This window comes from Actinoplanes sp. NPDC026623 (genome assembly GCF_040638275.1).
Taxonomy (GTDB): domain Bacteria; phylum Actinomycetota; class Actinomycetes; order Mycobacteriales; family Micromonosporaceae; genus Actinoplanes.
Window position 1 is genome coordinate 1 of sequence record NZ_JBEZXZ010000005.1, and the last position, 106,081, is coordinate 106,081.

The window sequence follows — 106,081 nt, forward strand, 5'->3', positions numbered from 1 at the left end:
CCGCGTGCCCGGCGCGACCCTGACCGGCCTGCCCGACTCCTCGCCCGCCGACGGCTCCGGCCTCCCGGCCCGCGGCTCCGACGCGGGCGGTCTCCCGCCCCGCGACGGCCTGGGCCGCTCCCGTGGCGGCTCCGAGAGCGGCGGCTTCCCGCTGCGCGGCGGCGGCAACGCCAGCTTCCCGATCCGCGGCGGCCCGGACAGCGGCGCCGCCGGCTTCGCCTCCCGCAGCGGCCAGGTGAGCGGCAGCGGGGCCGTCCCACCCCGCGCCCCGTTCGGTGAGCCCGACGGCGGCACCTTCGCCGCGGGCGGCGACCCGCTCGGCGCGCGCCTCGGCTCCGACAGCGGCGGCTACACCACGCCGAGCCCGTCAAACAGCGGCGGCTTCCCGGTGCGCGGCGGCACGGACGGCTTCACGCCGGGCTCGCCGGACAACGGCGGCTTCCCCACGCGCGGCGGCACAGACGGCTTCACCACGCCAGGCTCACCGGACAACGGCGGCTTCCCCACGCGCGGCGGCACAGACGGCTTCACCACGCCGGGCTCGCCGGACAGCGGCGGCTTCCCCGCGCGCGGCGGCACGGACGGCTTCACGCCAGGCTCACCGGACAACGGCGGCTTCCCCGTGCGCGGCGCCTTCGACGGCCCGGGAGACGACGGCCAGTCGGCGCGGTCCCCGCACCCCTACGGCGACCGCCCGAGCGAGCCCGACCAGTTCGACGCCGGCAGCACCTCCTACCCGCAGCGGATCCCCGGCACCTCGTTCGCGGTCGCCGGCTCGCCGGACCTCAACCGGCCCGACGGCGGCAGCGGCGGCTACGCCCAGCGCGTGCCCGGCGCCTCGTTCGCCAGCGGCGGCGCGCCCGTCGTCGAGTCGCGCAGCGCCGCGTCCGTGCCGCAGCCGCGGGAGAAGCCCGAACGCCTCGAGCCGGCCGATCCCGCCGCCGAGCCGCCCGGCCCCGCCATGGGCACGGCCCGCCCGGTGACCGCCAGCGCCTCCGTGCCGGTGGCCAGCCGGGTCGCCCCGCCGGCCGAGGCCGACGAGCTGCCGCCGCCGCAGGCCAACCCGCAGTCGCGGGTCTACGGCCGCCCGGCACCCGCTGAGGAACCGTCGGCACACCCATATCAGGCCGAGGACCATTCGGCAGGCGCCACGTACGGCTCGACACCGACCCCCGGTGCCCGCCGTGCCGCGCCTACTTCCGGCGCCATCGGCGCGGCACCCACATCCCCAGGCGCCTACAGCAGCCAGACCCCCGAAAACCTGCAGGCGGAAACCCCCTCCGCCGCGCCGGCGGACGGCACCTACGGCAGGCCGGCCGAGGCCCCCTTCGGCACCGGGTTGTTCGACGGCCAGTCCGACGATCGGCCCCCGCTCGGCGGCCCTTCGCAGAACGACCCGTTCGCCCGGCCGTCCCAGGAGGGCTTCGGCAGCGCGCCCGTCAGCCCCTTCGGCGGCCGCCCCGCCCCCTTCGACGGTGGCGCACCCGAGGCCGGCCCGGCCTACGGCGCGACGCCCTCAGCGGGCAGCGATCACCCGCCCGAACGCGCCTCGGGCCGGGCCACGGCCAGCGCAAGGGTGAGCCCGCCCGGGCAGCCCTTCACCCCGCCCACCCCGGACGAGCAGCCGGAGGACCGCGGCCCCCAGGCGTTCAACGAGTTCACCTCCGACATCGCCGGCCGCGGCCAGCCGGTGCCGGGCAACCCCCCGGGCCGCACCACACCCCCGGACCAGTACGGCGAGCACACCACCGACATGGCGGGCCGCAACCAGCCCTCGGACCGGCCGTACGTGCCCGCGCCGGCGCTGCCGTCGATGCACTCCGCACCCCCGCTGGAGAACGGCTTCCCGCCCCCGACGGCGCCGGATGCCACCCAGCCGTTCGGCGAGCGTCCGCGGATGGGCGGGCTCTTCCCGGGCCCCGCCAGCCGCGCGACGGTCACGCCGCCCGGGCCGGAGCAGACCGCGAGCTGGCCGAGCCGCCAGGAGCCGGCCGAGCCGGCGCAGGCCCGGTTCGATTCGTTCAAACCGGACTCGTCCGAGCCCGTCTCCACAGTGGCGGCCAAGCCGGAGACCCCGCACGTGCGGATGATCCCGGTGATCCTGGGCGTCATCCTCGGCGCGGGCCTGCTCGTCGGCCTCACCCTCGGCGTCACCTGGCTGATCGCCCGGGGCTCGCACGACAGCGGCACCAGCGGCACCACCTTCACGGTCAAGGCGGGCGACTGCGTCAAGCGCGACGGCACGGCCGCGGTCACCGCGAGCTGCGGCGACGCGGGCTCCTTCGAGGTGACGACGATCGTCGCCGCCAAGGAGCAGTGCCCGGACCCGAACCTGCCCTACGTGGTCAACCCGACCAGCGACGGCGGAAGCCAGGTGCTCTGCCTCAAGCCTCGCGGCTGACCCGAGTGACGTGCGCGAAGCGCGGGCACCCCGGCCGGTCCGGGACCCGCGCGTCGGGCACGATGGCTTCATGATCACGCGTGTACGTGCCCCGGAGCTTCGGGGCCGAGGCTGGCTGAACACCGGCGGCCGTTCCCTCAACCTTGCCGACCTGCGCGGCAAGATCGTACTGCTGGACTTCTGGACCTTCTGCTGCGTCAACTGCCTGCACGTGCTGGACGAGCTGCGCCCGCTCGAAGAGAAGTACGGCGACGCACTCGTCGTCATCGGCGTGCACTCGCCCAAGTTCGAGCACGAGCGCGACCCCGAAGCCCTGGCCGCCGCCGTGGAGCGGTATGGCGTGCATCACCCGGTCCTGGACGACGCCGACCTGGCGATGTGGCAGCAGTACGCCGCGAAGGCCTGGCCCACCCTCTCCGTGATCGACCCGGAGGGCTACGTCGTCGCCTCGATGGCCGGCGAGGGCCACGCCGAGGGCCTGACCCGCCTGCTGGACGAGCTGATCGCCACCCACGAGGCGAAGGGCACGCTGCACCGCGGGGACGGCCCCTACGTGCCGCCCCCCGCGCCGGACACCCTGCTCCGCTTCCCCGGCAAGGCGATCGAGCTGCCGAACGGCAATCTGCTGGTCTCCGACTCGGCCCGCCACTCGCTCGTCGAGCTGGCCCCGGACGGCGAGACCCCGATCCGCCGAATCGGTACGGGTGACCGCGGCCACACGGACGGCCCGCCCACCGCGGCGAGCTTCTCCGAGCCGCAGGGCCTCTGCCTGCTACCCGCCGACACCGCCGGCTACGACGTGGTCGTTGCGGACACGGTCAACCACCTGCTGCGCGGCCTGCACCTGGACACCGGCGAGGTGACCACGATCGCGGGCACCGGCCGCCCCTGGCGCACCGCGGAGGACGACGGTGTCTCCTTCTCCTCGCCGTGGGACGTCGCCTGGTTCGAGGGCCGGGTGATCGTCGCAATGGCCGGCATCCACCAGCTCTGGTGGTTCGACCCGGCCACCGGAGCCTCAGGCGTCTACGCGGGTACGACCGTCGAGGCCCTGCGCGACGGCCCGCTGCCGGACGTGTGGATGGCGCAGCCGTCCGGGCTGTCGGCGGACGGCGACCGCCTGTGGATCGCGGACGCGGAGTCCTCGGCCGTGCGCTGGATCGAGGCGGGCGTGCTGCACACCGCCGTCGGCCAGGGCCTGTTCGACTTCGGCCACGTGGACGGCCCGGCGCGGGACGCCCTGCTGCAGCATCCGCTGGGGGTCGGCGCGCTGCCGGACGGGTCGGTGCTGATCGCGGACACCTACAACGGCGCGGTTCGCCGCTTCGACCCCGCGACCGGCGTGGTGTCGACGTTGGACTCGGAGCTGTCGGAGCCGAGCGACATCCTGGTGACGCGCGGCGGAGCGGTGGTCGTGGTCGAGTCCGGCGCGCACCGCCTGGTCCGGCTGGCGCCCGGCGTTGTGAAGACGGTCACCGGCGAGCGGCGGCGCACCGAGCGTCCGGCGTCCCCGCTGGCGCCGGGCGAGGTGACCCTTGAGGTGGTCTTCACCCCGGCGCCGGGTCAGAAGCTCGATGCGACGTACGGCCCGTCGACCCGCCTGGTGGTCTCCGCGTCCCCGCCGGAGCTGCTGATCGAGGGCGAGGGCACCACCACCGAGCTGTCCCGGCGGCTGGTGCTCAACCCGGCCGTACCCGAAGGGATTCTGCAGGTGGTGGCGCAGGCCGCGACCTGCGACGCGGACGTCGAGCACGCCGCCTGCCACCTGACCCGCCAGGACTGGGGTGTGCCGGTGGTGATCGAGGCGGGCGCTCCTCGTCGCCTGCCGCTGATCCTGCGCGGCCTGGACGCCGGCGAGCGGTGAGATGGTTCACTACCCGCGAGTAACCTACGGTGCCGTAACCTAGATGTCGTGACGACCTCAGCTCCGTTCAGAATGAAGCGTGCTGATCTCGGCAAACCACGCTTGCGCGGCCGCTTGCACCAGTACGCGTTCTTCGTCGCGCTGGCCTGCGGCGTTGTCCTCTGCTCGATCGCCACGACCCGCCCGGGCATCGGGCCGTTCCTGAGCACCCTCGTCTACAGCATCACGGTGTGCGGTTTGTTCGGCATCAGCGCGCTGTACCACCGGCGGACCTGGAGCGAGCGCGGCTACCAGATCATGCGGCGCATGGACCACTCGATGATCTTCATCTTCATCGCGGGCACCTACACGCCGTTCTGCGTGCTGCTGCTGGATCGCGACAAGGCCATCCTGATGCTGAGCCTGATCTGGGCCGGCGCGCTCGGCGGGGTGGCGCTGAAGCTGATCTGGCCGCACCTGCCCCGCTGGGTGGGTGCGCCGCTCTACCTCGCGCTGGGCTGGGCCGCGGTGGCGATCCTGCCGGACATCCTGCACAACGGCGGGGTGACCTGTCTGGTGCTGCTCGCCGCCGGCGGCCTGATCTACAGCATCGGCGCGGTCTTCTACGCGCTGCGCCGGCCCAACCCCTGGCCGACCGTCTTCGGCCACCACGAGTTCTTCCACGCCTGCACGCTGATCGCGGCGCTCTGCCACCACATCGCGATCTACTTCGCCCTGTACGCATAGGGCGAGAATTCAAACGGACAGCGGCTCCCGGGCGCTGGACCGGCTGGTTCAGACCCGTGAGTCGTAGGCCTCGCGGGCCTCGATCACGTCCGAGATGTGCGCCTCGGCCCACTCCTGCAGCGCGCCGACCAGGCCCAGCAGGCTGCGCCCCAGCACGGTCAGCGCGTAGTCGACCCGCGGCGGAACGACCGCGTAGACCGTCCGGGTAACCAGGCCGTCCCGCTCGAGCGCGCGTAGCGTCTGAGTGAGCATCTTCGGGCTCACCCCGGGGATGCGCTGCGCCAATTCGGTGTATCGCAGCGCCCCGCCGGCCAGCGACCCGACAATCAGCACGCTCCAGGCATCCCCGATGCGGTCCAGCACCTGCCGGCTGGGGCAGTTCTTCGCGTAAACGCTCGTCTCCACCTCGACACTATCCACCAGGTGCGTACTGCACTTCAAGGTGCCCACTCTCCAACGGGAAGTGATCCCCAACCTGCCCCGTTGTGCGTCATGGCGGCCGACAGACCGCCGACGCCACGTTGAGGAGTTCCGCAAATGACCATCGTCGTCACCGGTGCCACCGGGCACCTGGGCCGTCTCGCCGTCGAGTCCCTGCTCGCCCGCGGCATTCCCGCCGAGCAGATCGTGGCGGCCGGCCGCAGCGTCGAGAAGATCCAGGACCTGGCCCGCCGCGGCGTACGCGTAGCGACGGCGTCATACGACGACCCGGAGTCGCTGCGCAAGGCCTTCGCGGGCGCCGACCGGCTGCTCTTCATCTCCGGCAGCGAGGTGGGCAAGCGGATCCAGCAGCACGCCAACGTCATCGCGGCGGCCGCGGACGCCGGCATCGGCCGGATCTTCTACACCAGCGCTCCGCACGCCGACACGTCCGACATGATCCTTGCGGGCGAGCACCTGGCCACCGAGCGGGCGCTGGCGGCCTCCGGCATCCCGTCGGTCTTCCTGCGCAACGGCTGGTACCTGGAGAACTACGACCTGCGGGGCGCGCTCGAGCACGGCCTGTTCGGCGCCGCGGGCGACGGAAGGATCAGCATCGCCACCCGCGCCGACCTGGCCGAGGCCGCCGCTGCGGCCGTCGTCGCCGACGTGCACGACAAGCAGGCGTACGAGCTGGGCGGCGAGGCCGTGACCCTGGCCGAGCTGGCCGCCGAGGTCTCCCGGCAGTCCGGCCGGCAGGTCACCTACACCAACCTGACCCAGCAGGCGTACGCCGAGTTCCTGGTCGGTGTCGGGCTGCCCGAGCAGTTCGCCGCCGTCCTGGCCGACTCGGACCGCGGCGCGTCCGCGGGCCTGCTCGACACCGGCACCGAGGACCTGGCGGCGCTGCTGGGCCGCCCGGCCACCCCGCTGGCGCAGGCCGTCCGCGCGGCCCTGGCCTGAGCCCGGGCGACGGGTGTCACCACTCGTCGTGGTGACGCCCGGTCAGCTCGCGTACGGCGGGGGCGGCGGCTGACGACGCGTGGTCTCGCGGTACTCCTCGACGACCTCGCCGTCGCGGTACACGGCGTCCTCGCGCACGGCCGGCCGCACGACGGTGGCCGGACGGCGCCGGGAGTTCCAGAACCAGATGGTGACGATGAGGCCGACCAGGCCGGCCAGCATCAGCACATAGCCGACGACGTTGATGTCCAGCCCGCTGATGTCCGCGTCGACGGCGAACGCGAGGATCGCGCCGAGCGCGAGTAGGAAGATGCTTCCGCCGATTCCCATAACCTGGTCTCCCTGACTCGTGGCAATACGTCGATGGGTGTGTGTCTACCCACCCGGCGGATCGCTCAATCAGGCAAGCTGAGTTCATGACCGTTCGGACCCTCGTTCTGCTTCGCCATGCCAAGGCCGAAACGCCCGGTGAGCTGCCCGACTTCGAGCGCAGCCTCGCCGAGGTGGGAATCGCGAACGCGGACGCGGCCGGGGCCTGGCTGGCCGACGAACGACTGCGTCCCGGGCTGGTGATCTGCTCGACGGCGACCCGGACGCGGCAGACCTGGCACGGCGTCGCGGTGGCGCTGGCACAGGCCGATCCCGACGCCCAGTCGCCGGAGGTGCACTACGAGCGGGATCTCTACTACGGCGGGCGTACCGAGGTCATCGACCTGCTCCGGGCCGTGCCGGACGAGGTGCACACCGTGCTGGTCATCGGGCACAACCCGACCATGTCCGATGTGTCCATCCTGCTGCGACCGTACGACGGCAGCGCCGTACTCGAGGGCCTGAAGACCTCCGGGATCGCCGTGCACCGCACGGAGGCCTCGTGGTCGCAGACCGAGCCGGGCTCGATGCCCCTGGTGCTCACGCACACCGCGCGGGGATGAGACAAAGACGAAGCCGGCGGACAACGTTGTCCGCCGGCTTGGTCTCTTCAGGAGAGTGCGAAGATCAGAACGCCTCTTCGGGCAGGTCCATCAGGTCGAGCGTGGTGTTCTCGATGATCCGGCGGTCCGAGCCGATCCGGGGCAGGATCTCGCGGGCGAAGAACCGCGCCGCGGCGATCTTGCCCTCGTAGAAGGCCTTGTCGGCCGTGCTGAGCTCGGTGCCCAGCGCCCGCAGGGACACCTCGGCGCCGCGCAGCAGCAGCCAGGAGACCACCACGTCGCCGAGCGCGAGCAGCACCCGCCGGGAGGTGAGGCCGACCTTGTACAGCTCGCGGGCGTCGCCGCCCTGCGCGGCCTGCAGCCAGTTCATCTGGATGCCCAGGATCGTCTGCAGCTCACCGAGCGCCTTGCCGAGCGAGGCGCGCTCGACCTTGAGCTGGCCGTTGCCGGCCTCGGTCTCGATGAACTCCTGCATCTCGGTGGCGATGACGGCGAGCGAGCGACCCTGGTCCTTCACGATCTTGCGGAAGATCAGGTCCAGGCTCTGGATCGCGGTCGTGCCCTCGTACAGGGTGTCGATCTTGGCGTCGCGGACGTACTGCTCGAGCGGGTAGTCCTGCAGGAAGCCGGAGCCGCCGAAGGTCTGCAGGGACTCGTGGCCGAGCAACTCGTAGGCGCGCTCCGAGCCGACGCCCTTGACCAGCGGCAGCAGCAGGTCGTTGACCCCGCCCGCGATCTTGGCACCCTTGGCGTCGCCGGCGGCCTCCGCGATGGCGACCTTGTCCTGCCAGGTCGCCGTGTAGATGACCAGCGAACGCAGGCCCTCCGCGTACGCCTTCTGCAGCATCAGCGAGCGGCGGACGTCCGGGTGGTGGGTGATCGTGACGCGCGGCGCCGCCTTGTCGGTGTTCTCCACCAGGTCGGCACCCTGTACGCGGTTCTTCGCGTACTCGAGCGCGTTCAGGTAGCCCGTCGAGAGGGTGGCGATCGCCTTCGTGCCGACCATCATCCGGGCGTACTCGATGATCATGAACATCTGCCGGATGCCCTGATGCACGTCGCCGAGCAGCCAGCCCTTGGCGGGCGTGCCGTTCTCGCCGAAGGTCATCTCGCAGGTGTTGGAGACCTTGAGGCCCATCTTGTGCTCGACGTTCGTGGCGTAGACGCCGTTGCGCTCGCCAAGCTCGCCGGTCTCGGCGTCGAAGTGGAACTTCGGCACGATGAACAGCGACAGGCCCTTGGTGCCCGGGCCGCCGACACCCTCTACGCCGACCGGACGGGCCAGCACGTAGTGGATGATGTTGTCCGTGAGATCGTGCTCACCCGAGGTGATGAAGCGCTTGACGCCCTCGATGTGCCAGGAGCCGTCCGCCTGCTGAATCGCCTTGGTGCGGCCGGCACCGACGTCGGAACCGGCGTCGGGCTCGGTGAGCACCATCGTCGAGCCCCACTGCTTGTCGATGAAGAGCTTGGCCCACTGCTTCTGCTCTTCGGTGCCCTCGACGTGCACGACGTGCGCGAAGGACGGACCGGACGAATACATCCAGACCGGGGCATTGGCGCCGAGGATCTGCTCCGCGAGCGCCCACCACAGCGACCGGGGCGCGAACGTGCCGCCCAGGCTCTCCGGCAGGTCGAGGCGCCAGAACTCGGACGCCATGAAGGCCGCGTACGACTTCTTGAACGACTCGGGCAGGTCAGCCGTGTTGGTCGCCGGGTCGAACCGCGGCGGGTTCCGGTCGGCGTCGGTGTAGCTCGCCGCGAGGTCCTCGCGGGCGAGGCGGTTTACCTCGGCGAGTACGTCGCGCGCGGTGTCCGCGTCGATGCCGTCGAACGGCGCCTGACCGAACGCACGATCAGCCCCGAAGACCTCGAAGAGGTTGAACTCGAGGTCGCGCAGGTTGCTCTTGTAGTGGCTCATGTCGTTGTGGCCCCGCCCTCCGGACGCGAGTTACCCGTCAGTAACTAACACTGTATTACCCATGGGTAGGGATCGACAAGTCGGCGTCGATCATTTGACTGTCCGTCGTCTTGGGGGTTAAACGTCTCCGATCGGGTGGGAAACGGGACAACCGTTCGGCCATTTGCAAGTCGCCGCGCCGCGCACACGTATCGACGGGCTCAGCGGGTCGTTGCTCCGGATGTACAGGAGGACGCGTACGCCAGACCCGGGGAGGTCACGATGTTCGCCACGATCAAGAGCCTGATTCCAGAGCCTCGCCAGGCGGACCAGCCGCGCCACTACGTGGGAAGGCACCGGCAGCCGGAGCCGGTTTCCGCTCGCGCGGCGGTCACTGTCATCCCGGTACCCGTTTCCGTCGCCGACGACGAACCGACCGTCGCGGTCGAGTCCGACGACAGCCTGAACTAGCTGCCGGCCGCGCCGACTTCCCAGCTCGGCATCCCCACGGCAGCGTCGCCGTCGGGACCGCCGTACTCGAGCAGCACCAGGGCGATGTCGTCCTCGAGCTGCCCGTGCACCCAGTCGACCAGCGCGGTCTCGAGCGACGCCAGGCCGTCGCCGACCGTGCCATGGCCCAGCAGCCGCCAGGCCCGGTCGGCTGTGGGAAAGAACTCACCCTCGCGACGCGCCTCGCCCAGGCCGTCCGTGAACAGCAGCAGCCGGTCTCCCGGCTCGAGGCGCTCCACCCGGGGCCGGGCCACCGGCATGAATCCGAGCGGGGGCGCTGGGGCGGGCGGATCCAGCGCGATGACCTGACCACGCCGCAGCAGCAGCGGGGCCGGATGTCCACAGTTGACAATGGTCAGCGTGCCGCCCCGCTCCTCGACCAGGGCGGCGGTCACGAAGTCCTCGTCGCCGACGCTGCGGGCCACGGCCCGGTCCAGGTCGGTGACGATCGCCCGCAGGTCCGCCCGTTCGAACGCGACATGCCGGTACGACCCCAGCACGATGCTCGCCAGCCGTACCGCGTCGAGGCCCTTCCCGCGCACGTCACCGATGATGATGCGCACCCCGTACGGGGTGTCGAGGGCCTCGTAGAGGTCTCCGCCGATGTCCGCCGCGGCCGACGCCGAGATGTAGCGGCCCGCCACCGCGAGGTTGCCGACCTGCGGGCCGAGCGGACGCAGCACCGCCTGCTGCGCGACCGCGGCCAGGCGGACCAGCTCGGCGATCCGGTTGGCCTGGCGCTGCCGGACGGTGGCGACCGCGGCCGCGATGCCGGTGGCCAGCATGATGCCGACGACGTTGACCATGCCGACCGTGTCGAACCGGGCGTCGGCCCCGGCGAAGACCATGCCGACGACCGTCGCGAGGGCCCCGACCGCGAGCACGGTCTGCCAGTACGCGAACACGGCGGCCATGAACGGCACGGCCGCGAACAGGCCGACGAAGTTCGCCTGAGGACCGTCCGCAACCTCCACCGCCGACACGACGACGAGCAGCGCGAGGGCCGCGCCGAGGCCGGCGCGGGATCCTGTGCTGAGCGGGCGGCGGCCCGCCGGGATAATAGGCATGGGTACGCCGAACAGCATGCCTGATCGGCATGGGCGCCTGCATCAACTTGACCCCTAGTCTGAGCGGGTTCTGCCCACTCGTCGGCTCGGGCCCCCACCCGCGATGACACGATGAAGGTGTGGCTTCCGACCTGCGCGACCGGCTTCGCGCCGGATTCCGTTGGACCGACCCCGGTCCGCATACCGATCTGCTTGTCAGCGACCGTTCCGGCTGGTGGCGCGACCCGCTCGTGCTCGACGGAATAGGTCCGCGACTCGGGGCACTTTTCGCGGATGCCGCACCGACCGTGGTGGTCTCGCCGGAGGTGACCGGGTTCCTCATCGGCCCGTTGGTGGCGCGCGCGCTCGGGGTCGGATTCGTGGAGGCGTACCGGGCGGGGGCGCGACGGCCGATCGCCGAACCGATGACCTGGGCGGTCGTGCCGGCCGATCATCGCGGCGATCAGCAGCACCTCGGGCTGCGCAGCCGGCTGATCGGCCCGGACGACCGGGTGCTGATCGTGGACGACTGGGCCGCCACCGGCGCACAGGCCCGTGCGCTCTGCACTCTTGTCGAATCGCTGGGCGCGACGGCCATCGGCACCGCGGTCATCGTCGACGAGTGCGACCCGGCGGTCTCGGCCGAGCTGCGCATCCGGGGAATACTCACCGGCGCCGATCTGAGCTGACCACCCGTACGGACTGAGTAGCGCTACTCAGGAGCGACCCGCCCGCCGTCACCACGATGGACCGCATGACGCAGTTCTTCTTCGGCAACTGGACGACCCGCATCTATCTGTTCGCCGTCGCGCTGGCCGCCGTCATCCTGATCGGCGGGCAGCTCGCCGCCGGCGACCACGAGCCGTCCACCGCCGCGATCTACCTCATCGGCCTCACCGCGCCGGTCTCGGTGATCTTCGCGCCGTTCTTCCTGCTCGGCGACGGCTGGCAGGCGGTCGCGATGCTCTGGCTGAGCGCGACCGCCGGCACCCTGCTCAACACCGTGCTGATCAATACGATCGTCGGCCAGGCCGGCGGGCTGCGCTCCCACCGTGCCTGATCGGCCGACCATCGGTGGCGGCGGCCCCATCTGTGCGATGGTGGGTTTCTGACCGCGGCGGTGCCGCGCGCCCCTTCGACGCGGGCGACACGGCCCTAGCGAGTTCGGGCGCCCGAGGCGATGCTGGGCTTGGGCGCGACCGCGACCCATCGGGCCCTCGGGCCCCGACCCAGACGGGAGGAACGATGATCGCGCACACCGGAGACCGGCTCGTCCTGAAGGGCATCCACGTCGGCGACCCACAGCGGGTCGGCGACATCGTCGAGGTTCCACACCCCGACGGCACCCCTCCGTACCGGGTCCGCTGGCTGGACACCGAACACGAGGCGCTCGTGTTCCCCGGCCCGGAGGCCCACGTGGAGCAGGCTCGCTGATCCGGGCGGGTGACCGGCCGCCGCACACCCGGTGGCCGGTGCCCGGCTAGCGCTTCCAGTCCGCGAGGGCGCCTCGGGTCGGCTTCCAGTTCGTCGCCGCGTACTCGGCCAGGCCCTGCAGCAGGTACGGGTCGGGCGCCATCAGCTCGCGCGCCTCGGCCTCGGTTTCGGCGTCGAGGATGATGACGCCGCCGACCGGCGGATCCTGCCGGCCGGCGGAGACGAGCACACCGGCCCGCTCGAGGTCGTCGACGAAGGCCAGGTGCCCTTCCCGGGCCTTGTCGACCTGGTCGAGGGGCGCGAGATAGGTCGAGATCATCAGGTACACGATGGTGTTCCTCTCAGCCGCGGAAAGCTCACCGCGATCCTACGATCGCGGCGCCGCCCGCCGGCACCTCAGCGGCTGCCGCCCCGGAAGATCCGCAGGAAGAACAGGAACACGTTGAGGATGTCGAGGAAGATCGACGCCGCCATCAGCGGCGCGGACGAGACGTCGGTGGAGCGCCGCAGCCGCTGGAAGTCGAACATGATGAAGCCCGCGAAGATCACCAGGCCGATCACGGAGTAGATCAGGGCGCCGTTCGGGATGTTCACGAAGATCATCACGATGCCGAAGAGGATCAGGGCCAGCAGCGCCCAGAAGCAGATCCGGGCCAGCCAGGTCAGGTCGCGGCGGGTGGCGTATCCGGCCGCACCGAACCCGGCGACGAACAGCGCCGTGGCCGCGCCGGCTTGCCAGAGGGCCTGCGGGTCGGTGCTGGCGTAGTAGACAAGCGTCGGCGCGAGCGCCACCCCCATCAGCAGGCCGAACGCCGAGAGCAGCAGCACCGTCGTCTGCCGCGACTTGCGGACGGCGAACTGCATGGCGATCAGGGCGGCGAACGCCGCGAGGTACGCGATGAACGCGATGCCGCTGGAGAGGTTACGACCGAGGTACGCGCCGAGGGCGAACAACCCGGTGGTCGCCGCGACGTAGCCCATCGTCTGCGCGAACAGCGTGTGGCTGCGGTCGCGGGCGGTGACCCCGGCCGGCTGGTACGGGTACGTGCTGTCCATCGGAAATCCCCCTGTGGTCGAGGTGGGTCTGGCTACCACTCTGAACCTGCGCGATCACTCAGACACCGTTCGCCAGGGGTGATAGCTGCTCCGCGTACGGGTCGAATCGCACCTATCGCCCCGATACGCCGGCCGGCCGCTGGAACAGCGCACCGGTTTCTCGATGCTCCAGCTCGACCACGCGTACCGCGCTGAAGCCCTGCCGGGCGTAGTAGGCGTGCAGCGCGGTGTTGGTGCGCCAGGCGTCGAGTCGCAGCCACTGCTTGTCGCTCGAATCGGCGAGTTGCTGCGCCCAGTCGAGAAGGCGCCCGCCGACGTTCTGGCCGGACGCGGAGCGTTCCACCACCATGCGATGGACGTACAGCGCGCTGGCCGGGCAATCCCGCGCCGTCCAGAATTCCGGGTCGGCGTTCTCGTCGACGGTGACGGTTCCGATGACCTGATCGCCGCGCTGCGCGACGTAGCATTCCCCTCGTTCAATGGATTCGATCAACGGGTCACGCGTGTTTTCGTCGGTGATGACGGCCCACTGGTCCGTTCCCCGGCTCGCGAGCCAGCGCTGCGCCGCCCGGTACATCTCCATCAGGACGTCTACGTCACCCCGCGCGGCCCGGCGGATCACCACGTCGCTCACCGGCCACCGCCGTCTCGTGTGCGGAACTCGGCCGGCACGGCCGGCTCACCCTCGGCCAGCCTATGACGTCCCCCTGCCCGCGCCGGCGGTTCCGCGACAGGTACCCCGATGGCCTGACATGACCGCCGGTCTTCCGGCAAGTGCTCCGCAATGAGCGGAAAAACCTGCTAGCCAGCCCGACCGCCACCCCAATCGCTTGCCCGGCCCTCGGCTCAGCCATTTACTCACTTCAATGCAATAGGCCACCTTCTTTAGCTCCGCAGAGGGCCCCGCCGCTTGTCGCACGAGGTCTACCGCCCGGCGCAGGACGGCAGGTAAGCGCTTGCCCGGCGATTTGCCGGAGCGTCACGCTGGCACCACCCATCGCATAGGAGGAACCATGCGAAAGGTTCGCCTACTGATCGTCTCCGCCCTCGTGATACCGCTGTCGCTGGTGGCCCCGGCCTCCGCCGCGGTAGCGGCAGCACCCGGCTGCAGCGTCCCGGTCGACACGACGGCCGCCGCGGCCGCGGCGACGAACACCGTCTGGATGGCCGGCGACTCGACCATGGCCAACCCCGGCGCCAGCTGCCCCGTGGGCTGGGGCACCGAGTTCGACTCGCTCTTCCACAGCAACATCGTGGTGAACAACCTGGCCGTCTCCGGCCGCAGCATCCAGACGTGGCTCTACGAGGGCAACGTGACCTCCACCAAGAACTCGGCCGGCGAGTGCACTCTCAGCTCGACGACCTACTCGACGCGGTGGCAGCAGATGCTGACCGGCATGAAGGCCGGCGACTACCTCTTCATCCAGTTCGGCATCAACGACGGCGACAGCGCCTGCCCCCGGCACGTCGGCTCCGCTCGCTACCGGCAGCTGATGACGATGATGGCGCAGGCGGCGCAGGCCCGGGGCGCGTTCCCGATCCTGGTCACCCCGGTCGCGGCCATCACCTGCTCCGGCAGCACGGCGACCCTGAACCGCGGCTTCTACCCGGAGACCTTCGCGGCCGGCACCGACACCGGCGCACCCGTCATCGACCTGCGGACCCTCAGCGTCGCCTACTACAACTCCCTGAGGCTCTGCCCCAACAACGGTGACTACACCGCCGGCGCCGTCGGTCAGTTCTTCTGCAACGACCACACGCATTTCGAGGCGTACGGTGCGCGCCGGATCATGCGGCTGGTGACCGGCGCGCTGAGGACTCAGAACATCGCCCTGGCCGGATCCCTGCTGTAGCAACGGGTAGTCGACATCGTCAACCCGGGCATGCTCTGGCCGAAGCGGAACCGACGGGACGTCGAAACGGTGACGTTCCATCTATGATCCGCGCATCGCGTCGATGACATTTGTGCACGGGGGAGGTTTCATCGTGTCGCGTTCCCAATGGCTTTCCCGGGTCGGCCTGGCCCTGCTCACCACGGTCTCGGCCGGCGCGCTCACCGCGCCGGCCGAGGCCGCCACCACCGGAGTCGCCTCGGTCGTCGAGACCGTCAAGGTCCAATACCAGGCTGCGAGCGGCAAGCAGAACAAGGTCGTCGCGACCCGCTCCGGCAACACGATCACGATCGACGACGTGGTCGCGATCAAGGCCGGCAAGGGATGCAAGGCGGTCAAGGGTGACAAGACCAGCATCTACCAACCCAACGCCGTGTCGGAAGGGGCCGTCGACCTCCGGCAGGATCTGCTCGACGCCGGCTCGAACGGCACCACCGGGGACACCTGCTATCCCAGCCCGACCGACATAGTCAGCGCCTGCGAGACGGTCATCACCAGGTAGGCGCGCGGCCCACTGGACACCGAACTATTCCCAGACCTGGGCATGTGCTTACGGCGGCGATCCAAGGATGGGTCACGCTTCCACCCAGGGTCCGTTGGGCGGCGGATTCTGTCGGCTATTTGCTTGCCATGCCCCGAATTGGTGTGTAGTTCGGTCGACGCGGAGCGCACTCGGCATTGTTCAACCACTTTGGACAGAACCTGAATTGTCCCGGTGACCAACATCTCTCCGAAGTTGACATCGACTGAGCCTGATGTGATGATCTTGACTGACTCATCCACGGGGTGCATTTCGAAAATGAGGACATCAATGCAACGAAAGTCAGTACTGTCTACGGTGGCTCTGGTCGGCGCGGCCCTTTTCATGGGAACCGCCCCCGCACAGGCGGCTGAGCATGAGGTGCAGCTCAACGACACCGGCACCGGCGGCTGCATCTCCGGAATCACCCAGTACGGCGCCTACCCGCAGCTGAAGATCTATGACGACGTTATTTGGAAGAACGCCACGTCGCTGCACATTGACGTCAGCAACGCCACCGCAAAGGTCTACGACTGCGGACCGGCCGGACATCAGGTGTCCGGCGGCAACTTCAAGCTGACCAACAACTGGACCGCCAGCGGAGTCAAGCTGTCTTCCTGCTCGATCAGCGTCACGGACGCCGGATGCGGTGTCAGTGGCGGAAAGATCGCGAAGGTGAACTACTCAAAGAGCGGAAGAAACACTGGCTCCGCCGAATACAAGGGCGGCGGCTGGAATGTCTACGCGTCCACGAGTGGATCCGTGGAGCAGTTCGTTCACAGCGCCAGCTACCGCCTGACCTACGGCGACAATGCCTCAGAGGCGGGTACCTCGAACATTACCCGACGCTGATCGGTCCGCCCGGGTCGCAACTGATTGTGGCCCGGGCGGATTCCACCTCAGTCGGTTCCCATTTCTCCGCGCCATTTGGTCCGTCTCGGACGTGCCCGTGCGGCTCGTGATGTACAGGTGAACATGAACGAGACAGACAAGTGACGACAATCGCACGGAGCCTTCTCTGCGCCGCATTGGCAGGGCTCGCCGGCCTGACGATCGCCGGATGCGACGGGCACCAGCCGCAGGCTCAGCCACCTCCACTGACATCGATTCGTCCCGGAACCGGGCCGATCGAGCAATGGCGATACGCGGCGGCGCAGACGACCGCCACGCTCCTCGCCCCGCAGTCCTCAGGTGCCACCGTCCTCGATCCGACGTCCAGTCCCTCTGTTGTCACGGAGTTGTCGGCCGCCCTTGCTCTCGGGCCCAGGGCTGACACGGCGGCGATCACCCAGGACGTCCTCGCCGCGTATGACCACAAGGCCGGCCTGTTCACGGAGGATGGCGCCGAGTCTCTACAGGTGACCTGGCTCGCGACCCGCTGGCTCACGAGCCGGGGGACCACGATGGCGATCCCTGCCGGTATCGATCTGAAACGGATTGCCGGAGCGCTTCAGACCAAGGTTGCGGAACTCAGCCGGCACCTGCTCGCACCGGAGCAGGACACCGCCAGCAATTATCTACTCGCCCTCCGTGCCCTCGAGGCACTGGACGTGCACCCGGCGGGATTCACCCGGCCGAACGACGTATGCGCCGGTTTTGCAGATATGTACGCGAGCAAGGACCTACTAGGTGTCGCAACATGGGTCGAGTTGGCGCACCGGCTGAACGCCTCTTGTGACGGGGTGGTCAACAGAGCGGACCTGTCCGGATTTCTGGCGCAGGCGTTGACCGACAACAAGGGCGCCGGCGGCGCCTTCATGCGGGCCGTGCGGGAAAACGCAGTCATCACGTCGCAGCGTTACCTGGGCCTGCCCACGGCCGGCACATCGGTATGCCGATCCGTCCTGCAAGCCCGGAGTGACCCGTTCCTCCCCGACATCAACGCGGCGACTTACCGGGTCTGTGTCGATGAATTCGTCACGCAGAAGATTCCCGTCGACCTATCCCGGGAATCGGCCTCGAGGCTGACCAGAGACATCACCTGGCGCGGGCGCTTGCCCGCAACCTTGAACTCTAATTCCTTCGGCGTCATGACGACGCTCTACCTTCTGCGGAGCCTGCAATTTTCGGACGACGCCGTCGGCGCCGTGGCTCAACAGAAGCTCCTGCGTGATGGCTCCAGCACACCAACTCTCGACGCCGGCCTGGTCATGATCGCGCGAGGCAAGGGCTTCACCGGATTGACAGACGCGGACCAGAATGACATCGCCGGAGCCTCGGTCAGCGACCAGTTGTGGCACGACGCGATGCTAGGGATCGTCGCCACCCAGTCCGTCCGCTGCACCGAGCGCACCATCGAGCGCCTGCTCGCGTCCACACGCTCCACCATGAGCGAGAAGAATCCGCGGGACCTGCTGTACCGGGCCATTATCGTGCGGGCCCTGAGCAAATGCGGGCATGCCGGCGAAACGCGCGAAGCCAGCGAAGACATCCTCACCGCGACGGCCCGGGCAGCCAAACCTGCCGATGCCATCCAAGCCTGGCGGATGCAGGACACAAGATGTCTGCTCGCTGAGGCTCCTGATCTGAATGAAGCTGCGGTCGTGGCCCTCTTGCCAATACCGGAAACCGATTCCTGGTCGAGCTATTCCGCCTTCGCCGGCGTCCGGCTTACCGACATCCTCGCCCGCGGCTGCAACTCCGGCTGGTGGGATGGACTGCCCTAGGACCGTACGGTGAGCGCCGTCGGGGATTCCGTTTGTCGCCGGGCTGCGGTCAGGCAGCGGTACCCGGCGCGGGCCGTGCTCGTCGCCGAGTTGCCCGCCTTGCCGTAGGCGTGCAACGCGACCTTGAACTCCTGCCGCACGCGCCGGGTGCGATGAGAATCGTCCGCACTCTCGTGCACCTCCGCACCAGCCTCAGCGACCGCACCCATCCGCAACGTGGGGTCATACGAGGAGCCCCTGGCCCGCGCAATTGGGAACAGGGGGACCCCAACTGAGCGGGTGAAGGGAATCGAACCCGCACCGTCAGCCTGGGAACCGGAAGATGAACCCGGCAGCGAGTCGCAGGCAAGTCGATTGCCAAGACAAACAGATGCCATGGCCATCACCGTTTCCGGCTCACGGTAAGCAACCATCACACCGTGGGGGTCCGGGGGTCCGCCCCCCGACTGGCATGCGAAGAGGCCCCGGTCCGCGCTATCCGCGGACACAGGCCCCCTGCCTCTGAGCAGGTGACGCGAAACGAACCCACACCATCAGCTTGGGAACCGGAACCGCACAAGGGACCCTAGTACGCACCCTGTCGGTCGGCTCAGCGAGTAATCGAGTGGCCTGGAGTGACCCCGCGTGGCCTGCCGTAATGGCCCGCTAATGGCCCGGATCTCTGGAGGCAGACCCTTCAGTCGTCAGCGCCGCCCTAATGGCTGAACGGTGCTGCACGCGGCACGGCTACCGTGGTGGGCCGACGTCGCGGATGCTCGCGCAAGTACAGGACAGGGACGAGATCAATGAGTGACCAGCCAGGTGCGCAGCAGCCGTGGGGTCCGCCGCAGGGCCAGCCAGGTGCGCAGCAGCCGTGGGGTCCGCCGCAGGGTGCACAGCAAGGGCCTTACCCCGGCCAGCCGCAGCAAGCACCATATGGCGGCCAGCCTCCGGTACTCAACGGTGGAAGCGGCGGTGGCAAGGGGACGATCCGTGCTTTGCTCGCGGTCGTGGCGCTGCTGCTGCTGATCGTGGTGGCGGGCGGTGCGTACCTGCTGGGCACGCGCAGCGGCGACGACCCGGCCATCACGGCGAAGGACGCGACGCCCGCTGCCACCAGCGCCCTTGCGGCACCCTCGGAGCCGGCTGCGCCGATCGACGCCCCCACTGAGAAGCAACCCGCGACCCCTGAGCAGCCGGCCGTGCCCGCTGGCGGCGTGCATCGGGCGCTCAGTGACCCGTGCGCCCCCCTCGTCGCCGCCGCGACGGCGCTGGGCGGAACCGTCTCGGAGACCCGCCCGGACTCCTCCTCGCAGGGCGGTGACGTCGCGAAGCGCTGCCGCTACACCTTCACGGCGAAGGGCGGCGCGACGCTTTCGGGCTCCGTTACCGGCACCACGTACGCGCCGGCCAGCGGCGCCGACGAGGGCTACGCGTTTCTCAAGCGCTCCGATCTAAACGAGGAGGGCATCGTCGTCGAAGCGGCGACCGGGCTGGCGCAGCCCGCTCATCTAAGGCGCGACTCCAAGCCCAACGGCGGTGGCGGCTACAACGTGGCTGTGGGCGCCGAAGACGGCAACCTGGTCGTCGCGAGCAAGGGCAGCTTCGGCGGGGGCCTGCCGCTCGACACCGGCAAGCAGATCGTCCTCGCCATGGCGAAGGCTTACGCCGCTGCCGGCTGACCAGGCCCTGCCGGACTCCCTGGCTATCACCCTGGCTTGCAGTCATGGGGCGATCGAGTGGCCCGGATTGACCTCAACGGCCCGCCGCAATGGCACGCTAATGGCACCGATCTTGAGCAAGCAAGACTGAGATTCAGCCGGGAGGCCGACCACGGCATCGCCGACGCCATGGACAGAGCGGTCAAGGCGGTCGGCGAGCAAGCTCAAGGCGAAGCGGGTTGCCGAGGGCGACGGACCGGCCGCCGAGGCGAGCTAATGGCACGTTAATGGCACGCCAGCCTGTTTCAGCAGCCTAAAGACGGAAGCCCTGGCAGGACCATCGGTCTTGATCAGGGCTTCCATGTGGAGCGGGTGACGGGAATCGAACCCGCACTGTCAGCTTGGGAATTGGAAGACGAAACTGGCAGACGAGTCGATTGCCGAGCAAAGTGGATGACCCACCACCGCTCCCGGCTCACGTTGAGCGACCATCGCACCGTGGGGGTCTGGGGGGTCGCCCCCCAGGCTGGCATGCGAAGAGGCCCCGGTCCGCGCTTTCCGCGGACACAGGGCCCCTGCCTCTGAGCGGGTGACGGGAATCGAACCCGCACTGTCAGCTTGGGAAGCTGATGTTCTGCCATTGAACTACACCCGCGAGCGGCACCACTGTACCCGATGAGGGGGTCCCATGGCGTAAGCCGCCCCGCAGTAGGCACCGGCCGGACCCGGCGCGGCCCAGCTCCCTCCAGGCCTGGCAGCGCCCCGCGGACGCAGTCGCGGTGTCCGGCCGGTGCCTACGATCTGGCGGCTGCGGCCAGCGGGCGGGCTAAGCTCGCCGCCGGCTCGTGCCACGTTTGGGTGATTGGTGGGTGGCGCTGGGTCATTGCCAGCGGGAGTGCGCCGCCCGGTCCGTGGCGGCGGACCATCGCCGTGTCGATGTCGAGCTCGAAGAGTCGCCAGTCGACCAGGAGCGAGGCACGCAGGGCGTCGGCCAGGCGGGCGATCACCGCAGGGTCCGTCACCGGGTGGGCGTGACCGGCCACATAGGCCTCGTCGTCGCTCTCCTCGGGCGGGTAGGAATGCAGGGCGTAGCGCCCGTCGCGCTCCAGGTCGCGGCGTTTGGCCGAGTCGACCACGAAGCAGTAGAGCCCGTCCTCGGTGACGACCGGGGAGACCGGGTGCACGCGCGGGCCACCGTCGGCGCGGACCGTTGCCAGATAGCCCATGCCGGGGCCGTACTGCTGGAGCAGCGCGCGGACGGCGGAGGCGAGCTCCGGTTCGGCTGCGGCGAATTCGGACCAGGAAGCCATGCGAACATCATATAGAACATATGTACGAGACGACCACCGAACACGCACTTTAGGGCCGCTCGGTATGGTGTTGCGATGCTGCTCTCCGACCGTGACCTGGTCTCCGAGATCAAGTCGGAAAACCTCGCTCTCGAGCCGTTCGAGCCGGAGCTGATGCAGCCGTCCAGCATCGACGTCCGGCTGGACCGCTTCTTCCGCGTGTTCAACAACCATCTCTACACGCACATCGACCCGGCCGAGCAGCAGGACGACCTGACCGCCGCGGTGGAGGTCTCGGACGGTCAGCCGTTCGTGTTGCACCCGGGCGAGTTCGTGCTGGCCTCGACCCTCGAGGTGATCACGCTCGGCGACCAGCTCGCCGGCCGTCTCGAGGGCAAGAGCAGCCTGGGCCGCCTCGGCCTGCTGACGCACTCGACCGCGGGCTTCATCGACCCGGGCTTCTCCGGCCACGTCACGCTGGAGCTCTCCAACGTGGCCAATCTGCCGATCAAGCTGTGGCCGGGCATGAAGATCGGCCAGCTCTGCATTTTCCGCCTGTCGTCCCCGGCGGAACACCCCTACGGCTCCTCCGTCTACGGCTCCCGCTACCAGGGCCAGCGCGGCCCGACGCCGAGCCGCAGCCACCACAACTTCCGCACCTGGGCGACCAGCTAGGACCCGAAGACCAGGGTCAACGGCCACGATGTCGTGCCTGGTTGCATGGTGCTGACCGTCGCCGAGACCGGGCGGGGGCGGCCAATCGCCTGGCGGCTCATGAACGGCCACCCCCACCCTGCCAGGTCCGTGCTTTTCTCAACCCCGGCCCGGCGCGGTCAGAAGATGGTCAGGTAGACGTCGTCGACCCGGCCGGCGAACTGGTCGTTGCCCATGTTCGCGCCTTTGCCGCCGACCCGTAGCGGCTCGGCGTTCGCGATGGACAGGGTCGGCGGGACCGGCACCCAGGCCCGCTCGATGCCGTCCACGACGATCGTCAGGCGGGTTCGGGAGCGGGCGCACATCAGGTTGTGCCACATGCCGTCCGCCACGTCCATGAACGGCTCCGCGCGGTAGATCCGGGTCCGGCCCGCGATCACGCAGCTCGGGTGGCCCAGCCGGTGGTCGACCTGGAGCTTGAACTGGCTCGCCCCGCCCACCGAGTAACCCTTCTGGAGGACGTTCGCGCCGTCCGAGAGGTCCTCGTGGGTCATCAGGATCGAGGCGCCGTACTGCATCGAGCGGATTCCCGGGTTGAGCCGGTCGTCGCGGGTTCCCTCCAGGATCGCCCGCGGGCACTGGCGTTCGCGGAGCAGGGTGCAGCGGTGTGGGTACTGGACCGCGAGGCCGTTGCCCTGCGGGACCAGGCTCAGCGTTCCGCCGTTCTGTGCGAGCGGGCGCAGCGTGAACGCGCCGCCCAGGTCCGTGATCGGTTGCTGGACTCCGCCGTCGAAGGTGTAGCGGACCGCGACCGGCGCCGCCGCGACGCCGACCTGGCCGCCGCGCTGCGGCGATGCCCCGAAGCCGACGTTGATGGCGCTGAGCACCCCGGCGGACGGGCGCGGCTGGAGGGTCAGGTACTGGGGGCTGATTCGGGGCGCGGCGTCGCTCGGTGGGGAGAACCGGGCGACTATGAGCAGACCGGCGCCGAGTGCTGTGGTCGCTACCAGCGCGGCCAGGGGACTGACGCGCCGGCGTGCGCCTCGCGGTGACCGTCGGTTGTCGAACATGCCACTATTGTCCGGAACACCCGATTAATGCATAGGTGCACCCCCCGCTTCAGGGGAAATGTGGCGGAAAGCACCCTACGCGGTGGCTCGGCGGGTAGATTCGCCGATCACCGCGTGCAGGACGTCGTCGAGCGCGATCACGCCGAGCGGATGGCGGCCGTCGCTGACGAGCACGATGTGCCGGCGATCGCGCCGCATGGTCAGCAGCAGGTCCGCCAGCGTCCGCTCCGGCGGCACCACCGCGAGCGGGCGGATGATCTCGGCGGGCACGGGCAGGCCGCGCTGCGCCCCGGCGTACCCGAGGACGTCCTTGATGTGCACGAACCCCAGCACCCGCCGGGTCTCGCGCTGCACGACGGGGAAGCGTGACCGGCCGCTGCGGGTCGCCAATGCCTCGATGGTCGCCGGCGACGCGTCGTCGGCGACCGTCGTCACGCCCGACCAGGGCTGCAGGGTGTCCGCGGCGGTCCGGAAGTTGAGGCCGAGCGCGGCGTGGATCCGGGTGAACTGCTCGGTGCCGAGCAGGCCCTCGGCCTGGGCCTGGGTGACCATGCCGGCGAGCTCCTCAGCGGTGAAGACCGTCTTGACCGCCTCGGTCGCCTCGATCTTCCACAGCGAGAGGACGATCCGCGCGGCCCAGCGCATCGCGGTGAGCACCGGCTTGGTGGCCGTGCAGAACGCCAGCATGAAGGGGCCGAGCACCAGGGCCGAGCGTTCCGGCCCGGCCAGGGTGATGTTCTTCGGCACCATCTCGCCCACCACCGTGTGCAGGAAGACGACCACGCCGAGGGCGAGCACCAGCGCGATCGCGTGGATCGCGCCCTCCGGCAGGCCCACCGCGGTCAGCGGCGCCTCCAGCAGGTGCGCGAGCGCCGGCTCGGCGATCGCGCCCAGGCCGAGCGAGCAGATGGTGATGCCCAGCTGGGCGCCCGCGATCATCAGCGGGATCTGGTTCATCGCCGAGAGCGCCCAGCGGGCGGACCGGGACGTCGCGGCGAGCGGCTCCAGCGCCGTACGCCGTGACGCGATCAGCGCGAACTCGCCGCCGACGAAGAGGGCGTTGCCGAGCAGGAGCACGACGGTGATCAGCAGCTCAGTCATCGGCCGGCTCCGGCGGGGCCACGACCCGGACCTGCTCGATGCGGTGCCGGTCGACCTGAACGATGGTGAAGTCCCAGCCGGTGTCCTCGAGCGACTCGCCGGCGACCGGGATGTGCCCGAGCCGGGAGAGCAGGAAGCCCGCCAGCGTCTCGTACGGGCCCTCGGGCAGGCGGAAGCCGGTCTGCTCGATCATCTCGTCCTCGCGGAGCAGGCCGTCCACCAGGTACGTCTTCTCGCCGCCGGGCACGGTCAGCTCCTCGCTGCCCGCCTCGGCGAAGTCGACGTCGTACTCGTCCGCGATCTCGCCGACCAGCTCCTCGATCAGGTCCTCGACCGTGACCACGCCGTCGGTGCCGCCGTACTCGTCGACGACGATCGCCAGGTCCGCGTCGGCCGCCCGCAGCGCGGCGAGCACCTTGTCCAGGGCGAGGCTCTCCGGGACGTAGACGGGCTCGCGGGCGACCGCCGACACCGGCGTCGCGGCCCGCCGTTCGGGCGGTACGCCGAGGGCGTCCGAGATGCCGACCACGCCCACCACGAGGTCGAGCGTCGACTCGTACACGGGGAAGCGGGTGTGTCCGGTCTGCCGCGAGACCGCGATGAGGTCGGCGACGCTCGCGGTGGTCTTCAGCCCGACCACGTCGACGCGCGGCGTCATCGCCTTGGCCGCGCGCTTCTCTCCGAATCGGATGGTGCGCCGCAGCAGGGTCGCGGTCTCGGCCGGCAGCGCGCCGGCCCGGGCGCTGATCGCGGCGAGCAGGCCCAGTTCCTCGGGGGAGCGGGCGCTGGCCAGCTCCTCCTGCGGCTCGATGCCGAGGCGCCGGACCAGCCAGTTCGCCGAGCCGTTGAGCGCGCCGATCAGCCACTTGAAGAGCTTGGAGAAGGTGCGCAGCGGTGCCGCGGTCGCCAGGGCCACCCGCATCGGGCGGGCCAGCGCCGCGTTCTTGGGCACGAGCTCGCCGAAGAGCATCGACACCAGCGTCGCCAGCACCAGCGCCAGCACGCGCGTCACGGTCTCGGTGGCGCCGCCGGCGATCGGCTCGATCACCGGGCGGAAGAGCCGCGACAGCGCCGGCTCGGCGAGGTAGCCGGTCAGCAGCGCCGAGAGCGTGATGCCGAGCTGGGTGCCCGACAGCTGGAACGAGAGCTCGTGCAGGGCGTGCCGGACCGTACGGGCGCGCCGGTCACCCGCGTCGGCCCGCTTCCCGATCTCCACCCGGTCGACGGTGACCAGCCCGAACTCGGCGGCCACGAAGAAGGCGTTACCCAGGGTGAGCAGCGCGAAAGCGACCAGCGGGAGCACCGCGGTGACGAACAGGCCGTCCATGATCGGTTCACCTCGGCACTCATTGTGCCGGAACCCCGCATGCCCTGCGCCGGTGGACCGGGCCCGCTCGGCCGGTGGCCCGATGACCTGCGGGTTACCGTCGTGGAATGAATCTTGTCGAGGAGTTGGCGTTGCTCGCCTACGGCGACGACGGCGCCCCGGACACCGACGGCGTGCATCTCGACAACGGCCTGGCCGGCGCGCTGCTGCTGGAGCTCGCCCTGGCCGGCCGGGTGGACGTCGAGGACAGGAAGGTGGTCGTCCGGGACCGGACCCCGACCGGCGACCCGCTGGTTGACCGGGCCCTCGACCGGATCGTGTCCGCCGCACGGCCGCGCCGGCCCAGCCAGTGGGTGGCGAAGTTCGCCAAGGACATCCGCAGGCCGGCCCTCGACGGGCTCGTCGCCGACGGCGTGCTGACCCGGGAACAGGACCGGGTGCTGCTCGTCTTTCCGCGTACGCGATATCCGGCCTCGGGTGGCGTCGAGCCCACGCCCGAGACCGACGCCCGGCAGCGGCTGGCCGCCGCCGTGTCGGGGACCGGGGCGGTCGAGCCGCGCACGGCCGCGCTCTGTGCCCTGCTCGCCGCCACCGACCTGGACCGCAAGATCTTCCGCGACCTGGACCGCGGCCGGGTCAAGGCCCGGCTGCGGGAGATCTCGCGGGGCGCCTGGGGCGCCGCGGCGGTCGGCAGGACCGTCGAGGAGATCCAGGGCGCCGTCGTCGTCGCGGTGGCGGCGGCCGCCATCGCGACCGCCACGACGTCCTAGGCGGGAGCCTTGTCGCCCTTGATCGAGCGGAGCAGGACGCTCGCCACGTCGACGACCTCGACGTTCTCCTGCTCGCCCTTGCCGGTCACGCCGTCGCCGATCATCGTGTAGCAGAACGGGCAGCCAACGGCGATCGTCTTCGCGCCGGTGGCGAGGGCCTCCTCGGTGCGCTCCACGTTGATCCGCTTGCCGATCCTCTCCTCCATCCACATGCGGGCGCCGCCGGCGCCGCAGCAGAAGGACCGCTCGGAGTTGCGCGGCATCTCGGTGAGGCCGCCCTCGATCGCGCGGCCCAGGACCTCGCGGGGTGCCTCGAAGACGCGGTTGTGCCGGCCCAGGTAGCAGGGGTCGTGGTAGGTCACGCCGCCGTCGACCGGCTGGACCGGGGTCAGCTTGCCCTCGGCGACCAGGTGGGCCAGCAGCTGGGTGTGGTGCACGACCTCGACCTTGAGGCCGAGCTGCTCGTACTCGTTGCCGAGGGTGTTGAAGCAGTGCGGGCAGGTCGCCACGATCCGCTTGACGTTCGCTTCCTGCAGGGTCTCCACGTTCTGCTGGGCCAGCATCTGGAAGACGAACTCGTTGCCGATCCGGCGGGCCGGGTCGCCCGTGCAGGTCTCGCCCTCGCCCAGGATGGCGAAGTCGACGCCGGCCTCGTGCAGCAGCGTCGCGACCGCCCGGGTGGTCTTCTTGGCCCGGTCCTCGAACGCGCCCGCGCAGCCGACCCAGAAGAGGTAGTCGAAGTCGGCCTCGCCGACCCGCTTGATCTCGAAGTCGAGGCCCTTGGTCCAGTCCTCGCGGGTGTTCTGCGGCGCGCCCCAGGGGTTGCCCTTGTTCTCCAGGTTGCGCAGCATGACGCCGGCCTCGGCCGGGAAGCTCGACTCGATCAGCACCTGGTATCGGCGCATGTCGACGATGTGGTCGATGTGCTCGATGTCCACCGGGCACTGCTCGACGCAGGCGCCGCAGGTGGTGCAGGACCAGAGCACGTCCGGGTCGATGACGCCCTGCTCGTCCTCGGTGCCGATGAGCGGGCGGTTCCCCTCGGCCAGCGAGAGGACGTCCAGGTGCGCGAGCTGAGCCTGGGTGGCCTTCTCCTCGCCGGTCAGGTCCTTGCCGCCGCCGGCCAGCAGGTACGGCGCCTTCGCGTACGCGTGATCGCGCAGCGACAGGATCATCAGCTTGGGCGAGAGCGGCTTGGCGGTGTTCCACGCCGGGCACTGCGACTGGCAGCGGCCGCACTCGGTGCAGGTCGAGAAGTCGAGCAGGCCCTTCCAGGTGAACTGCTCGACCTGGGCGACGCCGAACTGGTCCTTCTCGGGGTCGGCCTCCTCGAAGTCCAGCGGCTTGCCCTGGCTCATCATCGGCCGCAGCGCGCCCAGGCCCGAGCCCGCGGGCTTCTCCGGGCTGCGCTTGAAGTAGATGTTGAAGAACGCGAGGAAGCGGTGCCAGGCGACGCCCATCGTCACGTTCAGCGAGATGGTGATCAGCCAGCTCATCGAGATCAGGATCTTGACGAGGGCGGTCCAGGTGGCGCCGTTCTCCCAGGCCGGGAGCAGCGCGCCGATGCCGTGGCTGACCGGGGTCGCCCAGAGCGGGTACTCGAAGTGGTCGGTGGCGACCTTGAAGCCGCGGATCAGGAAGCCGCAGATCAGGACGGCGATGATGATCGCCTCGACGAAGTACGCCTGCCACATCGTCGACCCGGTGAAGCGCGACAGGCCCTTGCCCCGGCCGGGCTTGTTCAGCTGGCGGATCGTGATCAGGACCAGGATGCCGGCCGTGCCGAACACGCCGATCCACTCGGTCGCGAACCCGAAGATCGTCCAGGGGCCGATGATCGGCAGGCCGAGCTTCGGGCTGACCACCTCGAAGTAGGCCTCGAGCACCAGCAGCGACAGCACCAGGAACGCGATCATCACGAACCAGTGCGCGGCGCCGACGACGCCCCACTTGAGCATGCGGGTGTGCCCGGCCGTCTCGACCAGCATGGTCTTGGTCCGGGTGCCCTTGCCGGCGAAGCGCTCGGGGTCGGCCTGGCCGCGCCGGATCACGGCGGTCATCGACATGACCGCGCGCACGGCGAGAGCGACGGCGACGAGGGTGACGACGCCCGCCAGGACGGTGGCGACGATCTGCGCAGTGCCCATGTGCGTGGTGCCTCCTCGGTCGGCTGACTCGCCGGCCATGTTACCCACGAGTAATCAGATTGCGCGCGGGTATCCCGGTCGTCTTTTTCGCTGCCCAGCCAACAGCGCACCCCGCGCTGCTCTGGCGGCAGGGTGCGCTGTCGGACAAATCAGACGAAGGCCACGTTACCGCTTGGTGGCACCCCTAGGACACGCTCGCGACTAGCGCCAGCGGGACAGGATGCCCAGCGAGGCGACCATGCAGCCGAAGCCGACGAGAAGGTTCCAGTACTTCCAGGCCTCGACCGGGTACTGCTGCTCCGAGAGGTAGTAGATCACCAGCCAGGCGATGCCGAAGATGATCAGGGCGACCGCCGTGATCGGCAGCCAGACCGGACTCGGCTTCTTCGACGCCGCCGCCGCGGCCGGACGAATGTCCGTCGGCGGGGTGTAGACCTTCTTCTTGCGAACCTGTGACTTCGGCACGGCGCTCTCCTGAGGGCAACAAGTGGTGAACAACCCACCCCTGAGCGGCTCCGGGGGACCCCGAAAGCTGCCCGTGGCGAATACTGTTCGATAGCTAGCGTAGTCAAGGCGGCGCGCATACAGGCACCCGCCGGTGGGTTTTTCGGCCGAGCCGAGGGAGGACAACCGACGTGGAGTACACCACGGGGGCGCCCTCGTGGCGACTTGTCCTGCGACGCGCCCTTGGCGGGCTGCGCCCGAGGAGGCCGAGTCAGCGCCAGCGTGGCTGGTCAATCGCGGTGCCCTTGATCGGGCTCGCGGCCGGCCTGCTCTTCACGACCTCGGCGACGACGGCCGACGGCACGGCACTGCGCGACGATCGACGGCCCCAGTTGGCTCAGCTTATCGCCGATAAGCGGGCCCGGCTCGAGGACCGCGAGGAACGCGCCGCCAACCTGCGCGCCGCGGTCGACCAGGATGCCGCGAGACTCGCAGACGTCTCGGAGCCGGTCAAAATCGCCCGCGCACGCGCCGACGCCCTGCGCGCCGGCGCCGGTTTCACCACGCTGCGCGGCCCCGGACTCACCGTCCGTCTGAACGACTCGCCGCAGCGCACCACCGGCGGTGGCACGGACGCCCCGGAGAACGATGACCTGGTCGTTCACCAGGGCGACGTGCAGGCCGTGGTGAACGCGTTGTGGGCCGGCGGCGCCGAAGCAATGTCGATCATGGATATCCGCGTGATCTCCACGAGCGCGGTACGCTGTGTCGGCAACACGCTGCTGCTACACGGCCAGGTCTTCTCGCCACCTTTTAAGATCACGGCAATCGGCGAACCCACAGCGATGCACCAGGCGTTGGAGTCCGCAGAGGGAGTCCAGCAATTCCGTGCCGCTGTCGCCGACTTCGGCCTTGGCTACCAGGAAACCGTCGAGAGGAACGTGACTGTGCGGGCGTACGACGGGTCGAGTGACCTCCGATCCGCCGAGGTCCCCGAGTGATGGAAACGTCGGACGCCCAGGAGGGCGCGGCGAACTCCGGACGGCATCGCGCACCCGACGGTGACGCCCAGACGGCTTTCATCCCCCGGATCACCGACGCGTCGTCGGACGGCGTGCCCGGCGGGCCGCTCGAGCTGCCGATCGGGCTCGACCCGGGCCCGGCCTGGCCGTCGTCGCCCGCCCCCGGCCCGGCCGTTCCTGGCGGCAGTCCGCCGCCGGCCCGCCCGGTCGAAACGGTCTCACCCGACGACACCGCCATCATCCGGACCGACGCCCCCGTCGGATCGGTCCCGGACCCGGTCGTCGCCCGCGCCGCCGCCGCGGCCCGCGCCGCCGCGAAGGTCGACCCCGCCACCGCCATGGCGAGCGGTGCGCCTCGACCCGCCGCCGCACCGGGGCCCGCGGCCTCCGGCCCGGTGACCGCCCCCGCCGGCAATGCGTTCGACTACTTCACCGCCGCCGCCGGAGGCGCCGCGGCGGCCGCTGCCGCTCCTCGGCAGTCCCGGAGCGTGCCGGCAGATCCAGCGCCGCTGGGCTACGCCCGGTCCGCCGGCGAGCCGCCCGCCGCGAACGGCTTCGACCGCTCTCCGAACGGCGTGCCCCGTCCGGCCGAGCCCGTGCTCGCTCCCGGCCACAACGACGTCCACCCCGCCCCCGCCGACGGCTACCGCCGGCCGCCCGCCGAGCCGGTGCAGAACGGTGCGTACGGGCGTGACAGCGATCCCCGGCCCATCTCTCCCGGCGTCTCGCGACCGATCGCGGACGCGTTCGCGCATCGCGGCGGCGGGCCGATCGCCGCCGATCCCGTCGCGCCGGGCGCCGAGCCACGAGGCTTCGGCCGGCGCGCCCAGGTCGCGGGCAACGGCGACCTGGCGGCGGGTGCGGCCTCCGGGCGACTGAACGACGCCGTCGACCGCCGGGCGGCCGGCCGCGACGATCTCCGGGAGCCGCTGCCGTCGCCCGCCGCCCGTCGTGGCGGCACCACGCACCCCGCGCCGGAACAGGACCCGTCGGCCACCGCGATCATCCGCACCGCCGACGCGCCCACCGGCCTGCTCCCCTCGATCCGTCCCAAGGCCGGCAACCGGGCGGCACCGGAAGCCGGCGGTCCCGTGCGCACCCCCTTGCCACCCGGGCCCGGCGACAAGGGCGCCGCCTCGGTCGCCGAAGCCGTGGCCGCCGCGGCCGCGGAGCCGGACACCCCCGCGAGCGAGGACAACGCCGAGAAACCTCGGCGCGGGGAAAAAGTGGTAAAGCTGCGACCGGAACAGACGGACGAGGGTTACAAGAGCGTGTACTCCGAGTTGACCCGCCCCACGCTGGGCTCACGCATCCGGGCCGGCGTGCGGGTGTCCGGCGAGCTGATGATCACCTTCGGGCTGATCGTGCTGCTCTTCGCCGGCTACGAGGTGTTCGGCAACTCGGCCAAGGTCGAGAACGAGCAGGACACCCTCGCCAACCAACTCGACCAGGAGTGGAACGATCCGACGGTCGCGCCCTCCGAGCCGGCCAAGGCCGCGCCGGCCGCGCCCGGCAAGAACCTGGTCGGACGGCTCTACATCCCCAAGCTCGGCATGAAGTGGGTCGTCGTCAACGGCGTGCGACCGCAGGACATCCGGTACGCGCCCGGGCACTACCCGGACACCGCCGCCCCCGGGGAGGTCGGCAACTTCTCGGTGGCCGGCCACCGGATCCGCAAGATCTTCTGGCGGCTGGACGAGCTCAAGCCCGGTGACGTGGTCGGGGTCGAGACCCGGTCCAACTGGTACATCTACAAGGTCATCGGCCACGAGGTCGTGAAGCCCTCCGCGGTGGAGGTGGTGGCGCCGGTGCCGGACAAGCCGAACGCCAAGCCGACCAAGGCGCTGCTCACGCTCACCACCTGCAACCCGAAGTTCAACAACTATCAACGACTCATCGTGCACGCCGAGCTCGTCGACACGGTCAAGCGTGATGCCACGCTGCCCGCGGCCGGCAAGCCGGCCGAGCTGCAGAAGTCGAAGGCGTAGGGAGGGCCGCTATGTATTCCTGGATCTGGCGCAAGCTGCCCTTCGGCCTGTGGGGCCGGCTGACCAGCTCGTTCGTGCTGGTCACCATCGTCGGCGCCCTTCTCTGGTATGTCGTCTTCCCGTGGGCGACGCCGCTGCTGCCGTTCGACGACGTGCAGGTGGGCACGGGCACCGAACAGGGCGGACCGGCCGGCCGGGATCCGAACACGGTGCGCGGCAACGACGCGGAGCTGGGCCCGGACGAGATCCCCTACAACGAGCACACGAACGAACCCGAACCGACTGCCAGCTAACTAGGTGACGCCGTGCGCATCCTCGTGATCGACAACTACGACTCGTTCGTCTTCAACCTCGTGCAGTACCTGGGCCAGCTCGGCGCCGAGTGCGAGGTGCGGCGCAACGACGAGATCACGGTGGCCGACGTCGGCGACTTCGGCGCCGCCGGGCTCCTGCTCTCCCCGGGACCGGGTGCACCGGACCGGGCCGGCATCATGCTGGATGTCATCACCGAATATTCGGGAAAGCTGCCGATCTTCGGCGTCTGCCTGGGTCATCAGGCGATCGGCGCGGCGTTCGGCGCCACCGTGACGCGGGCACCGGAGTTGCTGCATGGCAAGACGTCGGAGGTGCGGCACAAGGGCACCGGCGTGCTGACGGGGCTGCCGGACCCGTTCACGGCGACCCGCTACCACTCCCTGGCCGTGCTGCCCGAGACGCTTCCGAGCGAGATCGAGGTCACCGGCTGGACCGAGTCCGGCGTGGTCATGGCGATGCGCCACCGGACGCTGCCGATCGAGGGCGTGCAGTTCCACCCGGAGTCGGTCCTGACCGAGGGCGGTCACACCATGCTGGCAAACTGGCTGGCCTCCTGCGGCCTGCCGGAGGCGCTCGAGCGGGCTCCGCAGCTCGCCGCCGAGGTGGAGTCCCGCCGCCGCTCGGCGTTCGCGACCGCCTGACCTCGAAAGCCCTCGACGAAAACGAAGGCCCGGACGCCGACCGGCGTCCGGGCCTCGTGCTGTTCGACTCCTAAGTCAGCGACCGAGCAGGTTGCCGACCGTGCCGCCCTCACCGGTGCCGCCGCCGTCACCGGCCGGCGGGGTCGTCTCGCCCGGGTCCGGCGAGCCGGAGGCATCCGGGTCCGGCTCCGCGATGACCGTCAGGGTGATCTCGGTGTCCTTGGTCCGCTTCTGCCCAGCGTCCGGGGTCTGCCCGACCACCTTGCCCGGCGGGCCTTCCTGATCCGACGGCTGGATCTTGATGTTCTCGAAGCCCCGGCTCTGCAGCAGCTCCCTGGCGACGTCCTCGGACTTGCCCACCACCGACGGCACCTCGATCAGGTTGCCCCGCGAGATCTCCACCGTGATCCTGGTGCCGGGCTCGACCTGCTGGCCGGCCTTCTCGACCTTGACCACGTGGCCTTCCTCGACGGTGCTGTTGACCTGCTTGAACTCCGGCTCGAGCCGGGCGCCCTCCAGCGCGGACCGCGCGGCGTCCTCGGTGCTGCCGATGAGATTGCTCGGCACCCGGGTCACCGCGGGGCTGGTGCACATGTTGATGGTCACGGTCTTGTCGATCTGCAGCGGCGAGTTCTCGGACGGGGTCTGTTCCGCGACCACGTCCTTGCAGTTCTTGGTCTCCTTGGGCTCGCCGACGGCCACGTTCGTGAAGCCCGCGTCGGCCAGCTTCTTACGGGCGTTGCCCTCCGACAACCCGATCACGCTGGGCACGTTCCGGGTCGCGATCTCGGTCGGTTCCTGGTTGTTGTTCGCCATGTACAGGCCGATGCCCAGCGCCACGACGGCGAGCACGCCGAGTGCGGCGAGCACCGCCATCACCCAGGAGGACGTCCGGCGCTCCGGCTGCCGCGGGTCGCGCGGGCCCCCGGCCGGGATCGCCCGGGTCATCGCCGTCTGCTGGCGCATCGGCGGGCCGGACATCGCCATCGTCTCGGCCTCGGACATCACCGGGGTGGCCAGCACCGGGCGGCCCGACACCGCGCGCAGCGCGTCGGCACGCATCTCCTGCGCGCTCTGGTAGCGGTTCAGCGGGTTCTTCGCCAGGGCCTTCAGCACGATGGCGTCGACGTCCGGCGGAACCTCGCGGTTGATGTCGCTCGGCGCCTTCGGGTCCTCACGGACGTGCTGGTAGGCGACGCTGACCGGGCTGTCCCCGACGAACGGCGGGTGCCCGACCATGAGCTCGAAGAGCACGCAGCCGGCGGCGTACACGTCGGAGCGGGCGTCCACGGACTCACCGCGGGCCTGCTCCGGGGACAGGTACTGGGCCGTGCCGATGACGGCACTGGTCTGCGTCATCGTGGTGGCACCGCTGGCCAGGGCCCGCGCGATGCCGAAGTCCATCACCTTGACCTGGCCGTTCTGCGTGATCATCACGTTGCCGGGCTTGATGTCGCGGTGGATGATGCCGTGCCGGTGGCTGAACTCCAGGGCGGCACAGATGTCCGCGGTCGTCTCCAGCGCACGGCGCGGCTGAAGGCGCTGCTCGGCGGCGAGGACCTCCTTGAGGGTCCGGCCGTTGACGAACTCCATCACGATGAACGGCAGCTTCTCGCCGGTCGACGAGATCTCCTCGCCGGTGTCGTAGACGGCGACGATCGCCGGGTGGTTCAGCGCCGCGGAGTTCTGCGCCTCGCGGCGGAACCGCTCTTGGAAGGTGGGATCCCGGGCGAGATCGGTACGCAGCATCTTGATCGCCACGTCGCGGCCAAGACGCAGGTCACGGCCCTTGTGCACCTCTGCCATACCGCCATAGCCGAGCAGCTCGCCGACCTGGTACCTGCCACCGAGCAGGCGGGCCTGCGCCGTCATAGCGTCTGTCGTCCTTCGGTCGCGTGGTTCAGGCTGTGCGGAGCGGCAGCCTGCTTCAGAAGACGGTACGACGCCACCGGCGTCCGTTGCCCGGCGAAGCCCGCGTGGGCGATCGTAGACGGCGCGCCGAGCGCGCCGGTGCGGCCCTGGTTGAGCAGGAACGAGATGACCCCGGCGCAGAGCAGCACCAGCAGGGCGAGGACCACAGCCAGCACGATCAGCACCTGCCGGCCGCCGGACCCCTCGGGCTTGCCACCCTGCATCGGATGGTGCTGCATCGGCGGTGCCGACGGATGCCGGTACGGCTGCTGGGCCGGCGGCACCGAGGCCGCTCCGCGCGCCTGACCGCCCGAGACCGGGCGGGGGACGGGCGGATACGGCGGCCGGGCCTGTCCCGAGACCGGATGCCCGGGCGGGCCCGAGGCCGGCGCGCCCGAATGCGGCCGGTTCGCCACCGCGGGTCCGCCGGATTGCGGCCTGTTCATCACCGGGCCGGAGCCGTTGACGGCCGGCTGATGCACCTGGGTCGTGAGGGAGGAGGCGGCCTGGCGGGCCACTGCGGCCATCGCCGACGCGGTGGGCCAGCGCGCCCCGGGATCCTTGGCCAGCGCCCGGTCGACGATCGCCCGGACCGCCGGCGGGATGTCGGCGGGCAGCGGCCGCGGCGTGTCCCGCACGTGCTTCATGGCGATCTCGATCGGCGTCGAGCCGTCGAAGGGCCGGTGACCCGAGAGGCACTGGTACGCGACCACGCCGAGAGCGTAGACATCGGAGGCCGCGGTGGCGACCGCTCCCGAGGCCTGCTCCGGCGAGATGTAGGAGGCCGTACCCAGCACCGAGCCCGCCACGGTCAACTGCCCGACGAGGGCGGACCGGGCGATGCCGAAGTCGGTGAGCACCAGCGTGCCGTTCGGGCGCACCAGCAGGTTGCCCGGCTTGACGTCGCGGTGCACGATGCCGTTCGCGTGCGCGGCCTGCAGGGCGTCCGCGGCCTGCGCGACCAGCGCCATGGTGCGGGCCGGGGTGAGCCGGCCGACCCGGCTCAGGGTGCGCGAGAGCGCGTCGCCCTCGACGTACTCCATGACCAGGAACGCGAGTTGCTGGTCGCTGCCGTAGTCGTAGACATCGACCACGCCGGGGTGGTTGATGGTGGCCATGGTCCGGGCCTCGCCGCGGAAGCGCTCGGCGAAGCCGGGCTCGTCCAGCAGGGCCGGAAGCAGAATCTTGACGGCGACCGTCCGGCCCAGCACCTCGTCGGTGCCGCGCCACACGTCGCCCATGCCGCCTCCGGCGATCCGCTCATCCAAGCGGTACCGGCCGCCGAGGGTAACCCCAGGGCTGATCACGTCAGTCCCCTCCCCGGCCCGCCGCGGCCTTCATGATGAGCCCGGCGATCCGGGCCGCCTCGGCGCTCGCATGACCGCCGGGCACGTTCTCCAGCATGACGCAGACCGCCGAGACGGCCTCGCCCTTGTCGTTGAAGGCGAATCCGATGAACCATCCATGGTCGTCGGCACCGGGCGCGTTCTGAGCCGTGCCGGTCTTGCCGCCGACCTGGAAACCGTCGATCTTCGCCCGCTGGCCGGTGCCGTTCTCGACGACGCTGACCATCATGTCCTTGAGGTCGCTCGCGACACCGCCGTCGACTGGGCTGCGCAGCGTCTTCGGGCTGGCGGTGTAGATCGGCCGGCGATCGGGGCTGAGCAGCTGCTGCACAAGGTAGGGCCGCATCTGCCGGCCGCCGTTGGCCACCGTGGCCGCCATCAGCGCGCCCTGCATCGTCGTCATCCGGACGTCCTTCTGCCCGATGGACGACTGGGCGAGCGCGGCCTGGTCGGTGCTGCCGTCGGGGTTCGCCATGTCGCCGGTGTGGCTCGCCGCGACCGGCAGGCCCGAGCCCTCCAGGTTTCCGACCTCGAGGTCGCTCTGCTCGAAGCCCCAATCCTGCGCGGCCTTCTTGATCTTGTCCCGGCCGAGCTTGACGCCGAGCTGCGCGAAGCCGGTGTTGCAGCTGTCGGTCAGCGCCTCCTCGAGGGTCACCTGCGCGCCGGGGCAGGTGTCCTCCTCCGAGTTCTTGATCGGTTCGCCGGAGCCGGGCGGGGTGTACGTGGGACCGGCCGGGATCTCGGTGCTCTTCTTATAACCGCTCTGCAGCGCGGACGCCGAGACGATGACCTTGAAGGTGGACCCGGGCGGGTACGTCTCGGACAGCGCGCGGTTCAGCAGCGGCTTGTCCTTGTCCGCGTTGAGCTTCTCGTACTCCGCCGCGGCCGCCTTCACGTCGTGGCTGACCAGCGGGTTCGGATCGAAGGTCGGGAAGGACACGAGCGCCTGCACCGCGCCGGTGCGCGGATCGATCGCCACCGCGGAGCCCTTCTTGGCGCCGCGCTCGTTGTCGGTGACCTGCTTGTAGGCCGTCTCCTGCGCCTTGGGAATCACCGACAGCACGACGTTGCCGCCGCCGGCGTTGTCGCCGGTGAACATCGCGCTGACCCGGTCGGCGAAGAGCTTGTCGCTGGCGCCGGAGAGGAACTCGTTCTCGCTGCGCTCGATGCCGACCTCGGCGATGTTGACCGGCTTGTAGCCGATGATCGGCGCGTAGAGCTTCTTGTCCGGGTACACCCGCAGGTACTTCAGGGTTCCGTCGGTGGCCTTGTTGATCGCGAACCCGTGGCCGCCGGCCTCGATGACCCCGCGCGGGACCTCGTACTCGGCGACCCGGACGCGGCCGTTGTAGTCGCTGGTGCGGTAATCGTCGGCCTTGTAGCCCTGCACCCAGTTGAGGTTGGCGAACAGCAGGCCGAAGAGCACGAGGATAACCACGCCGGCCTTACGCAGCGGTGCGTTCACGGCTTGATCACCTCCGTCATGGCGCCGTGTAGCTGAACGGGCGGTTGCTTCGGCACTCCGGGTGCCGCCGCCGGACCACCGGTCACGGGCCGGCGCGCGGCGTCGGAGATCCGCAGCAGCATCGCGATCAGCAGCCAGTTCGCCATCAGCGACGAACCGCCGGCGGACAGGAACGGCGTGGTCTGACCGGTCAGCGGGATCAGCCCGGTGATGCCACCGAGGATGACGAAGACCTGCAAGCCCAGGGTGAACGCGAGGCCGCCGGCGACCAGCTTGCCGAACGAGTCGCGCACCCCGAGGGCCGTCCGCAGGCCGCGCTCGACGATCAGCAGGTAGCAGATCAGCAGCGCGGAGAGGCCGAAGAGGCCGATCTCCTCGCCCATGCCGGCGAAGATGAAGTCGTTGCGCACCTCGGGCACGAAGCCCGGCGAGCCGGCGCCCGGCCCGGTGCCGAACAGGCCGCCCGTTCCGAGCCCGAGCAGGCCCTGGACCAGCTGGTAGCTGCCGCCGACCCGGTCGTAGTTCGCGGTGGCGAACGGGTCGAGCCAGACCGTGGCGCGGTCGTAGAAGTTGGCGAACGGTCCGCCGATAGCGTCACCCAGCAGGTAGGCCACGTAGACGCCGCCGAAGAACATGACCAGGCCGATGAGCAGCCAGCTGACCCGCTCGGTGGCGACGTAGAGCGTCACGACGAACAGGCCGAAGTAGAGCAGCGCCGTGCCGAGGTCCTTCTCGAACACGAGGACCAGCAGGGAGAGCAGCCACACCGTGATGACCGGGCCCAGGTCGCGGCCGCGGGGGAAGTCGATGCCGAGGAAGCGGCGGCTGGCCAGCGAGAGCACCTCGCGCTTGCGGACCAGGTAGTAGGCGAAGAAGGAGACAAGCGCCAGCTTCGCGAACTCACCGGGCTGGATCGAGAACGCGCCCATCTTGATCCACAGCTTGGCGCCGTTGACCTCCGAGAGGCTGCCCGGCAGCACCGCCGGGATCATCACCAGCACGATACCGACCAGGCCCAGCGTGTACGCGTACCGCGACACGGCCTTGTGGTCCCGCACGACCAGCAGCAGGATCGCCGCCAGCACCACCGCCGCCAGCGTCCAGGCGAGCTGGCGGCCGCCGACGCCGGCGAAGACGCCCGGCTCGGGCTGCTTGTCGGCGATGGACTTGGCCAGGTCGAGGCGCCGCAGGAAGCCGACGCCGAGGCCGTTGATCAGCGCCACGGCGGGGATCAGCACCGGATCCGCGAACGCGGCGACGTTGCGGACCACCAGGTGCAGGCCGAGGAAGAGCACGCTCAGCAGCGCCGCCGGCACCCAGAAGGTCGGCGTGACCTTGCCGAACTGGTTGGCCTCGACCGTGGCCCCATAGGCGGCCACGATCACCATCGCGAAGGCGAGCAGCCCCAGCTCCGCGTTGCGCCCCGTCTTCGGGCCCTGGACACGCGGCATCTCACCCGTGGGATTGGGTGTGGGAGCCGGTAGTGCGGGCGCGGTCAAGAAGGAGTCCCCAGACTTCGGTGGGCGGACGCTCAGCCGACGGGCCGGCACCCGACCGGGTCGATGACCGGCGAGGCAGCGTCCGTAGGCAGGGCGTCCGGCGTGATGGCAGGCGCGAGCGCCGGCGCCGAGGTGGGTGTTTTCCGGCTGGGAGACGAGGTCTTCCCTGCCGCGGACGGCAGACCGGTCGGGTTCACCGGCTGAGTCACCGTCGGCGCGGGGCTGCTCGGTGAGCAGATCGGCTTCAAGTTGGGGTTGGACGGCTCATCGCTGGTCAGCTCGGCCAGCCGGCGACGCGCGTCGACCTGGCTGTCCGCGTGGATGCCCTCCTTGACCCGGGCCTGCGCGACCAGGGTGAGGTCGTCCAGCCGGGCCGGGCTGCTCTCGTTGAGGCTCGACAGGTCGAGGCCGGCGATCTGGCCGGGCACCCCGCGGAAGATCGCGAGCTGGCCCTGCTCGGTGGCGCCGACGTAGTACTGCTTCTGGGTGTACTGCCAGCCCAGGTAGAGGCCACCGCCGAGCACGCCGAGCAGCAGGAGCACCAGCAGACTGGTTCGCACCGGATGCTGCCGGGGCTGGTCCGGCTCGTCGCGGTCGTAGCCCGCGCCCTCCGGCTGCGCCGGCCGCGGCGGCGGATGCAGGGCGGCCGCGCGTGCGGCGGCGCTGGAGGCGTCCGCCACCGTCGAGTTGCCGCGGTCGCGGGCGGCCGCGCCGCCGACGATCGGGGCCTGCTCCATGATGTCGGCGTCGGTCGCGTCGGCGATCACCACGGTGATGTTGTCGGGGCCGCCGCCGCGGAGCGCGAGCTGCACGAGCCGCTCCACGCAGGCCTGCGGATCCGGGATGTCCCGCATGCTCTCGTCGATGGTCTCGGCGCTGACGACACCCGAAAGACCGTCGCTGCAGATGAGGTAGCGGTCGCCCTTGAGCACCTGGCGGACCGAGTACTCCGGGTCGATGTCCCGGCCGTCGAGCGCGCGGGTCAGCAGCGACCGCTGCGGGTGGCTGCTCGCCTCCTCCGGACTGATCCGGCCCTCGTCGACCAGCATCTGTACGTAGGTGTCGTCCTTGGTGATCTGCGAGAACTCACCCTGGCGCAGCATGTAGGCGCGCGAGTCGCCGATGTGCACCATGCCGATCTTGCTGCCGGAGAAGAGCACGGCGGTCAGCGTGGTGCCCATCCCCTCCAGGTGCGGATTGGCGTCGACGGTGTCCCGCAGGGTCTGGTTGGCGTTGCCGACCGCATGACGAAGGGCGTCCACCAGCGCATCGCCGGGTACGTCCTCGTCGAGCGGGGCCATGGCCGCGATGACGATGTTGCTGGCGACGTCACCGGCGGCCATGCCGCCCATGCCGTCGGCGACGGCAAGGAGCCGCGGTCCGGCGTAGACGGAGTCTTGATTTCCGTCTCGGATCAGACCGCGGTCGCTTAGGGCGGCGTAGCGCAGGGTCAGGGTCATGGCCGTAACTCAAGTGAAGTGCGGCCGATCCGGATCGGCACGCCAAGGGGGACGGGAGTAGGTCCGGAGACCTTACCGCGATCGAGATAGGTGCCGTTCGTCGAGCCAAGGTCCTCAACGAACCACTGGCCGTCCCGCGGCACAAGCCGGGCGTGTCGAGCCGACGCGAAGTCGTCCGTGATGACCAGCGTCGAGTCCTCCGCCCGTCCGATAGTAATTTGAGCCTCACCGAGCGTGATCCGCGTGCCGGCCAACTGACCGGCGGTCACGACGAGCTGCCGGGCGGCCTTGCCCCGCTTCGCCTTCGCGGGCCGGCCCTGCATCACCGCACCACCCACGCCTCGCGGGCTGGCGACGATGCTCTTGGACCGGACGCCGGCGAAGAGATCCTTTCGGATGACTCCCACCACTGTGAACACAAAGATCCACAGCAGGATCAGGAAGCCGAACCGGGCGACGGTGAGGACGAATTCTGGCAAGGTGCCTAGCCGTCCACTCGGAACGTGAGCGTGGTCGTGCCCAACTGGATCATGTCGCCCGGGTTGAGAGCCACGGCCGACACGCGCTGGCCGTTGACCATCGTCCCGTTCGTCGATCCCAGGTCCGTCAGCACGACCTGGCTGCCGTCGTAGTCCAGCCGGGCGTGCCGGCGGGAGATGCCGACGTCCGGCAGACGCAGATTCGCCTGGTCACCACGGCCTATCACCGTCGAACCCATCTGCAGCGGGTACGTGCGCCCATCGCCGGACACCAGGCCGACATTGCGGCCGTTGTGCCCGTGCTGCTGGTAGCCACCCTGCTGCTGTTGCTGGTCATACGGCGAGTAGGCAGGCGCCGCGTCATAGGCGGGCTGCTGCACCGGTGCGACCTCGCCGCCCGTGTACACCTCCGCCGTGACCCGGAACATGCCCGTGTCGAGCCCGTCACCGCGCTCGATCTCGACGATGACATCGCCGTAAACCGTCCAGGCCTGCTCACCGATGAACTCCGCCTGCGACTGGGCCAACTCCTGGGCCAGTGCGGCGGCATACGGCGCCAACCTGCTGTGGTCGTACGGCGAGAGATCGATCACGTAGCGGTTAGGCACCAAGGTACGGCCACCGGCGAGGATGGCCTTGTGTGCCTCGGCCTCCCGCTGCATCGCATTCAGAATCTCCACCGGGTGTACGACACCCTTGAACACCTTCGCAAAGGCCCCCTCGACCAGGCCTTCCAACCGCTTCTCAAAGCGCTGCAGCACGCTCACCGGCTCCTCCTCGGGTTCCGAGGACATGATGGTATCCGGCCGCCGCTTCCGCATCTCTGCGCAGAGCGGCCGTCGCTCCTGACCCTCGTATTGCAGCCCGTGACGCCGTGCTAGTCTTCCCTGGCGTCACGGGCAGTATCTGCTCGCGGTGTAACGAGGGACAGCGTAGTCTGTTCCGGCTAATTGAATGCCACGGGGATGTGGCGGAATGGCAGACGCGCACGGTTCAGGTCCGTGTGTCCGAAAGGACGTGGGGGTTCAACTCCCCCCATCCCCACGATCGACTAGGCGACCCCTGCCCGCGGAAAGCGCGGGCCTGGGGTCGCTCTTCATTTCTGCTCCGGGGGCCGAGCCCCCGGAAGCCCCGCGCTGTATTGGCTGCGCTGAGCGGGTCGGTTGCGCTGTCGTGGCTGGGCTGAGCGGGTCGGTTGCGCTGTCGTGGCTGGGCTGAGCGGGTCGGTTGCGCTGTCGTGGCTGGGCTGAGCGGGTCGGTTGCGCTGTCGTGGCTGGGCTGAGCGGGTCGGTTGCGCGGTGCTCGGCTGGGCTGAGCGGGTCGTTGCGCTCTGCTGGGCTGGGGGTTGGTTGCGCGGTCGTGGCTGGGCTCGTTGGTTGCGGTGTTGGGGTCGGCCGGGCTCGTTGGGCGGGGTTGCGGGCCTTGCGGTTGGTGGGGGACCTCCGTTCGGGTGACAACGGAGCGTGAGCGTGGCCGCGTTATGCTCTCGTCTGATTTCCCGCACCCGAGACCCCTGGAGAGTTAGCTCGTGGCCGTCGCCCTGGTAACCGGATCGGGTGGTCTCATCGGCTCCGAGGCGGTCCGGCACTTCGCCGGGCTCGGCCTCGAGGTGGTCGGGATCGACAACGACATGCGGCAGGAGTTCTTCGGCGCGGAGGCCTCGACCGCCTGGAATGTGCAACAGCTCACGGCTGAGCTCGGGTCGGCGTACTCACACCATGGGGTGGACATCCGCGACCGGGACTCGCTGGCGAAGATCTTCCAGCGTTACCGCACGGACATCGCGGTGGTCATCCACACCGCCGCTCAGCCGTCGCACGACTGGGCCGTGCGCGACCCGTTCACCGACTTCGACGTGAACGCCGGCGGCACCCTCAACATGCTGCAGAACACCCGCGAGCACTGCATCGACGCGCCGTTCATCCACTGCTCCACCAACAAGGTGTACGGCGACACCCCCAACCGGCTCCCGCTGATCGAGCAGGAGACCCGCTGGGAGATCGACCCGGCGCACCCGTACGCGGACGGCATCACCGAGGACATGTCGATCGACCAGTGCCTGCACTCGGTCTTCGGCGCGTCCAAGGTTGCCGCCGACGTGATGGCACAGGAGTACGGCCGCTACTTCGGGATGAAGACGGCGATCTTCCGGGGCGGCACGCTGACCGGCCCGGCCCACTCGGCCACCGAGCTGCACGGCTTCCTCGGGTACGTGATGCGGGCCAACATGGAACGCCGGCTGTACCGGATCTTCGGCTACAAGGGCAAGCAGGTACGCGACGCCATCCACAGCCACGACGTGCTCAGCGCGTTCGAGGCCTTCTTCCGCAACCCGCGCTCGGCGGCGGTCTACAACCTCGGCGGCGGCCGGCACTCGAACTGCTCCAACCTCGAGGCGTTCGCCATGGCGGAGAAGATCAGCGGCACCGAGATGGTCACCGAGTACGTGGACGAGAACCGGATCGGCGACCACCAGTGGTGGATCGGGTCGATGGCCGCGTTCCAGGCCGACTACCCGGAGTGGAAGCAGGTCTACGACGTCCCGATGATCCTCCAGGAGATCTACGAGGCGAACGTCGGCAAGTGGGTTCCAGCGACATGAGCGACCGCACCGAGCGCAGCGAGGGCCGGCAGCGCGTGTCGAGGATGGGCAGGGCAACGTCGTGATCGCTCAGGGTAAGAAGAACGTTCTCGGGGTGCTGGTCGACGCCGTCGACTACGAGGCCGCCACGGCGCAGATCATCGAGGCGGCGCGCGAGCGCCGGCCCTACGCGGTGACCGCGCTGGCCGTGCACGGCGTCATGACCGGCGTGCAGGACCGGGCGCACAACGCCCGGCTCAACTCCTTCGACCTGGTCACCCCCGACGGCCAGCCGGTACGCGGCGCGCTCAACGTGCTGCACCACGCGGGCCTCGCCGACCGGGTCTACGGCCCGGAGCTCACCCTGCGCGTGCTGCGCCAGGCCGCGGCGGAGGGCCTGCCGGTCTACCTGTACGGCTCGACGGAGCCGACGCTGGAGAAGCTGGTGCCGGCGCTGGAGCGGATGTTCCCCGCGCTGAAGATCGCCGGGGTAGAGTCGTCGAAGTTCCGCAGCGTCCAGCCGGGCGAGAACGTCGAGATCGCCGACCGGATCAAGGCGTCGGGCGCGCGTGTCGTCCTGGTCGGGCTGGGCTGCCCCCGCCAGGAGATCTTCACGTACGCGATGCGCCCGCTGCTCGACATGCCCCTGCTGGCCGTCGGCGCGGCGTTCGACTACCACGCGGGCCTGCTCAGGAACCCGCCCGCGTGGATGCAGAAGTACTCCCTCGAGTGGCTGTGGCGCCTCGGGCTGGAGCCGAAGCGGCTCTGGAAGCGTTACCTGCTGCTGAACCCGGCGTACGTGTCGCGGCTGACGGCGCAGCGGCTCGGCGTGTGGAAGGCGACCCCGCCCGCGCCGGCCACCGAGCCGGTCGAGAGCTTCGCGGTCTGACGACGGGTGCCGGGGTCCTCCGCGTCGCCGCCGGGACCCCGACCGACCTCCCCAGGTCGAACCGTCGATGTCCGGGAAAGGCGTCGCCGGGCATCTGGCACCCGACACTAGGACACACGTCACTGTCGTAACAGGGGTCATTGTCCACTTCGCCCATTGGAGTGAGCGCTTTATGTAACCGGTCAGTTACGTGGAGTCAGGCGCCCGCCCCCTACGGGTACCCGGTCCGGGCATATCCCGGTTCTCTTCCTTGCGCGGCAGGTGAATTCTGTCGATGTGAACACCGCAACGGACCTCATCTCGATCGGCGCCCTCGCGGCCGTCTGGCTCACCGCCGGATTCCTGGCCGAGACGCTTCCCGGCGTCCGCACCGCCCGTGAGCTGCGCCTGCGCGGCCGCGCACTGTCCATGCTGGTCGGCGGCGGCCTTGCGGTGCTCATCGCCGTACCCCTGGCCACCAACCTGCTGCCGGGGGACTCCGCGGTGCCGGCGGCGATGCTGCTGCCCGCCGTACCCGCGGTCTTCGTGATGCTGGTGACCGCGCGTCGCGTCACCCAGATCCGCCGCGGCGCGGGCGCGTTCGCCACCGCCCCGCTGACACCGGTGCCGCCGGCCCTGCGCGCCGCGGCGGCGCACCCGCTCGTCGCGACCCCGCTGCAGGTCACCGGACTGGCCGCGCTGGCGGGCGTGCCGATCGCCGCCGGCCTGGTGCAGATGCCCGGCGCCGACTCGGCCGGGACGGTGCTCGCGCTGGTCGGTGCCGGCGTCCTGGCGCTGGGCATCCGGCACGCGATCCGGCACGGCCGGCTCAACGTCGCCGTCGTCGCGCCGATCGGCCGGGGCGGCCTGCGGCCCCTGCCGGCGATGCGCACCTCCACGCCGTTCGAGGCCTACACCGCGCTGCCGGACGAGCCCGACGTGGCGATCACCGCCGCCCCCGCCCGCCGGGCCGCCTGACCCGCGGTACTACTTACGCCTTGCTTCCTGCACGTAGAGCAGCTCGAGGATCGACCGGGCGGCCTCGAACCAGCGGTCCAGCCAGCCGGATTCCGGCATCGTGCCGCGGACCGGCAGCTCGAGCAGCAGGCCGCGCAGCAGCGGGTGGTCCGCCATCGACTGCGAGCTGGACGCGTCGACCCAGCCGCCCGAGGAGAAGACCGGCTCGGTCAGGCCCTGCAGGTCGAGCGACGGCAGCTTCGACGCTCGTTCCAGCGCGCTGGTCGGCTCGATGGGCGTGCGAGTGGGCAGGCCGGAGGTGAGGCCGGAACCGCCGCTGCTGCGCGAGACCAGCTCACCGTCGCCGTTCTCGGCGGCCAGTGCGGCCTCGCGGCGGGTCTGGCGGTATGCGCTCACGCCGCCGCTGAACCGATCCTGCGCGGTCGCGGATCCGTTGCTGAGGTTGTCGGAACCAATCGTCATCTGTTTCGCCTTGCCTCGCTCGTATCGAAGGCCTGCCCGCACCGTCACGAGGGGGAGACGGTTAGCCGTACGGGCTGACGGCGGTTCGAGGCGCGGTCCGGTCCGCGCTTAGAGCGTTCAACGAGGACGGGGCCGACTGGCGACGGTACAAAAGGGGCGAAATGCGACGACCGCCCCCGCGTGGGCGGGGGCGGTCAGTGATGCCGTGCTCTAAAGGTCGAACTCACCGTCCTTGGCGCCTCCCACGAAGGCGTCCCACTCGGCGGCGGTGAAGATCAGTGCGGGTCCGGTCGGGTTCTTCGAGTCGCGCACCGCGATGGCCTGGTCGACAAAGGCGACCTCGACGCAGTTGTCACAGTTCGGGCCGCTGCGAGTGCTCTTGAACCACTGAGCGCGGTTCAGATCGATCCGGAAACCCTTGGTCTCAACTTCCACAATGGCTCCTCTGCCAGCATAGCGATCATGTTTCTGGACTCCTCGGGTGAGAGGGCCGTCGCCCGGATGGTGTCGAAGATGGAGTTGTACTTGCGGAGATCATCGCTCTTCTCCAGGAAAAGCCCACCGGTGGCGTTTTCAGAGAACACCACGTTGGGATCTTCGGCATCCGGAAAGTCGAGGATCGCGAACGTGCCGTCCATGCCGGCGTGGGCACCCGCCGCGAACGGCAGGATCTGCAGCGTGACGTTCGGCAACCGGGTCGCCTCGACCAACCGGAGCAATTGATCTCGCATGACCTCGTCGCCGCCGACTGGGCGACTCAGCACCGCTTCATCGAGCACCACCCATAGATCGATCGGATCGTCCTGATTCAGTAACGCTTGACGCGCCATTCGGACGCGCACCCGTTGCTCTATTTCTCGGTCGCTGTCACTCAGTCGGGCGGCCCTAATCATGGCAATTGCATACTTATCGGTCTGAAGCAATCCCGGGATGACCTGCTGCTCGTACGCCCGGATCGACTTGGCGGCGGCCTCGAGGCCGACATAGGCGCCGGTGAGAACTGTGCTGAATGGGTGCCACCATCCCTTTTGGCGGGCTTCTCTGGATATTTGCACCAATTCGTCCGACTCGATGCCGCTAACACCGTAGATGTCCAACATATCCTTGACATCGCGCGGCGTGGCGCTCGTGTGGCCCGTCTCGATTCTGGACACCTTCGACGGTGAACAGCCGAGGCGATCGGCAACCACGTCGATCGTCACGCCGGCCTCGTCGCGGTACCTGCGGAGCTCGGCACCGAGTCGGCGGCGGCGGATAGTGGGGCTGCGGCGCGGATTCACGCTCACCTCCGGACTGCGTGGCACTGTGCAACGGAACGACTACGCAGCGTCCGCCGTACGGTGTTTGTCGGAGTCAGTGTCTCTGTTGATCTCTTGATCCTTCAAGTGTCCACAGTGATCGTTAGATCACTATCGGCTGACCTGCAACTTGCATCGACCCTCCTCGTGGTGCAATCTTTGCCTAAGGCATGCGTCACTCAGGGTTCTTGAGGAAGCGCTGAGAGACACCGCCGAGCCCGACGCACCGCACCAAAAGCGACGCCGTCGCTGGGGGTCGGCTCCCGTCGGATGTCCAGGATGGACTCTGCGAAGTCCGCCGGGCCCCGATGAGGCCGTCGATGGCGTTACCGCACCGTTGTGATGAATGGCATCATCGCAACCTTGCAAACACGTACGAGCCGGGCACACTGGACCATCTGCGTTCACTATGCGGCAAAGTGATGTTTGCCCCTACTGGGTTCAGGACAGGAGATGACGTGCTTCCTCGGTCCGGCGATGTCATACACGTGACGAAGGCGGCGAGTGTCCAATTCGCGGCGCCGATGCTTTTCCGGGTCATCCGGGTGCACGACTGGCCGACCTACGAGGGCTGGATCTGGCTGGACGGCTACGAGCTCAACGCGTCCGGTGACGCCGTCGAGCGACGCTCGATCTTCGTCCAGGTCGGCGGCCTGCGCCAGGTCGGCAAGGCCCCGGACCCCCGTGCCAGAAACGGCCGCCAGCCTGGAATGACCACTGGCGGCATCTCCACCCGCGCCCTGCGCGCCAACCGCTGACCAGGCCGTCCCCACCGCTGCGGGCTCAATCCCCGTCCGGCTGATCGGTGGGTGCGGCCGAGGCCGCCGTCTGCGTGGGTGCGGCCGACGTGGTCGGCGCGATCGCGACGATCAGCGAGATGACCGTGTCCGCCGGCACCTGCTGGCCCTCGGCCGGGTCGCTGTCGATCACCGTGCCGGCCGGATAATCGCTTGTCACGTAGCGCAGGCGATAGCGCAGCAGCTTACGGTCGAGCGCCGCGCGCGCCTCGTCCTCGGAGAGCCCCTTCAACGCCGGAACCGTGATGTCCCTCGGCGGCGGCACCGAAGACGTCGGCTCGGTGGTGGCCGGCGTGGTGGTCGGCGCCGCGGTGGTAGGCGTGGTCTCCAGGGCGGGCGGGGCCGTGGTGGTCACCGCGGGCGGGGTGGCGGCGTCCCCGCTGGACTGCACGATCAGGTAGATCCCCCAGCCCAGGACCGCGAGCAGCGCCAGGCCCACGATGCCGACCAGGATCGGCATCCACCACTTCCCGTGCGGCTCGCCCGAGGACACCGCGGCCCAGTCGCCGTCGCCGTCGTCGTCGTAGCCCGAGGGCGGCCGCACCCCCGCCCGCCCGGACCAGCCCCGATCGCCGTCGTCGGCCCAGGCGTCGGCGCCGCGGTCGAAACGAGCCGTGTGTGCACCCGCATCGCCGGCCGCCGGCAGCTCCGCCGTGGTGTCGCGCCGCGGCGGCCGCGGTGACTCCTGCGTCGCGTCCTCGTCCGGCGCGGCAGGCGGCATCTCCTCGGTGCGGTCGGCGGCCGCGTCCCCCGTTCGGGGACCGCCGTTCGGACGACTTTCGCTCTCGTCCTCGAACGGAGAGAACTCGTGCGTCTCGTCAGGACGGCCGGGTTCCTCGTCGTCGGACATCGCAGGATCCTCCCCCTCACAGGCCGTCTGACGCCAACCTAGCCAATCTTGTGGCAACACCTCGGCGATTCGCAGGCATGGTCACCGGCGGCTACAGTGCCCGGCATGGCCGATAAGGGCTGGACAGCGCAGGTAGCAACCGCGGCCGGGGTGGCCGCGGGAACGGGCGCCGCCCAACTGGGCCTGGGCTACGGGCTCGGCGTGGTCGTCTGGCCCGCCGTCGCGACCGCCGACGACAGTGTCTGGCTGGGCTGCCTCGGCTGGGCAACGTGGATCGCGGCGAACGCGACGGTCTTCGGCGCGGTCATCGCCGGCCGGCTCGGGCGCACCGCGGGCGGGCCCTGGCGCCTGGCGCTGGCGGCCTCGGCGGCGGTCGGTGCCCTGCTGACGGTCGCGCTGATCGCGCTCCCGGCCCGTTCGGTCGTACGCGTGGACACCTACTCACCCCAGACCATCGCGGCCGGATACGCGACCATCGGCGTGCTGCTGGGCCTGTTCATCGCGTACTGGGCGGTCGTATCCAGGCCGGTGGCGGCGAACCTGATCGCCACGGCGGCGTGGCTCTGGGCGCTGGCCGTGGCGGCGGTCGTGGTTTCGGTCTTCTGGCACCGGCCGTCGGCGACGTACCTGTCCAGCTGGCAGTTCGCCGCACCTGACTCACTCGACGGCATGTTCGGCACCATCTACTGGCCGAGCGCCCTGCTGACCCTGCTCGCGGCCTTGATCATCGGCGTGATCGGCGCCGTGCCCGCGGTCCGGCGCGGCGACCTCGGCGTCGGCGCGGCCTCCTCGGGCGCGGTGGGCCCGCTGCTGGTCGCGGCGGCCTTCTTCGTCCTGGCACCGCAGTTGAGGGGCGAGCTGGGACCGCTGGCATCGGCGTACCTGATCGCGCCCTACGGGGTGCTCGCCGGCCTGGGCGGCTCGGCGCTGACGGTCGCCATCGGCCGGGGCCGCGCGGATCGGCGGGCCCGGACGCCGGGGCCGACCGGACCACGCGCGATCGGCTCGGGCACCGACGGATCCGCCGCGGCGAAGCCCGTTCCGGCGGGCGCCGGCGCCGTGCCCGCGCCCCGGCCCGCGGGCCGACCGGGGCCGAAGACGGCGGCCACCCCGGCGCCGTCGGCCGAGCGTGAGCGGCCCTCGCTGCTGGGCCGGCTGCGTCGCAGCAGCGCGGCCCGCGACGGCGCCGGCGACCGGCCCGGCGTGGTGACGGGACGGGCCAAGGCGCCCGCCCCGGCAAACGGGACGCCGGCCGGACAGGACAAGCCCGCCGAGGCTCCGGCCGCCGGCCGCACGAAGCGCGGGCGGGCCGGGTCCGGCAAGCCGGCGCCCGCTCCGGCAACACCCAGCGTGACCAAGCCACCATCACCGCGGGGAAAGGCGCCGGCCGCCCGGCCGGCCGGCGAACCGGGCGTCCGCTCGACCGTCGCGCCGCCGCCCGCCGCGCCACAGGTCGCGATGATCAACCCGCCTCGATCGGGTGAATCTCCGTCCGGGCCGGCCAAGCGGGCCTCCGGCGGCCCGAAACCGGGCACCAAATCAACGCCCGGCCCGGCGAATGACGTCAGTTCCGATAAAACGCCCCCGGGCGGCAAGACCCCCGCGAAGCCCACCAAGTCCACCCCGGACAACTCGGCGCCCGGGGACGGCCCGACGGCCCGGAAGGCCGCCACGAAGCCGGCGCCCGGCGGCGCGGCCGGAAATTCGGCGCCCACCGGAGCCGTCGGCGGCGGCCAGGCCTCGCCCCTGACGAGTCCACTGTGGGTCGATGACGCCGCGGCACCGGCCGCGGGGGAATCCAAGAGGCGTGGCCTTCGCCGCTTCGGGCGACGCGCGGGCGACTAGAACGGCGCCGAAGAAACCGCGTTCCGGCGCTAATCGACCGGCCAGGTATGGACGGGGCAATTCGTCTTCTGGAGTGAGCTGTATCGAAGCAGCATGTCGTGCAGCGCGGCGTCCCGCGACAACCCGCGGGAATGCTCGGCGGACCAGACCGCCGACGCCTGCCACGTCGCGCCGTTGCGGCCGCTGACGCACCGGCCCTCGATGATCCCCAGCAGCCGGTCCCGCTGCACCGAGTCGACTCCGAGACGGTCGAGGCCGGCGTAGGCCTTCGGCAGCAGCACATCCAGCACCAGATCGGTAACCGAGATCTCGCCCGAGTGCGGCCAGACCACGGTCGCCTCGATGCCCCGCCGGGCGCCGGCGTGGAAGTTGTCCTCGGCCGTGGCGAACGGCAGGCGGGTCCAGATCGGGTCCTCCTCCGCGGCCAGCTCCCAGGCCATCCCGAAGTAGAACGCCGCGTTGGCGAGCATGTCGATCACCGTCGGCCCGGCCGGCATCACCCGGTTCTCCACCCGCAGGTGCGGCCGCCCGTTCATCACGTCGTACACCGGCCGGTTCCAGCGGTAGACGGTGCCGTTGTGCAGCCGCAACTCTCCGAGGATCGGCACACCACCGGCCTCGAGGACCCCCACCGGGTCCTCGTCGTCGATGATCGGCAACAGCGGCGGGAAGTACCTGACGTTCTCCTCGAAGAGGTCCAACACCGAGTCGATCCAGCGCTCGCCGAACCACACCCGCGGGCGTACCCCCTGCGCCTTGAGCTCGTCCGGCCTGGTGTCGGTGGCCTGCTCGAACAGGGCGATCCGGGTCTCGGCCCACAACTGCCGGCCGTGCAGGTACGGCGAGTTCGCACCCACCGCCACCTGAATGCCGGCCACCGCCTGCGAGGCGTTCCAGTACGCCGCGAACCTGTCCCGCGGCACCCGCAGGTGGAACTGCACGCTGGTGCACGCGGCCTCGGGCGCGATCGAGTCGTTCGACGTCTGCAGGCGCTCGACCCCGCGGATGTCGACGCTGAACTGCTCGCCCCGGGCGCCGACGATCTGGTCGTTCAGCGCCCGGTATCGCTCGTTCGCCGAGAGGTTCGCCAGCACCAGGTGATCCGGCTGCAGGGTGGGCAGGCTGCCGATGAGCACGATCGTGCTGTCCGACTTCCGGGCCCGGTCCTCGGCGCGGGCGAGGCTGTCGACGATGTCGCGCTCGTAGTCGGCGAACCCGTTTCCGCTGATCAGCCGGGGTCTCGCGTTCAGCTCGAGGTTGAACTGCCCCAGTTCCGTCTGAAATCTCGGGTCGGCCAGGTTGGCCAGGATCTCCGCATTGCACATGGCGGGTTCGGCGTCGCCGTCCATCAGGTTGAGCTCGATCTCGAGACCCGTGGTCGGGCTCTCCGTGTCGAAGGCGAAGTCGTCGAGCATGAGCGCCAGCACGTCGAGGCAGCGGCGCACCTTTCGCCGATAGCGGACCCGATCGTCCTGGGCGCTGACGACCACTGAGAGGTCCTTACCCATCGTTCCTCCTGCCACATTCGCGTGATGTTCTCACGGTATGTGGGGCCGGTAACTGTGACCAGGGACGAAACGGACACAGATGAGCTGTGGGTGAGCACGCGGAAGCGCAGGGTCTACCTTCGCATCCCTCGGTCGATGTCGCTACCGGCTGCACAGAGATAGCAAAAGCGCCGCCCGAATGGACGGCGCTCCTGCGAAATCGGTGGGGTCAGGCCTGGCGGATGGCCTCGCCCTCGATCTCGATCTTGACCTTCTTGCCGATCATGACGCCGCCGGACTCCAGGGCCATGTTGTAGGTCAGGCCCCAGTCCTCACGGTCGATCTCGGTGGTCGCGCTGAAACCGAAGACCGACTGACCGTACGGGCTGGTGGCCGCGCCCTCGAACTCGACGACCAGTTCGACGGGGTTGGTCACGCCCTTGATGGTGAGCTCGCCGTCGAGGATGAACTCGGCACCGTCGTGCGACTTGATGCCGGTGCTGCGGAATTCCATGGTCGGGTACTTCTCCGCCTCGAAGAAGTCGCCCGTGCGCAGGTGGTTGTCGCGGTCGGCCTGGCCGGTCCGCACGCTCGCGGTGGCGATCGAGGCGGTCACGGAGGTCTGCAGCGGGTCCTCACCGATCGTGATGGTGGCGGTAGCCTCGGCGAAGTCGCCGCGCACCTTGCTCACCATGAGGTGACGCACGACGAAGCCGACCCGCTTGTGCGAGGCGTCAAGCTCGTAGACGCCGGCGGCCGGGATCTGAAGACCCTCGAACTCGCGAGTGCTGACGACGGAGTCGGTCATGACAGGTTCCCCTCAACGGTTGATGCCCAAGTTGTTGTCTGACGTAGCAACTATATGCCCGGCAATATTCCCCGTGTCAAGTGTTGGTGATAACATGGCCGATGTGGGCAACGTTTTTGATGACCCCCGGTTCACTGCCGTCGGCCTCTTCGCCGAGGCGTACACGGGCCTGACCAATCGCTTCGCCGCGCAATTCGATCAGCACCGGGTCTCTCCGGTCGAGTTCGAGGTGCTGATGCGCCTCGCCCGCTCGCCGCAGAACCGCCTGCGCATGACCGATCTCGCCGGCCAGACCTCCCTGTCCACCAGCGGTGTGACCAGGGTCGTCGATCGCATGGAACGCAGCGGCCTGATTCGCCGCGACGCATGTCCCAGCGACCGCCGCAGCTCCTACGCGGTCATCACCGACGCCGGGATCGGCCGGCTCGAGGAGATCCTCCCCGGACATCTCGAGCTGGTGCAGCAGTGGTTCATCGGCCAGCTCGAGCCCGAGCAGCTCGATCACATGCTGGAGTCCCTGCGGACCATCCGCGACGCGGTCAACCCGTGCGCGACGGCGGGCAGCACCGGCGAGGACCACCACGACCCGGCCGCCGGGACCGCCACGCCGGCCCGCTGACGCCCGGCGGGACACAACCGGCAGAAGTACCGGCAGAACCGCCGCACAGCCGGGTCGAAACCCGCCCATCTCCGCAAATCGCCACGCCACCCCCGCTAGGGTGATCTCCGCAAGGGGGACGCGGCGCGGCCGAGGCCGAGGCGGGGCGAACGGGGGAGTTTTCGTTCTCGCCGCGTTACCGGGGCGTTGTGACGACCGGCGTGTGGGGGCTACGAAAAGCGCCGGTCGTCCACGCCACCGCCCGGCACTCACTCGCTCGACTCGACCTGACGGGTCAGCTCCGGGCCGAGCAGTTCCCGCTCGCCGGGCATCAGCGTGATCCCGCCCGGGCGGCAGAGCTCCCGGAGCCGCCCCACCGCCTCCCGCCGATGGTCGGGATCCGGGGTGCTCAGCACCAGCCCGACCAGCGCCTCGACCGTGTCCCGCGGATCATGTGCGCCGTCGTACGCCGCCGCGGCCGCCGCGAAGAACTCCGCCGCCCGCCGCCGCTCGCCGCGGCGCAGCGCGATCGCTGCCTCGACGATCGCCGCCGGCCCGTCGGCGGCTTCCGCGGTCTCCGGCGCGCGCAGCTCGGCGAGCACCGCGGCCGCCTCCTCGACCCGGCCGCCGCCGGCCAGCGCCAGCCCGACCGTGGCAAGCACCCGGCGCCGGTGTCCCGGGTCGCCGACGTCCTCGAGCTCGGCGATCGCGTCCCGGCCCAGCCGCGCCGCCTCGTCGAACCGCCCGTCCAGTCGCTCGACCTCGGCGAGGTTCGCCGCCGCCACGGCCCGCAGCCGGTGCTCGCCGCAGCGGCTGGCCAGCCGGTCCACCTCGGCGAGCCGGACGCGCGCCCCGGCCAGGTCACCCTCGCGGATCTCGTGCCAGGTCAGGTTGTTCGCCGCCACCGCCATGTCGCGGACCCGGTTGCTCCCGCGAGCCAGCGTGAGCGCCGCGACACCGTGCTGCCGGGCCCGGTCGTAGCCGCGGATCGTCATCCACAGCGCGGCGAGCTGGGTGTGCGCGGTGAGCTGCCCCGGCACGTCGCCGAGGGCCGAGAAGTCGGCGAGGGCCGCCTCGGCCGAGCCGATCTCCTCGGCGCCGGACCCGTGCTCGAGCGCCAGTTGGGCGAGCCCGACCTTGGCCCAGGCCCGGACGGCCAGATCCGCGTCGGCCGTACGCGGGTCCGCCAGCAGCCGCCGCAGCCACTGTCGCCCCGTGACGTCCCGGCCGCGGAACCGCCACCACCGCGGCAGCACGGCCGCGATGCGCAGGGCGATGTGCGGCTGTTCCTGTGCCGCGAAGGTGAGCGCGGCGCCCAGGTCGCCGGCGACGTCGTCGAGCCGGGCGGCCGCCTCGGCCAGCCGCGCGCCGTTCAACTCCGGCGCTATCGCCTGCACCAGGTCGGCCATGACCTCGGCGTGCCGGCGGCGGGCGGCCTGCAGGTCCCCGACCGCGGCGGCTCGTTCGAGCGCGTAGTCGCCGACGACGTCAAGCAGGCGGAACCGCAGCGCCCGGGCGCCGCGGGCGCTGAGCAGGCCCAGCTCCAGCAGCCGGTCCAGCAGGTGGACGGCGTCGGTGGACCGGCCGTCCTCGATGACGGCCTCGGCCAGCTCCAGCGACCAGCGATTCCGGAAGGTGGCGAGCCGGTGCAGGGCGCGCTGCTCGTCGGCCGGGAGCAGCCGGTAGCTGGCCGCGACCGCGTCACGCACCGAGACGACGCCGCCCGGGGCGGGACGCCCGGACAGGTCGAGCACCCGGTCGCCGTACCGGTCGAGTATCTCGGCGACGGTGAGCACCCGGCCGCGGGCGGCGGCCAGTTCGAGCGCGATGGGCAGGCCGCCGAGCCGGCGCACCAGCGCGACCAGCGGCGCCACCTCGTCCGGCTCGATCGGCGCACCGCGCACCCTGGCCAGGCGATCGAGAAAGAGGGCGACGGCCGGGTAGCCGGCCACGTCGGCGAGCGCCGGCCCCGTCTCGGCGGGCGGCACGACCAGCGGGGAGACCGGCCAGACCCGCTCGGTCGGCAGGCCGACCGGATGCCGGCCGGTGGCCAGGAAGCGCAGCGTCGGGTGCTGGCGGAGCAGCCGGGTCAGCGCCTCCGCCACCGCGTCCGACGCTCGCTCGACCGCGTCGACCAGAAGCAACGCGGAGCGGCCGGCGAAGCGCGGTACCAGGTCGTCCGGCCGGCCGACGCCGAACACCGCGGCGACACCGCCCAGCACCTCGCCGGACGTCGAGCCGTCGGTGACGACGATCCCGGCCACGCCGCCCGGGTGCGCCGGCGCGACCCGGTGCGCGACGGTCAGCGCCAGGCTGGTCTTGCCCACGCCGGCCAGGCCGACGAGGGTGATGCCGCGCGGCCCGTCGTCCCGCGGCTGGGAGAGCCGGGCCAGCAGCTCGGCGACGTCGCCGTCGCGGCCGATCAGGTCGGCGGCCGGCGGCAGGCGCACGAATCGCGGCTCGGCCGGCGCGCCGGAGGACTGACCGCGCGCGGCGGCGAGGAACGCCAGCCGGTCCGCACCGGCGAGGCCGAGCGCGGCGGCGAGCAGCTCCACCGTGGTGCGCTGCGGCCGGGACGCTCGTCCGCGCTCGAGGTCGCGCACCGTGCGGACGCCGACCCCGGCGCGGGCGGCCAGCTCGTCCTGAGTCAGCTTCGCCCGCAGCCGGTCGCTGCGCAGCACGGCGTCGAATCCCGGACCACCCTGGTCCGCCCCGTGATCGGACGTCATGCCTCGAACCTAGGCACCCACGTCTATGGATGCCGACTTCAACCGGCCATTTGTCGAGTAACCGACGGTTGCACCGCCGGATTTGTCGCCGAATCCGGCCCGGCGTCCAAGATCTACAGCCCGAGGCCCCGCGCGATGATCATTCGCTGCACTTCGGACGTACCCTCACCGATCTCAAGAATCTTCGCGTCCCGGTAGAACCGGCCCACGGCAGACTCGTTCATGAAGCCGTAGCCGCCGTGCACCTGGGTCGCGTAGCGGGCGTTGTCCATGGCGGCCTCGCTCGCGTAAAGCTTGGCGAGGGCGGCCTGGTGCTTGAAGTCGTCGCCCGCGAGCATCCGCGCCGCGGCGTCGTAGTAGGCGACGCGGGCGAGGTGCGCCCGCATCTCCATGTCCGCGATCATGAACTGAACGGCCTGGTAGTTGCCGATCGGCTGGCCGAACGCCTGGCGCTCCTTGGCGTACTTGACCGACTCGTCGACGCAGCCCTGCGCCAGCCCGACCGACAGCGCGGCGATGGCGATCCGGCCCTCGTCGAGGATCCGCAGGAACTGGGCGAAGCCGCGGCCACGCTCGCCGAGCAGGTTGGCGGCCGGCACCCGGACGTCGTCGAACGCCAGCTCATGGGTGTCCGACGCGCACCAGCCGACCTTCGAGTAGCCCGGCGCCACCGTGAAGCCGGGGGTGCCCGACGGCACGATGATGGTGGAGAGCTCCTTGCCGCCGTCCGGCCGCGTGCCGGTCGCCGCCATCACCGTCACCAGGCAGGTGATGTCCGTGCCGGAGTTGGTGATGAACGCCTTCGAGCCGTTGATCACCCACTCGTTCGTCCGCTCGTCGAGGACCGCCCGGGTGGTGGTCGCGCCGGCGTCGGAGCCCGTCCCCGGCTCGGTGAGGCCGAACGCCGCGAGGGCCTCGCCGCTGGTCAGCCGGGGCAGCCACGTGGCCTTCTGCTCCGGCGTACCGAATCGGTAGATGGGCATGGCGCCCAGCGAGACGCCCGCCTCCAGGGTGATGGCCACGCTGCTGTCGACCCGGGCCAGTTCCTCCAGGGCCAGGCAGAGCGCGAAGTAGTCGCCGCCCATACCGCCGTGCTCCTCGGCGAACGGGAGCCCGAACAGGCCCATCTTGCCCATCTGCCGAATCAGGTCGTACGGGAAGGTCTTGCGCTCGTAGTGCTCGCCGATGACCGGCGCGACCTGCTCGCGGGCGAACTCCCGCACGCTGGCGACGAGCGCCTCCTGCTCCTCACTGAGCCGGAAGTCGACCATGATGCGTCCTTTCTGGACCAGAGACCTGCTATGCCGGTGTGACGCCGTGCCGGCGCCGGGAGAAGCTGCGATCCTTGCCGCGGGCGGCCGCGAAGCGAGCGATGAGCTCGCCGCGCAGGTCGGCGGGCTCGACGATGGTGTCGATCACCAGCTCGCTGGCCAGCCGCATGATGTCGATGTCGCGCTCGTATTCCGCGCGGCGCTCGGCCACGAAGGCCTCCCGCTCGTCCTCGGGCAGGGCCGCGATCTTGTTGGCGTAGACCGCGTTGACGGCTGCCTCGGCGCCCATCACCGCGATCTTGGCGGTGGGCAGCGCGATGGTCGCCTCCGGGTCGAAGCCGGGGCCGGCCATCGCGTAGAGGCCCGCGCCGTACGCCTTGCGGACCACGACGCAGATCTTCGGCACCGTGGCCTCGGAGATCGCGCTGATCATCTTGGCGCCGTGCCGGATGATGCCCTGCTTCTCCACCGCGCTGCCGACCATGAAGCCGGGCACGTCGGAGAGGAAGATCAGCGGAACGTTGAACGCGTCGCAGAGCTGGACGAAGCGGCTCGCCTTGTCGGCCGAGTCGACGAAGAGCACGCCGCCCTTGAACATCGAGTTGTTGCCGACCACGCCGACGACCTCGCCGTTCAGCCGGGCGAAGCCGACCGTCAGCTCCCGGGCCCAGAGCGCGTGGATCTCGAAGAACGAGCCCTCGTCGACGATGCCCTTCACGTAACGGCGCATGTCGAAGGCCTGGCGCTCGCTCACCGGCACCAGCGCGGCGAGGTCCACCTTGGCCGGCTCGGCGGCGACGGCGGCCGGCGGCTGCTGCGCGTAGTTGGACGGCAGGTAGGACAGGTAGGAGCGGACCACGTCGAGCGCGTCCCGCTCGGTCTTGCAGAGGAAGTGCCCGACGCCGGACTCCGCGCAGTGCACCCGCGCGCCGCCCATCGCCTCGAGCGTCGTCTTCTCCCCGGTGACCATCTCGACCATCCGGTCGGAGCCGAGATACATGCTCGCGTTGCCCTCGACCATCGCGACGACGTCGCAGAACGCGGGAATGTAGGCGCCGCCCGCGGCCGACGGCCCGAACAGGGCGCAGACCTGCGGGATCGAGCCCGAGGCCCGGACCTGGGTGTGGAAGATCTTCCCGGCGCCGCGGGGGCCCGGGAACAGGTCGACCTGGTCGGTGATCCGCGCGCCCGCGGAATCCACGAGGTAGACCATGGGCGCGCCGTTGGCGTAGGCCCGCTCGATGATCCGGATGATCTTCTCGACCGTGCGGGCGCCCCAGGAGCCCGCCTTGACGGTCGAGTCGTTCGCCATGATGCACACGTCACGCCCGTCGATCCGGGCGTTTCCGGTGATCACACCGTCGGCCGGCAGCCCCTCGGCCAGGCTGTTGGCGAAGAGCCCGTCCTCGACGAAGGAGCCGTCGTCGACGAGCAGCGCGATGCGCTCGCGGGCGAAGAGCTTGCCCTTCGCGGCATTCGCGGCGTGGTAGCGCTCGGCACCGCCGGCCGCCGCCCGCTTGCGCGCCTGCGCGAGCGCCTCTGAGTCGAATGCCACCTGGCCCCCTTAGTGCTTCCCTGAACGATCGTTAGGGTAGCGCATTCCGGTGGCTGGGGCCAGACACGCCGAACGGGAGCCCCCGCCGAAGCGGTGACTCCCGTCCGTTTGGTGCTACCGGCGCTGTGGAGGAGCGCCGGCTTGTTGCCCGACGCACGGTGGCGCCGCTCGGGTCACGCCCGGGACCGGCGTGACCCGGGCCTCTGCGAACTAGCTCACTTGTTGAGCGCGTCCATGACGTTCAGGCCGGCGACGTTCAGCCCACCCGCGTTGCTCAGGCTCTGCGCGAGGCCGTCGACGCCCTCGAGGCCGCCGGACTCGCCCTTGCCGGCCATCTTGGCGCCCTTGCGGCCCTGGTCGCCGTACTTGTCGTCGTTGTTGCCGTTGTCGCCCGCGTACTGGCCGCCGTGGTCGCCGGCGTTGTCGGGACGGTTGCCCGGACGGTGGGCCGGACGGTGACCCTTGCAGTTCTTGACCACGGTGACGCTGCAATCGGCGCTGGTGCCGATGTTGTTGGCGCACTGTGCGGTGGCGCTGCTCGCGCCGAGCAGCGAGAACGAGTTGCCGCAGATGTTGACCGGGATGTTGATCGGGGCCGCGATCTGGGTGCCGTTACCGATCCCGAAGTTGCCACCCGTGCTCTGGGTGAGCACGTCCGGGATGCCCGACTCGGTCTTGGCGGCGGACCGGGAGTGGCCCGCCGACTTCGACTCGGTCACGCGAGCCGACTCGATGTTGTTCACGCAGGCACCCTGCGCCTGGGTCAGCCCCAGGACGCTGAGCGAGTTGCCACACATGTTCACCGGGATGTTGATCGGCGTGTAGAACTGCGTGCCGTTCAGGAACCCGACGTTTCCGGCGCTGCTCTGCCCGACCACCGTGCCGTGGCCGCCGCGGCAGCCCCGGCCGCCGCCGCACTCTTCCCGGCCGCTCTCGATGTTGTTGACGCCGGTGCCGGCCGCGCTGGCGATACCCAGGAACGAGAAGCCGTTGCCGACCATGTTCACCGGCACCGAGATCGGCATGTACACCTGGGTCCCGTTGCCGATCCCGAAGTTGCCCTGCGAGACCTGCTGAACCTGGTCACCACGGTGGATCCGGCGGTGGCGGCCGCCCTCGACCTTGCCGGACTCGATGTTGTTGGCGCTCTGGGCGGCAGCGGAGCTGATGCCCAGGACGGAGTCGGCGTTGCCGGTCAGGTTCACCGGGACGGAGACCGGCGCCATCAGCTGACTGCCGTTGATCAGGCCGAGGTTGCCCACGGTGCCCTGGGAGTTGACATCGGCGTGGGCAGCGCCCGGGGCGAACAGGAGGGCACCGGCGGCCAGGACACCGACGCTGAGAGTCTTACGAACCCAAGTCTTCATGGAAAGAAGATGCCTTTCAGAATTGTCAGAGAATGGTGAGACGCGTATTCAATTGATCGGTGCTTTCGGGCGCAGCGGTGCCCTGGCGTTATTTCGACTGCCCTGACCCCGCTTGTCGACGTGCGCCCCTTACCAGTGGCGCCTTCGTGCGGTGACGTGATGAACCTGGGCCGCGGAGGTGATTCGCCGCCTGTTCGCAGGCGGTTCGGGAATCGGGCCCGTGGTGCGGGCGCACGGATCCGCTGAGATCAGTGGATCTGTAGTACGCCGGCCGGTGCCATCACTAGTCAGGTGAGACGGTCGGTGCCTCGGCGTCATGGCGCCGGACCTCGACATCTGTCGCGATCGGCAGCCGGTGGCAGGCCACCGTGCTGTCCGCGACCTTGGCCGGAAGGAAGCCCGACGAGCCACCATCCGTCGCAGATCCCGGCCCGGAAGCCGGAACGCCATTCGCTGTCCCGAGGTCGACCCGCAAAGGCGCGGGCCCGTCACCGCCGGGTGTGTCGCTGACCATCTTCGGCTCGGCCACCGTGACGGCGACCGGGTGCCGATCGGCGGCAATCGAGTGCTGCCGTGTGACGGTCGTTCCCACCGTGCTCCGCCGGTCGAGCACAGGCTCGGCCTCCGGAATCTCCTCGCCCATGACCGCCGCTGCGCCGAACGGGTCGCCGGCGGCTTCGTCGGCTCCGGTCCGGTCCACACCGGACAGGTCGGCATCCGCGCCGTGGGCGTCGTTCTCCGAACCGGAGACGTCGGCCCTGTTCGCGTGATGCCTCACCGGCGTCACCGCGGCTGCCACGTCCTTCAGGAGGTGATCCTGAGGCAGGTCGGTGATCGAGGCGAGCTTGCGGGTGTCCACCGCTTCACCGGCAAGGCGAATTGGGACGGTCAACCCCCTGACGACGCCGTCGACCCCGCCATGGGCGGAGTCCGCGCCGGTCCTGCTTCCTGTGGTCCTGTCCAGCGTGTCCGCAACCCTGTTCGGGAGCGCTACCGCGGACCCGAGAACCCGGTAGTCGGATTCCAGCGGCTTGGTGGCCGCCCTGAGGATCCCGTTGACCACCGGCTCGCTGCGGTCGTCGCCGTGCACCGCCGTACCGATGATCGACGAACCGAGGGAGAACCCCCCGGCCGACGGATCACGGTCCGCAGCGTGCGCAACGGCTCCGGTGAGCAGCCAGGCCGCGCCGGCCAGACCGCCGATGACCAGTGCCCGCAGGGTCCACCGGGAACCGGTGCGTCCTGCGCGGTGCCCGCGGCGCCGCTCCGCCCCCTGGCTGTGGGGCGGCATGAGCGCGGCGACACCAGTGGACGGAACGGACAGGAGAGGGAACGCCGTGCACGCATCGCGCTCGACCCCCGGCCCTGTCATTGGTCCCGCCCCTCGTCGTCGACTTCAGACCGGCGACCGAATATCTCTCGAATGAACGAGGCGATATTGGCCGCTCGGTATTGGTAACGAAGCGACACTGCCTGGGTCACGCAGACAATCGGGAAAAATGATCGCGTCGCGCGGCGCCGAAACCATCGGGAAAGCGGAGGAGAATCAGACCAATCGGTTACGGGGTCCGGCCCGAAGAACACCAGAGGGCAGGGTGCGCCCGAGCAGCCCTTCGGCAAGCTCGGCGACCTTGATGAGCTCTTCCAGGTCGATTCCCGTGTCAATGCCCATGTCCTCGAGCATGTGCACGACCTCCTCCGTCGCGATGTTTCCGGAGGCACCCGGCGCGTACGGACAGCCGCCGATGCCGCCGACGCTCGCGTCGAACTCGGTCACACCGAGGTCCAGAGCGGTCAGCACGTTCGCCAGCCCCGTACCCCTGGTGTTGTGGAAGTGCAGCAGATCCGGGCGCACCTCCGAGAGCAGATCACGCACCCGGCGCGGCGTCGCCATGCCCGTCGTGTCGCCGAAGGCGATGCGATCGGCGCCGTCGGCGCGGACACGCTCCACGATGGAGGCCACCCGTTTGGGGTCGATGTCTCCCTCGAACGGGCAGCCGAAGCTCGTCGCGACGATCACCTCGACCGTGGCGCCGGCCGTGTGGATCAGCGAGATCAGGCCGGTGATGTCGTCGAGCGACTCCTCGGTCGAGCGATTGAGATTGCGGCGGTTGTGTGTGTCGCTGGCCGACACCACCACCTCGATCTCCTTGAAGCCAGCCCGGATCGCCCGCTCGGCGCCACGGGTGTTGGGGATCAGCGCCGAGTAACGGACCTCGGGGTTGCGCCGGGCACGCGCCCAGACCTCGTCCGCGTCGGCCATCTGGGGTATCGCCCGCGGGTGCACGAAGGACACCGCCTCGATCCGCCGCACCCCGGTGCCGGAGAGGGCGTCGATCAACCTGACCTTGTCGTCGGTCGGGATCGGCTCCTCGTTCTGCAGTCCGTCGCGGGGGGCCACCTCGCGAATCGAGACGGTGTTCGTCATGTCAGATCACCCCTTCTTGGGCTTCGCACGCATGCGGCTGACGATGCCGGTGTCGTAGTCGCCGGAGAGGAACTCCGCATTGGCGAGCAACTCGGTGAAGAACGGCAGGTTGTTCTTGGGCCCGACGATCTCGAAGCCCTCGACCGCGGTGCGGGCCTTGGCGATCGCGTCGGCCCGGTCCGCGCCGACAATGATCAGTTTTGCCATCAGCGAGTCGTAGAACGGCGTGACGGTCGTGTCGGGTCCGTAGCCGGAGTCGACCCGGATGCCGTCGCCGGCCGGCTCGATCCAGGTCGTGACCTTGCCGGGGCCGGGCATGAACCGCTTCGGGTCCTCGGCGTTGATCCGCAGCTCGATGGCGTGACCGGTGGTGGCGTGCACCGTCGCGGTGTCGAACGTCGGCGCCTCGCCGGACGCGATCCGCAGCTGCTCCTCGACCAGGTCGATGCCGTGGATCAGCTCGGTGATCGGGTGCTCGACCTGCAGCCGGGTGTTCATCTCCAGGAAGAAGAACTCGCCGGTCGCCGGGTCGAGCAGGCACTCGACGGTGCCGGCGTTGCGGTAGCCGACGGCCTCGCCGGCCTTGACGGCCGCGGCCAGGAACCGCTCGCGCAGCTCCGGGCTCACCGCGGGCGAGGGCGCCTCCTCGACCAGCTTCTGGTTGCGGCGCTGCACCGAGCACTCGCGCTCGCTCAGGGCGATCACGCGGCCGTCGGCGAGGCCGAGGATCTGCACCTCGACGTGGCGTACCCGGGGAAAGTAGCGCTCGATCAGCACCGAGCCGTCGCCGAACATGCGCTCGGCGAACGCGCGGACCTTGTCGTACTCGGCGCGCAGGCCGTCCTCGTCGTTCGCCACGGCCATGCCCATGCCGCCACCGCCCGCGGCGGCCTTGACCATCACCGGGTAGCCGATGGTGACGGCCGCCTCGATCGCGGCCTCGACGGTCGCCGCCGGGTCGTGGGTGCCGGGCGCGACCGGAACGCCGGCCGCTGCCATCAGGTTCCGAGCATTGATCTTGTCGCCCATCGCGGTGATCGCGTCGGCGGACGGACCGACCCACACCAGGCCGTTGGCCTCGACGGTACGGGCGAAGTCGGCGTTCTCGCTGAGGAAGCCGTAGCCGGGGTGGATGGCCTGCGCCCCTGTCGACTTCGCGGCGGCCAGGATCGCCTCGGTGTTGCGGTAGCTCAGGGCCGGGTTGGCCGGGCCCACGCAGACCGCCTCGTCCGCCTCGGTGACGAACGGCATGCCCTCGTCCGCCTCGGAGTGGACCGCGATCGACCGGATCCCCAGCCGCTTGGCGGTGCGGATGATCCGGCGGGCGATCTCACCCCGGTTGGCGATGAGCAGCGACTCGATCATTTCTCTCCCCTTGTACTTCCCGGCCTCGCACTTCCCGGCCTTTGTACTTCCCGGTCGGCACGGCGGCCGGTTGCCTTGCTGTTGCGGGCGCATGCCGGTAGGCGGAAGCGGATCCGTCTCGGAGATCTCGCTGCCGTTCCGGGCCGGGTCGAGACCCGGCGGCTACCGGCCGATGAGGGCGTGCGCCGTGGCCTCGCGCAGCAGGACCGCGCGGCGGCGCCGGTCCACCTCGCCCCCGAGGAACGGTGTCGAGTTCATCAGGCCGAACGCCGAATGTGCCAGCACTCGCGCCTCGCCCGCCTCCAGCTCGGGGCGCAGCGTCGCCAGCACGCCCACCCACTCCTCGACGTAGAGGCGCTGCAGGCGGCGGATCTGCCGGCGGGGTTCCTCCGGCAGCCGGTCCAGCTCGTGCAGGTGCAGGGCGATCACGGCCGGGTTCGCCAGCGCGAACTCGACATGGAACTCGATCAGGTCGGTGAGGGCGGCATGCGCGCTCTCGGGATGCCGGCTCACCCGCTCCTTGCCGCCGTGCAGCAGGCCCTCGCTGACGGGAATGAGCGCGGCCACCAACATGGCCTCTTTGCCGGCGAAGTGGTGATACAGAGCCGGGCCGGTCACGCCGGCGGCGGAGCCGATGTCGTCCATCGAAACGCCGTGATATCCCCGGGCGGCGAAAAGGCCGACCGCGATCTCGAGGATCTCGTCCCGGCGCGAGCGCCGGCGGGGGGCCGGCGGGCCGGGACGCTGCTGCTGATCTACCGTCACCTGGCAACTCTAACCCGCTGTCAAGCCGAAGCCTTAACGGGCGTTCAGTCGATTACTCCTCCTCCACGCCTTCCGTCCGGCGCAGCCTCGCCGCCTGCTCGTCGGCGCCCCGGGCCTCCAGCGCCGCGGCCAGCACCCGGGCGGCGACCCGCCGCGGCGGCGCATCCTGAGCCATCTCCCCGAGGATCGGCCAGAGCAGGTCCTCGGCCTCCTGCGACCGACCGGAGTGGAGCAGCGCCTCGCCGAGCATCGTCGCGACCTGCTCGGCCTCGCCCCGGGCGCCGATGCCGCGCAGCCGCTCGGGCGCACCCGTGACATAGAGCACAGCCTCGACCGCCCGGCCGCGGGCCAGCAGCAGCCGGCTCATCTCGAACCCGAGCATGGCCCGCTCCCACACCGCGTCCGGCTGCTCGCCGGCGTCGGCGGGCAGGCCGGCGTGCCGGCGCTCGGCCAGCTCGAAGGTCTCCTCCGCCGCCTCGACGTCGTCGGCCCAGTGCAGCGCCATCAGCCGGCGGCGCAGCAGCCGCAGCTCGCCGACCGGATCGCCGGCGACGCGCAGGTCCTCCGCGCCGGCGCCGAACCACTCTGCCGCCGCGGCGTCGCGGTCCAGCCGGAAGAGCAGGTCACCGCCGTTCTCGCGGATCTGACCGCGGCCGGCCGGATTGTCGCCGAGCCGCTCGACCAGCGTCTCGTAGAGCGCCAGCGACCCGACGCTGTCGCCGAGCTCACGATAGAGACCGGCCAGTAGGAAGCGGGTGTTGTCGGCGGCCTCGTCGTGCCCGAGCCGCTCGAACGCGGCCAGGGCCTCCTCGCCGACCTCGGCCGCCTCGACGATCCGGCCCGCCTGCCGGTAGGCGTCGGCCAGTTCCTGCCGGACGAAGGCGCCGCCCTCGTCGAGCTCCTGCTCGGTGCAGAGCGCGACGGCCTCGACCAGGTCATCGACGGCCTCGGCGGCCCGTTCGAGCTGGACCAGCGCCCGGCCGCGGCCGAGCCGCGCCGTCAGCGCACTCCCCGGATCGACCGCCGCCAGCACCTCGTCGAACGCCGCGAGCGCCGTCTCGGGATCGCCGGTGAGCTGGCCGAACAGGACCGAGGCGTCGGCCAGCCGCGCCGCCGGGCCGTGCTCAAGGAAGTAGGCCCGGGCCTCGGTCGCCGCGGCCAGGGCCTCCTCGTTGCGGCCGGCCGCAGCCCGGTTCGAGGCGCGCCGCGCCAGATAGAAGGCCGCCAGCCGGGCGTCGCCGGTCTCGGCGGCGGCCTGCTCCGCCCTGTCGTGCGCCGCGTTGGCCTCCGCGGGGCGGTCCTGCACCAGGTCGACCAGCGACAGCCGGGACCAGGCGGCCGCGCGCTTGCGGGCGTCACCGTGAATCTGCTGGTAGGCGGCGTCCGGCTCGACCAGGGCCCGGCCCTCGTCGATCCGGCCCGCCAGGGCGAGCGCGACGCCGAGCCGGCCCCTCGCGACCGAGGCGTCGATGTCGCTGCCGGCCTCGGTGAACAGGTCGATCGCCCGGCTCCAGGCGTCGGCCGTGCCCTCGTGATCGTCGGCCCGCCACCGCTGGCCGCCCAGCAGCATGGCCCGCCGCGCCTCGCGCATCGCCTGCGCCGCGTCGCGCTTCGCCGGCGCGGGGCTCTCCTGCGCCCGGCCGTAGCGGGCGTCGTAGATCGCGAGAACCGCGTCCGCGGCATCGTCGCGATCCTCGTTCTCGTGCTCCTCGGCCAGGTCGAGCAGGTCATCGGCGCCGGCCTCGTCCGGCACCTCGACGAGCGTCGCCTTCGGCTCGGGCCGCGGCTTCGGCGCCGGGCCGCGCCGGGTCGACGGCGAAAGCGGCAGCACCACGTCGTAGGGCTCGGCGGAGATCTCCTCCGCGATCTGCAGGCTCTGTGTCGTCGTGCCGTTGCGCGCGTCGAAGCGCAGCGCCAGGCCGGTCGCGTGCTCCGCGAGCTCCTCGGCCAGCGCCGCGGCGGGGATGTCGCCCTTGTCCCGGCGGTGCACGATCGTGTCGCCGTGGCCGAGCAGGATGAGACGGCGCAGCAGCAGCGCCGACGACGCGGCGAAATTCATGCCCGCCGCCGGCGACGGCGCCCGCTCCAGCCAGTCGATGTGCCGCTGCAGAATCTCCAGCCCACGGTGCTCGTTGCCGGTACGCGCGCAGAACGCGACGTGGTCCCCGATGTCCCACAGGTCGGCGAGGTTGCCGCGCATCAGCCGATAGGAGCGGCGGTGCGCGTCCGCGGCCTGCTCCAGCCGGCCGGTGCGAAGGTAGGGCACCATCAGTCCACGAAGGATCGTCTGCGGCTGCTCGTTGCAGGTGAGCCGGCCCGCCAGCACCGGCTCGGCGAGCGCGACCGCCTCCTCGTCCCGCCCCCGGCTGGACAGATAGGTGACCTGCGACGACGGGTCGCAGCCCGCGCAGTCGGAGAGGTCGTCGCGCGGCGTGGTGTTCCACCGCTCGTAGAGCGCGTCGGCCTTGGCCTCGAGGCCCACGTGCCGGGCCACCACGTAGCGGTGCTTGTGCACGGCCTGCAGGCTGTGGCCGCCCTCGCGGTAGCGGCGCTCCATGTCGTCGAGCACCGCGTAGGTCCGGGCGAGCGGCACCTCGGGGAACTTCGTCAGCGCCGACACCATGTATTTGAAGTGCCAGTGCAGGGTGTGCCGGCTGCGCGCGTGGAACGGCGCGGGGTCGCGATCGAAGTCGCTCAGGCACCAGGAGAAGGTCACGAACGACTTGGCCACCTCTCCGCCATAGGTGTAGGCGGTGGTGGCGAGGATGCGCGCCTCGTAGCCGAGCTCACGCTCGTCCAAGGCGTCGGCGTGCCGGATGACCTGCTCGATCAGGGAGATCTGCGCGGCGCCGTAGGGCATCCGGTGCGCCTCCCGGAGCAGCGCCCACAGCTCCTCGATCGACCTGCTCACCGGTCCTCCCCGGGGACGGCCCGGCCCAGCAGGCCGAGGAACGACGTGTTGAGCAGCGCCGCGTCGGCGGGCCGGATCGGGTGGTAGCCGAGCAGCAGGGCCTGGCCGTAGAGCGCCTCGACGGCGAGGGCGGTCAGGTCGGGATCGCCGAGCGCGGTCACCCGGCGCACGAGCGGGTTGCGGTGGTTGAGCACCAGCTGGGGCCGCTCGGGCGCCTCGGTGTCGGCGAGCGCGTCGAGCACGCCGCCCCACAGGTCGTCGGCCTTCGCGCGGGTGGCGGTGAACTCCTCGTGGAGGTGCGCCGCCCGGCTGACCAGGTAGAGCGCCGGCAGGTTCGCCGGCTCGAAGGTGCGCACGACGACCTCGCAGCCGAGCCGGTCGAGCCGCCGCTGCGCGGCCGACAGGAACGGGCGCAGCCGCAGCTCGACTGCCTGGTCCAGGGACTCGAACCGGGTCGCCAGGTCGGTCGGCTCCAGCCGCTCGACCTTTATCTCCCGGTCCAGCTGCGACAGCCGCTCGATGATCTCCGCGTCGTAGGTGTAGCCGCCGTTGATCAGCCCGACGTCCTGTGCCGCGGCGACCGCCGCGAGCTGGCGGAACTCGTCGGTCGTGGCCGCGTAGCGAAGGAGGCCGTGCCGGGCCCGGAACTCGGCGAGGGTGGTCTGGCCGGCGTTGGTCTCCATCGGCCACCACTGCTCGACCAGGCGCAGCATCTCGTCGTCGTGCAGCGCCAGCGCCTTGACCCCGAGGTGGTGGATGCGCAGGAACTCGGCCAGCCGCCGCGGGTCGGACGACGAGAGCCGCACCAGCCAGCCGCGCAGCTGATCCGCGATGGCCTCCCGGGTGGCCTCGAGCAGGCTGTCGTCATAGAGCGCCTCGCGGCTGGCGGTCGGCCGCAGCTCGGTGCTGTCGACGATGCAGCGGGCGAAGAAGGCCCACTCCGGCAGCAGGCCCTCGACGGCCTCGGCGAGCAGCATGCGCTTGAGGTAGACGCGGTGGCCGCCGCGGGTCGCGGGGTTGACCGGCGTGGGGAGCACGAACGCGGCACCGGTGAGGCCGGCCTCGGGCACGTCCAGCTCGATCACGTCGAACGGGGTGAAGCCCAGGGTGCGCTCCGCGTAGGCGATCGAGGCGCGGCGGCCCGCCGCCCAGGGCACCTCGCCGACGGTGACGGTGGCCCCGTCGACGGTGACCTCGACCGGCAGCAGCGAGCCGTAGAGGGTGGCGAGCTGGGTGACGGTCGCGCCGACCAGATACATCTCGGCGCCGCGGCGCGGCAGCAGGGTGACGGTGGTGCCGGGCTCGCGCTCGGGCCCGGGCCGGACGTCGTAGCGGCCGTCGGCGTAGCCGGTCCACAGCACGGGCGGGGAGCCGGCCCGGCGGGTGTGCACCCGGATCTCGTCGGCGACCAGGAAGCAGGAGAGCAGGCCGATGCCGAACTGGCCGAGGAACTCGTGGCGGGCGAAGCCGAGCTCGTCGCGCTTGGAGCTGCGGCCGATGGTGGCGAGCAGCTCGTGCACCTGCGCCTCGGTGAGGCCGATGCCGTCGTCGGCGATGCGCAGGCTGCCGTCGCCGGTCGCGTCGCTGGACTCGATGCCGACCCGCCCGGAGGCGCCCGGCTCGTCGTGGCGGACGGCGGTGATCGCATCGACGGCGTTCTGCAGCAGCTCGCGGACGTAGACCCGCGGGCTGGCGTAGAGGTGATGGCTGAGCAGGTCGACGATCCCCCGGAGATCAACCTGGAAAGTGTTGCTCACGTGTGGTTCTCGCCCTCCCCGTCGGCGCTTGTGGTCGCTCAGGCTACAGGCAGGCTCCGACGTTTTGGAGCGGATTCCTCCGCCGCCCACCAGCGCCGGAGAAGGGCGGCGACGAGCACCGCGCCGACGGTGTTGACGAGCACATCGTCGATGCTGGACACCCGGCCGATCGCCAGCACCCATTGCAGGGTCTCGATCAGTACGGCCGACGCGAGGGCCAGCCCGAGGATGCGGGGCAGGGAGGCGAGGGCGGCGAAGCGCATCGGCAGCAGGCCGAGGCCGGCGAGGACCAGCAGGTTGCCGACGATCTGGGCGAGCGCCGTGCCCGGGTCACCGGAGAACCACGAGGGCAGGTCGTGCAGCGGGACGAGGTCGATCGACCTCGGCGCGGGCTGCGGCGTGAAGAGCATGCCGAGGAACGGCAGGGTCAGCACGAAGAAGCCGACCTCGGCGAGGGCCTCGCGCGGGCTCCGGGTCCGGCTCCGCCAGAGGTACGCGACGACGCCACCCGCCGGCACCAGCAGCATCGCCCAGATGATCGTGGTCCCGTGGTCCCGCCAGGCCGCCCCCATGCCTGGCGAATCTAGGGGGCGTCCGCCAGCGCGCCGGGCTCCGCGCCCTTGACGATGGGCGCCCGCACCAGGTTTCCCCACTCCGTCCAGGAGCCGTCGTAGTTGCGGACCTGCGGGAATCCGAGCAGATGCTGCAGCACGAACCAGGTGTGGCTGGACCGCTCGCCGATCCGGCAGTACGCGATGACGTCGTCGCCGATGTCCAGCCCCAGGTCGTCCCGGTAGATCTTGGTGAGCTCGTCGGCCGACTTGAACGTGCCGTCCTCGTTGGCCGCCGACTTCCACGGCTTGCTGACCGCGCCGGGGATGTGCCCGCCGCGCAGCGCACCCTCCTGCGGATAGGCCGCCATGTGCGTCAGCTCGCCGGTGTATTCCTGGGGCGAGCGCACGTCGACCAGCGGCCGGCCGCTCGCCACGTGGCCGCCGACCTGGTCGCGGAAGGCGCGGATCTGGCCGTCCTCACGCACCGGCACCGGATAGCTCGCCGCCGGGCGCTCGGTGCGGTCACGGGTCAGCGCGCGACCCTCGGCGACCCACTTCTGCCGGCCGCCGTCGAGCAGCCGGACGTCGTGATGCCCGAAAAGACTGAAGACCCACAGGGCGTACGCCGCCCACCAGTTGAAATTGTCGCCGTAGAAAACGATCGTGTCGTCGCGGCCGATGCCCTTGCGCTCGCACAGGGCGGCGAAGGCGGCAGGGTCGAGATAGTCGCGGACGAGTTGGTCGTTCAGCTCGAGATGCCAGTCGACCTTCACCGCGCCGGGCAGGTGGCCGCTCTCGTACAGCAGCACGTCCTCGTCCGACTCGACGACCACCAGGCCGGGGGTGTCGAGATGAGCGGCGAGCCACTCGGTGGTGACCAGCTTGTCGGGGTGGGCGTACGCCTGCAGCGACGGCGCCGGGTCGTTCTCGACTGACATGCCACTCACGCTATCGCGTCGACCGTGGCCGGCCCGGGCGTTCGCCGGCGCGCTGAGGCACCGGCGCGAGTGACGCGGCCCTCGTGCCGACCACGGCGCCGACCGGGCACGACCGACGTATGGTCGAGATCGTGAGCGACATGCCGCCCAAGCTGGCCGAGATCGTCGACGACTTCGCCTCCGCGCCGCGCGACGTCGTGCTGGAGATGCTGCTCGAGTTCTCCGACGCCGTGCCGCCCCTGCCCGACGCCCTCCGGGGGCACGAGGGCATGGAGCAGGTGCCGGAGTGCCAGACGCAGTTCTTCCTGCGCGCCGAGGTGCGGCCCGACCACACGGTGCGGACCTTCTTCGACTGCCCGATCGAGGCGCCGACGACCCGCGCGTTCGCCGGCATCCTCGCCGAGGGGCTCGAGGGCGCGACGGCCACCGCGATCCTGGCGGTGCCCGACGACCTCTACCACCGCATGGGCCTGGCGAACGCGATCAGCCCGCTGCGCATCCGCGGCGGCACGGCGATCCTCGGCCGGCTCAAGCGCCAGATCCGCGAGCAGGAGGACGCGAAGCCGTGAACATCGAGGTCTGGTCCGACGTCATCTGCCCGTGGTGCTACATCGGCAAGCGCCGCCTCGAGACCGCGATGCGGGACTTCGGCGGCGACGTGACGATGACCTTCCGGGCCTACCAACTGGATCCCGCGCCGGTCCCGCGCCCGATACCGATCAGGCAGGCCCTGGAGGCGAAGTTCGGCGGCCGGGACCAGGCCGACCGGATGTTCGCGCACGTCACCGGCGTCGCCGCGGCCGACGGCCTGACCTTGAACTTCGACCGGGCGATCGCCGCCAACACATTCGACGCCCATCGGCTGATCGCCTGGGCCGCCACCCAGGAGTTGCAGCTCAGCATGATCGAGGCGCTGCAGCGGGCCCACTTCACCGACGGCGTCGACCTGGGCGCGCACGCCGAACTGGCCCGGCTGGCCGGCTCGATCGGCCTCGACCGGCAGGCCGCGCTCGCCTACCTGGCGACGCCGGCGGGCACCGATGCCGTGAACGCCGACCTGGCCGAGGCCCGCGATCTGGGCATCACCAGCGTGCCGACCTTCGTGGTCGACCGGAAGTTCGCGATTCAGGGCGCGCAGGAGTCGGCCGTGCTGCGCTCCGCGCTCGACGAGATTGCCCGCCGGGAGGGTGTCGACGTCCGTCGATGAGGTTCCACGTGAAACGTCATCGACGGGTCACGATGTCTCGTCGCATCGCGATCCGCTGCGCGGGGTCCAGCCCGTGCCGGGCCTCCTCGGCCATGAGCCGCACCAGTTCGGGCCCGCGCTCGCCGGGGTCGAGCGTGGCGAAGCCGATCCGCTCGTAGTACGGCCCGTTCCACGGCACGCCGCGGAACGTGGTCAGGGTCAGCGCGCGCAGTCCCCGGCCGGCGGCCCAGGCATCGACGTGATCGATCAGCCGCCGGCCGATGCCGCGGTGTGCGTACGCGGGGTGCACGCTGACCTGCTCGATGTGCGCGAGCCCGTCGACCGGCATGACCAGGATGAACGCCACCGGAATGTCCTCGTCACCGGCGAAGACCCAGCTGCGACCGGCCCGCACGAACTCGGTGAGGGCCTCGATGGTGGGAACCGGATGGTCCGCGATGTCCGGCATCCCGACGTCACGGAAGAGTTCGCCCGCCGCAAACTCGATCTCCTGGATGACGATCAGATCGGCGGCCCGGGTCGGCCTGATGGCGTTCACGCCCTAGACGCAACCAGCCCGCCGGAACCCCGTCCAGGGAATTAGCCGGCCAGGCCCTCGATGACCTCGGCACCGGGCAGCACGCCCAGCGCCGGCCCCGGGATGGCGATCTTGCTGTGCCGGACCCCGGATCCGATGATCGTGTGCGGCATCGCGACCACCCGGGCGTCGACGAGCAGCGACCACGACGGCGGAAGCCCGATCGGCGTGATTCCGCCGTACTCCATGCCGGTGAGCCGCACCGCGTCGTCCATGGGTGCGAAGCTGGCCTTCCGGGCGTCCAGGTGGCGCCGCACGACCCCGTTCACGTCGGCGCGGGTCGTCGCCAGGACGACGCAGGCCGCGTACCGGGTGACGTCGCCGCGGCGCCCGGCCACGATCACGCAGTTCGCCGACTCCTCGAGGCTCACGCCGTAGGCCTCGCAGAAGGCGGCCGTGTCGGCCAGGTCGGCGTCGATCGGCGCGACCAGCACCTGGTCGCGGTCGATAAGCGCCTCGGCGGGCCACACCTGCAGGGCCGCCGCGACCGGCGCGGCGAGCAGGTCGAGCCGGGACGTCGCGGGTTCGAGCTTCAGGGTTCCGAGCACGCCCGACATCCTCCCCGAGAGCGCCGCCGGCGGCCAGCCGAATCACCCGTTCACTAAGCCCTGCTGTGATCTTGCCGACCGTCCTTGGATGTGGAGGAGAGACGAAGCGCACGGGTGGGGACCGTCAGCGGTCTCGCCCTGCTCGCCGGCGGCACCGCCGTCGCCGCCGTGACCGGCGGCAACACGGTCTTCTCCAGCGCCCTGCTCGGCATGCTCGCCGCCGGGTTGAGCCACGCCCTGCTGACGGAGATCCGGCGCCAGGCGCGCCGCCGCTCGCCGGGCGGCTGGGCCGTGCAGGACACCGTCAACGCGGTGCTGCTCGCCTGCCTGGCGGTGGGCGCGCTGATCGCGACGGTCCTCGTCATGACCCCGTCGACGGCCCGGGCCGTCGGTCTCACCCTGACCATCGGGTACGCCGCAAGCAGCGCCTACTTCGTCCGCGAGCGCCGCCGGGCGATAACCGCACCGGCCGCCGAGGCCCGGTAGCCCTCAGAACACGGGCAGCGCGACGATCAGCGGCGGGATCGGCACGCCCGGCCCGTCCGGGCTCACCTCGGGCAGCGGCACCCAGTCGAGACCGACCGGCAGCGGCCCGCCGACGTGCGGCCCGAGCTGCGGCTCCCCGTCGGCGACCGTCACCGCGAAGACCGACGTCATCCCCGACGGGTACGGCGTGTCCAGCACGAAGTGCGCCTCCTTCACCACCAGGCCGACCTCCTCGAGGACCTCGCGCCGGACCGCGTCCTCCGGCGTCTCGCCGGGATCGATTCCGCCGCCCGGAAGCGTCCACCATTCGCGGTTTCCGTCGCGCAGGCTCCGCTCGTGCACCATCAATACCCGGCCGTCCCGCACGATGATGGCCGCGGCTCGTTTCCGTCCACTCACGAGTGAAGGCTAACCGCCTGACCATGGCCGTAAGGTCACGGGGAACCGAAAGTAGCGTCGACAAGAGGTGCACCCGTGCCACAGGAACCCATCGATGCCCCGCCCGCTCCCCGGAAGGCCGCCGCGGGGGTCGCGTCGTGACGGCGTATCCGACGGTCGGGGTCGGCCTGCCGATCGTCGGCCCGCACGCCACACCCGAGGCCGTGGAGTTGATCGCCATGGCGGCGGACCGGCTCGGTTTCCATAGCCTCTCCGTCTCCGAACGCCTGCTGTTGCCCGGCGACCCGGATTGGGCCAACGACTTCGGCCTGCCGCAGTGGCCGTCCTACGACGCGATCGAGTCGCTGACCTGGGCGGCCGCCAAGACCGCCCGGGTGCGGCTGCGCACGGACATCATCGTTCCGCTGTTCCAGCAGCCTGTGGTGCTGGCCCGGCGCCTGGCGACGCTCGACCGTCTTTCCGGCGGCCGGCTGGACGTCGGCGTGGCGCGCGGATGGCTGCCGGAGGAGTTCGCGGCCACCGGAGTCGACCACGACGACAAGGGCGCGGCATACGAGGAGAGCGTCGCCGCTCTGCGCGCCTGCTGGGGCCCCGATCCGGTCTCGTTCAAGGGACGGTATTTCACCATTCCGCCGTCGCGGATCGGTCCGAAGCCGGTACAGAAGTGCCTGCGAATCTGGGCGGGTGCGGTGACGGAGGCGGCGACCCGCCGGGCCGCCCGGATCGGCGACGGACTGACGATCGGCTTCCGCAACTGGGAGGCATCCCTGGCCCAGGCTGCCTGGTATCACGAATCGGGGGGCACCGGTCCGATCGTGTTCCGCGCCGGGCCGATGCTCGCCGACGCGGAGCATGTGACACCACCGAGCACATGGACCGAGCCGTCGATCGTGGCGGACCTGGCCCGCGCCGCGAAGGCCGGAATCGACCACGTCGTCTGGGACCTCAACATCGTCGACACCGACCCCGCCGATCAGGTCGCGGCCATGACCGGCCTGGCGGAGCGGATCGGCCTCTCGTAGCCGGCCCAGGTCTACACGCTGCGCAGCATCCGCTCGAACCTTTCGCGCCGCATCGGGCGCGCGTGGTCCTGGCGGCTCTCGGCGAACGCCGCCAACACCGTCGCCCGCTCCCGCTCGGAGAGAATCCCCGCGAACGGCGAGGCCTCCCGCAGATCGACCGCGTACGCGGCGGGCGAGGTGAGCGTTTCGAGCACCGCCTCGACCCCCTCATCGAGCACGGCGTCCCAGCGGTCGAGCCACTCCCAGTCGCGGCCGTCGGGATGCATCCACCGCAGCCGCCGCAGGTTGATCTCGGCCGCCGCCAGCACCGCGCGCGGGTCCTGGACCATCCGGCCCGCGACGGCCCGATGCAGCCACAGCGTCTCGAGCTGCTCCCGGGTCATCCTCGGGCGGATGAAAGCCTCCACATCGTGGCGGCGGATGCGCCGCTGCTGGCCGACGGTGACGTAGGGCAGCAGGCCCCGGAGGCACAGGTCGACCACGCGCGCCCGCGACGAGCGCAGCAGCACCGCGGCCTCGCCGGTCGTCAGCAGCTCTCGAGGGCGCATCGTCACACGTGGATATTGACGGTCGACCGAACCTCGACGCAACAACCGAACGGCTATTGACTCTTTCACCAACGCGGCACAAAGATCGCCGCTCGAGGACGACGCGCTCCGGGGGACGACCAGCGGGGGTGCGGCGTGGTCCCGGCTGCACCCGTACGGAAGGCCGATGGACGGATCGGCAGCCACGCCCGGCCGAGTCGGCATGGGTTCGCTGTTCGCGGCGTCGACTCCCCGCCATCACCTGCCGAACTGCCGTACGGAACTGTCCGGATAACCGCCCGACCTCGTCCGGGCTTGTACGGACAACCCCGCCCAGCCTTCCGGAACGAGCCCCGGGGCCGGATCGTCTTCGGCAGACGTCCGAATTCGAACGCCGGTCGTCACAACGCGCTTTTTCGAGAGGACATGGGTATGACCATCGCCAAGCCCGATAACCGCCGCCGTAACGGGCGCAACCTGCTGCGTACGTTCAGCCTCATCGCGGCCGTGGCCGCCAGCCTGACGGGCGTCGCTGCGGTGCACGCCTCGACTGCCTCAGGTGCCGGCACGAAGGTCGAGGCGGGAAGGACCGGCCCCGGCGGATGGCTGGACCAGTGGTGCACCGCACAGGGTGGAGGCATGTCCTCCAACTCGGACGGCACCGAGACCTGCAACCTGTAGCTCGGCCCGATTCGCCGCGACGCCCGGGGGCAGCCTGAGAAGGTGCCCCCGGGCGTTCTGCTGCTTTGTGACGCTTCGCAACGACCACGGCCATTCCACAGATCCGGGCGCCGGCGTTCAATCAGCCGGCTGGTCCGAGCAGGCGCGTTGTGTGAAGCATTCGACTGTGGGGATCCGAGGAAGCCTTCAAGCATCGGCACCACGCGAGTCGGTCGCGTTGGTCGCCGAATGGGCATCGGTGGCCCCGGGCCGGTGAAGCGGGCGGGGATCGCGGACATCGGTTCGCGGCGCATCGTCCGGAAGGGTCATGGGCACGATCCACACGTAGCGCATCCACCCCGCGCGTCGGGCAGGACTACAGCGATGCCGTGCGAGCCGCTGATTCCGTCGCCCGAGGCGGGTGCCGGTCAGGGCGGAGAAGACGAGGCCGATGCGGCGTGGCCTGCATCGGAGCGGTGGTGGGCCGGACGTTGCACCATGCGAACCACGCCACCACCATCCCCGGCCGCACACTATCGGGACGTTTGACCAGCTCAAGGGAAATTCGATCAGCCGGCTAGCCTGGCTTGCACCCGCCGTTAGCCGTCTCGGGCGGCTGCGCTACCAGGCTGGGGGACCGAGATGGCGTCGCACTTCGGCCGCGAATCTGGGCACGCCGGTGCGCTGCAGAAGGACGAGGACCTCCGGCACGGTGTTCGGCGTTCGCCGATAGGACGCGGCTTGGTGACGGAGCACGTCCATGGTCAATCCGGGGTAGAGATCGAGTTGGTCGAGGAGGAAGTCGTCGGGGTGGATGGCCACGACGTCGTAGGGCTTGAGGGCCGGCTCGGGGAAGTCACGGAGGTTGAAGGTGACGATGACTTCGGCATTGGCGCGTACGGCGGCGGCCAGAACATGCCGGTCCTTCGGATGGTTCGTCATACCGTCAACAAGTGACTCGTAGCCAGTGACCAGGGCGTCGGGGAATGACCGGCTCATCTGGCCGAGCCGCCGATCGACCCGATCCGGTGGTAGCCCACGCTCGATGAGGTTGCGCCGCAGTTCGGCGAAGACGTCGGCCGACCAGAGCGGCCGGTACGCGGAAGCCTCGGCGAGGCGAAGCAACGTGTCGCACAGGTAGGCCGGGTAGGGCACGCAGGTGTCAAGGAACGCCGGGAACGCCACCATGACCGGCTGTCACCTCGACGGCGGGGAGTCGAGGGTGATCTCGTACAGGCCGTCGTCCTCGGCATCGGCGGCCATCTGGTCCAGGGCTCGGCGGCGTTCGGTGCGGGTGCGTTCGGAGTAGTCGAGGATGTCACGCAGCAGGACTCGTCGATGCCGGCCGCGCAGGCTGTGCGGGATCTCGCCGTCGGTGAGCAGGCGGACCAGCGTGGGTCGTGAGATGTTGAGCAGGTCAGCGGCTTCTTGGGTGGTCAGCATCGTGTTGTGCGGGGCGATCGAGATAGCCATGCCCTGGGACAGGGCGCCGACGACGTCGCGCAGTAGTTCGTAGAGTTCGGCCGGGATGTCGAGCTGCGAACCGTCCGGGCCCACCAGCTTCGCTCGCGCGGGCGCCTCGGCGTCGGCGTCGGCCATACCGCGCGCGAAGCGCACCAGGTCGGCGGGGTTTTCCGGCGGCAGGACGGTCCGTTCACGCAGGGTGCTCGACATGAGGCCAGCATACCGCTATTCGAAAAAACCGAAAGCCCGCTACGATCTGGCGAAGCCCAGCGCCCGATAGCCGGGAATACGGCGCTGCAACGAAACGGCCACGATCGGCGTAGCACACCAAGCACCTCGGTCTCGAACGGCACTGTCAGGTCGCCCTCGATCATGGCGAAGAGGCCACTGAGCTGCTCATGCTCGTCGTAACAGTCCACAACCGCCTCGGCGACCAAGGCATCGAGCTCGGCATCACTGAGTGAAGACACCCGCGCAGGACAGAGAATCGCATCCGGCGCTCCACCAGCAGCCGACGACAGCGAACCGTCGGACTGCTGTTCGCATGCAAGATCAACATGGGCCGGACGTTGCACCATGCGAACCACACCACGGCCGTCCCCGGCAAGCCCTTACTGGGACGTTTGACCAGTTCAAGCGGCAGTAGGCGTGCTCGAGCGCCGCACTTCTCGATCGTGGTGCACGTCAGCTTCCCTGCAGCTATTCCAGCCATGAAAGTGGTACCGTTTTAGGTACGACTTTAGGAGGTATTGTGACTGCCGCGATCAGCGCCAGCGAGGCACGCAAGACCCTCTTCCCGCTCATTGAACGGGTCAACGAAGACCACACCCCCATCGAGATCGTGTCCAAGCGGGGCAACGCGGTCCTGGTGAGCAAGGACGACTGGGACTCGATCATGGAAACCAACTACCTGCTTCGATCCCCAGCAAACGCGAAACGCCTCGCCGAAAGTGTCGAACAGTGGCGGGCCGGCCGAGCCACCGAGCGCGAGTTCGGCCATGAGGAGTGAAGCTCAGCTGGACCGATAACGGCTGGGACGACTACCTGTACTGGCAGACCCAGGACCGCAAGACACTCAAGCGCATCAACGCGCTGATCGCCGACATCAAACGGAACCCCGACGGACCCGGCATCGGAAAACCGGAGATCCTCCGGAACAACCTCGCCGGGCTCCGGTCCCGGCGCATCGACGACGAACACCGCATGGTGTACGCCATCGAACCCAACGAGATCACCATCATCTCCTGCAGATACCACTACGAGTGAACCGGCCGGCATCTGGAAACTCAGCTTCGTGCGCACACGCGTCACTCACCGACCGGGACACGTCTAAGTGACGCGCTCTCATCGCCCCACTCCGGCCAAGACTCCTGGGCATCGGCGAGACATCGACTTTCGCCGCCGGCATCAACACGCCGCTCCCCGACCGCACGATCGCCGACGGCCGTTCGCCGGCGCTCTACGGCTCCCATGGGCCACAGAGAAGAACCATCGGCCCGTCATCCGGGCCGATGGTTCACATGCAAGATCAACGTGGAGCCCAGGGGACTCGAACCCCTAACCCCCGCCTTGCAAAGGCGGTGCTCTGCCAGTTGAGCTAGGGCCCCCGGTGGGTGTTACTAGCGCAGGTCGGGCGCCGTGGTGGCCTCGTGCCACAGGGCGCGCTCGTCGCTGGAGGCCTTGACCTTCTTGACGATCAGGGCGGCGGCGCCGACGATCCCGGCGAGGATCAGGAGCTTCTTCAGCATGGCTGGATCCCCTTTGAATCTGCGGCGGAGGGCGTGCGTGGTGGGGCTAGCTGGAATCGAACCAGCGACCTCAGAGTTATCAGCTCTGCGCTCTAACCGACTGAGCTATAGCCCCGTGACAGCGACACGAAGATTACCGTATCCCGTCTCGGTCCCCCAAATTGGGGGCGGCCGCCGTGCCCGGCACGGCGGCCGCATCCAGAAATCGCGAGGTCAGTCCCGCTCGGCGAGCGTCAGCTCGATGCCGCCGACCAGGTCCGCGCAGACGTTGTAGATGAACGCGCCCAGCGTGGCCAGCGCGGTGAACAGCACCACGTTGACCGCGCCGATCAGCATCGACGTGCCGATGACGCCCCACGCGGTGATGCGGAAGCCGCCGTCGGCTGCCCCGTCCGTGCCGCCGCTCGCGTTCACCAGGCTCTGCAGGCTGGTGTTGACCTCCTGCCAGACGCCCATGGCGTCCAGCGACAGGTAGAGCACCGACGTGGCGACGACCACGACGATGAACAGGACCACCGAAACGGCGAAGGCGAACTTCATCACGGACCAGGGATCGATCCGCTTGAGGTTCAGCCGGGCGCGCCGCGGGCCGCGGGACGCGCCCGAGGTGACCGCGGAGCGCGCGGACCGGACGGCCTCCGAGACCCGTGCGGCGCCGACGGCGGCCGAGCCGCTCGCGGCCGCGGCACCCGAGGGCCGTTTGGGGGCCTCACCGGCGCGCTGGGGGCCCGCGCCGGGCTTGACCGGCGGTACGACCCCCGTGCGACCCGCCTGTGCGGCCTGGCCCGGAGCGGCGGATCCGCCGCTCGTGCCCTTCGTAACGATCGGCACGGATGCGGACCCCTTCGCCACCGAGGGGCCGGCCGGCCGCTTGTATTCCGCGTGTCCGTCGGCCTCCGCGGTCGGCTCACCGGGCGGCGGGGTCATTCCCGGCGCACGGGTGAACTTCGGCTGGGTCGGGGCATCGGCAGGGACCGCAGTGCGGTCAGCGCTCTCGCGGCCGGCCGAAGCGGCGCCATCCTTCTTCGGCTCCGTTTCGACCGGAGTTGCCGAGGATCCCGGGCCCCCCGACTTCGCCTGTGTCTCCGGCATCAACTAGTCCTGTTCGTCAGGCTCGTCGGCATTGCGAGCAAGCGCCACGATGGTTACACCTTCTGGGAGGTCCATCAGCTTGACCCCCATTGTGTTCCGATCCCGCGTGCGCCGTACAGGCTTCACGGGAGTCCGGATGACACCACCATTGCTGGTGATGGCAAATAGTTCATCCTCAGGGTCGATCACGAGCGCTCCGACGAGCCCGCCACGACGCTCCGTGATCTTGGCGGTCAGCACGCCCTTGCCGCCCCGCCCCTGCACCGGATACTCCTCGATCGGCGTCCGTTTCGCATACCCGCCGTTGGTGGCGACCAAAACGTCCATACCCTCGCGGACCACCTCCATCGCCAGGAGCTGGTCATCCTCGCTGAAGCGCATGCCGATGACACCGGAGGTCGCCCGCCCCATCGGGCGCAGCGCCTCGTCGGTGGCGTTGAACCTGATGGCCTGCGCCCGCTTCGAGACCAGGAGCAGGTCGTTCTCCGGAGCGGCCAGCGTGGCGCCCACCAATTCGTCATCCTCCCGCAGGTTGATGGCGATGATGCCACCGCTGCGGTTGGAGTCAAATTCCTCGAGGCGGGTCTTCTTCACGAGACCATTCTTGGTGGCGAGCACAAGGTAGGGCTCGACCTGGTAGTTCGGGATCTGGATGACCTGGGCGATGTGCTCGTCCGGCAGGAAGGCGAGCAGGTTGGCGACGTGCTGGCCCTTCGCCACCCGGTTGGCCTCGGGCAGCTCGTAGGCCTTGGCCCGGTAGACCCGGCCCTTGTTCGTGAAGAACAGGATCCAGGAGTGCGTCGAGATCACGAAGAAGTGGCTGACGATGTCGTCCTGGCGCAGGGAGGCCCCGCTCACGCCCTTGCCGCCGCGCCGCTGCGACCGGTACAGATCGACCTTCGTGCGCTTGGCGTAACCGGTACGTGTGATGGTCACCACAACGTCCTCGCGCGTGATGAGGTCCTCCATGGAGACTTCACCATCGAACGGGATGATCTGGGTCTTTCGGTCATCGCCGAACCGGGAGACGATCTCGGCCAGCTCCTCCGAGACGATCGCCCGTTGCCGCTCCGGCTTGGCGAGGATGTCCTTGAGGTCGGCGATCTCGAGCTCGATCTTGGCGAGCTCGTCGATGATCTTCTGCCGCTCCAGCGCCGCCAGGCGCCGCAGCTGCATGTCCAGGATGGCGGTCGCCTGGATCTCGTCGACCTCGAGCAGCTGCATCAGGCCCTGGCGCGAGTCCTCGACCGTCGGCGAGCGCCGGATCAGGGCGATCACCTCATCGAGCATGTCGAGGGCCTTGACCAGGCCGCGCAGGATGTGCGCGCGCTCCTCGGCCTTGCGCAGCCGGTAGGCGGTGCGCCGGCGGATGACCTCGATCTGGTGATCGACGTAGTGGCGGATGAACTGGGCCAGGTTCAGCGTGCGGGGCACGCCGTCGACCAGCGCCAGCATGTTCGCGCCGAACGTCTCCTGCAGCTGCGTGTGCTTGTAGAGATTGTTCAGCACGACCTTCGCGACGGCGTCGCGCTTGAGAACCAGGATCAACCGCATTCCGGTACGCCCGGACGACTCGTCCCGGATGTCCGCGATGCCGGTGAGCTTGCCCTCCTTGACCAGCTCGGCGACCCGCTCGGCGAGGTTGTCGGGGTTGACCTGGTAGGGCAGCTCGGTGACCACGAGGCAGGGCCGGCCGCGGGCGTCCTCCTCGACCTCCACGACGGCGCGCATCCGGATCGAACCGCGACCGGTGCGGTAGGCGTCCTGAATCGCCTGCTGACCGACGATCAGCCCCCGGGTGGGGAAGTCGGGTCCCTTGACGATCTCCAGGACCGCCTCGAGGGTGGTGGGCTCGTCCGCCTCCGGGTGGTCCAAGTACCACTGGACGGCCGCGGCGATCTCCCGCAGGTTGTGCGGCGGGATCTTGGTGGCCATGCCGACGGCGATACCCTCGGAGCCGTTGACGAGCAGGTTGGGGAACCGGGCCGGCAGGATGGTGGGTTCCTTGGTCCGGCCGTCGTAGTTGTCCTGCATGTCGACGGTGTCTTCGTCGATGTCGCGCAGCATGTCCATCGCCAGCGGCGAGAGCTTCGACTCGGTGTAGCGCATGGCGGCCGGCGGGTCGTTGCCCGGCGAGCCGAAGTTGCCGTTGCCGTCGATCAGCGGGTAGCGCAGCGACCAGGGCTGACCCATCCGGACCAGGGCGTCGTAGATCGACGAGTCGCCGTGCGGGTGGTAGTTACCCATGACGTCGCCCACGACGCGGGCGCACTTGACGTAGCCGCGGTCGGGACGGAAGCCGGCGTCGTACATCGCGTAGAGGATCTTGCGGTGCACCGGCTTGAGGCCGTCGCGCACGTCGGGCAGGGCGCGGCCGACGATGACGCTCATCGCGTAGTCGAGGTACGAGCGCTGCATCTCGACCTCGAGGCCGACCGGCTCTACGCGCTGGCTCACTCCGCCGCCGGCCGGCTCGTCCTGCGGTTCCTCGGCGGGGATCTCGGGAGTATCCGTCACAGTTAACCCTTACTGACGTTCGAACCCGACAAACAGCATCGAGCTACGCATTTCGCTGTGGATAACGCTGTGGAAAGCGGTGTATCGCTGTGCATAACCCGAGGTGAGCGGCGTCGAGTGACGCCGCTCACCGGGGATCAGATGTCCAGGAAGCGCACGTCCTTGGCGTTGCGCTGGATGAACGAGCGGCGGGCCTCCACGTCCTCACCCATCAGGACGCTGAACAGCTCGTCCGCGGTCGCGGCGTCGTCGAGGGTCACCTGACGCAGCGTGCGCGTCGCCGGATCCATCGTCGTGTCCCACAGCTCATGGAAGTTCATCTCGCCGAGACCCTTGAACCGCTGGATGTCGTCGGGCTTCGCGTTCGGCTTCTTCTGCTGGCGCAGCTCGACCAGTCCGTCCCGCTCACGGTCGGAGTAGGCGTACTGGGCGTCGTCGCCGCGCTTGTTCCACTTGATCTTGTAGAGCGGCGGGGCGGCCAGGTAGACGTGACCCAGCTCCACCAGCGGCCGCATGAAGCGGAACAGCAGGGTGAGCAGCAGCGTCTGGATGTGCTGGCCGTCGACGTCGGCGTCCGCCATCAGCACCACCTTGTGGTAGCGCAGCTTGGCGACGTCGAAGTCCTCGTGGATGCCGGTGCCCAGCGCCGTGATCAGCGACTGGACCTCGTTGTTCTTCAGCACCCGGTCGATCCGGGCCTTCTCTACGTTCAGGATCTTGCCGCGGATCGGCAGGATCGCCTGGATCTGGCTGTCCCGGCCCTGCTTGGCCGAGCCGCCGGCCGAGTCACCCTCGACGATGAACAGCTCGGAAACCCGCGGGTCGGTCGACTGGCAGTCGGCCAGCTTGCCCGGCATCGAGCCGGACTCCAGCAGCGACTTGCGCCGGGCCAGCTTGCGGGCCTGCTGCGCGGCGATGCGCGCCCGGGCCGCCTGCGAGGCCTTCGTGATGATCTGCTTCGCGTCGGCGGGGTTGCGGTCGAACCAGTCCGCGATCTGCTCGTTGGCGATCTTCTGGACGAAGCCCTTCATGTCCGTGTTGCCGAGCTTCGTCTTCGTCTGGCCCTCGAACTGCGGGTTGGCCAGCTTCACCGAGATGATCGCGGCCAGGCCCTCACGGATGTCCTCGCCGGAGAGCTTCTCGTCGCTCTTGAGGAACTTCTTCTCGGCGCCGTAGCGGTTGACGATGCTCGTCAGCGCGGCCCGGAAGCCCTCCTCGTGCGTGCCACCCTCGTGGGTGTTGATCGTGTTGGCGAAGGTGTAGACCGACTCGCCGTAGGACTCGTTCCACTGCATGGCGACCTCGATGGCCATGCCCTGGTCGTTGGCCTCGGCCTCGAACTCGATCACCGACTTGTGGATCGGCGTCTTGGTGTTGTTGAGGTGGCGCACGAAGTCGGCGATGCCGTTCTCGTACATGAAGGTGACCTCGCGGGCCTTGCCCTCGTCGTCCAGGTGCTCCGGGCGCCGGTCGACCAGGTTGATCGTCAGCGCCTTGTTGAGGAAGGCGTACTCCTGGATCCGGCGGTAGATCGTCTGCCAGTCGAACTCGATGGTCTCGAAGATCGTCGGGTCGGGCCAGAACTGCACCTTCGAGCCGGTAGTCGAGGTGGCCTCGCCCTTCTCGAGCGTGCCGGGCTTCGACGCGGTGTAGTGCTGCCGGTAGACGTTGCCCGACTTGTGGATCTCCACGAACATCCTGGTGGACAGCGCGTTGACGACCGAGACGCCGACACCGTGCAGACCGCCGGAGACCGCGTACGCCTTGCCGTCGAACTTGCCGCCCGCGTGCAGGACGGTCAGCGCGACCTCGACGCCCGGCTTCTTCAGCTTGGGGTGCAGGTCGACCGGGAAACCGCGGCCGTTGTCGGTGACGGAGACGCCGCCGTCCGGCAGCAGGACGACGTCGATGGTGTCGCAGTGGCCGGCGAGCGCCTCGTCGACGGCGTTGTCCACGACCTCCCAGACCAGGTGGTGCAGGCCCCGCTCGCCCGTGGAACCGATGTACATACCCGGACGCTTGCGGACCGCCTCGAGGCCTTCGAGCACGGTGATGGACTCGGCACCGTATTCCTGCTTCTTCTCTGCCACCCTCGGCCACTTTCTCGCACCGGACCCGCGAAACGGGCCGGACACGGGGTTGGCGGGCAGTCGGCAGCGGACGGCGGGCAGGGCAAACCACAGGCGACGAGCCGCGGAGATCAGGCGGACCACCGGTGGAACCGAGCGCGCCGGTCGCCGCGGTCAGCCCGCGGATCGTGATCGGCTGGAAAAATCGCGTAGCGTGACGGTGTACCGCCACGGAATGGACTTTCCCGGTCGCTGTCGATTCTACTCCGTCCGGGCGAGTTGTAGAGGGTCCGGCACCCTCTTCCGGGTACCTCAGATAGCCGTAGCGCGATTTAGGGGCGCTCCCGCGAGTCCCCCTACACGGATTGCGGCCCCCTCGCAACGGCGAACCGTTCGGCGCCCGGACCCCGGCGCGGGCCCGCGAACAGGCGGGCCACGCGCTGCGACACTGCCTCACCGCGGCAGGCGGCGGTGTCGTAACCTCGCCCGCGCGGGCCGGAACACGGCCATGAGGGCCCGCAGCCGGCAGGTCGAGGAGAGGTGGGCCCCCATGGCGCTGGACAAGGGGCTGGACAACGTCGCCGTGCACTGGCCACGGACGAACCGGTTTTACGACCCGGTGGCACCCGCCGAGTTCGTCGACTTCGGCGCCGTCGCCGACGCGCCGGACATCGCCGCGCCCACCGGCGCGCTCGCGCTGCACATCGCCAAGACCGGCACGGTACGGGCGACCGCGTACACCGAACTGGTGGATCTGCTGCTGGGGCTGGAGGGTGTCCTCTACGCCACCGACGCGGCGGCGGAGGACGAGGACCCGGTCATCGACCCGGACGGCTGCGCGTGGATCGCCGGCGGGCTGGAACGATTCGTCGAGGGCCACCAGGAGCACGGCGACCTGGTCACCTTCGACACCGTCGCGAGCGTCATGCGGGCCGCCGTAGCGGGTGGGCGCCTGGCCGAGCAGCAGCTGCGGTGGCTGGACCATCGGCTCGCGGCGCTGCGCGACGACGCCGGCAACGCCCCGCACTGGAGCTTCGCCCGTACCGAATTGGCGGTTTTGTCGGGCTTCTACCGGCGCTGCGCCGAGCGCGGCTTCGCGGTCTTCGCCGACTACTGACCTCCGGCAGCGTCCATCGCACCCGACCGTCGGACGGGTGCGATGGGGCCGGCCGGGCGCGCGGCCGGCGTCCTCAGCCGTACGTGTCGCGCGGGCCGCGGCCCTGCACCCGGCGCGGGCCCTTGTTCCACGAGGGCGCCGCCGGGCCGTGGATGTTGAGCTTGGTCACCACGTTGTGGCCGACCTCGGCGGCGATCCGCTTGAGCAGGTTTCCGGCGAGCAGCCGCAGCTGGGTGGCCCAGGCCGTCGACTCCGCCTCCACGGTCAGCACGCCGGCGTCGAGCTTCACCGGGCGGCTGTGCTGGGCGATGTCCGACCCGACGACCTTCTCCCAGGCGCCGAAGACCGTCGCCTCGGCGGCCGGCTTCTGCCAGCCGCGCTGCTTCATGATCCGCTCGAGCACCGCGCCGAACAGCTGTGGGTCGCGGGGATCCGGTCCCGGACCGGAGTAGCCGCGCAGGCGCCGGCCGGTCTCCTCGCCGGTCCCCGTGCGGCGGCGCGGCGCCTGCTGTGCGGCGCGGCGCTTGGCGAGGGCGGCGTCCAGCACGGCACGGGCCAGCTCCGGACCGGGCGTACCGGCGATCTCAGCGCCGGTCCCGGCCGGCTCCGGCCCGGCTCCCGCCGAGCCCGCAGCGGCGGCGCCTTCCTTGCCGGACCGGGACTCTTTGCCGGGCCGGGCTTCCTTCGCCGGCCGGGCCTGCTTGCCGGCTCGGGAGCGGGGCTCGGCGGCGCCCCTGGCGGTCGCCCGCGGCTTCTCCGCCGGTTGCTCAGCCACGGGTCACCGTCCCAGCTCCGACGTCGTAGCGGGCCCCGCTCAGGGCCGCGGGCACATCCTCAGGCACCGCACAGGTGACGAGCAACTGCGTCGCGTCGGAGACCAGCGCCGCCAGCCGCTCCCGGCGGCCGGAGTCCAGCTCGGCGAAGACGTCGTCGAGCACCAGCACCGGCTCGATGCCGTCGGCCCGCAACAGGTCGTAGGCCGCCAGCCGCAGGGCCAGCGCGAACGACCAGGACTCGCCGTGGCTCGCGTACCCCTTCGCGGGCAACTCACCCAGCGTAAGCGAGAGATCGTCGCGATGCGGGCCGACCAGGGTGACGCCGCGTTCGATCTCGTTCTGGCGGCGCTCGGCCAGCGACGCCAGCAGCGCCTGCTCCAGCTGGGAGCGATCGGCACCCAGCGACTCGCCGAGCCGCGACGCGTACGCGATGGAGGCGGTCGACCGCCCCGCCGCAACCGCGTCGTAGGCCTTGGTCAGGTGCGGCCCGAGGGCCGCGACCAGGTCGAGCCGGCCGGCGAGCAGTTCGGCGCCGTGCTGCGCCAGGTGCTGATCCCAGACCGCGAGCGTCGAAAGATCCTGCCCCCTGGTACCCCCGACCTTGCGCGTCAGGTACGCCGTGCGCAGCAGCGCGTTGCGCTGCTTGACGACCCGGTCGTAGTCGGCGCGCACCCCGGCGAACCGCGGCAGCCGCGCGACGAGCAGGTCGTCGAGGTAGCGACGGCGCTCGCCCGGATCGCCGCGGACCAGCTCGAGGTCCTCCGGCGCGAACAACACCATCCGCAGCGCGCCAAGCACCTCGCGGGACCGGCGGACCGGTGACCTGTTCAGCCGGGCCCGGTTGGCCCGGCCCGGCACGATCTCCAGCTCGACCAGCAGCTCACGGCCATCGTGGACGATCTCGCAACGGATCACCGCCGAGCTCGCACCCGCCCGGACCAGCGGCGCGTCGGTGGCCACCCGGTGACTATCCAGAGTGGCCACGTAACCGAGGGCCTCGACGAGGTTGGTCTTGCCCATGCCGTTCTGGCCCACCAGCACCGCGGTGCCGGGATCGAAGTCGACCGCCACCCGCTCGTACGAACGGAAGTCGGTCAACTCGACCCGGCGTACGTACATCTCAGCCGACGACGGCGTGGCCACCGAACTGCTGGCGCAGCGCGGCCACCGCCTTCATGGCGGGAGAGTCGGTCTGCCGCGATTCGAAGCGAGCGAACAGCGAGGCCGCGATGACGTGCAGCGGAACGGCCAGCCGGACAGCCTCGTCGACCGTCCAGCGTCCCTCGCCGGTGTCCTCGGCGTAGCCCTTCAGCTTGCCCAGCTCGGGGTCGCCGTCCAGGGCACGGTCGAGCAGGTCCAGCAGCCAGGACTTGACGACGCTGCCCTCCCGCCAGCTCTTGATCGCGCCGGGCACGTTGTCCACGTACTCCGACGCCTCCAGCAGCTCCCAGCCCTCGGCCAGGGCCTGCATCATGCCGTACTCGATGCCGTTGTGGACCATCTTGGTGTAGTGGCCGGCGCCGACCGGGCCGGCGTGCACGAAGCCGTAGGGTCCGGCCGGCTTGAGCGCCTCGAAGATCGGCATGCAGCGCTCGACGTGCTCTGCGGCGCCGCCGACCATCAGCGCGTAGCCGTTCTGGTTGCCCCAGATGCCGCCCGAAACGCCGCAGTCCATGTAGCCGATGCCCTTGGGCTCCAGCCGGGCGGCGCGCGGCTGGTCGTCGGTGAACTTGGAGTTGCCGCCGTCGATGACGATGTCTCCGGGCGAGAGCAGATCGGCGAGCTGGTCGATCGTGCCCTCGGTGATCTCGCCGGCCGGGACCATGGTCCAGATCACCCGCGGCGCCGCGAGCTTGCCGACCAGCTCGGCGAGGCTTGCCACGTCGGCGATGTCGGGGTTGCGGTCATAGCCGACGACCTCATGCCCGGCGGAACGAATCCGCTCGCGCATGTTGCCGCCCATCCGGCCGAGACCGATGAGGCCGAGCTGCATGGTGTCCCCCTAGGTGTTGGCTCTACCAGCCCAGTATCAGCGTGTTACGCGGATAGGCATGATCAGATAGCGGTATCCCGGCACGATTTCGCCGTCTTCCGCTGCGGGGGAGATCACAGCCGGCTTGAAGGCGTCGACGAACGAGAGCACAGCCGTCTGCGCGCCGAGATTCTGCAATCCGTCGATCAGGTACTGCGGGTTGAAGCCGATCGTGAGCGCCTCACCGGTGAAGGTCGCCTCCATGGCCTCGCTGGCCCGCGCCTCCTCGGTGCCGCCGGCCTCGACCACCAGGCCGTCCTCGCCGAAGCTGAGCAGCACGGGGGTGGTGCGCTCGGCGACCAGCGCGACCCGGCGGACGACCTCGACGAGCGCGGAGACGCTCACCCGGGCCTCGGCGTTGTGGCTCGCCGGGAACAGCGAGCGCACCGGCGGGTAGTTGGCGCCGTCGAGCAGGCGGCTCGTCGTCCGGCGGGTCCCGCCGGCGAACCCGATCATGCCCTCGCCGGCGTTGCCCTGTGCCAGCGCGAGGGTGACCTCGCCGCCCAGCGGGCCCATCGTCTTGGCGGTGTCGTTCAGCGTCTTCGCCGGGACCAGCGCGTTGAGGCTGATGTCCGGGTCGTCGGGGCTCCACTCGAGCTCGCGCATCGCGAGGCGGTAGCGGTCGGTGGCGAGCATCGCCATCGAGGTGCCGTTCAGCTCGATCCGGACGCCGGTCATCATCGGCAGCGTCTCGTCACGGCCCGCGGCGATGGCCACCTGCTGAACCGCGGCGGCGAACGTCTGCGCGTTGACCGTCCCGGCGCTGGACGGCATGTCCGGCAGGGTCGGGTAGTCCTCGACCGGCATCGTCGGCAGGGTGAAGCGCGCGCTGCCGCAGACCAGTTCCAGATGCGCACCGACGGCCGCGATGTCCACCGGCTTGTTCGGCAGTGCCTTGGTGATCTCGGCGAGCAGGCGACCGGAGACCAGGGCGGCGCCGTCGGCGTCGGCCTGCACCTCGACACTCACCTGACTCGAGACCTCGTAGTCGAAGCCCGACACGTGCAACCTGCCGTCGGTAACCCGCAGCATGACGCCGGCGAGCACCGGCACCGACGGGCGGCTCGGCAAACTCTTTGCCGTCCACGCCACGGCGTCGGCGAGTGCGTCTCGCTCCACCCGGAACTTCATGCCATGCCCTCCGCGTCAATCTTCCTCGACGAACCAACCTGGGATGTGCTGGTGGCGCCCACTGAACTCTATGGCGCGGGCCGGTGCTGTGTGCGGCCGACCCCGGTGCTGCGAAGTGAGCCAGGGGTGGTTCGAGGCCGCAAGCCGCTCATCCACACCTTCCCCAACGCTGATGATTGATTTTTGTTGTCTCAGAGAAATATCTAGTCGTAATCATCGGTCCTGTGCAAAGTGTGGAGAACTCTTGTTTGCGCAGGCCAGCAGGTTATCCACCGGTGATTCACAGGTGGAAAACCAGGGTACAAACTCGGGGCTGCGTCCACAGTCGTCGACGCGACGGCGGTTGTCCACCGTTGTCCACCGGCTATCCACCGGTTATCCACCGGGTTTGTGCCCAGCCCTGGGGATAACGCCGGAACGCTACCGGCTCGTCGTCCCCAGAACCTTCAACAGGAAATCCACACGCGTCCACAGCCTGTGGGTAGTCCGGTAACGGTGAGTGTCTGTCCACATCGATTTCCCCAGGGCTCATCCACATTTGTGGGGAACGGCGACCGGGGTTGTCCACCGCTGGGGATAACTACCTGTGAACGCCTGTGAACTTCTGTGGATAACGTTGGCACGCTTCGGTGTCGTCGCCACGTTGACACGAACGTGGTGGGGATAAACCGGCGACCGACCCTCCTGTAGGGACGGCAGCTAGCCCCCGATCGGTCCGCCGAGGGCTTCCTCGCCCAAGCAAGAACGCCGCCGCGGGCAGCGGCCTGGGCCTGCTCACAACGGCGTCGGCATCAAGGCCTTTAGGTTGCCCGCGGGTGGGCTCGGCACCGTTTACCTAGCTGCTTCACCGTGGGTAATGACATCGCCACCGGAAGTCATGTTTGCGACGATCGGGGGGGGGAGCAGCGACTTGCCACTGTGCCGATCGAGACCTCGGCAGAGCTGCCCCCTGCGACGGGGATTGTTCTGGCGCCGCCGTGATCCGTCGGTGGTAGCGGCTGAGACGAACGCGGTCATCTCCGTGGTGGCGGCTCTCACAGGGTCTGAAATGGATGTTGGTGAACTCGGGTGCGGAGCACGCCGCTTCTGAACACGTTCTGGGGGCAGCAGGCTCGGCGACCGCGTTCGGCTGCGTCGCGTTCCGGTCGACGTGCCTCGAACGCCCGTTGGCACAGCATCGACGGCCGCCACCCTCGCGGGCGTCGGCAATGCTCGCGTAGCTGGCAGCACCCGTGCGGACGCGCGGCGGCTTGAGGCGGCAGCGAGCTTGCGGCGTTGCCAGTGTTGCCACGGCCAACACCACCAGTCCTTATAGACGGCGCTGCGAGTGTTGTCGGGGCTGCCATCCTGCCCAGCGCGGCCCGCCATCCGCTGCCGTCGTCACGACTGCCGTCGTTGTTAGTCCGGTTCGTCGTGGCGGGCTGCTCGCCGTCACCCGCTGATGCGGGTCGTTGCAGTGGCCGCGAGGTGCTGCCACCACTGCTGCCGTCAGCTGCTGGCCACCGCGATTACCACACCTGCCAACCGCCGTTGGACGATGCCGTGCGCTGCCCGCTGCTCCGCTGCTCCGCTGCTCCGCTGCCCGGCTGCCCGGCTGCCCGGCTGCTCCGCTGCCCCGATGCTGGCTTGCGACCGCGGCCCGCAGTCGCCACTGCTGGTACTGACGGTCATGAGCGGCCTCACCCGGATGCCTTGGGCCAGCCGGCCCACCTGTACTCGATGGAGTGACGGCGTGACGCTCTGACCTGGCCCCTCCTGTGGGGCCGGTGCAAGGATCGACGGGGCTGTCAGTCGGAAAGCCCGTGATGGCCCGTTCGCTCGTGGAGTTGTTCGAGGCGATTCGTCGTGACCATCGGCGGGGTGGATCGATTCGTGCTGGAGCTCGACCGTGACTCGCGTTCGATTTCGCCGCGCCGTTGGGCTCACCGTCGCAGGGACGCTGCTGGTTTGCTGTGGGTGGGGCGAGCGCGCCGGCCTGCTTACGCCGCTCATCGGCTGCTCCGCTCGTGACGAGCAGCTGGCGGTGATCCTGGCCGATCTCCCGATCATGTCGGCGCATCCCCACGGTGCAACACCGACGGATCGATACTCCGGTTGCGATACGGACGACGGCTTCGCCTATGCCGGCCAGCGATACCAAACGGGGCTAGACCGCGAAAGCATCATGTCGTTCTACCGCACCGCTACTGCGGCCGACGGATGGCACACGGACGGCGAGAACCCGACCCCGGTCCCGACGGCGGGCCTGGTCGTGTCTGCATCCGCTGCTTGCTTCCACAGAGAGATCGACGGCACCACTGCCTATCTGAGCGTGAACTTCCCCAGCGACCTCAACATCCCCGGCGGGATCCAGGATCCCGATGACCTCTACGGCATTGATGTGTCCGGCTCCCATGACGGCGGCGCGTGGTGCTGACAACCGACCATGGGCAGACGCCGGGTTCGGGCTTGAGTGGCAGGTCAGCCCGGCGGCGTATCCCACAGGTCGGCCCGGACGCGACCTATTCGGCTGGGGCGTCCGGCGCCGTTCTTGCTTTTGGGTTGTTCTGTGCGCGTACAGGATAGTTAGGTGTTTTGTTTGATGCGGTTGGTCAGTTCCGCGATCTGGTTGTAGAGCGAGCGGCGTTCGGCCATGTGCTGGCGGATCTTGCGGTCCGCGTGCATGACCGTGGTGTGGTCGCGGCCGCCGAAGGCCTGGCCGATGCGGGGGAGCGACAGTTCCGTCAGTTCGCGGCAGAGGTACATCGCCACCTGCCGGGCGTTGACCAGGACGCGCGAGCGGGAGTGGCCGCGGAGGTCTTCCAGGCTGACGCCGAAGTAGTCGGCGGTCGAGACCATGATCTGGTCGGCGGTGATCTCGGGGCCGGCGCCGTCGGGCATGAAGTCCCGGAGCACCTCTTCCGCCAGCGAGAGCTGCACCGACGAGCGGGTGAGGCTGGCGAAGGCGGTGACGCGGATGAGGGCGCCCTCGAGTTCGCGGATCGAGTTCGAGACTCGGGAGGCGATGAACTCCAGGACGTCGTCCGGGGCGTACATGCGCTCCTGGGCGGCCTTCTTCTGCAGGATGGCGATGCGGGTCTCGAGGTCCGGGGGCTGGATGTCGGCGAGCAGGCCCCACTCGAACCTGGTGCGCATCCGGTCCTCGAGCGTGGCCAGCTGGCGCGGTGAGCGGTCGGAGCTGATCACGATCTGCTTGTTGGCGTTGTGCAGGGTGTTGAATGTGTGGAAGAACTCCTCCTGCGTGCGCTCGCGGTTCTCCAGGAACTGGATGTCGTCGATCAGCAGGATGTCGACGTCGCGGTAGCGGCGCTGGAAGGCCTGCGTCTTGTCGTCGCGCAGGGAGTTGATGAAGTCGTTGGTGAATTCCTCGGTGGAGACGTAGCGGACCGAGCGGGCGTGACCCAGGGTCGTCGCGTAGTGACCGATTGCGTGCAGCAGGTGTGTCTTGCCCAGTCCCGAGCTGCCGTAGATGAACAGCGGGTTGTAGGCCTTCGCCGGTGATTCGGCGACGGCGACCGACGCGGCGTGCGCGAAGCGGTTCGAGGAGCCGATGACGAACGTCTCGAACATGTACTTCGGGTTCAGGCGGTTGCCGTCGTTGCCGCCCGGCCGGCGGTCGCCCGACTGGCCGCGCATGTCCATCGGGGCCCGGCCCGGGCCGTTGTCGCCGCCGTGCCGCATCTGCACGGTGTCGTCGCGGCGGTCCTGGCCGAGCATCGCCGGCCGGTCGTCGGGGCGGCGCTGGTTGTCGCGGAGATGGGCCTGGTCGGTTGCCATCCGGCGGCCGCCCTGGTCGTTGGACGGGTCGGCGAAGTGTGACATCTGTCGCGGGGCCTCGCGGCGCTGCGGGTCCGGGTCGCGGGCAGGCTGCTGGGCCTTCTGGTCCGGTGGCTCCTGGCCCGCGGACTTCGCCGGCTCGGGCTGGCCCGCCGGCAGGGGCGCGGCGAACAGCGCGTCCTGGCCGTCGCGCGGGTCGCGGCCCGGCTGGACCGGCCGCGGGAACGGCGCCTGCGCCGAACCGGTCGGGCCGTCCGCCGACTCGTAGTTCTGCTCGTACTGCTCGTCGAACGTCTGCGGGTAGCTCTCGGGATGCCCGAACGACGGCGCCTGTGGATAGCGGTCCGGGTAGGCCGGCGGCTGCTGCTCCGCATAGTGCTGCTGCTGGTCGGCGTAGTGCGCGGGTGGCTGCGTCGCCGGCTCGGGCGGCGGCGTGCCGTAGACCGTGCCGGGGCGGCCCGTGCCGTCCTCCGGCGGGCGCACGGTCACGGCGACCTGGATCGGCCGGCCCAACCGGCGCGACAGCGCCTCGGTGATGGCCAGCCGCAGCCGGGACTCGATCACGTCGCGGGTGTAGGTGTCGGGCACGGACAACAGCGCGGTGTCCTCGACTATCGCGCGCAGACGGGTAAGCCGCAGGTACGCACGCTGCTGGGCGGACGCGATCTCGTCCGCCAGCTCGTCCGTCGCAGCGGTCCATACCCCGCCAAGGTCGACCGTATCGGCCACCGCCGCGCCACCCCCATCGCCATCGGTTCCCCGGTGGCCTTGTCCGGCTTCCGCCGTTCTTGCCTGTCGTCGCCCGTAGGGGCGACGGACCGGCTTCCCCAACCCAGCACATTCAACCTGCTGAACGTGTGCGGCGGCGCCGGCTATCCACAGGTTATCCACAACCTGTGCATTTGTTGGCGGTCGCTCCCCGGCCGGATGGTCGGCAGACTTCCCGGAGCCTGTGCTGGCGCGGGAAAATCAGGCTCACCGTGCCGAACGATTTACCGCCTCGTCCGGTTTTGGCCAGCTCGACGCGGTATGCGAACAGCGCTGAAGACCAGCAAACGGGCACGCTAACAGCGCGGCGGCTCTTGCATCAACCGCCGGTACCCACCCCGGGTCAGACCTGGCACGAAAAGATTCACTCCGTACGCAGAATCACCGCCTCCCGTGACGCAGCGCAGCCGGGGCGGGATCTGTCGGCGTGCCAACCCGGGGATGGTCGACCACCCTAGTGGCGCTGCGTAGGGTCGGGCGGTTGCTCCGCCGCACTCTGCTAAAGTGGGCGTCTTGCAGCTTTGATGCCCCCTGGACGCCCGCGGGTCGTCCGACGAAGACGGAGTTCTGACGTGAGCAAGCGCACCTACCAGCCGAACAACCGCCGGCGCGCGAAGACCCACGGTTTCCGGCTGCGCATGCGCACCCGTGCCGGTCGCGCCATCCTCGCTACCCGTCGCGCCAAGGGCCGCGACAAGCTGTCGGCCTGAGCCGAAGCTAGTCGGGCCGGATGCCCAGGTAGTCGTGCTGGCCGCGGCGCAACGACTGCGGCGTAGCACCGACTTCGCCGCAGCGGTTCGCGGTGGTCGCCGGGCAGGTCGCGGCACGGTGGTCGTCCATCTACTTATCGATGAGCCGGCGCAAGCCTCAACGGCGCGCGCCGGCTTCGTCGTGTCCAAGGCCGTGGGCAACGCCGTCGTGCGCAACAAGGTCCGGCGGCGGCTGCGCCACCTGGTCCGCACCCGCCTGGCCGACCTGCCCGACGGTGGCCTCCTGGTGGTCCGCGCGCTGCCCGCCTCGGCCTCCGCGTCCTTCGAGACGCTCGGCACTGATCTGGACGCCGCGCTCGTCGCCGCCCGATCACCCCGGCGGCGACGATGACCACGCCACGCGGTCCGGTCGCCCGGGTGCTGACGTGGGGCATCGTCGCGTACCGTCGTTACCTGAGCCCGGCACTGCCGGCCCGCTGTCGGTTCTACCCCTCGTGCAGCGCGTACGCCCTGGAGGCGCTCGCGGTGCACGGCGCTCTCCGAGGGACCGCCCTGGCGATCTGGCGGCTGTTGCGCTGCCACCCCTTCCACCCTGGTGGGTTCGATCCGGTGCCCGACGCGATCCGTGACCGTCCTGCTGATGTGACTGGAGCATGAATTGAGTCTCGACTGGATCTACTACGCCATTTCGTGGATCCTCCTTCGTTGGCACGGCCTCTGGGAAGCCATCGGCATCCCGGAGACGCCCGTGCTGGGCACCAACTGGGCCTGGGTCCTGGCGATCGTCTTCCTGGTGGTGACGCTCCGGATCATCCTGTTCCCGGTCTTCGTCAAGCAGATCAAGTCCCAGCGGGCGATGCAGGCGCTGCAGCCCAAGGTGAAGCTGCTGCAGGAGAAGCACAAGGGCGACCGGGAGACGCTCCAGAAAGAAATGATGGAGCTGTACAAGGTCGAGAAGGCCAACCCGCTCATGGGCTGCCTCCCGATGTTCCTGCAGATCCCGGTCTTCCTCGGCCTGTTCCACGTCCTGCGCCGGCTCTCGCCGACCAACACCCAGAAGACCCTGTACGGCTGGACCGTCGAGCAGTTCGACAGCGCCACCCACGCCTCGCTGTTCACCGCGCCGCTGGCGTCGAAGTTCCGGTCGACCACCGAGGAGCTCGCACTGCTCGGTGCGAACGGCACCGCGGTCAAGATCGTCGCCGGCATCCTGGTGCTGATCATGATGGCGACGACCTACCTCACCAGCCGCCAGATGATCCTCAAGACCGGCTGGGCCGAGGACCCGCAGCAGAAGATGATCCAGCGCCTGATGCTGTACGGCATCCCGGTCTCGCTCCTCATCTCCGGCTCGCTCTTCCCCATCGGCGTGGTCATCTACTGGGTGACGAACAACCTCTTCAGCCTGGCCCAGCAGCAGTGGGTGCTGCGCAAGTTCCCCCCGCCGCAGATGGCCAAGAAGGCCGCCTCGACGTCCGGCCAGTCCGGCTCGACGTCGGCCAGGTCCGCCGGCAAGGGCCCGCAGAACCCGGTCCAGAGCGGCCGCACCGGCGGCCTGTTCGGCCGCAAGCGTGCCGCCGAGCCGGAGCCGAACAGCCCCGTCGTGGACACCAAGGCGCTGGCGCCCAAGCCCGGCGCCAAGCCGGTGAACCCGAAGAAGGGTGCCAGACCCGCCAACAAGCCGCAGGGTTGACGCTGTCGCGGCCCGAGCCTGGCCCGGGCCGCGCGCACCCCTGACGGCCTGGCGACAACGACCTCCCCGCGCCGGTCTGCCCCTGGGGCGCCGACGCGGGAAACAGCGGACCGAGCAGGTCCGGCCCGAGTGAGTACGGAGATGAGACCGTGACCGACACCAGCACTCCCAGCGCAGAGCAGTCCTCCGAGGAGACCGCTTCCGCCACCGCCGCGGAGTCCGCCGGTACCGAGGAGACCAAGAAGTCGGAGTCCGCGACGACCGATTCCGACCTGTTCCGGCAGAGCGAGGTCGCCGCCGACTACGTGGAGGGCCTGCTCGACATCCTCGACTACGACGGCGACATCGACGAGCTCGTGTCGGCGGGCCGCCCGATGGTCGAGGTCGTCGGCGGCCGGCTGCAGCCGCTCGTCGGCCAGCGCGGCGCGACGCTGGAGGCGCTGCAGGAGCTGACCCGTCTTGCGATCTTCCGGGCGACGGGTTCGCCGAGCCGGCTGCTGCTGGACATCGGCGGCTACCGGGCGACCCGCCGCAAGGAGCTGACCGCGGTCGCGCGCAACGCGGTCGAGAAGGTCAAGGAGCACGGGGACGCCATTCGCCTGGAGCCGATGTCGGCGTTCGAGCGCAAGTGCGTGCACGACGTGGTCAACGCGATCCCGGGCGTGCAGAGCGAGTCCGAGGGCGTTGAGCCGAGTCGGCGCATCGTGGTTCGGCCGGCTGACTGAGCTATGACCAACCCACGCTCCGGCGCGGGTGACAACGGCCCGGGTGAAGTCGTGCCCGGGCCGTCGTCGTCTCCGCAGCCTTCCTCAGCTTCCAATTCCTTGCCCGTTTCCGCCGGCGAGTCCGGTCCGCCGACCGAGTATCTGGCGGCGGCCGTGCGGGTCTTCGGTGATCGGTTTCCTCTTGCCGTGCGATATGCGGAGTTGCTGGTCACCGACGGCGTGGTGCGCGGCCTGATCGGTCCGCGCGAGGCGCCCCGGGTGTGGGAACGCCACCTGATCAACTGTTCGGTTATGTCCGAGATGATCCCTATCGGCGCTTCGGTGATCGACGTGGGGTCTGGTGCCGGTTTGCCCGGTATCGTGCTTGCAGTGGCCCGACCTGATCTCACGATCACCCTGGTCGAGCCGCTGGCACGACGAACCGCTTTCCTGTCCGAGGCGGTGACCGCTCTCGGGCTCGACGCGACCGTAACGGTCGTCCGGGGCCGCGCGGAGGATCTCGTCGGTGGGCCCCCCGCCGCCGCCGATGTCGTCACCGCGCGCGCGGTCGCGCCGCTGGACCGGCTCGCCGGTTGGTGCCTGCCCCTCGCCGCCGTCGGCGGCCGGCTGCTGGCGCTCAAGGGCGCCTCCGCCGTGGAGGAGGTGGCGGAGCACCGCGAGGCCATCGCCCGGCTGGGTGGTGCCGAACCGGTTGTCCGGCTCTGCGGGGAGGGACTGATCGATCCGCCGACCACCGTGGTCGAGATCGTTCGGGAACGCGCCGTCGTGGCACCAAGGCCGAGGACGTCCAAGAGGGCGGCCGACCCGGGCCGCTCCTCCGGTACTGCCGGCGGCCGCGGTTCCGGGAAGAGGAGATCGCGGAGGGGATAGATGGCCAGGCGGGGCGTGCGGAAGCGAACGGGGAAACTCCCACGACCCACTCGAGGCTCAGGGAGGGGCGACCTCCCGGCGGACTGGAGCAGTCCCGTCCAGGAGCAGTCACCACCGGAATCGGATGCCACCGCCTCCCCGCCTCGTCTGCCGCGCCCGTCACCCCCGCCCGCCGCGGACCGGGCCCGGTCCGCGGCTGACTCCGCGCCCGCGGGCCGGGTAGACCTGACTCGAGGGGCGTCCGGTCATCCGTCCGGCGCGCGGGACAACGGCCGTTCGCGATTGACGCCGGATCGGAAGACCCGGAGGTCCGCCACCGCCGCGGTTGACGACAACGGCGAGTCTTCTTCCCACCCCGCCCCCGTGGCGGGTCGCCCTCCCGGCGCCCCTCCGGGACCGGGAATGACTCAGGATCCGGCCGATTCGGCCCCGATCTCCGGCGTCGCCGCCGGGCCCGGCGAGGGCTGGCCCAACGGCAAACCTCGGGGGTACGCCGGCAGCTTGCGGTACGTGTCCGGATTCATGGTCTTCGAGACGTCCGAGGGGCTGTTGACATCGACTCATCAGGCGGACAATCGTGGCGACGTTCGCCCGGCGGCCGTAGGCTGGCCGCGCGTCGATAGTGTGGACCGGACGGTGGGAGAGCCAGGTGCCCCACCGCTTCCTGCCGGACCGCACGTTCGCGGTGCCGACCCAATCCAAGCAGGCAGGGAAAAGACGGTGCATGACTATGGCAGGGGCCCCGACGGCGCCCCAGGCTGGGACCGTGTTTCACGTGAAACCGATCCACACGCCGACTCCGAGCGAAGCGCGAGCTTGAGTGTGAGCTTCGACAGTGGGGAGCAGAGTGTGCCTCAACCACGGACAGCGAGCGGTGGCCAGGTCTACGGCACCGCGATGAGCGAGTCCAACGCCGCCATGTCGGAGCCCCGTCGATCCGCCCCGGCACCCCGCTCCGGGCCGTCGGATCCCGGTTCCGTCGTCACCTCATCGCCCGCGGCCCGGCTCTCGGAGTCTCCGGCGGGTCAGCCGGTCGCCGTGGTGGCACCCTCCTCCGGTGACGGCGGGTCGGCAAGCGAGCCTGTTTCACGTGAAACGCCGAATGGGGATGAGGGCGATCCGCCCCTCGCCATGGAAGCGTTGCGTGCTGTGCAGATCCTTAACCCGAGCGGCGAGATTGTCATGCCGCGTCCTGATCATCCGCGGGTGTTCTGCGTCGCGAACCAGAAGGGCGGCGTCGGCAAGACCACCACGACGGTGAACCTCGCGGTGGCGTTGGCGCTGCACGGTAATCGTGTGCTCGTGGTCGACCTCGACCCGCAGGGCAACGCGTCTACCGGCCTGAACGTGCCGCACCACGCGGGTGTGCCCGATGTCTATGACTGCCTCATCGACAACGTGCCGCTTGCCGACGTGGCGCAGCCGGTCGAGGGCATTCCGAACCTGTTCTGCGTACCGGCCACGATCGACCTGGCCGGCGCCGAGATCGAGCTCGTCTCGGTGGTCGCCCGTGAGTCGCGGCTGCAGCGCGCGATCTCGGCGCACCCCGAGAAGTTCGACTACGTCTTCATCGACTGCCCGCCCTCGCTCGGCCTGCTGACGGTCAACGCACTCTGTGCGGCCCAGGAGGTCCTCATCCCCATCCAGTGCGAGTACTACGCGCTCGAGGGTCTGAACCAACTGATCAACAACATCAACCTGGTACGGCAACATCTCAACCCGACGTTGGACGTCTCCACGATCCTGCTCACCATGTACGACCGCCGCACGCGCTTGGCGGACGCCGTCGAGCAGGACGTCCGGAACCACTTCGGCTCGAAGGTCCTCGAGGCTGTGATTCCGCGGAACGTTCGTGTGTCGGAGGCTCCGAGCTACGGCCAGTCCGTGATGACCTACGATCCGGGTTCGCGAGGCGCCACGAGCTACTTCGAGGCGGCTCTGGAGATCGCGATGCGCGGGGTCAACACGGGAGGCGCGGCATGAAGAACCGTCCACGGGGCGGCCTCGGCCGCGGCCTGGGTGCACTGATCCCCACCGCGCCCCCGGCCGGTGCGGGAGTTGCGACGTCGGAGGAACCCCCGCCGTCAGCGCCCCCGGCTCTGCCTCCGTCGACTCCCTCCGAGCCGGCACCCGCGTCCACCCAGTTCATTGCGCCCGCCGAAACGCCGCCGCCCCCCGCCGCCCCCGTGGACAACGGTGACGGCGGTGACAGCGGCCTGGCCCCCGTGCCGGGAGCGCGGTTCGCCGAGCTTCCCGTCGCCTCGATCGAGCCGAACGCGAAGCAGCCGCGAACCGAGTTCGACGAGGACGCGCTGGAGGAGCTGAAGACCTCCATCCAGGAGGTCGGCTTCCTGCAGCCGATCGTCGTACGCGATGTCGGCGGCGGCCGGTACGAGCTGGTCATGGGTGAGCGCCGCTGGCGGGCGGCACAGGCGGTCGGCAAGGAGACGATCCCCGCGATCATCCGGGACACCCGCGACGACGCGATGCTCCGCGACGCGCTGCTGGAGAACATCCACCGCGCGAACCTGAACCCGCTCGAAGAGGCGGCGGCCTACCAGCAGCTGCTCGAGGAGTTCGGCGCGACGCACGAGGAGTTGGCGCGTCGGATAGGGCGTAGCCGGCCGCAGATCTCGAACACCATAAGGCTGTTGAACCTGCCGGCACAGGTACAGCGCCGGGTTGCGGCGGGAATCCTGTCGGCTGGGCATGCGCGTGCGTTGCTGGGACTCGAGGACGGCCAGGCCCAGGAGGACTTGGCGGGGCGGATCGTGGCCGAAGGGCTCTCGGTCCGAACGACCGAGGAACTGGTGTCGCTGGCGCTCGCCGACGGTCCGGTGAAGAAGGCCGCACCGACACGGCGACCCAAGGTGCATGCGCCGGCGCTGAACGATCTGGCCGACCGGTTGTCGGATCGCTTCGACACCCGGGTCAAGGTCGACATCGGCCGGAACAAGGGCAGGATCACGATCGAGTTCGCGACGGTCGACGACCTGGAGCGGATCGTGGGCATGATCGGCGTGGAAGAGGAAGGCTCCGACTCGACCGAGGAGTGATCGGTCGGCGGAAAACCCGGGGGCGACCGGTTACGAAGCTCCGGAATGCAAGGCACGTGATTCGGCGGATCACGTGCCTTCTTCATGTCCGAATTTGATCCTCATTTTCGGGGTGTTCGGGGGTGGGTCGTGGGCGTGAAACATGAGCTCAGGGCACCTTTGGATGATCATGAGTTCTGTCAGAGCCATTCTCCTGAGGTTTCTGGATCTTCCCGATCGTTGGGGGGCTTGAACCTGACGCCCTAAATATCCGTATTCGGATGATCGGGTGGCGAGGGGCCTTCAGTTGCCGTCAAAACGCGAGCTGTGGTCGCAATGTGAAGTAGTTATGGCTCGATGAACGTATGCGGTGACGTAGCTATGTAGCTGCTTCATTTTGGGCTGATGGCATGGCTGAGGCGAGGTGCTTCGGAGGCTGCGATCTTCGGTGCGGCTGTCGTGTTCGTTGTCGGAATGTGGGATGCCGCGAGGGCGGTCGACCTTTGTCGGCTGCGTTGGCTGACCGAGCGGATCGGGCTCTTTGACGGCGGCTCGCGCGTTGGCGATGGGCGCGGGGGTTAGGGGGAGGCCGGGCGGCGGTCTTCGTGTGGAGCGCGTTCCGCCGATCGTCCCGTGCGGTGCTGCGGGAACGGTGGCGCTGGAATTCCCGGGGGCCTTGCACATGCTGAGCTCTTGGGGTGCTTACCGGGTCCACTGCACGCATCTGACGGGTCGTTGATGCCGGTTTTGGTGATTGCGTCGGTGGGGGTGGCGTGGGGCGCGTTTGGTATGTCGCTGGAGCACTGTCACGGCCGAGCGCGGGCCGGGGAAGAACGTTTTGGTTGCGGGGCCGGCTCGCTTGGGATCTCGACCGAGGGAGGTGAGTAGGTGGTGCGGCGCCTCCACGATCCGGGCTCTCGGCGGTCAAGGCTCGCGCTTGTGCGGGTAGGCCATGAGGGGATGTTCCCCCGGCGTAGTGACGACGGGGTTCTTGGCTCGCGCATCGCCAACGCGACGACCAATCCATTCCGCCTTCGACCGGCGCCTCGCCAGAATCCTGACGACGGTCAACTCCGGAAGGCCTGACTGATGCGGGGAGTTGGGTGGTGAGGCAGCGTATGCGGCCCGGAGGGTGGCGGCTCGCGGCGTGCCCGAGCCCGGGTGTGGGGGCCCGGGGTTCCCGTGCGCGGGGTGTGGAGGTCCGGATGTCCCGTGCGACGAGTGTGGAGACCTGGGGTGTGGCCGAGCCCGGGTGCGGAGGCCAGAGGTGTGGCCGAGCTGGGGTTGTGGAGACCCGAGGTGTGGCCGGCCCCCGGTGTGGCCGGCCCCCGGTCTGGCCGGCACCGGCTTTGTGGGCCTAGGTGTGGGGTCGGGTGCGGCCCTGGTCTGGCGGCGGGACTGGGTGTGGTGGCCGTGGATTATGCGGGTCGGGCGTGGCCGCGTCGGCCACCCGCTGATCGGCAGTCGAGGTCGGCTGAGAAGTGAGGGGTCCTGTCACGCCGAGCCGGGCCTGCCCGGTAGGTCGCGGTTGCTGCGGCACCGGGGGTGTCGTGTTTGTGGACATGGGGTTTCTCCGTCGTCAGCAGGGCGAGTGTCGCGGCGCTCGTAGCGGCAGCGTCACGTGGATGTGGCAGCCCTGGGGTTTGCGGGTGGGGTCCGCGGTGGCGGGGTCGGCGACGGTGATGGTGCCGTGGTGCAGTTGGACCACCCAGCGGGCGATGGCCAGGCCGAGGCCGGTGCTGCCGCCGGTGCTGCCGCCGGTGGCGCGTTCGCCCCGGGTGAAGCGTTCGAAGATCCGGTCGCGGTCGGTGGCAGGGATGCCGTCGACCTCGTCGGCAACCAGCAGGGGGCGGTCGGTGGTCCGGAACGGCTTGGGGAGTGCGGTGTGAGGCCGATGACGGCAGGGGGTAGACCTCCGGTCGTCGGCTCTTCTCAGCCCGTCCGGTGTCAGTCGGTGGCTATGCTTCCGATTCTGGCGGGCGGAATGGATTGCCGATGATCCCCATGATCTTTGTGTGGCGATCGAATCAGCCAGCGGTCTGATTGCGCGGTGGTCTGGTCGCGCGGTGGTCTGGTTGCGCGGTGGTCTGGTTGCGCGGTGGGTCTGGTCGTGCGATGGGTCTGGGTGCGCGGTGGTCTCGTCGCCCAGCGGCCGATCAGGAGACCCAGCGGCCCGGCCAGGGTCGGCGCTGGGCTTGGCGGGTGGTCGAATGGGCCAGGGTCGTCAAGGCTGACGATGGGTGCTGGGATCTTGCGGTTCGGTGCCTAGTCTGGCCGGATGCGTTGAGCGTCGACCGAAGCGGCGTCGCGTCGAGGCCCATCAAGGCAGTGACAAGTGCTTGAGGGGACTATCGCCTCGACCCGACTCTTGTTTCACGTGAAACCGGGATCTGTGGACAGTGGTTCTGGTCTAGGTGAGGGCTACAGCGGCAGCTATTGAGCCGGGGTTCAGACCTCGAGAGGCGCCGGCTACAGGATGGGGATTACCCCAAAGCCCTGGAGTGGAGAGCGAGTGACGTTCCCTCTTTGAGCGCACGCCGGAGCGCGAGGCCGGTCGGTGATGCTTGAGTGTCGATAGTCCGAAGGTTCGCCTGGCCAAGTCTTGAACGGTCCGAGGTCGTGGTGCCCGGACGCACGAAACTCCGTCAACTGCGCGATCGGCGTTTCATGCGCGGGAGGTCTTTGGGATGTCGCGACACCGCACCAGCAGTCTCATCCGGCTCTCGGGCCCATGCGGTGAATGGCCGCGGAGGGCTGCGGCCGTTGGTGGTCCTGCCGCACTGGCAAACGGTATGGTCGGCCGGCTCCAGAAGTGCGAGTCATCTCGGTCCGGGTGCGGCATCGGGTTCGTGGTGTTGGAAGGATGCTTCTGCCACGAGACCCGCCAGCACGGGTTAGTCGCTGGAGGCTCAAGAACTTCCCTGTGCATCGCATCGCGGCGGCCTCGTGCCGGGCCCTCTGAGTTCTGGGCGAAGGTCATCTTGGCGATCGGGTCCCGCGCATGGGGTCACACCTCCCGAACCTCGTTGGTCGGACGCCGGTCCGGCGCAGTGTCGTGGGGAGGCGGCTGTGTTGCCGAGGGACGCCGCTGAGAGTGATGCGCATGTCCGCACCTTGGCGGGCACTTGGTTTCTTTCCCTGTTGGTTGTCATTCGGGCTAGCCCATCTGGCAATGCAATCGCGTCAGTCGGGAGCTGTTCGCTGACAGATGTAGCCCGACGAGCCCGTTCTCAGGGGAACCACGGCCCGACAGCGGCCGGGCGGGCAGAGCGGTCGGCCGGCCCAAATTCGCGATCGACTTGCCGGTGGAAGACAGTGCCATTCTCTCGTTATCCAACCTTCGTGGGTGTAGGCCGCCTCGTTCGGTGAGGGTCCGACCAGACACCGAATCGCGCCGCCTGGTCTCGGCCCGGAGGTACTGGGCCGCTTCGTTTCACGTGGAACAGTGATCGGCCGCGAGCGAGACGAAGGCGAGTTGAGTCTGTAGCCGCGATGGCTCAGCTGATGAATCTGGGTGGTGGCGTCGGTCAACCCGGACGCGAGCGGGATTCATGGGAACGGAGTTCTGGCTGGCTTGTGTTCCAGTGCTGTGGGGCAGGCAGCCAGCCCCGGGGCGTTCGGTGGTGGAGGCCGGCGGAATCGATCTCAGCCGGCGCACCTCGTCGCCGTATCGGCTCGGTCCCGTCACGGGTCACCCCTCTGGCTCAAGGACCAGTAGATCCGGGGAGAGTCCACAGGGCCGGTGTCGTTCGTCTTAGGCAGCCGATCGGACACCCAAGCCGACCGACGCGTGGCGTGCTACGGATCGGCGGATTGAGACTCACTGCGTCGGAGGTGTTTGGGGAATTGCCAGGGAACCTCGACGTCGTGCGGGCGGTTCCACGTGAAACGAAGCCCGCGTGCTGTTCGATAATCCTTCGGAGCCCGGAGCCCGGAGCCCGGAGCCCGGAGCCCGGAGCCCGGAGCCCGGAGCCCGGAGCCCGGAGCCCGGAGCCCGGAGCCCGGAGCCCGGAGCCCGGAG

The 106,081-nt window shown here is 69.9% G+C and carries 96 protein-coding genes, 4 tRNA genes and 2 pseudogenes; 44 read left to right on the forward strand and 58 right to left on the reverse strand.

Annotation, left to right across the window (positions count from 1 at the left end; all coding sequences use genetic code 11):
* The 3 genes and pseudogenes from AB0F10_RS02495 to AB0F10_RS02505 form a co-directional block, all read left to right on the forward strand.
* Positions 1-2,401: pseudogene (locus AB0F10_RS02495) on the forward strand (hypothetical protein); the annotation flags it as partial.
* 70 nt (positions 2,402-2,471) lie between these two features.
* On the forward strand, positions 2,472-4,265 hold the full coding sequence (locus AB0F10_RS02500; RefSeq protein ID WP_360620032.1) for an NHL domain-containing thioredoxin family protein: 1,794 nt from the start codon (positions 2,472-2,474) through the stop codon (positions 4,263-4,265).
* A 48-nt stretch (positions 4,266-4,313) separates the two neighbouring features.
* Positions 4,314-4,991 (forward strand): hemolysin III family protein, encoded by a 678-nt coding sequence (locus AB0F10_RS02505; protein ID WP_360620033.1) that lies wholly within the window; start codon positions 4,314-4,316, stop codon positions 4,989-4,991.
* Positions 4,992-5,039: 48 nt separating this feature from the next.
* Here AB0F10_RS02505 and AB0F10_RS02510 read toward each other — a convergent pair whose 3' ends face one another.
* The gene (locus AB0F10_RS02510; protein ID WP_360620034.1) at positions 5,040-5,396 is read right to left on the reverse strand and encodes a helix-turn-helix domain-containing protein; all 357 of its coding nucleotides are present in this window, start codon (positions 5,394-5,396) and stop codon (positions 5,040-5,042) included.
* Between the two features lie 132 nt (positions 5,397-5,528).
* Between AB0F10_RS02510 and AB0F10_RS02515 the strand changes: the two genes are divergently transcribed.
* Positions 5,529-6,374, forward strand: a complete 846-nt coding sequence (locus tag AB0F10_RS02515) for an SDR family oxidoreductase (RefSeq protein WP_360620035.1) — start codon at positions 5,529-5,531, stop codon at positions 6,372-6,374.
* A 42-nt stretch (positions 6,375-6,416) separates the two neighbouring features.
* Here the strand turns inward: AB0F10_RS02515 and AB0F10_RS02520 are convergent, their stop codons facing one another.
* Positions 6,417-6,704 carry a DUF6458 family protein gene (locus tag AB0F10_RS02520; RefSeq protein WP_360620036.1) on the reverse strand — a complete coding sequence of 96 codons (288 nt, stop codon included), beginning with the start codon at positions 6,702-6,704 and terminating at the stop codon, positions 6,417-6,419.
* An 86-nt stretch (positions 6,705-6,790) separates the two neighbouring features.
* On the opposite strand from AB0F10_RS02520, the gene AB0F10_RS02525 reads away from it, so the two are divergent.
* A complete protein-coding gene (locus AB0F10_RS02525) occupies positions 6,791-7,306 on the forward strand; it encodes a histidine phosphatase family protein (RefSeq protein ID WP_360620037.1) in 516 nt (171 codons plus the stop codon).
* Between the two features lie 64 nt (positions 7,307-7,370).
* Here AB0F10_RS02525 and AB0F10_RS02530 read toward each other — a convergent pair whose 3' ends face one another.
* Positions 7,371-9,227, reverse strand: coding sequence for an acyl-CoA dehydrogenase (locus AB0F10_RS02530; protein WP_360620038.1), 1,857 nt, complete (start codon positions 9,225-9,227; stop codon positions 7,371-7,373).
* 261 nt (positions 9,228-9,488) lie between these two features.
* Here AB0F10_RS02530 and AB0F10_RS02535 point away from each other — a divergent pair, with 261 nt between their 5' ends.
* Positions 9,489-9,677 (forward strand): hypothetical protein, encoded by a 189-nt coding sequence (locus AB0F10_RS02535; RefSeq protein WP_360620039.1) that lies wholly within the window; start codon positions 9,489-9,491, stop codon positions 9,675-9,677.
* On the opposite strand, the gene AB0F10_RS02540 is transcribed toward AB0F10_RS02535, so the two are convergent.
* Positions 9,674-10,801 carry a PP2C family protein-serine/threonine phosphatase gene (locus AB0F10_RS02540; protein ID WP_360620040.1) on the reverse strand — a complete coding sequence of 376 codons (1,128 nt, stop codon included), beginning with the start codon at positions 10,799-10,801 and terminating at the stop codon, positions 9,674-9,676. The two genes, AB0F10_RS02535 and AB0F10_RS02540, sit on opposite strands and share 4 nt — an antisense overlap.
* 101 nt (positions 10,802-10,902) lie before the next feature.
* Between AB0F10_RS02540 and AB0F10_RS02545 the strand changes: the two genes are divergently transcribed.
* From AB0F10_RS02545 to AB0F10_RS02555, 3 genes are all read left to right on the forward strand, one after another.
* The gene (locus tag AB0F10_RS02545) at positions 10,903-11,451 is read left to right on the forward strand and encodes a phosphoribosyltransferase family protein (protein ID WP_360620041.1); all 549 of its coding nucleotides are present in this window, start codon (positions 10,903-10,905) and stop codon (positions 11,449-11,451) included.
* Positions 11,452-11,516: 65 nt separating this feature from the next.
* The gene (locus AB0F10_RS02550; RefSeq protein WP_360620042.1) at positions 11,517-11,822 is read left to right on the forward strand and encodes an SCO4225 family membrane protein; all 306 of its coding nucleotides are present in this window, start codon (positions 11,517-11,519) and stop codon (positions 11,820-11,822) included.
* 185 nt (positions 11,823-12,007) lie between these two features.
* Positions 12,008-12,196 carry a DUF1918 domain-containing protein gene (locus AB0F10_RS02555; protein WP_360620043.1) on the forward strand — a complete coding sequence of 63 codons (189 nt, stop codon included), beginning with the start codon at positions 12,008-12,010 and terminating at the stop codon, positions 12,194-12,196.
* 46 nt (positions 12,197-12,242) lie between these two features.
* Here AB0F10_RS02555 and AB0F10_RS02560 read toward each other — a convergent pair whose 3' ends face one another.
* The 3 genes from AB0F10_RS02560 to AB0F10_RS02570 form a co-directional block, all read right to left on the reverse strand.
* On the reverse strand, positions 12,243-12,515 hold the full coding sequence (locus tag AB0F10_RS02560; RefSeq protein WP_360620044.1) for a YciI family protein: 273 nt from the start codon (positions 12,513-12,515) through the stop codon (positions 12,243-12,245).
* A 77-nt stretch (positions 12,516-12,592) separates the two neighbouring features.
* Positions 12,593-13,252, reverse strand: coding sequence for a Bax inhibitor-1 family protein (locus AB0F10_RS02565; protein ID WP_360620045.1), 660 nt, complete (start codon positions 13,250-13,252; stop codon positions 12,593-12,595).
* 112 nt (positions 13,253-13,364) lie between these two features.
* Entirely contained in the window at positions 13,365-13,886 is a 522-nt protein-coding gene (locus tag AB0F10_RS02570; RefSeq protein WP_360620046.1) for a GNAT family N-acetyltransferase, read from the reverse strand.
* Positions 13,887-14,265: 379 nt separating this feature from the next.
* On the opposite strand from AB0F10_RS02570, the gene AB0F10_RS02575 reads away from it, so the two are divergent.
* From AB0F10_RS02575 to AB0F10_RS02590, 4 genes are all read left to right on the forward strand, one after another.
* Positions 14,266-15,105 carry a carbohydrate esterase gene (locus tag AB0F10_RS02575; RefSeq protein ID WP_360620047.1) on the forward strand — a complete coding sequence of 280 codons (840 nt, stop codon included), beginning with the start codon at positions 14,266-14,268 and terminating at the stop codon, positions 15,103-15,105.
* A gap of 133 nt (positions 15,106-15,238) precedes the next feature.
* A complete protein-coding gene (locus AB0F10_RS02580) occupies positions 15,239-15,646 on the forward strand; it encodes a hypothetical protein (protein ID WP_360620048.1) in 408 nt (135 codons plus the stop codon).
* A 336-nt stretch (positions 15,647-15,982) separates the two neighbouring features.
* Positions 15,983-16,516, forward strand: coding sequence for a hypothetical protein (locus AB0F10_RS02585; RefSeq protein WP_360620049.1), 534 nt, complete (start codon positions 15,983-15,985; stop codon positions 16,514-16,516).
* Positions 16,517-16,656: 140 nt separating this feature from the next.
* Complete coding sequence (locus tag AB0F10_RS02590) at positions 16,657-18,330, forward strand: hypothetical protein (RefSeq protein ID WP_360620050.1); 1,674 nt, start codon at positions 16,657-16,659, stop codon at positions 18,328-18,330.
* On the opposite strand, the gene AB0F10_RS02595 is transcribed toward AB0F10_RS02590, so the two are convergent.
* On the reverse strand, positions 18,327-18,509 hold the full coding sequence (locus AB0F10_RS02595) for a hypothetical protein (RefSeq protein ID WP_360620051.1): 183 nt from the start codon (positions 18,507-18,509) through the stop codon (positions 18,327-18,329). The two genes, AB0F10_RS02590 and AB0F10_RS02595, sit on opposite strands and share 4 nt — an antisense overlap.
* Positions 18,510-19,319: 810 nt before the next feature.
* On the opposite strand from AB0F10_RS02595, the gene AB0F10_RS02600 reads away from it, so the two are divergent.
* Entirely contained in the window at positions 19,320-19,991 is a 672-nt protein-coding gene (locus AB0F10_RS02600; RefSeq protein ID WP_360620052.1) for a hypothetical protein, read from the forward strand.
* A gap of 563 nt (positions 19,992-20,554) precedes the next feature.
* On the opposite strand, the gene AB0F10_RS02605 is transcribed toward AB0F10_RS02600, so the two are convergent.
* Together AB0F10_RS02605 and AB0F10_RS02610 are read right to left on the reverse strand one after the other, a co-directional pair.
* Positions 20,555-20,625, reverse strand: a tRNA-Gly gene (locus AB0F10_RS02605).
* Between the two features lie 139 nt (positions 20,626-20,764).
* A complete protein-coding gene (locus tag AB0F10_RS02610) occupies positions 20,765-21,280 on the reverse strand; it encodes a pyridoxamine 5'-phosphate oxidase family protein (protein ID WP_360620053.1) in 516 nt (171 codons plus the stop codon).
* A 75-nt stretch (positions 21,281-21,355) separates the two neighbouring features.
* Between AB0F10_RS02610 and dcd the strand changes: the two genes are divergently transcribed.
* Positions 21,356-21,934, forward strand: coding sequence for a dCTP deaminase (gene dcd, locus AB0F10_RS02615; RefSeq protein WP_360620054.1), 579 nt, complete (start codon positions 21,356-21,358; stop codon positions 21,932-21,934).
* A gap of 158 nt (positions 21,935-22,092) precedes the next feature.
* Here the strand turns inward: dcd and AB0F10_RS02620 are convergent, their stop codons facing one another.
* The 3 genes from AB0F10_RS02620 to AB0F10_RS02630 form a co-directional block, all read right to left on the reverse strand.
* Positions 22,093-22,983 carry a LamG-like jellyroll fold domain-containing protein gene (locus AB0F10_RS02620; protein ID WP_360620055.1) on the reverse strand — a complete coding sequence of 297 codons (891 nt, stop codon included), beginning with the start codon at positions 22,981-22,983 and terminating at the stop codon, positions 22,093-22,095.
* A 75-nt stretch (positions 22,984-23,058) separates the two neighbouring features.
* A complete protein-coding gene (locus tag AB0F10_RS02625) occupies positions 23,059-24,084 on the reverse strand; it encodes a hemolysin family protein (RefSeq protein ID WP_360620056.1) in 1,026 nt (341 codons plus the stop codon).
* Positions 24,077-25,411 carry a hemolysin family protein gene (locus tag AB0F10_RS02630; protein ID WP_360620057.1) on the reverse strand — a complete coding sequence of 445 codons (1,335 nt, stop codon included), beginning with the start codon at positions 25,409-25,411 and terminating at the stop codon, positions 24,077-24,079. Before AB0F10_RS02630 ends, AB0F10_RS02625 begins: the two co-directional genes overlap by 8 nt.
* 107 nt (positions 25,412-25,518) lie before the next feature.
* Here AB0F10_RS02630 and AB0F10_RS02635 point away from each other — a divergent pair, with 107 nt between their 5' ends.
* Positions 25,519-26,181 carry a GPP34 family phosphoprotein gene (locus AB0F10_RS02635; RefSeq protein WP_360620058.1) on the forward strand — a complete coding sequence of 221 codons (663 nt, stop codon included), beginning with the start codon at positions 25,519-25,521 and terminating at the stop codon, positions 26,179-26,181.
* Here AB0F10_RS02635 and AB0F10_RS02640 read toward each other — a convergent pair.
* Positions 26,178-28,328 (reverse strand): (Fe-S)-binding protein, encoded by a 2,151-nt coding sequence (locus AB0F10_RS02640; RefSeq protein WP_360620059.1) that lies wholly within the window; start codon positions 28,326-28,328, stop codon positions 26,178-26,180. The genes AB0F10_RS02635 and AB0F10_RS02640 overlap by 4 nt on opposite strands.
* Before the next feature lie 201 nt (positions 28,329-28,529).
* On the reverse strand, positions 28,530-28,793 hold the full coding sequence (locus tag AB0F10_RS02645; RefSeq protein WP_360620060.1) for a cell division protein CrgA: 264 nt from the start codon (positions 28,791-28,793) through the stop codon (positions 28,530-28,532).
* A gap of 170 nt (positions 28,794-28,963) precedes the next feature.
* Here AB0F10_RS02645 and AB0F10_RS02650 point away from each other — a divergent pair, with 170 nt between their 5' ends.
* The 4 genes from AB0F10_RS02650 to AB0F10_RS02665 are packed head-to-tail and all read left to right on the forward strand — an operon-like array spanning position 28,964 to position 32,738.
* Positions 28,964-29,773, forward strand: coding sequence for a DUF881 domain-containing protein (locus tag AB0F10_RS02650; RefSeq protein ID WP_360620061.1), 810 nt, complete (start codon positions 28,964-28,966; stop codon positions 29,771-29,773).
* The gene (locus AB0F10_RS02655) at positions 29,773-31,782 is read left to right on the forward strand and encodes a class E sortase (protein WP_360620062.1); all 2,010 of its coding nucleotides are present in this window, start codon (positions 29,773-29,775) and stop codon (positions 31,780-31,782) included. Before AB0F10_RS02650 ends, AB0F10_RS02655 begins: the two co-directional genes overlap by 1 nt.
* Before the next feature lie 11 nt (positions 31,783-31,793).
* Positions 31,794-32,075, forward strand: coding sequence for a hypothetical protein (locus tag AB0F10_RS02660; RefSeq protein WP_360620063.1), 282 nt, complete (start codon positions 31,794-31,796; stop codon positions 32,073-32,075).
* A 12-nt stretch (positions 32,076-32,087) separates the two neighbouring features.
* A complete protein-coding gene (locus tag AB0F10_RS02665; RefSeq protein ID WP_360620064.1) occupies positions 32,088-32,738 on the forward strand; it encodes an aminodeoxychorismate/anthranilate synthase component II in 651 nt (216 codons plus the stop codon).
* 75 nt (positions 32,739-32,813) lie between these two features.
* Here the strand turns inward: AB0F10_RS02665 and pknB are convergent, their stop codons facing one another.
* From pknB to AB0F10_RS02700, 7 genes are all read right to left on the reverse strand, one after another.
* A complete protein-coding gene (gene pknB / locus AB0F10_RS02670) occupies positions 32,814-34,610 on the reverse strand; it encodes a Stk1 family PASTA domain-containing Ser/Thr kinase (RefSeq protein ID WP_360620065.1) in 1,797 nt (598 codons plus the stop codon).
* The gene (locus tag AB0F10_RS02675) at positions 34,607-35,956 is read right to left on the reverse strand and encodes a serine/threonine-protein kinase (protein ID WP_360620066.1); all 1,350 of its coding nucleotides are present in this window, start codon (positions 35,954-35,956) and stop codon (positions 34,607-34,609) included. Before AB0F10_RS02675 ends, pknB begins: the two co-directional genes overlap by 4 nt.
* A gap of 1 nt (position 35,957) precedes the next feature.
* A complete protein-coding gene (locus AB0F10_RS02680; RefSeq protein ID WP_360620067.1) occupies positions 35,958-37,460 on the reverse strand; it encodes a penicillin-binding transpeptidase domain-containing protein in 1,503 nt (500 codons plus the stop codon).
* Positions 37,457-38,911 carry an FtsW/RodA/SpoVE family cell cycle protein gene (locus AB0F10_RS02685; protein ID WP_360620068.1) on the reverse strand — a complete coding sequence of 485 codons (1,455 nt, stop codon included), beginning with the start codon at positions 38,909-38,911 and terminating at the stop codon, positions 37,457-37,459. The genes AB0F10_RS02680 and AB0F10_RS02685 overlap by 4 nt, the downstream gene beginning before the upstream one ends.
* 80 nt (positions 38,912-38,991) lie before the next feature.
* Complete coding sequence (locus tag AB0F10_RS02690) at positions 38,992-40,419, reverse strand: PP2C family serine/threonine-protein phosphatase (RefSeq protein WP_360620069.1); 1,428 nt, start codon at positions 40,417-40,419, stop codon at positions 38,992-38,994.
* Entirely contained in the window at positions 40,416-40,898 is a 483-nt protein-coding gene (locus tag AB0F10_RS02695) for an FHA domain-containing protein (RefSeq protein WP_360222207.1), read from the reverse strand. Before AB0F10_RS02695 ends, AB0F10_RS02690 begins: the two co-directional genes overlap by 4 nt.
* 5 nt (positions 40,899-40,903) lie before the next feature.
* Complete coding sequence (locus AB0F10_RS02700; RefSeq protein ID WP_360620070.1) at positions 40,904-41,692, reverse strand: DUF3662 and FHA domain-containing protein; 789 nt, start codon at positions 41,690-41,692, stop codon at positions 40,904-40,906.
* 167 nt (positions 41,693-41,859) lie between these two features.
* On the opposite strand from AB0F10_RS02700, the gene AB0F10_RS02705 reads away from it, so the two are divergent.
* The 4 genes from AB0F10_RS02705 to AB0F10_RS02720 all read left to right on the forward strand — a co-directional run bounded on the left by AB0F10_RS02705 (position 41,860) and on the right by AB0F10_RS02720 (position 45,325).
* Positions 41,860-41,942, forward strand: a tRNA-Leu gene (locus AB0F10_RS02705).
* Between the two features lie 484 nt (positions 41,943-42,426).
* Positions 42,427-43,500 (forward strand): NAD-dependent epimerase/dehydratase family protein, encoded by a 1,074-nt coding sequence (locus AB0F10_RS02710; RefSeq protein WP_360620071.1) that lies wholly within the window; start codon positions 42,427-42,429, stop codon positions 43,498-43,500.
* 61 nt (positions 43,501-43,561) lie between these two features.
* On the forward strand, positions 43,562-44,368 hold the full coding sequence (locus AB0F10_RS02715) for a WecB/TagA/CpsF family glycosyltransferase (RefSeq protein WP_360620072.1): 807 nt from the start codon (positions 43,562-43,564) through the stop codon (positions 44,366-44,368).
* 276 nt (positions 44,369-44,644) lie between these two features.
* A complete protein-coding gene (locus tag AB0F10_RS02720) occupies positions 44,645-45,325 on the forward strand; it encodes a hypothetical protein (RefSeq protein WP_360620073.1) in 681 nt (226 codons plus the stop codon).
* A 9-nt stretch (positions 45,326-45,334) separates the two neighbouring features.
* Here the strand turns inward: AB0F10_RS02720 and AB0F10_RS02725 are convergent, their stop codons facing one another.
* From AB0F10_RS02725 to AB0F10_RS02735, 3 genes are all read right to left on the reverse strand, one after another.
* Positions 45,335-45,787, reverse strand: coding sequence for a hypothetical protein (locus tag AB0F10_RS02725; protein ID WP_360620074.1), 453 nt, complete (start codon positions 45,785-45,787; stop codon positions 45,335-45,337).
* A 210-nt stretch (positions 45,788-45,997) separates the two neighbouring features.
* The gene (locus AB0F10_RS02730; RefSeq protein ID WP_360620075.1) at positions 45,998-46,222 is read right to left on the reverse strand and encodes a DUF397 domain-containing protein; all 225 of its coding nucleotides are present in this window, start codon (positions 46,220-46,222) and stop codon (positions 45,998-46,000) included.
* Entirely contained in the window at positions 46,186-47,067 is an 882-nt protein-coding gene (locus AB0F10_RS02735; RefSeq protein ID WP_360620123.1) for a helix-turn-helix transcriptional regulator, read from the reverse strand. The genes AB0F10_RS02730 and AB0F10_RS02735 overlap by 37 nt, the downstream gene beginning before the upstream one ends.
* A gap of 476 nt (positions 47,068-47,543) precedes the next feature.
* Between AB0F10_RS02735 and AB0F10_RS02740 the strand changes: the two genes are divergently transcribed.
* Complete coding sequence (locus tag AB0F10_RS02740; RefSeq protein ID WP_360620076.1) at positions 47,544-47,843, forward strand: hypothetical protein; 300 nt, start codon at positions 47,544-47,546, stop codon at positions 47,841-47,843.
* 25 nt (positions 47,844-47,868) lie between these two features.
* Here AB0F10_RS02740 and AB0F10_RS02745 read toward each other — a convergent pair whose 3' ends face one another.
* Positions 47,869-48,732 (reverse strand): PASTA domain-containing protein, encoded by an 864-nt coding sequence (locus tag AB0F10_RS02745; RefSeq protein ID WP_360620077.1) that lies wholly within the window; start codon positions 48,730-48,732, stop codon positions 47,869-47,871.
* 105 nt (positions 48,733-48,837) lie between these two features.
* On the opposite strand from AB0F10_RS02745, the gene AB0F10_RS02750 reads away from it, so the two are divergent.
* Complete coding sequence (locus AB0F10_RS02750) at positions 48,838-50,577, forward strand: Hansenula MRAKII killer toxin-resistant protein 1 (protein ID WP_360620078.1); 1,740 nt, start codon at positions 48,838-48,840, stop codon at positions 50,575-50,577.
* Between the two features lie 29 nt (positions 50,578-50,606).
* Here the strand turns inward: AB0F10_RS02750 and AB0F10_RS02755 are convergent, their stop codons facing one another.
* Positions 50,607-52,085 (reverse strand): glutamate--cysteine ligase, encoded by a 1,479-nt coding sequence (locus AB0F10_RS02755; protein WP_360620079.1) that lies wholly within the window; start codon positions 52,083-52,085, stop codon positions 50,607-50,609.
* A 208-nt stretch (positions 52,086-52,293) separates the two neighbouring features.
* Entirely contained in the window at positions 52,294-52,872 is a 579-nt protein-coding gene (locus tag AB0F10_RS02760; RefSeq protein WP_360620080.1) for a YceI family protein, read from the reverse strand.
* Positions 52,873-52,966: 94 nt separating this feature from the next.
* Between AB0F10_RS02760 and AB0F10_RS02765 the strand changes: the two genes are divergently transcribed.
* Positions 52,967-53,491: a MarR family transcriptional regulator gene (locus AB0F10_RS02765; RefSeq protein WP_360620124.1), complete on the forward strand. Its 525-nt coding sequence runs from the start codon at positions 52,967-52,969 to the stop codon at positions 53,489-53,491.
* 248 nt (positions 53,492-53,739) lie between these two features.
* On the opposite strand, the gene AB0F10_RS02770 is transcribed toward AB0F10_RS02765, so the two are convergent.
* From AB0F10_RS02770 to AB0F10_RS02825, 12 genes are all read right to left on the reverse strand, one after another.
* On the reverse strand, positions 53,740-56,199 hold the full coding sequence (locus tag AB0F10_RS02770) for a helix-turn-helix domain-containing protein (protein ID WP_360620081.1): 2,460 nt from the start codon (positions 56,197-56,199) through the stop codon (positions 53,740-53,742).
* Between the two features lie 113 nt (positions 56,200-56,312).
* Positions 56,313-57,470: an acyl-CoA dehydrogenase family protein gene (locus tag AB0F10_RS02775; RefSeq protein WP_360620082.1), complete on the reverse strand. Its 1,158-nt coding sequence runs from the start codon at positions 57,468-57,470 to the stop codon at positions 56,313-56,315.
* A 28-nt stretch (positions 57,471-57,498) separates the two neighbouring features.
* On the reverse strand, positions 57,499-59,025 hold the full coding sequence (locus AB0F10_RS02780; RefSeq protein ID WP_360620083.1) for an acyl-CoA carboxylase subunit beta: 1,527 nt from the start codon (positions 59,023-59,025) through the stop codon (positions 57,499-57,501).
* Positions 59,026-59,240: 215 nt separating this feature from the next.
* Positions 59,241-60,392 carry a chaplin family protein gene (locus AB0F10_RS02785; protein WP_360620084.1) on the reverse strand — a complete coding sequence of 384 codons (1,152 nt, stop codon included), beginning with the start codon at positions 60,390-60,392 and terminating at the stop codon, positions 59,241-59,243.
* Between the two features lie 283 nt (positions 60,393-60,675).
* Positions 60,676-61,764 (reverse strand): hypothetical protein, encoded by a 1,089-nt coding sequence (locus AB0F10_RS02790; RefSeq protein ID WP_360620085.1) that lies wholly within the window; start codon positions 61,762-61,764, stop codon positions 60,676-60,678.
* Between the two features lie 174 nt (positions 61,765-61,938).
* Positions 61,939-62,820, reverse strand: coding sequence for a hydroxymethylglutaryl-CoA lyase (locus tag AB0F10_RS02795; RefSeq protein ID WP_360620086.1), 882 nt, complete (start codon positions 62,818-62,820; stop codon positions 61,939-61,941).
* Between the two features lie 6 nt (positions 62,821-62,826).
* The gene (locus AB0F10_RS02800) at positions 62,827-64,185 is read right to left on the reverse strand and encodes a biotin carboxylase N-terminal domain-containing protein (RefSeq protein WP_360620087.1); all 1,359 of its coding nucleotides are present in this window, start codon (positions 64,183-64,185) and stop codon (positions 62,827-62,829) included.
* A gap of 162 nt (positions 64,186-64,347) precedes the next feature.
* Positions 64,348-64,950 carry a helix-turn-helix domain-containing protein gene (locus tag AB0F10_RS02805; protein ID WP_360620088.1) on the reverse strand — a complete coding sequence of 201 codons (603 nt, stop codon included), beginning with the start codon at positions 64,948-64,950 and terminating at the stop codon, positions 64,348-64,350.
* Positions 64,951-65,002: 52 nt separating this feature from the next.
* Complete coding sequence (locus AB0F10_RS02810; protein WP_360620089.1) at positions 65,003-67,861, reverse strand: tetratricopeptide repeat protein; 2,859 nt, start codon at positions 67,859-67,861, stop codon at positions 65,003-65,005.
* Positions 67,858-69,618, reverse strand: coding sequence for an HSP90 family protein (locus AB0F10_RS02815; RefSeq protein WP_360620090.1), 1,761 nt, complete (start codon positions 69,616-69,618; stop codon positions 67,858-67,860). The genes AB0F10_RS02810 and AB0F10_RS02815 overlap by 4 nt, the downstream gene beginning before the upstream one ends.
* A 38-nt stretch (positions 69,619-69,656) precedes the next feature.
* Positions 69,657-70,190 carry a VanZ family protein gene (locus tag AB0F10_RS02820; RefSeq protein ID WP_360620091.1) on the reverse strand — a complete coding sequence of 178 codons (534 nt, stop codon included), beginning with the start codon at positions 70,188-70,190 and terminating at the stop codon, positions 69,657-69,659.
* Between the two features lie 11 nt (positions 70,191-70,201).
* On the reverse strand, positions 70,202-71,110 hold the full coding sequence (locus AB0F10_RS02825) for a sulfurtransferase (protein WP_360620092.1): 909 nt from the start codon (positions 71,108-71,110) through the stop codon (positions 70,202-70,204).
* A 131-nt stretch (positions 71,111-71,241) separates the two neighbouring features.
* Between AB0F10_RS02825 and AB0F10_RS02830 the strand changes: the two genes are divergently transcribed.
* Complete coding sequence (locus AB0F10_RS02830) at positions 71,242-71,679, forward strand: SufE family protein (RefSeq protein ID WP_360620093.1); 438 nt, start codon at positions 71,242-71,244, stop codon at positions 71,677-71,679.
* Complete coding sequence (locus AB0F10_RS02835) at positions 71,676-72,317, forward strand: DsbA family oxidoreductase (protein ID WP_360620094.1); 642 nt, start codon at positions 71,676-71,678, stop codon at positions 72,315-72,317. The genes AB0F10_RS02830 and AB0F10_RS02835 overlap by 4 nt, the downstream gene beginning before the upstream one ends.
* Positions 72,318-72,333: 16 nt before the next feature.
* Here the strand turns inward: AB0F10_RS02835 and AB0F10_RS02840 are convergent, their stop codons facing one another.
* Positions 72,334-72,855, reverse strand: a complete 522-nt coding sequence (locus tag AB0F10_RS02840) for a GNAT family N-acetyltransferase (RefSeq protein WP_360620095.1) — start codon at positions 72,853-72,855, stop codon at positions 72,334-72,336.
* Positions 72,856-72,896: 41 nt separating this feature from the next.
* The gene (locus tag AB0F10_RS02845) at positions 72,897-73,451 is read right to left on the reverse strand and encodes a YbaK/EbsC family protein (RefSeq protein WP_360620096.1); all 555 of its coding nucleotides are present in this window, start codon (positions 73,449-73,451) and stop codon (positions 72,897-72,899) included.
* A gap of 105 nt (positions 73,452-73,556) precedes the next feature.
* On the opposite strand from AB0F10_RS02845, the gene AB0F10_RS02850 reads away from it, so the two are divergent.
* On the forward strand, positions 73,557-73,928 hold the full coding sequence (locus tag AB0F10_RS02850; protein WP_360620097.1) for a hypothetical protein: 372 nt from the start codon (positions 73,557-73,559) through the stop codon (positions 73,926-73,928).
* A gap of 3 nt (positions 73,929-73,931) precedes the next feature.
* On the opposite strand, the gene AB0F10_RS02855 is transcribed toward AB0F10_RS02850, so the two are convergent.
* The gene (locus AB0F10_RS02855; protein WP_360620098.1) at positions 73,932-74,327 is read right to left on the reverse strand and encodes an NUDIX hydrolase; all 396 of its coding nucleotides are present in this window, start codon (positions 74,325-74,327) and stop codon (positions 73,932-73,934) included.
* Between the two features lie 137 nt (positions 74,328-74,464).
* On the opposite strand from AB0F10_RS02855, the gene AB0F10_RS02860 reads away from it, so the two are divergent.
* Positions 74,465-75,349 carry a TIGR03619 family F420-dependent LLM class oxidoreductase gene (locus tag AB0F10_RS02860; protein WP_360620099.1) on the forward strand — a complete coding sequence of 295 codons (885 nt, stop codon included), beginning with the start codon at positions 74,465-74,467 and terminating at the stop codon, positions 75,347-75,349.
* Positions 75,350-75,360: 11 nt separating this feature from the next.
* Here AB0F10_RS02860 and AB0F10_RS02865 read toward each other — a convergent pair whose 3' ends face one another.
* Complete coding sequence (locus AB0F10_RS02865) at positions 75,361-75,897, reverse strand: helix-turn-helix domain-containing protein (RefSeq protein ID WP_360620100.1); 537 nt, start codon at positions 75,895-75,897, stop codon at positions 75,361-75,363.
* Positions 75,898-76,308: 411 nt separating this feature from the next.
* Between AB0F10_RS02865 and AB0F10_RS02870 the strand changes: the two genes are divergently transcribed.
* A complete protein-coding gene (locus AB0F10_RS02870; RefSeq protein WP_360620101.1) occupies positions 76,309-76,557 on the forward strand; it encodes a hypothetical protein in 249 nt (82 codons plus the stop codon).
* A 600-nt stretch (positions 76,558-77,157) separates the two neighbouring features.
* Here the strand turns inward: AB0F10_RS02870 and AB0F10_RS02875 are convergent.
* Together AB0F10_RS02875 and AB0F10_RS02880 are read right to left on the reverse strand one after the other, a co-directional pair.
* Positions 77,158-77,724, reverse strand: coding sequence for a PIN domain-containing protein (locus AB0F10_RS02875; protein ID WP_360620102.1), 567 nt, complete (start codon positions 77,722-77,724; stop codon positions 77,158-77,160).
* 9 nt (positions 77,725-77,733) lie between these two features.
* Positions 77,734-78,210 carry a helix-turn-helix domain-containing protein gene (locus AB0F10_RS02880; RefSeq protein WP_360620103.1) on the reverse strand — a complete coding sequence of 159 codons (477 nt, stop codon included), beginning with the start codon at positions 78,208-78,210 and terminating at the stop codon, positions 77,734-77,736.
* A 541-nt stretch (positions 78,211-78,751) separates the two neighbouring features.
* Between AB0F10_RS02880 and AB0F10_RS02885 the strand changes: the two genes are divergently transcribed.
* Both AB0F10_RS02885 and AB0F10_RS02890 read left to right on the forward strand, forming a co-directional pair.
* Positions 78,752-79,009, forward strand: coding sequence for a type II toxin-antitoxin system prevent-host-death family antitoxin (locus AB0F10_RS02885; protein WP_360620104.1), 258 nt, complete (start codon positions 78,752-78,754; stop codon positions 79,007-79,009).
* Positions 79,006-79,266 carry a Txe/YoeB family addiction module toxin gene (locus AB0F10_RS02890; RefSeq protein WP_360620105.1) on the forward strand — a complete coding sequence of 87 codons (261 nt, stop codon included), beginning with the start codon at positions 79,006-79,008 and terminating at the stop codon, positions 79,264-79,266. The genes AB0F10_RS02885 and AB0F10_RS02890 overlap by 4 nt, the downstream gene beginning before the upstream one ends.
* A 268-nt stretch (positions 79,267-79,534) precedes the next feature.
* Here AB0F10_RS02890 and AB0F10_RS02895 read toward each other — a convergent pair.
* The 6 genes from AB0F10_RS02895 to gyrB all read right to left on the reverse strand — a co-directional run bounded on the left by AB0F10_RS02895 (position 79,535) and on the right by gyrB (position 85,447).
* A tRNA-Ala gene (locus AB0F10_RS02895) sits at positions 79,535-79,607 on the reverse strand.
* Positions 79,608-79,619: 12 nt separating this feature from the next.
* Positions 79,620-79,748 (reverse strand): DLW-39 family protein, encoded by a 129-nt coding sequence (locus AB0F10_RS02900; protein ID WP_360620106.1) that lies wholly within the window; start codon positions 79,746-79,748, stop codon positions 79,620-79,622.
* Positions 79,749-79,786: 38 nt separating this feature from the next.
* Positions 79,787-79,863: transfer RNA gene (locus AB0F10_RS02905), tRNA-Ile, on the reverse strand.
* Between the two features lie 98 nt (positions 79,864-79,961).
* Positions 79,962-80,840: a DUF3566 domain-containing protein gene (locus AB0F10_RS02910; RefSeq protein WP_360620107.1), complete on the reverse strand. Its 879-nt coding sequence runs from the start codon at positions 80,838-80,840 to the stop codon at positions 79,962-79,964.
* A 3-nt stretch (positions 80,841-80,843) separates the two neighbouring features.
* Complete coding sequence (gene gyrA, locus AB0F10_RS02915) at positions 80,844-83,339, reverse strand: DNA gyrase subunit A (RefSeq protein WP_360620125.1); 2,496 nt, start codon at positions 83,337-83,339, stop codon at positions 80,844-80,846.
* A 155-nt stretch (positions 83,340-83,494) separates the two neighbouring features.
* The gene (gyrB, locus tag AB0F10_RS02920) at positions 83,495-85,447 is read right to left on the reverse strand and encodes a DNA topoisomerase (ATP-hydrolyzing) subunit B (protein ID WP_360620108.1); all 1,953 of its coding nucleotides are present in this window, start codon (positions 85,445-85,447) and stop codon (positions 83,495-83,497) included.
* 529 nt (positions 85,448-85,976) lie between these two features.
* Here gyrB and AB0F10_RS02925 point away from each other — a divergent pair.
* The gene (locus tag AB0F10_RS02925) at positions 85,977-86,543 is read left to right on the forward strand and encodes a hypothetical protein (protein WP_360620109.1); all 567 of its coding nucleotides are present in this window, start codon (positions 85,977-85,979) and stop codon (positions 86,541-86,543) included.
* 73 nt (positions 86,544-86,616) lie between these two features.
* Here AB0F10_RS02925 and AB0F10_RS02930 read toward each other — a convergent pair whose 3' ends face one another.
* The 4 genes from AB0F10_RS02930 to dnaN form a co-directional block, all read right to left on the reverse strand.
* On the reverse strand, positions 86,617-87,126 hold the full coding sequence (locus tag AB0F10_RS02930; RefSeq protein ID WP_360620126.1) for a DciA family protein: 510 nt from the start codon (positions 87,124-87,126) through the stop codon (positions 86,617-86,619).
* A 184-nt stretch (positions 87,127-87,310) separates the two neighbouring features.
* Entirely contained in the window at positions 87,311-88,438 is a 1,128-nt protein-coding gene (gene recF, locus AB0F10_RS02935) for a DNA replication/repair protein RecF (RefSeq protein WP_360620110.1), read from the reverse strand.
* Position 88,439: 1 nt separating this feature from the next.
* Complete coding sequence (gene gnd / locus AB0F10_RS02940; protein WP_360620111.1) at positions 88,440-89,312, reverse strand: phosphogluconate dehydrogenase (NAD(+)-dependent, decarboxylating); 873 nt, start codon at positions 89,310-89,312, stop codon at positions 88,440-88,442.
* Positions 89,313-89,348: 36 nt separating this feature from the next.
* Positions 89,349-90,482, reverse strand: coding sequence for a DNA polymerase III subunit beta (gene dnaN, locus AB0F10_RS02945; RefSeq protein ID WP_360620112.1), 1,134 nt, complete (start codon positions 90,480-90,482; stop codon positions 89,349-89,351).
* Between the two features lie 1,888 nt (positions 90,483-92,370).
* On the opposite strand from dnaN, the gene AB0F10_RS02950 reads away from it, so the two are divergent.
* Positions 92,371-92,898: a hypothetical protein gene (locus tag AB0F10_RS02950; protein ID WP_360620113.1), complete on the forward strand. Its 528-nt coding sequence runs from the start codon at positions 92,371-92,373 to the stop codon at positions 92,896-92,898.
* Positions 92,899-93,047: 149 nt separating this feature from the next.
* Here the strand turns inward: AB0F10_RS02950 and dnaA are convergent, their stop codons facing one another.
* Positions 93,048-94,988, reverse strand: a complete 1,941-nt coding sequence (dnaA, locus tag AB0F10_RS02955; protein ID WP_360620114.1) for a chromosomal replication initiator protein DnaA — start codon at positions 94,986-94,988, stop codon at positions 93,048-93,050.
* A gap of 611 nt (positions 94,989-95,599) precedes the next feature.
* Between dnaA and rpmH the strand changes: the two genes are divergently transcribed.
* From rpmH to AB0F10_RS02995, 8 genes are all read left to right on the forward strand, one after another.
* A complete protein-coding gene (rpmH, locus tag AB0F10_RS02960) occupies positions 95,600-95,737 on the forward strand; it encodes a 50S ribosomal protein L34 (RefSeq protein WP_184998313.1) in 138 nt (45 codons plus the stop codon).
* A 34-nt stretch (positions 95,738-95,771) separates the two neighbouring features.
* Entirely contained in the window at positions 95,772-96,128 is a 357-nt protein-coding gene (rnpA, locus tag AB0F10_RS02965; RefSeq protein WP_360620115.1) for a ribonuclease P protein component, read from the forward strand.
* Positions 96,125-96,394 carry a membrane protein insertion efficiency factor YidD gene (yidD, locus tag AB0F10_RS02970; RefSeq protein ID WP_360620116.1) on the forward strand — a complete coding sequence of 90 codons (270 nt, stop codon included), beginning with the start codon at positions 96,125-96,127 and terminating at the stop codon, positions 96,392-96,394. Before rnpA ends, yidD begins: the two co-directional genes overlap by 4 nt.
* Position 96,395: 1 nt before the next feature.
* Entirely contained in the window at positions 96,396-97,430 is a 1,035-nt protein-coding gene (yidC, locus tag AB0F10_RS02975; protein ID WP_360620117.1) for a membrane protein insertase YidC, read from the forward strand.
* Between the two features lie 149 nt (positions 97,431-97,579).
* On the forward strand, positions 97,580-98,155 hold the full coding sequence (locus AB0F10_RS02980; protein ID WP_360620118.1) for a R3H domain-containing nucleic acid-binding protein: 576 nt from the start codon (positions 97,580-97,582) through the stop codon (positions 98,153-98,155).
* 3 nt (positions 98,156-98,158) lie between these two features.
* On the forward strand, positions 98,159-99,025 hold the full coding sequence (gene rsmG / locus AB0F10_RS02985) for a 16S rRNA (guanine(527)-N(7))-methyltransferase RsmG (protein WP_360620119.1): 867 nt from the start codon (positions 98,159-98,161) through the stop codon (positions 99,023-99,025).
* Between the two features lie 897 nt (positions 99,026-99,922).
* Positions 99,923-101,008, forward strand: coding sequence for a ParA family protein (locus AB0F10_RS02990; RefSeq protein ID WP_360620120.1), 1,086 nt, complete (start codon positions 99,923-99,925; stop codon positions 101,006-101,008).
* A complete protein-coding gene (locus tag AB0F10_RS02995; protein WP_360620121.1) occupies positions 101,005-102,081 on the forward strand; it encodes a ParB/RepB/Spo0J family partition protein in 1,077 nt (358 codons plus the stop codon). Before AB0F10_RS02990 ends, AB0F10_RS02995 begins: the two co-directional genes overlap by 4 nt.
* Before the next feature lie 1,558 nt (positions 102,082-103,639).
* Here AB0F10_RS02995 and AB0F10_RS03000 read toward each other — a convergent pair.
* Positions 103,640-103,906 (reverse strand): annotated as a pseudogene (locus AB0F10_RS03000) (ATP-binding protein); the annotation flags it as partial.
* Between the last annotated feature and the right edge of the window lie 2,175 nt (positions 103,907-106,081).

Bases quoted from the DNA above. Each gene is read 5' to 3' on its own strand.
- AB0F10_RS02500 (WP_360620032.1), top strand. From the start codon at position 2,472: ATGATCACGCGTGTACGTGCCCCGGAGCTTCGGGGCCGAGGCTGGCTG.
- AB0F10_RS02515 (WP_360620035.1), top strand. From the start codon at position 5,529: ATGACCATCGTCGTCACCGGTGCCACCGGGCACCTGGGCCGTCTCGCC.
- AB0F10_RS02520 (WP_360620036.1), bottom strand. From the start codon at position 6,704: ATGGGAATCGGCGGAAGCATCTTCCTACTCGCGCTCGGCGCGATCCTC.
- AB0F10_RS02525 (WP_360620037.1), top strand. From the start codon at position 6,791: ATGACCGTTCGGACCCTCGTTCTGCTTCGCCATGCCAAGGCCGAAACG.
- AB0F10_RS02530 (WP_360620038.1), bottom strand. From the start codon at position 9,227: ATGAGCCACTACAAGAGCAACCTGCGCGACCTCGAGTTCAACCTCTTC.
- AB0F10_RS02535 (WP_360620039.1), top strand. From the start codon at position 9,489: ATGTTCGCCACGATCAAGAGCCTGATTCCAGAGCCTCGCCAGGCGGAC.
- AB0F10_RS02540 (WP_360620040.1), bottom strand. From the start codon at position 10,801: ATGCTGTTCGGCGTACCCATGCCTATTATCCCGGCGGGCCGCCGCCCG.
- AB0F10_RS02550 (WP_360620042.1), top strand. From the start codon at position 11,517: ATGACGCAGTTCTTCTTCGGCAACTGGACGACCCGCATCTATCTGTTC.
- AB0F10_RS02555 (WP_360620043.1), top strand. From the start codon at position 12,008: ATGATCGCGCACACCGGAGACCGGCTCGTCCTGAAGGGCATCCACGTC.
- AB0F10_RS02560 (WP_360620044.1), bottom strand. From the start codon at position 12,515: ATGATCTCGACCTATCTCGCGCCCCTCGACCAGGTCGACAAGGCCCGG.
- AB0F10_RS02565 (WP_360620045.1), bottom strand. From the start codon at position 13,252: ATGGACAGCACGTACCCGTACCAGCCGGCCGGGGTCACCGCCCGCGAC.
- AB0F10_RS02575 (WP_360620047.1), top strand. From the start codon at position 14,266: ATGCGAAAGGTTCGCCTACTGATCGTCTCCGCCCTCGTGATACCGCTG.
- AB0F10_RS02610 (WP_360620053.1), bottom strand. From the start codon at position 21,280: ATGGCTTCCTGGTCCGAATTCGCCGCAGCCGAACCGGAGCTCGCCTCC.
- dcd (WP_360620054.1), top strand. From the start codon at position 21,356: ATGCTGCTCTCCGACCGTGACCTGGTCTCCGAGATCAAGTCGGAAAAC.
- AB0F10_RS02620 (WP_360620055.1), bottom strand. From the start codon at position 22,983: ATGTTCGACAACCGACGGTCACCGCGAGGCGCACGCCGGCGCGTCAGT.
- AB0F10_RS02625 (WP_360620056.1), bottom strand. From the start codon at position 24,084: ATGACTGAGCTGCTGATCACCGTCGTGCTCCTGCTCGGCAACGCCCTC.
- AB0F10_RS02630 (WP_360620057.1), bottom strand. From the start codon at position 25,411: ATGGACGGCCTGTTCGTCACCGCGGTGCTCCCGCTGGTCGCTTTCGCG.
- AB0F10_RS02635 (WP_360620058.1), top strand. From the start codon at position 25,519: ATGAATCTTGTCGAGGAGTTGGCGTTGCTCGCCTACGGCGACGACGGC.
- AB0F10_RS02640 (WP_360620059.1), bottom strand. From the start codon at position 28,328: ATGGGCACTGCGCAGATCGTCGCCACCGTCCTGGCGGGCGTCGTCACC.
- AB0F10_RS02655 (WP_360620062.1), top strand. From the start codon at position 29,773: ATGGAAACGTCGGACGCCCAGGAGGGCGCGGCGAACTCCGGACGGCAT.
- AB0F10_RS02660 (WP_360620063.1), top strand. From the start codon at position 31,794: ATGTATTCCTGGATCTGGCGCAAGCTGCCCTTCGGCCTGTGGGGCCGG.
- pknB (WP_360620065.1), bottom strand. From the start codon at position 34,610: ATGACGGCGCAGGCCCGCCTGCTCGGTGGCAGGTACCAGGTCGGCGAG.
- AB0F10_RS02685 (WP_360620068.1), bottom strand. From the start codon at position 38,911: ATGCCGCGTGTCCAGGGCCCGAAGACGGGGCGCAACGCGGAGCTGGGG.
- AB0F10_RS02690 (WP_360620069.1), bottom strand. From the start codon at position 40,419: ATGACCCTGACCCTGCGCTACGCCGCCCTAAGCGACCGCGGTCTGATC.
- AB0F10_RS02700 (WP_360620070.1), bottom strand. From the start codon at position 41,692: ATGTCCTCGGAACCCGAGGAGGAGCCGGTGAGCGTGCTGCAGCGCTTT.
- AB0F10_RS02725 (WP_360620074.1), bottom strand. From the start codon at position 45,787: ATGACGATTGGTTCCGACAACCTCAGCAACGGATCCGCGACCGCGCAG.
- AB0F10_RS02745 (WP_360620077.1), bottom strand. From the start codon at position 48,732: ATGTCCGACGACGAGGAACCCGGCCGTCCTGACGAGACGCACGAGTTC.
- AB0F10_RS02750 (WP_360620078.1), top strand. From the start codon at position 48,838: ATGGCCGATAAGGGCTGGACAGCGCAGGTAGCAACCGCGGCCGGGGTG.
- AB0F10_RS02755 (WP_360620079.1), bottom strand. From the start codon at position 52,085: ATGGGTAAGGACCTCTCAGTGGTCGTCAGCGCCCAGGACGATCGGGTC.
- AB0F10_RS02760 (WP_360620080.1), bottom strand. From the start codon at position 52,872: ATGACCGACTCCGTCGTCAGCACTCGCGAGTTCGAGGGTCTTCAGATC.
- AB0F10_RS02765 (WP_360620124.1), top strand. From the start codon at position 52,967: ATGGCCGATGTGGGCAACGTTTTTGATGACCCCCGGTTCACTGCCGTC.
- AB0F10_RS02770 (WP_360620081.1), bottom strand. From the start codon at position 56,199: ATGACGTCCGATCACGGGGCGGACCAGGGTGGTCCGGGATTCGACGCC.
- AB0F10_RS02775 (WP_360620082.1), bottom strand. From the start codon at position 57,470: ATGGTCGACTTCCGGCTCAGTGAGGAGCAGGAGGCGCTCGTCGCCAGC.
- AB0F10_RS02785 (WP_360620084.1), bottom strand. From the start codon at position 60,392: ATGAAGACTTGGGTTCGTAAGACTCTCAGCGTCGGTGTCCTGGCCGCC.
- AB0F10_RS02790 (WP_360620085.1), bottom strand. From the start codon at position 61,764: ATGACAGGGCCGGGGGTCGAGCGCGATGCGTGCACGGCGTTCCCTCTC.
- AB0F10_RS02795 (WP_360620086.1), bottom strand. From the start codon at position 62,820: ATGACGAACACCGTCTCGATTCGCGAGGTGGCCCCCCGCGACGGACTG.
- AB0F10_RS02800 (WP_360620087.1), bottom strand. From the start codon at position 64,185: ATGATCGAGTCGCTGCTCATCGCCAACCGGGGTGAGATCGCCCGCCGG.
- AB0F10_RS02820 (WP_360620091.1), bottom strand. From the start codon at position 70,190: ATGGGGGCGGCCTGGCGGGACCACGGGACCACGATCATCTGGGCGATG.
- AB0F10_RS02825 (WP_360620092.1), bottom strand. From the start codon at position 71,110: ATGTCAGTCGAGAACGACCCGGCGCCGTCGCTGCAGGCGTACGCCCAC.
- AB0F10_RS02845 (WP_360620096.1), bottom strand. From the start codon at position 73,451: ATGTCGGGCGTGCTCGGAACCCTGAAGCTCGAACCCGCGACGTCCCGG.
- AB0F10_RS02865 (WP_360620100.1), bottom strand. From the start codon at position 75,897: ATGCGCCCTCGAGAGCTGCTGACGACCGGCGAGGCCGCGGTGCTGCTG.
- AB0F10_RS02870 (WP_360620101.1), top strand. From the start codon at position 76,309: ATGACCATCGCCAAGCCCGATAACCGCCGCCGTAACGGGCGCAACCTG.
- AB0F10_RS02875 (WP_360620102.1), bottom strand. From the start codon at position 77,724: ATGGTGGCGTTCCCGGCGTTCCTTGACACCTGCGTGCCCTACCCGGCC.
- AB0F10_RS02880 (WP_360620103.1), bottom strand. From the start codon at position 78,210: ATGTCGAGCACCCTGCGTGAACGGACCGTCCTGCCGCCGGAAAACCCC.
- AB0F10_RS02900 (WP_360620106.1), bottom strand. From the start codon at position 79,748: ATGCTGAAGAAGCTCCTGATCCTCGCCGGGATCGTCGGCGCCGCCGCC.
- AB0F10_RS02910 (WP_360620107.1), bottom strand. From the start codon at position 80,840: ATGCCGGAGACACAGGCGAAGTCGGGGGGCCCGGGATCCTCGGCAACT.
- AB0F10_RS02925 (WP_360620109.1), top strand. From the start codon at position 85,977: ATGGCGCTGGACAAGGGGCTGGACAACGTCGCCGTGCACTGGCCACGG.
- recF (WP_360620110.1), bottom strand. From the start codon at position 88,438: ATGTACGTACGCCGGGTCGAGTTGACCGACTTCCGTTCGTACGAGCGG.
- gnd (WP_360620111.1), bottom strand. From the start codon at position 89,312: ATGCAGCTCGGCCTCATCGGTCTCGGCCGGATGGGCGGCAACATGCGC.
- dnaN (WP_360620112.1), bottom strand. From the start codon at position 90,482: ATGAAGTTCCGGGTGGAGCGAGACGCACTCGCCGACGCCGTGGCGTGG.
- yidD (WP_360620116.1), top strand. From the start codon at position 96,125: ATGACCACGCCACGCGGTCCGGTCGCCCGGGTGCTGACGTGGGGCATC.
- rsmG (WP_360620119.1), top strand. From the start codon at position 98,159: ATGACCAACCCACGCTCCGGCGCGGGTGACAACGGCCCGGGTGAAGTC.
- AB0F10_RS02990 (WP_360620120.1), top strand. From the start codon at position 99,923: ATGAGCGAGTCCAACGCCGCCATGTCGGAGCCCCGTCGATCCGCCCCG.
- AB0F10_RS02995 (WP_360620121.1), top strand. From the start codon at position 101,005: ATGAAGAACCGTCCACGGGGCGGCCTCGGCCGCGGCCTGGGTGCACTG.